Annotated in this window: 85 protein-coding genes and 3 pseudogenes (1 of these 88 running past the window's edge); 50 read left to right on the forward strand and 38 right to left on the reverse strand. The window is 68.0% G+C overall.

The genetic code is table 11. The annotated features are described in order from the left end of the window. The 3 genes and pseudogenes from BM150_RS16875 to BM150_RS16885 form a co-directional block, all read left to right on the forward strand. A partial coding sequence (locus tag BM150_RS16875; RefSeq protein WP_139219570.1) for a type I polyketide synthase occupies positions 1-3,210 on the forward strand: 3,210 nt, incomplete at its 5' end. Positions 3,211-3,285: 75 nt separating this feature from the next. Beyond that, positions 3,286-8,781, forward strand: a pseudogene (locus BM150_RS16880) (type I polyketide synthase); the annotation flags it as partial. 46 nt (positions 8,782-8,827) lie between these two features. Next, positions 8,828-15,331: pseudogene (locus BM150_RS16885) on the forward strand (SDR family NAD(P)-dependent oxidoreductase); the annotation flags it as partial. A 109-nt stretch (positions 15,332-15,440) separates the two neighbouring features. Here BM150_RS16885 and BM150_RS16890 read toward each other — a convergent pair. Beyond that, the gene (locus BM150_RS16890; RefSeq protein WP_092928276.1) at positions 15,441-16,256 is read right to left on the reverse strand and encodes a methyltransferase domain-containing protein; all 816 of its coding nucleotides are present in this window, start codon (positions 16,254-16,256) and stop codon (positions 15,441-15,443) included. A gap of 264 nt (positions 16,257-16,520) precedes the next feature. Between BM150_RS16890 and BM150_RS16895 the strand changes: the two genes are divergently transcribed. Next, positions 16,521-17,252: a YwaF family protein gene (locus BM150_RS16895; protein WP_092928277.1), complete on the forward strand. Its 732-nt coding sequence runs from the start codon at positions 16,521-16,523 to the stop codon at positions 17,250-17,252. A 107-nt stretch (positions 17,253-17,359) separates the two neighbouring features. Here the strand turns inward: BM150_RS16895 and BM150_RS16900 are convergent, their stop codons facing one another. Then, positions 17,360-17,815, reverse strand: coding sequence for a pyridoxamine 5'-phosphate oxidase family protein (locus BM150_RS16900; RefSeq protein WP_092928409.1), 456 nt, complete (start codon positions 17,813-17,815; stop codon positions 17,360-17,362). 214 nt (positions 17,816-18,029) lie between these two features. On the opposite strand from BM150_RS16900, the gene BM150_RS16905 reads away from it, so the two are divergent. The 3 genes from BM150_RS16905 to BM150_RS16915 all read left to right on the forward strand — a co-directional run bounded on the left by BM150_RS16905 (position 18,030) and on the right by BM150_RS16915 (position 21,101). Continuing rightward, positions 18,030-19,013: a YeeE/YedE thiosulfate transporter family protein gene (locus tag BM150_RS16905; RefSeq protein WP_092928278.1), complete on the forward strand. Its 984-nt coding sequence runs from the start codon at positions 18,030-18,032 to the stop codon at positions 19,011-19,013. A 97-nt stretch (positions 19,014-19,110) separates the two neighbouring features. Beyond that, entirely contained in the window at positions 19,111-20,487 is a 1,377-nt protein-coding gene (locus BM150_RS16910) for a serine hydrolase domain-containing protein (protein WP_092928279.1), read from the forward strand. Continuing rightward, positions 20,484-21,101, forward strand: a complete 618-nt coding sequence (locus BM150_RS16915; protein WP_092928280.1) for a TetR/AcrR family transcriptional regulator — start codon at positions 20,484-20,486, stop codon at positions 21,099-21,101. The genes BM150_RS16910 and BM150_RS16915 overlap by 4 nt, the downstream gene beginning before the upstream one ends. Positions 21,102-21,224: 123 nt before the next feature. Here the strand turns inward: BM150_RS16915 and BM150_RS16920 are convergent, their stop codons facing one another. Further along, the gene (locus tag BM150_RS16920) at positions 21,225-21,647 is read right to left on the reverse strand and encodes an IclR family transcriptional regulator domain-containing protein (protein ID WP_092928281.1); all 423 of its coding nucleotides are present in this window, start codon (positions 21,645-21,647) and stop codon (positions 21,225-21,227) included. A gap of 40 nt (positions 21,648-21,687) precedes the next feature. Further along, complete coding sequence (locus BM150_RS16925; protein ID WP_245755557.1) at positions 21,688-22,968, reverse strand: MFS transporter; 1,281 nt, start codon at positions 22,966-22,968, stop codon at positions 21,688-21,690. A gap of 309 nt (positions 22,969-23,277) precedes the next feature. Here BM150_RS16925 and BM150_RS16930 point away from each other — a divergent pair, with 309 nt between their 5' ends. The 6 genes from BM150_RS16930 to BM150_RS16955 are packed head-to-tail and all read left to right on the forward strand — an operon-like array spanning position 23,278 to position 28,955. Then, a complete protein-coding gene (locus tag BM150_RS16930; protein WP_092928411.1) occupies positions 23,278-24,300 on the forward strand; it encodes an iron chelate uptake ABC transporter family permease subunit in 1,023 nt (340 codons plus the stop codon). Beyond that, entirely contained in the window at positions 24,301-25,062 is a 762-nt protein-coding gene (locus tag BM150_RS16935; protein ID WP_092928282.1) for an ABC transporter ATP-binding protein, read from the forward strand. Between the two features lie 30 nt (positions 25,063-25,092). Then, on the forward strand, positions 25,093-26,082 hold the full coding sequence (locus BM150_RS16940; RefSeq protein WP_092928283.1) for an ABC transporter substrate-binding protein: 990 nt from the start codon (positions 25,093-25,095) through the stop codon (positions 26,080-26,082). A 53-nt stretch (positions 26,083-26,135) separates the two neighbouring features. Next, positions 26,136-26,954, forward strand: coding sequence for a Rossmann-like domain-containing protein (locus BM150_RS16945; RefSeq protein ID WP_092928284.1), 819 nt, complete (start codon positions 26,136-26,138; stop codon positions 26,952-26,954). Further along, positions 26,951-27,988 carry a GHMP family kinase ATP-binding protein gene (locus BM150_RS16950; protein ID WP_139219571.1) on the forward strand — a complete coding sequence of 346 codons (1,038 nt, stop codon included), beginning with the start codon at positions 26,951-26,953 and terminating at the stop codon, positions 27,986-27,988. Before BM150_RS16945 ends, BM150_RS16950 begins: the two co-directional genes overlap by 4 nt. Continuing rightward, a complete protein-coding gene (locus BM150_RS16955) occupies positions 27,909-28,955 on the forward strand; it encodes a pyridoxal-phosphate dependent enzyme (protein ID WP_092928285.1) in 1,047 nt (348 codons plus the stop codon). Before BM150_RS16950 ends, BM150_RS16955 begins: the two co-directional genes overlap by 80 nt. Positions 28,956-29,357: 402 nt before the next feature. On the opposite strand, the gene BM150_RS16960 is transcribed toward BM150_RS16955, so the two are convergent. Beyond that, positions 29,358-30,479, reverse strand: coding sequence for an NADH:flavin oxidoreductase (locus BM150_RS16960; protein WP_092928412.1), 1,122 nt, complete (start codon positions 30,477-30,479; stop codon positions 29,358-29,360). Between the two features lie 145 nt (positions 30,480-30,624). Between BM150_RS16960 and BM150_RS16965 the strand changes: the two genes are divergently transcribed. Next, a complete protein-coding gene (locus BM150_RS16965; protein WP_092928413.1) occupies positions 30,625-31,071 on the forward strand; it encodes an RrF2 family transcriptional regulator in 447 nt (148 codons plus the stop codon). Between the two features lie 129 nt (positions 31,072-31,200). Here BM150_RS16965 and BM150_RS16970 read toward each other — a convergent pair whose 3' ends face one another. After that, positions 31,201-31,647, reverse strand: a complete 447-nt coding sequence (locus BM150_RS16970; RefSeq protein WP_092928286.1) for a DUF4232 domain-containing protein — start codon at positions 31,645-31,647, stop codon at positions 31,201-31,203. Between BM150_RS16970 and BM150_RS16975 the strand changes: the two genes are divergently transcribed. After that, positions 31,637-31,930 carry a hypothetical protein gene (locus BM150_RS16975; RefSeq protein WP_092928287.1) on the forward strand — a complete coding sequence of 98 codons (294 nt, stop codon included), beginning with the start codon at positions 31,637-31,639 and terminating at the stop codon, positions 31,928-31,930. The two genes, BM150_RS16970 and BM150_RS16975, sit on opposite strands and share 11 nt — an antisense overlap. Positions 31,931-32,002: 72 nt before the next feature. Here the strand turns inward: BM150_RS16975 and BM150_RS16980 are convergent, their stop codons facing one another. The 5 genes from BM150_RS16980 to exaC all read right to left on the reverse strand — a co-directional run bounded on the left by BM150_RS16980 (position 32,003) and on the right by exaC (position 37,703). Further along, positions 32,003-32,824 (reverse strand): SAM-dependent methyltransferase, encoded by an 822-nt coding sequence (locus BM150_RS16980; protein WP_092928288.1) that lies wholly within the window; start codon positions 32,822-32,824, stop codon positions 32,003-32,005. A gap of 63 nt (positions 32,825-32,887) precedes the next feature. Beyond that, positions 32,888-34,726, reverse strand: coding sequence for a DUF2339 domain-containing protein (locus tag BM150_RS16985; RefSeq protein ID WP_092928289.1), 1,839 nt, complete (start codon positions 34,724-34,726; stop codon positions 32,888-32,890). A gap of 191 nt (positions 34,727-34,917) precedes the next feature. Further along, positions 34,918-35,508, reverse strand: coding sequence for a DUF6245 family protein (locus BM150_RS16990; RefSeq protein ID WP_092928290.1), 591 nt, complete (start codon positions 35,506-35,508; stop codon positions 34,918-34,920). 285 nt (positions 35,509-35,793) lie between these two features. Beyond that, positions 35,794-36,180 carry a DUF779 domain-containing protein gene (locus BM150_RS16995; protein ID WP_092928291.1) on the reverse strand — a complete coding sequence of 129 codons (387 nt, stop codon included), beginning with the start codon at positions 36,178-36,180 and terminating at the stop codon, positions 35,794-35,796. After that, complete coding sequence (gene exaC, locus BM150_RS17000; RefSeq protein WP_092928292.1) at positions 36,180-37,703, reverse strand: acetaldehyde dehydrogenase ExaC; 1,524 nt, start codon at positions 37,701-37,703, stop codon at positions 36,180-36,182. Before exaC ends, BM150_RS16995 begins: the two co-directional genes overlap by 1 nt. 251 nt (positions 37,704-37,954) lie before the next feature. On the opposite strand from exaC, the gene BM150_RS17005 reads away from it, so the two are divergent. Further along, positions 37,955-39,529, forward strand: a complete 1,575-nt coding sequence (locus BM150_RS17005) for a GAF domain-containing protein (RefSeq protein WP_245755559.1) — start codon at positions 37,955-37,957, stop codon at positions 39,527-39,529. Between the two features lie 364 nt (positions 39,530-39,893). Beyond that, positions 39,894-40,655, forward strand: a complete 762-nt coding sequence (locus tag BM150_RS17010; RefSeq protein ID WP_092928415.1) for a polyamine aminopropyltransferase — start codon at positions 39,894-39,896, stop codon at positions 40,653-40,655. 174 nt (positions 40,656-40,829) lie between these two features. Here the strand turns inward: BM150_RS17010 and BM150_RS17015 are convergent, their stop codons facing one another. Then, positions 40,830-41,510, reverse strand: coding sequence for a hypothetical protein (locus tag BM150_RS17015; protein WP_092928293.1), 681 nt, complete (start codon positions 41,508-41,510; stop codon positions 40,830-40,832). A gap of 210 nt (positions 41,511-41,720) precedes the next feature. On the opposite strand from BM150_RS17015, the gene BM150_RS17020 reads away from it, so the two are divergent. From BM150_RS17020 to BM150_RS17055, 8 genes are all read left to right on the forward strand, one after another. Next, positions 41,721-42,161 (forward strand): hypothetical protein, encoded by a 441-nt coding sequence (locus BM150_RS17020; protein WP_139219572.1) that lies wholly within the window; start codon positions 41,721-41,723, stop codon positions 42,159-42,161. Positions 42,162-42,312: 151 nt separating this feature from the next. Further along, positions 42,313-43,059: a lipoate--protein ligase family protein gene (locus BM150_RS17025; RefSeq protein WP_092928295.1), complete on the forward strand. Its 747-nt coding sequence runs from the start codon at positions 42,313-42,315 to the stop codon at positions 43,057-43,059. A 239-nt stretch (positions 43,060-43,298) separates the two neighbouring features. Then, the gene (locus tag BM150_RS17030) at positions 43,299-44,306 is read left to right on the forward strand and encodes a LacI family DNA-binding transcriptional regulator (protein WP_092928296.1); all 1,008 of its coding nucleotides are present in this window, start codon (positions 43,299-43,301) and stop codon (positions 44,304-44,306) included. A gap of 200 nt (positions 44,307-44,506) precedes the next feature. Further along, entirely contained in the window at positions 44,507-45,796 is a 1,290-nt protein-coding gene (locus BM150_RS17035; protein ID WP_092928297.1) for an ABC transporter substrate-binding protein, read from the forward strand. Positions 45,797-45,872: 76 nt separating this feature from the next. Next, the gene (locus tag BM150_RS17040; protein ID WP_092928416.1) at positions 45,873-46,898 is read left to right on the forward strand and encodes a carbohydrate ABC transporter permease; all 1,026 of its coding nucleotides are present in this window, start codon (positions 45,873-45,875) and stop codon (positions 46,896-46,898) included. Continuing rightward, positions 46,895-47,761 (forward strand): carbohydrate ABC transporter permease, encoded by an 867-nt coding sequence (locus BM150_RS17045; RefSeq protein WP_092928298.1) that lies wholly within the window; start codon positions 46,895-46,897, stop codon positions 47,759-47,761. The genes BM150_RS17040 and BM150_RS17045 overlap by 4 nt, the downstream gene beginning before the upstream one ends. Before the next feature lie 63 nt (positions 47,762-47,824). Then, on the forward strand, positions 47,825-49,480 hold the full coding sequence (locus BM150_RS17050; protein ID WP_217641712.1) for a glycoside hydrolase family 13 protein: 1,656 nt from the start codon (positions 47,825-47,827) through the stop codon (positions 49,478-49,480). A 79-nt stretch (positions 49,481-49,559) separates the two neighbouring features. Continuing rightward, positions 49,560-50,642: an ABC transporter ATP-binding protein gene (locus BM150_RS17055; RefSeq protein ID WP_092928418.1), complete on the forward strand. Its 1,083-nt coding sequence runs from the start codon at positions 49,560-49,562 to the stop codon at positions 50,640-50,642. A 110-nt stretch (positions 50,643-50,752) separates the two neighbouring features. Here BM150_RS17055 and BM150_RS17060 read toward each other — a convergent pair whose 3' ends face one another. Then, a complete protein-coding gene (locus tag BM150_RS17060; RefSeq protein WP_092928299.1) occupies positions 50,753-51,835 on the reverse strand; it encodes an endo-1,4-beta-xylanase in 1,083 nt (360 codons plus the stop codon). Positions 51,836-52,022: 187 nt separating this feature from the next. Continuing rightward, a complete protein-coding gene (locus tag BM150_RS17065; RefSeq protein ID WP_092928300.1) occupies positions 52,023-52,715 on the reverse strand; it encodes a glycoside hydrolase family 11 protein in 693 nt (230 codons plus the stop codon). Between the two features lie 467 nt (positions 52,716-53,182). Between BM150_RS17065 and BM150_RS17070 the strand changes: the two genes are divergently transcribed. Beyond that, positions 53,183-53,854 (forward strand): polysaccharide deacetylase family protein, encoded by a 672-nt coding sequence (locus BM150_RS17070; protein ID WP_245755572.1) that lies wholly within the window; start codon positions 53,183-53,185, stop codon positions 53,852-53,854. A 548-nt stretch (positions 53,855-54,402) separates the two neighbouring features. Then, positions 54,403-55,656, forward strand: coding sequence for an ROK family transcriptional regulator (locus BM150_RS17075; RefSeq protein WP_092928302.1), 1,254 nt, complete (start codon positions 54,403-54,405; stop codon positions 55,654-55,656). A gap of 75 nt (positions 55,657-55,731) precedes the next feature. Here the strand turns inward: BM150_RS17075 and BM150_RS17080 are convergent, their stop codons facing one another. Continuing rightward, a complete protein-coding gene (locus tag BM150_RS17080) occupies positions 55,732-59,148 on the reverse strand; it encodes a hypothetical protein (protein WP_092928303.1) in 3,417 nt (1,138 codons plus the stop codon). Positions 59,149-59,363: 215 nt separating this feature from the next. Between BM150_RS17080 and BM150_RS17085 the strand changes: the two genes are divergently transcribed. Further along, positions 59,364-60,359: an LLM class flavin-dependent oxidoreductase gene (locus tag BM150_RS17085; RefSeq protein ID WP_092928304.1), complete on the forward strand. Its 996-nt coding sequence runs from the start codon at positions 59,364-59,366 to the stop codon at positions 60,357-60,359. Between the two features lie 119 nt (positions 60,360-60,478). Then, positions 60,479-61,282: an SAM-dependent methyltransferase gene (locus tag BM150_RS17090; protein ID WP_092928305.1), complete on the forward strand. Its 804-nt coding sequence runs from the start codon at positions 60,479-60,481 to the stop codon at positions 61,280-61,282. Positions 61,283-61,304: 22 nt separating this feature from the next. Here BM150_RS17090 and BM150_RS17095 read toward each other — a convergent pair whose 3' ends face one another. The 6 genes from BM150_RS17095 to BM150_RS17120 all read right to left on the reverse strand — a co-directional run bounded on the left by BM150_RS17095 (position 61,305) and on the right by BM150_RS17120 (position 71,814). Then, positions 61,305-61,595, reverse strand: a complete 291-nt coding sequence (locus tag BM150_RS17095) for a hypothetical protein (protein ID WP_139219573.1) — start codon at positions 61,593-61,595, stop codon at positions 61,305-61,307. 186 nt (positions 61,596-61,781) lie between these two features. Next, complete coding sequence (locus BM150_RS17100) at positions 61,782-62,078, reverse strand: hypothetical protein (RefSeq protein WP_139219574.1); 297 nt, start codon at positions 62,076-62,078, stop codon at positions 61,782-61,784. Positions 62,079-62,345: 267 nt separating this feature from the next. Beyond that, positions 62,346-67,865 (reverse strand): AAA domain-containing protein, encoded by a 5,520-nt coding sequence (locus tag BM150_RS17105; RefSeq protein WP_245755561.1) that lies wholly within the window; start codon positions 67,863-67,865, stop codon positions 62,346-62,348. A 361-nt stretch (positions 67,866-68,226) separates the two neighbouring features. Beyond that, on the reverse strand, positions 68,227-68,577 hold the full coding sequence (locus BM150_RS17110; protein ID WP_092928308.1) for a hypothetical protein: 351 nt from the start codon (positions 68,575-68,577) through the stop codon (positions 68,227-68,229). After that, positions 68,574-71,018 (reverse strand): AAA family ATPase, encoded by a 2,445-nt coding sequence (locus BM150_RS17115; RefSeq protein ID WP_092928309.1) that lies wholly within the window; start codon positions 71,016-71,018, stop codon positions 68,574-68,576. The genes BM150_RS17110 and BM150_RS17115 overlap by 4 nt, the downstream gene beginning before the upstream one ends. Before the next feature lie 205 nt (positions 71,019-71,223). Further along, positions 71,224-71,814 carry a DUF4352 domain-containing protein gene (locus tag BM150_RS17120; protein WP_092928310.1) on the reverse strand — a complete coding sequence of 197 codons (591 nt, stop codon included), beginning with the start codon at positions 71,812-71,814 and terminating at the stop codon, positions 71,224-71,226. Positions 71,815-72,156: 342 nt separating this feature from the next. On the opposite strand from BM150_RS17120, the gene BM150_RS17125 reads away from it, so the two are divergent. Then, positions 72,157-73,602 carry a hypothetical protein gene (locus BM150_RS17125; protein WP_092928311.1) on the forward strand — a complete coding sequence of 482 codons (1,446 nt, stop codon included), beginning with the start codon at positions 72,157-72,159 and terminating at the stop codon, positions 73,600-73,602. Positions 73,603-73,670: 68 nt separating this feature from the next. Here BM150_RS17125 and BM150_RS17130 read toward each other — a convergent pair whose 3' ends face one another. The 3 genes from BM150_RS17130 to BM150_RS17140 all read right to left on the reverse strand — a co-directional run bounded on the left by BM150_RS17130 (position 73,671) and on the right by BM150_RS17140 (position 76,201). Beyond that, positions 73,671-74,798 carry a methyltransferase domain-containing protein gene (locus BM150_RS17130; protein ID WP_092928312.1) on the reverse strand — a complete coding sequence of 376 codons (1,128 nt, stop codon included), beginning with the start codon at positions 74,796-74,798 and terminating at the stop codon, positions 73,671-73,673. Next, positions 74,795-75,781, reverse strand: a complete 987-nt coding sequence (tgmB, locus tag BM150_RS17135) for an ATP-grasp ribosomal peptide maturase (RefSeq protein WP_175496883.1) — start codon at positions 75,779-75,781, stop codon at positions 74,795-74,797. The genes BM150_RS17130 and tgmB overlap by 4 nt, the downstream gene beginning before the upstream one ends. Before the next feature lie 126 nt (positions 75,782-75,907). Then, positions 75,908-76,201 (reverse strand): hypothetical protein, encoded by a 294-nt coding sequence (locus BM150_RS17140; RefSeq protein ID WP_092928314.1) that lies wholly within the window; start codon positions 76,199-76,201, stop codon positions 75,908-75,910. A gap of 275 nt (positions 76,202-76,476) precedes the next feature. On the opposite strand from BM150_RS17140, the gene BM150_RS17145 reads away from it, so the two are divergent. The 7 genes and pseudogenes from BM150_RS17145 to BM150_RS25290 all read left to right on the forward strand — a co-directional run. After that, positions 76,477-77,325 carry a helix-turn-helix domain-containing protein gene (locus tag BM150_RS17145; RefSeq protein WP_139219575.1) on the forward strand — a complete coding sequence of 283 codons (849 nt, stop codon included), beginning with the start codon at positions 76,477-76,479 and terminating at the stop codon, positions 77,323-77,325. Between the two features lie 9 nt (positions 77,326-77,334). Further along, positions 77,335-77,544, forward strand: coding sequence for a DUF397 domain-containing protein (locus tag BM150_RS17150; protein ID WP_092928316.1), 210 nt, complete (start codon positions 77,335-77,337; stop codon positions 77,542-77,544). Positions 77,545-77,670: 126 nt separating this feature from the next. Next, complete coding sequence (locus tag BM150_RS17155) at positions 77,671-79,707, forward strand: N-6 DNA methylase (protein WP_092928317.1); 2,037 nt, start codon at positions 77,671-77,673, stop codon at positions 79,705-79,707. Between the two features lie 75 nt (positions 79,708-79,782). Next, the gene (locus BM150_RS17160) at positions 79,783-81,789 is read left to right on the forward strand and encodes a type I restriction-modification system subunit M (RefSeq protein ID WP_092928318.1); all 2,007 of its coding nucleotides are present in this window, start codon (positions 79,783-79,785) and stop codon (positions 81,787-81,789) included. Then, entirely contained in the window at positions 81,786-83,006 is a 1,221-nt protein-coding gene (locus tag BM150_RS23820; RefSeq protein WP_139219576.1) for a restriction endonuclease subunit S domain-containing protein, read from the forward strand. The genes BM150_RS17160 and BM150_RS23820 overlap by 4 nt, the downstream gene beginning before the upstream one ends. A 221-nt stretch (positions 83,007-83,227) precedes the next feature. After that, positions 83,228-86,326: a type I restriction endonuclease subunit R gene (locus tag BM150_RS17165; protein WP_092928319.1), complete on the forward strand. Its 3,099-nt coding sequence runs from the start codon at positions 83,228-83,230 to the stop codon at positions 86,324-86,326. Between the two features lie 205 nt (positions 86,327-86,531). Then, positions 86,532-86,726: pseudogene (locus tag BM150_RS25290) on the forward strand (IS5 family transposase); the annotation flags it as partial. Here the strand turns inward: BM150_RS25290 and BM150_RS17170 are convergent. After that, the gene (locus BM150_RS17170) at positions 86,706-87,155 is read right to left on the reverse strand and encodes an NUDIX domain-containing protein (protein ID WP_092928320.1); all 450 of its coding nucleotides are present in this window, start codon (positions 87,153-87,155) and stop codon (positions 86,706-86,708) included. The pseudogene BM150_RS25290 and the gene BM150_RS17170 overlap by 21 nt on opposite strands. A 23-nt stretch (positions 87,156-87,178) precedes the next feature. Here BM150_RS17170 and BM150_RS17175 point away from each other — a divergent pair, with 23 nt between their 5' ends. Together BM150_RS17175 and BM150_RS17180 are read left to right on the forward strand one after the other, a co-directional pair. Then, entirely contained in the window at positions 87,179-87,361 is a 183-nt protein-coding gene (locus BM150_RS17175; RefSeq protein WP_092928321.1) for a hypothetical protein, read from the forward strand. Between the two features lie 76 nt (positions 87,362-87,437). Further along, the gene (locus tag BM150_RS17180) at positions 87,438-88,289 is read left to right on the forward strand and encodes a phosphotransferase (protein ID WP_092928322.1); all 852 of its coding nucleotides are present in this window, start codon (positions 87,438-87,440) and stop codon (positions 88,287-88,289) included. Between the two features lie 151 nt (positions 88,290-88,440). On the opposite strand, the gene BM150_RS24210 is transcribed toward BM150_RS17180, so the two are convergent. From BM150_RS24210 to BM150_RS17190, 3 genes are read right to left on the reverse strand one after another with little or no spacing between them, the layout of a single operon-like run. Further along, entirely contained in the window at positions 88,441-88,584 is a 144-nt protein-coding gene (locus tag BM150_RS24210) for a hypothetical protein (RefSeq protein ID WP_175496884.1), read from the reverse strand. Then, positions 88,581-88,877 (reverse strand): hypothetical protein, encoded by a 297-nt coding sequence (locus tag BM150_RS17185; RefSeq protein WP_092928323.1) that lies wholly within the window; start codon positions 88,875-88,877, stop codon positions 88,581-88,583. Before BM150_RS17185 ends, BM150_RS24210 begins: the two co-directional genes overlap by 4 nt. A gap of 6 nt (positions 88,878-88,883) precedes the next feature. Further along, positions 88,884-89,201, reverse strand: coding sequence for a hypothetical protein (locus BM150_RS17190; protein ID WP_245755562.1), 318 nt, complete (start codon positions 89,199-89,201; stop codon positions 88,884-88,886). 90 nt (positions 89,202-89,291) lie between these two features. Here BM150_RS17190 and BM150_RS17195 point away from each other — a divergent pair, with 90 nt between their 5' ends. The 4 genes from BM150_RS17195 to BM150_RS17210 all read left to right on the forward strand — a co-directional run bounded on the left by BM150_RS17195 (position 89,292) and on the right by BM150_RS17210 (position 94,319). Then, positions 89,292-90,146, forward strand: a complete 855-nt coding sequence (locus tag BM150_RS17195) for a helix-turn-helix domain-containing protein (protein ID WP_245755563.1) — start codon at positions 89,292-89,294, stop codon at positions 90,144-90,146. Positions 90,147-90,152: 6 nt separating this feature from the next. Next, entirely contained in the window at positions 90,153-90,347 is a 195-nt protein-coding gene (locus BM150_RS17200; RefSeq protein ID WP_092928326.1) for a DUF397 domain-containing protein, read from the forward strand. 340 nt (positions 90,348-90,687) lie between these two features. Beyond that, complete coding sequence (locus BM150_RS17205; RefSeq protein ID WP_092928327.1) at positions 90,688-91,734, forward strand: NsdA family TPR-like regulatory protein; 1,047 nt, start codon at positions 90,688-90,690, stop codon at positions 91,732-91,734. Positions 91,735-92,774: 1,040 nt separating this feature from the next. Further along, a complete protein-coding gene (locus BM150_RS17210) occupies positions 92,775-94,319 on the forward strand; it encodes a serine/threonine-protein kinase (RefSeq protein WP_139219577.1) in 1,545 nt (514 codons plus the stop codon). Positions 94,320-94,442: 123 nt separating this feature from the next. Here the strand turns inward: BM150_RS17210 and BM150_RS24215 are convergent, their stop codons facing one another. The 4 genes from BM150_RS24215 to BM150_RS17225 all read right to left on the reverse strand — a co-directional run bounded on the left by BM150_RS24215 (position 94,443) and on the right by BM150_RS17225 (position 98,106). Next, complete coding sequence (locus BM150_RS24215) at positions 94,443-94,610, reverse strand: hypothetical protein (RefSeq protein ID WP_175496885.1); 168 nt, start codon at positions 94,608-94,610, stop codon at positions 94,443-94,445. A 134-nt stretch (positions 94,611-94,744) separates the two neighbouring features. Then, complete coding sequence (locus BM150_RS17215) at positions 94,745-95,491, reverse strand: DUF427 domain-containing protein (protein WP_092928329.1); 747 nt, start codon at positions 95,489-95,491, stop codon at positions 94,745-94,747. A gap of 168 nt (positions 95,492-95,659) precedes the next feature. Further along, positions 95,660-96,670, reverse strand: coding sequence for a CNNM domain-containing protein (locus BM150_RS17220; protein ID WP_092928330.1), 1,011 nt, complete (start codon positions 96,668-96,670; stop codon positions 95,660-95,662). Continuing rightward, a complete protein-coding gene (locus tag BM150_RS17225) occupies positions 96,670-98,106 on the reverse strand; it encodes a hemolysin family protein (RefSeq protein WP_175496886.1) in 1,437 nt (478 codons plus the stop codon). Before BM150_RS17225 ends, BM150_RS17220 begins: the two co-directional genes overlap by 1 nt. Positions 98,107-98,367: 261 nt before the next feature. Between BM150_RS17225 and BM150_RS17230 the strand changes: the two genes are divergently transcribed. Both BM150_RS17230 and BM150_RS17235 read left to right on the forward strand, forming a co-directional pair. Beyond that, positions 98,368-99,285: an AurF N-oxygenase family protein gene (locus BM150_RS17230; RefSeq protein ID WP_092928332.1), complete on the forward strand. Its 918-nt coding sequence runs from the start codon at positions 98,368-98,370 to the stop codon at positions 99,283-99,285. 3 nt (positions 99,286-99,288) lie between these two features. After that, a complete protein-coding gene (locus tag BM150_RS17235) occupies positions 99,289-100,995 on the forward strand; it encodes an FAD-dependent oxidoreductase (RefSeq protein ID WP_092928333.1) in 1,707 nt (568 codons plus the stop codon). Positions 100,996-101,040: 45 nt separating this feature from the next. Here BM150_RS17235 and BM150_RS17240 read toward each other — a convergent pair whose 3' ends face one another. After that, on the reverse strand, positions 101,041-101,703 hold the full coding sequence (locus BM150_RS17240; RefSeq protein WP_092928334.1) for a TetR/AcrR family transcriptional regulator: 663 nt from the start codon (positions 101,701-101,703) through the stop codon (positions 101,041-101,043). A 94-nt stretch (positions 101,704-101,797) separates the two neighbouring features. Between BM150_RS17240 and BM150_RS17245 the strand changes: the two genes are divergently transcribed. Then, positions 101,798-103,015: an FAD-dependent oxidoreductase gene (locus BM150_RS17245; protein ID WP_092928335.1), complete on the forward strand. Its 1,218-nt coding sequence runs from the start codon at positions 101,798-101,800 to the stop codon at positions 103,013-103,015. Between the two features lie 8 nt (positions 103,016-103,023). Here BM150_RS17245 and BM150_RS17250 read toward each other — a convergent pair whose 3' ends face one another. Beyond that, positions 103,024-104,037, reverse strand: coding sequence for a glycoside hydrolase family 183 protein (locus BM150_RS17250; protein ID WP_245755564.1), 1,014 nt, complete (start codon positions 104,035-104,037; stop codon positions 103,024-103,026). A gap of 99 nt (positions 104,038-104,136) precedes the next feature. On the opposite strand from BM150_RS17250, the gene BM150_RS17255 reads away from it, so the two are divergent. Both BM150_RS17255 and BM150_RS17260 read left to right on the forward strand, forming a co-directional pair. Continuing rightward, complete coding sequence (locus BM150_RS17255; protein ID WP_217641714.1) at positions 104,137-105,141, forward strand: DUF2332 domain-containing protein; 1,005 nt, start codon at positions 104,137-104,139, stop codon at positions 105,139-105,141. Positions 105,142-105,697: 556 nt separating this feature from the next. Further along, a complete protein-coding gene (locus tag BM150_RS17260) occupies positions 105,698-106,330 on the forward strand; it encodes a DUF4360 domain-containing protein (RefSeq protein WP_092928337.1) in 633 nt (210 codons plus the stop codon). A 317-nt stretch (positions 106,331-106,647) separates the two neighbouring features. On the opposite strand, the gene BM150_RS17265 is transcribed toward BM150_RS17260, so the two are convergent. Beyond that, a complete protein-coding gene (locus tag BM150_RS17265) occupies positions 106,648-109,671 on the reverse strand; it encodes an alpha-mannosidase (protein ID WP_092928338.1) in 3,024 nt (1,007 codons plus the stop codon). A gap of 217 nt (positions 109,672-109,888) precedes the next feature. Here BM150_RS17265 and BM150_RS17270 point away from each other — a divergent pair, with 217 nt between their 5' ends. Continuing rightward, positions 109,889-110,356, forward strand: a complete 468-nt coding sequence (locus BM150_RS17270) for a universal stress protein (RefSeq protein ID WP_092928339.1) — start codon at positions 109,889-109,891, stop codon at positions 110,354-110,356. A 34-nt stretch (positions 110,357-110,390) separates the two neighbouring features. Here the strand turns inward: BM150_RS17270 and BM150_RS17275 are convergent, their stop codons facing one another. Beyond that, complete coding sequence (locus BM150_RS17275) at positions 110,391-111,371, reverse strand: Acg family FMN-binding oxidoreductase (RefSeq protein WP_092928340.1); 981 nt, start codon at positions 111,369-111,371, stop codon at positions 110,391-110,393. A gap of 37 nt (positions 111,372-111,408) precedes the next feature. Beyond that, entirely contained in the window at positions 111,409-112,239 is an 831-nt protein-coding gene (locus BM150_RS17280; protein WP_092928341.1) for a universal stress protein, read from the reverse strand. 208 nt (positions 112,240-112,447) lie between these two features. Here BM150_RS17280 and BM150_RS17285 point away from each other — a divergent pair, with 208 nt between their 5' ends. Next, positions 112,448-113,434 (forward strand): Acg family FMN-binding oxidoreductase, encoded by a 987-nt coding sequence (locus tag BM150_RS17285; RefSeq protein ID WP_217641715.1) that lies wholly within the window; start codon positions 112,448-112,450, stop codon positions 113,432-113,434. A gap of 99 nt (positions 113,435-113,533) precedes the next feature. Here BM150_RS17285 and BM150_RS17290 read toward each other — a convergent pair whose 3' ends face one another. Beyond that, positions 113,534-115,343 carry the 3' portion of a glycoside hydrolase family 65 protein gene (locus BM150_RS17290; RefSeq protein WP_092928343.1) on the reverse strand. It continues 611 nt past the right edge of the window, so 1,810 of the gene's 2,421 nt are visible here — the last part of the coding sequence; the start codon falls outside the window, past its right edge; the stop codon is at positions 113,534-113,536.

Raw genomic sequence — 115,343 nt, forward strand, 5'->3', positions numbered from 1 at the left:
GTTCCGGTGGTCAGTAATGTCACCGGGCAACTGTTGACGGGTGAGGAGATGTGCTCGCCGGGGTATTGGGCGCGGCATGTGCGGCAGCCGGTGCGGTTCGCCGACGGTGTTGAGACGGCGTTGGCTGCTGGGGTGGATGTGTTCGTGGAGTGTGGTCCGGACAACACCGCCAGTGCGATGGCGGCCCAGTGCGTGCCGGATGACGTGGCGACCCGGTTGATTCCCGCCCTGCGTGCTGGGGGTGATTCGTCCGGCCAGTTGGGTGAGGCGGAATCCTTTGTGGCGGCGTTGGGCGCGTTGCACACGGCCGGGCATGCCCCGGATTGGGACGCGTTCTACCACGGCAGTGGGGCCAAACCCGTGCTGTTGCCGACGTATGCGTTCCAGCGGGAGCACTACTGGTTGAGTCCGCCCGAGGTGGTGGGGGCTGGTTCGGGTGTTGGTGATGTGTCGGGTGAGGTGTGTCGTTGGTCGTTGGGGGGAACGCGGCAGGTGCTTCCTGCTGGTGGGGCGGTGCATGCGTTGCGGGTGGGTCCTGGGGTGCAGGCGTATTTGGCGGATCATCGGGTGTTTGGTCGGGTGGTGGTGCCGGGGGCGTTTCATGTGTCGGTGTTGTTGGCGGTCGCGGCGAGTTGGTGGCCGGGCCGGTCGGTGGCGTTGGTGGATGTGCGGTTCGTGGCGGCGTTGGTGGTCGATGAGGCCGAGGCCGACTTGCCGGTGCAGGTGCATCTGGTGCCTGACGATGACGACACGGGCGAGTCCGAGATGCTGCGGGCGACGGTGGCCAGTTGGCAGCACGACCAGTGGACCGTGCACGCCCACGCCCACCTCACACCCACCGACGAACCCGCCGGGCTTCCCGTACTTCCGGCCGTTCCGCCCCCGGAGGAGATGGAAACCACCGATTCACTCCTGGACTCCTTGCGTGCGGTGGAGGTCGACTGGGGGCCACGCTGGCGGTGGCTGTCCGGATTCCGGAACACCGGTGACGCCTGCCACGGCTCCTTCACGGTTCCGGAAGGCGTCGATCCAGAGGGGACTCCGGTACCCGCCGGCCTGCTCGACAACGCCTTCGCGGTGGCCATGTCGCTTTCCGGCCACATCGAGGACGGCACACCGCAGTTGCCCTTCCACATCGAACGGCTCGTCTGGAACGGACGGCACCGCACGGTTCGAACCGCGACCGGCGCCGGTTCGAGTTCCCAGGAGTCGATGACACGGGTGGACGACCTCGTCGGTCGGGGCGCGGCCGGGGAACCGGTGTTTCACCTGGAGGGGTTCACCGCGCACCGGGCTCCGATGCACCGATTTCTGGCTCCCCGACACGAGAACGACCTCTTCCGAATCGCGCTCGAACCTGTCGACCCCGATCCGATGCCGTCCGAGTCGACGAGCGGGGAGTCCCGAACCTTCCGGCACCTGCCCGCGTTCGAAACGGATGTCACCGCCCTGACGACCGAATCGACCGACACGGACGAGACACCGACGATCGTGGTGGAGTGGCCGGATCTCCCCCCGACCTCGGACGCTGTTCGAGATGCGACCAAGTGCGCGCTCTCCTGGATCCAGGCGTGGTTGGGCTCCGAAGTACTCGGACGGACGCGGCTGGTGTGGGTGACGCGCAACGGGATGGCGATCGGTGACGAAGCGACGTCCCCGGCCGCTGCGGCGGTCTGGGGACTGGGCCGGACCGCGCAGTCGGAACACCCCGACCGATCCTTGGTACTGCTCGACGTCGATGCCGAGCTCGACCACGCCTCACTCGACAGTGCCCTGCGGGCACTGCCCCCCGACGAACCCCAGCTGGTGCTGCGTGGCGGGACCCCGCACGTCCCTCGACTCACCCCTGTCGAAGCCACGTCCTCGCTACCCGACACCACCGATGACTCAGGTGTTCGGTTCGACACCTCGGGTACCGTGCTCGTCACCGGGGCCACCGGTGGGCTCGGTCGCATCGTGAGCCGTCATCTCGTCACCGAGCACGGTGTTCGCCATCTGCTGCTGCTGTCGCGCTCCGGTACCGAAGCGCCCGGCGCCGACGACCTGGTCGCTGAGCTCGAGGAACTCGGTGCGGAGACGGTGACCCTCCGCGCGTGCGACGTGTCCGTCCGCCAGGAGCTGGCGGCGGCGCTCGACACTATCCCCTCGGACCATCCGCTGCGTTCGGTCGTGCACGTGGCGGGAATCGTGGATGACGGTCTGCTCGCGGATCTCACCGACGCGCGGGTGGAGGCGACCCTTCGCGCCAAGGTCGACGCGGCGCTGCTGCTGCACGAGTTGACCGAGTCGACGCCGATGTCGGCGTTCGTGCTGTTCTCCTCGGTGGCGGGCACGTTCGGCAGTGCCGCCCAAGGTAGCTACGCGGCGGCCAACGCCGCGCTGGACGCGTTGGCGTCGCGACGGAGAGCGCTGGGGTTGGCGGCGACGAGCCTGGCTTGGGGGCCGTGGTCCGAGTCCGGCATGGCGGCCGACATGGACGAGGCATTGCGGCGTCGGCTGCGGCGCGAGGGGTTGCGGTTCATCGACCCCGAGAGCGGGATGCGGCTGTTCGACGAGGCACTCGCCAGGCCCGAGGCGGTACTCGCGCCGGTACCACTGGACCGCGGCGCCCTCCGGGAGGCGGGTGGTGTCGCGAGCGCACCGCCGCCGCTGCGCGGCCTCGTGCCGGCGCGGGAATCGAGCGAGCGTGCTCGGGAGGGGACGACGCTCGCCGACACGCTGCTGCGGTCGTCGGAGGCGGAGCGTCCCCGTGTCGTGCTGGAGGCGGTGCGCGCGGAGATCGCGGCGGTACTCGGGTTCGGCTCCGCCGAAGCGTTGCCCGCACAGCAGGCCCTGCAGGAGCTCGGACTCGACTCGCTGATGGCGGTGGAGGTGCGCAACCGGTTGTCCGGGCTGGTCGGGGAGAAACTCCCGGTGGATCTCCTGTTCAGCTATCCCACCGCGCAGGCGCTCGCCGATCGCCTCTCGGAGCTCCTCACCCCGGACGAGGGGGAGCCCGACGAGGCCGAGCAGGCGCGCGAGCTCGTGGCCGCGTTGGAACGCTTCTCACCGGAAGCGCTCGAGCGCAGCGGAGCGACACGGCGGTTGCTCGATCTGACGTATCGGCAGCGGCAGAGCCAGGACGACCAGCACGTGGAACGGCAGGAACTCGAGGAAGCCTCGGACGAGGAGCTGCTCGAAATCCTCGACGAAGAGATCTCGAACCGGTGAGCCCACCCGGGCCGGACGGACACCCCACTCCCGGACACCGGCTGGAATCCGGCTCCCTCGGAAAGGTTATTCGACTTGGCGACCGACCCAGAGCTACGCACGTATCTGAAGCGGGCGACCGCGGAGCTGAAGGAGACCAAGCGCCGACTCGCCGACGAGCTGCACCGCAACAACGAGCCGATCGCCATCGTGTCGATGGCCGGACGCTACCCGGGGGGAGCCGACACGCCCGAGGGACTGTGGCAGCTGCTCGACGAGGGGCGTGACGGTATCGGCGACTTCCCGGATCGTCCGGAGTGGAACGTCGAGGACGTCTACGATCCCGATCCGGACGCGCCGGGGCGCTCGACGGCCAAGGAAGGCGGTTTCCTGCACGACGCGGGCCTGTTCGACCCCGAGTTCTTCGGGATCAGCCCGAAAGAGGCCGAGCGGTTCGACCCGCAGCAGCGCGTGCTCCTCGAGACCTGCTGGGAACTCCTGGAACGCGCGCGGGTGCCGCCATCCTCCCTGGAGGGCAGCCTCACCGGCGTCTACGCGGGCGTCATGTACAACGACTACCTGTCGCGGTTGGGGCACGACAACACGAACTTCGACGGGCACAACGTCGCGGCAGGCGCGGGAAGTCTCGTCTCCGGACGCATCGCCTACACGCTCGGGCTCCAGGGACCCGCCGTCTCGGTGGACACCGCCTGCAGCTCGTCGCTGGTCACCATCCACACCGCGATGCAGGCGCTGCGGCGTGGTGAGTGCGACCTCGCGCTCGCGGGCGGGGTCACGGTGATGGCCACCCCCTCGATCCTCATCGAGTTCAGCAGGCAGTACGCGGCGGCGCCGGACGGTCGCTGCAAACCGTTCTCCGCCGACGCGAACGGTGTGGGTTGGGCGGAGGGCTGCGGGATGCTGCTGCTCGAACGGCTCTCGGACGCGCGGGCCAACGGACGCGAGGTGCTGGCGGTGCTGCGCTCGAGCGCCACCAACCAGGACGGTCGCAGTCAGGGGCTGATCGCGCCGAACGGTCCTTCGCAGGAGCGGGTGATGCGGGCCGCGCTGACCGCGGCAGGCCTCGGTCCGGAAGACGTGGACGCGGTGGAGGCGCACGGCACCGGCACGACGCTCGGCGATCCGATGGAGGCCAACGCCGTACTGGCGACCTACGGCACGGGACGTGGCCCGGAGGCGCCGCTGTACCTGGGCTCCGTCAAGTCCAACTTCGGCCACACGCAGGCGGCCGCTGGTGCGGCCGGTGTGATGAAGATGGTGCTCGCGCTCCGGAACGAGCGGTTACCCCGATCGCTGTACGCCGAGAAGCCGTCGACCGGCGTCGACTGGTCGACGGGGCACGTCCGGCTGCTCGCGGAACCCGTGCCCTGGCCACGCCGGGAGGAGCACGTCCGCCGCGCGGGCGTGAGTTCGTTCGGGATCTCCGGTACCAACGCCCACCTCGTCGTCGAGGAGGCACCGCTGCCCCCCGAACCGGACGAGGACGGCTCCGACCCGACCCCGCGCTCGGAGCTCGACACCGCGCCGCGAGCACTTCCGACCCCGTTGCCGCTGGTCCTGTCCGGACGCGGTGCGCAAGCCCTCCGTGCCAACGCCGCACGCCTCGCCGAGCGCCTGGCCCCACGGCTCGCCGCCGCGGAATCCGACGAAGCCGCCACCGCACTCCGGGACGTGGCCTGGAGCCTGGTCACGACACGCGACGTGCACCGGGAACGGCTCGCGCTTCCCGTCGGCGGCGAGGACGCCGTCGACGCGCTCCGGTCGGTCGCCGAGGGGACGATGCCGTCCGGTGCTGTCCGGGCGCGCGGAGAGCGATCGCAGGTGGTCTTCGTCTTCCCCGGCCAGGGCAGCCAGCATCCCGGCATGTGCCGCGAGCTGCTCGCCGACCGCGTGTTCCGCCAGGCGCTCGACGAGTGCGATCGGGCGCTTCGCCCCCACACCGACTTCTCGGTGGTCGAGCTGCTGGAGGCCGACGACGAGGCGCAACGTGAGGCTATGGAACGGGTGACGGTGGTCCAGCCGCTGCTGTTCGCCGTGGCGGTCGCGATCGCGCGTCTCTGGCGGAGCCGGGGTGTCCAGCCGTCCGGGGTGGTCGGTCACAGCCAGGGGGAGGTCGCGGCAGCGGTCGTCGCGGGGAGCCTGAGCCTGGCGGACGCGGCGCGCGTCGTCGCGGTGCGCAGCCGCCTCGTCGAAGGTCTGGACGGGGACGGTGGGATGGCCGGTGTCGGGTTGCCGGTGGAGGAGGTGGAACGGCGTCTCGCCGGGCGCGACGGTCTCTCGGTCGCCACGGTCAACACCACCGGGTCCACGGGTGTGGCAGGCGATCGTGCCGAACTCGAACGCTTCATGTCCGAGCTGGACGCCGAGGGTGTGTTCTGCCGCCGCATCGCGGTCGACTACGCCTCCCACTCACCGCAGGTGGATCCGATCCTGGATCCGATCCGCCGGGAGCTGGCCGCACTGGCCCCCGGTGCGGGTGAGGTCCCGATCTACTCGACGGTGCGCGGTGAGCGGCTCACCGGTGCGGAGCTGAACGGTGCTTACTGGGCCGACAACCTGCGGCATCCGGTGCGCCTGGATCGCGCCCTGACCGCGCTGGCCCCAGGCGGCCGGACCGCGTTCCTGGAGATCAGCGCGCATCCGCTGCTGACCGCACCGCTGCGAGGGGACGGTCACGAGGCGGTCGTCGGGTCCCTGGTTCGGGACGAGGATCCCCGGGCTCGGTTGCGGATCGCCGCGGCGGAACTGTTCGCCCACGGCATCCCGGTGGACTGGAACACGGTCTGGGACGGTTCCCGGGCACGTGCCGTCGAGCTGCCGACCTACGCGTTCCAGCGGGAGCACTACTGGCTGGACGTCCCGGAGACCTCGCGAGGCGACGCCCGGACCCTCGGTCTCGAAGCGGGAGAACACCCGATCGCGGTGGCCCGCACGCAGCTGCCGGACGGCAGCGTGCTGTTCTCCGGCGGCTTCGAGCCCGCCACACATCCCTGGCTGTTCGAGCAACGTGTCCACGAGACACCGGTCGTTCCCGCGGCCGCGGTGGTCGAACTGGTGCTGCACGCCGCTGTCGAACTGGGAGCCGATCTCACCTCGTTGACCGTCGATTCCCAGTGGCCGCTCGACGACCGGCGTGCGTGGCGCGTCCAGCTCACGGTGAGCCCCGGCGACGAGAGCGGGGCGCGTTCGGTCGTCGTGCGCGGTAGGCCTCGGGACGCGGGCGAGGACGAACCGTGGACCACGCACGCGAACGCGACACTGACCGGGGATGAGTCCCCCGGCCAGGCGCTCGACGCGCTCGGGGAGTGGCCGCCGGGGGGAGCGGAACCGGCAGCGGTGGAAACCGGCGACCGGCTGGTGGGGCGCGGTATCGACATCGGCCCCGCCTTTCCCCCGGTGGAGACGGTTCGCAACAGCGGGGACACGTGGTTCGTCGAGGCCCCGCTGCCCGAGGACCTGGCCACGGACGTCGATTCGAACGGGGCCGAGTCCTTCCGGCTGCATCCCGCGCTACTGGAGACGGTGGTGCAGACCGTGGCCGCCCACGCCATCGACACCGAGGGGCCACTGCTGCCCGTCGAGTGGCGGGGGGTGCGGTTGCACGCGTTCGCCGTGACGGCGTTCCGGGCACGCGTCACCCGCGTCGACGACGCGGAGTTCCGGATCGAGCTGTTCGACCCGACCGGCTCGCCGGTGGCCACGGTGGACCGGTGTTCCTTCCGTCCCGTCGCGACCGAGGACCTTCCGCAGCCGCCACGGCGACCGGCGACTTCGCTGCACCGAGTGGAAACCCGTCCGGTTCCGGCACGACAGGATCCGGACGAGCCGAAGCCCGTGCGCGTCGTGCGCTTCCCGGACTTCGAACCCACCTCCGAGGGCATCCGGGAGGCGACTCGCCGGGGACTCGCCCTGCTCCAGGACTCGCTCGCCGCCGACGCCCCGGAAGGTGAGCGCGTCGTGTGGGTCCTGCGCGACGCGGTCGCCACCGGCGACGACGATCACCCCCCGAACCCCGCCATGTCTGCCGTGTGGGGACTCGGCCGGTCGTTCTCGGCCGAACACCCCGAGCACGGGCTCGCGCTCCTGGACACCGACACCGATCGGGACGAGGCGGACCTCACGGCACTCGTGCGGCGCGCACCGGAGGAGGAGAACCAACTCGTGGAGCGCGGTGGAGTCCTCACGGCACTCCGCCTGGTCCGCGCCCCGGACTCCGAGCCCGGGGAGGACACCGCTGAGGAATCGTCGCTCGCGTCAGGGACGGTGCTGGTCACCGGAGGAACCGGCGGACTCGCCCGATTCACCTGCCATCATCTCGTCGCCCGACACGGGGTGCGGCACCTGGTGCTGCTCTCCCGGTCCGGGAAGCGGGCGGCCGGTGCCGAGGCGCTGGTACACGAGCTCGAAGCGGCCGGTGCGGAGACGGTCACCGTCACGGCCTGCGACGTCGGTGATCGGGCGCGACTGGCGGAAGCACTCGGTGACATCCCGCCGGAGCGCCCGTTGACGGGTGTGTTCCACACCGCGGGCGTCCTCGACGACGGCTTGATCGGTGATCTCACGCCGGAACGCCTCGACACCGTGCTGCGACCGAAGGTGGACGGTGCGCTGCACCTGCACGAGCTGACCGAGAACATCCAGCTGTCCGCTTTCGTGCTGTTCTCCTCGGTGGCGGGCACCATCGGTGGTCCCGGCCAGGCCAACTACGCGGCGGCGAACGCGGCTCTCGACGCCCTGGCCGAGCTCCGCGCGCACCGAGGGCTTCCCGCGCTCAGCCTGGCCTGGGGCGTTTGGTCGGAGGCGGGCCTGGCGACCGAACTGGACGAACAGCTCCGGAAACGACTCGACCGCACGGGCATGCTGCCGATCGACCGCGAGTCCGGTACGGCGCTGCTGGACGCCGCACTGCGCGGATCGACCACCGTGGTCACCCCGGCTCCGATCGACACGGCACTGCTGCGGCGGCGCGTCACCACCCGGCCGGAGACCGTGCCCGTCATGCTCAGGTCCCTGATCCGGGGACCTCTTCGACGGGCCGCCGACGGGCGCGGCACCGGTTCCGAACTGGCCACCCGGCTCGAACGGCTCCCGGAAGCGGAGCGAGATCCAGCGCTGCTCGAGGCGGTGCGCGGCGAGCTCGCCGTCGTCCTGGGGCTGTCGGGTGCGTCGGCGGTTCCGTCGGATCGTCCGGTCCGCGAGCTCGGTCTCGACTCGCTGATGGCCGTCGAGTCCCGCAACCGGCTGGCGGCACTGGTCGGTGCGCCGCTCTCGGCGAACCTCCTGTTCGACCACCCCACGCCGGAGGACCTCGCCGACGTGCTCGGGGAGAAGCTCGGCTGGGGGGCCGGTGCCACGCGGCGGAACGTGAGCGACGAGGAGACGCGCATCCGGGATCTCCTCGCCACGGTACCGCTCGCACGGCTGCGGGAGACCGGTCTGCTCACCCCGCTACTGGAGGTGGCCGAAGGTGTCGGCACCGAAGACACCGGGGACTCCACCGAGTCCGGGGAGATCGACTCGATGAACGTGGACGACCTCCTTCGCCTCGTCGACGAGGAACAGGGCGAATAGCCGGACCACGACCGGCAACCCCACGCGACGCCGAGAGGTACTCATGCCCGACCAGGAAAAGCTCACCGAAGCCCTTCGAGCCTCGTTGAAGAAGTCCGAGCGGCTGCAGCAGGAAAAACGCGCGCTCGTCGCCTCGACGCGCGAACCGATCGCGATCGTGTCGATGGCGTGCCGCTATCCGGGTGATGCGCACACCCCGGAGGACTTCTGGGACCTCCTCACCGAGGGCAGGGACGCGATCACGTCGTTCCCGGAACGGCCCGGCTTCGACCGGGACCGCCTCTACGATCCGGATCCGGACGCGCCGGGTAAGTCATACGGATACGAGGGGGGCTTTCTGCACGAGGCCGGTGAGTTCGACCCCGCCTTCTTCGGGATCAGCCCCCGGGAGGCGCGGCACATCGATCCGCAGCAGCGGCTGCTCCTCGAGACGTCGTGGGAGACCTTCGAACGTGCCGGGATCCGCCCCTCGTCGCTGGCGCGCAGCTCGACCGGTGTGTACACGGGTCTCTTCCCGAACTTCTACGCCACCGGCGACCTCGAAGAACTGGACGGGCACGCCACAGCCGGATCGCTGCCGAGCGCCGCGTCCGGGCGGATCTCCTACACGCTCGGGCTGGAAGGACCCGCGGTGTCGGTCGACACCGCCTGCAGTTCCTGCCTGACCGCGCTCCACCTCGCGATGCAGGGACTGCGCCGCGGCGATTGCGACCTCGCGCTCGCCGGTGGGGTGACGGTGATGACCAGCCCGGCCGGTTTCGTCGAGTTCAGCAGACAGCGGGGCATGGCCCCCGACGGTCGTTGCAAGGCCTTCTCCGAGCACGCCGACGGCATGGGCTTCGGCGAGGGGTGCGGCATGCTGCTGCTCGAACGCCTCTCCGACGCCCAGCGGCGGGGGCACGAGGTGCTTGCCGTGCTGCGGGCGAGCGCGGTCAACCAGGACGGCCGCAGCCAAGGGCTCACCGCCCCGAACGGCCCCTCGCAGGAGCGGGTGATCCGAGCCGCACTCGAATCGGCCGAGCTGTCCCCAGCCGATGTGGACGCGGTCGAGGCGCACGGGACCGGTACCACGCTCGGCGATCCCATCGAGGCCAACGCCCTGTTGTCGACCTACGGCGCGGACCGTGCCGGGCGGGATCCGTTGCGGCTCGGCTCGGTCAAGTCCAACATCGCCCACGGCCAGGCCGCCGCGGGCGCGGCTGGCGTGATGAAGATGGTGCTCGCGCTGCGCAACGAGCTGTTGCCGCGCTCGCTGCACGCCGAGGAGCCGAGCCGGCACATCGACTGGTCCACCGGAAACATCGAACTGCTCACCGAGCCCACCCCGTGGCCCGAGCGCGCGGGGCACGTGCGGCGCGCGGGCGTGAGCTCCTTCGGGCTGTCCGGGACCAACGCGCACGTCATCGTCGAGGAAGCACCCGCTCCTTCGGCGAAGTCCGAGACCGAGCCATCCGTCGACCACCCCGGGACGGAGGGCGACATCCCGACTCCCGCGACCGTTCCGCTCCTGCTGTCGGGGCACTCCGAGGACGCGGTGCGCGCGAACGCGGCGCGGCTGGCCGATCATCTCGAAGCCCGATCCGACGACCACCGGGTCTCTCTGGTGGACACCGCCTACAGCCTGGCCACCACCCGTGACGCGTTCCGGCACCGCCTCGTCGTTCCGGCAGCCGGGACGACGGAGGCGATCGAGCGGTTGCGTGCGTGCGCGGCGGGTTCGCGGCCGAGCGGAACGGTACTGGCGATCGCGAAACGGAACCAACCGGTCTTCGTCCTCCCCGGGCAGGGCAGCCAGTACCCGGGGATGTGCCGCTCGCTGCTCGGGGAAGCGGTTTTCCGCGAGGCGCTGGTCGAGTGCGACGAAGTCCTTCGCGGGCGAGTGGGATTCTCCGTGGTCGAACTCCTGGAGTCCGACGACGAGGAGCAGCGCGAGGCGATGGCCCGGGTGGACGTGGCCCAGCCGCTGCTGTTCGCGGTCTCGGTGGCCCTCGGCAGGCTCTGGGAGTCGTGGGGAGTGTCCCCGGCGGCCGTCGTCGGGCACAGCCAGGGCGAGGTGGGCGCCGCCGTGATCGCCGGTGCGCTCACCCTCGACGAGGGGGCCCGCGTCGTCGCGGTGCGCAGTCGGCTGATCCGGGGGCTCGACGGCGACGGCGCGATGGGCAGCGTCGGACTGCCCGTCGACGAGGTCGAGCGGCGCCTCGCCGAGCGGGAGCCGGGGCTGTCGGTGGCGGTGGTCAACACCGCAGAGTCCACCGTGGTCGCCGGAGACACGGGCGCGCTCGACGCGCTGCTCGGCGAGCTGGACGCCGAGGGGGTGTTCTGCCGCCGCATCGCGGTGGACTACGCCTCGCACTCGCCGCAGGTGGACCCGATCCTCGACGCGATCGTTTCCGAGCTCTCGGAGCTGGCGCCACGCGAGGGACGCGTCCCGATCTGCTCCACGGTGCGCGGTGAACGACTCGACGGGAGCGAACTCGACGGCGGTTACTGGGCCGACAACCTGCGCCTGCCGGTTCGGCTGGACCTGGCGCTCGAGGCACTCGCCCCCGGTGACGAGACGGCGTTCCTGGAGCTGAGCGCGCACCCGCTGCTCGTGGCCGCACTGACCGGCAGCGGCCACGAGGCGGTGGTGGGTTCGCTGCACCGCGACGCCGACGCCGCGAGCCGCGTCCGCGTCGCGGCGGCGGAGCTCTTCGCGCACGGGATCACCGTCGACCGGGACGCCGTCCACTCCGGAGCGGGTGCCAAGCCGGTGGCACTTCCCACCTACGCGTTCCAGCGGCAGCACTACTGGCTCGAATCGGACCGCACATCGCCCCAGGACCTCACCGACTTGGGGCTGGACACCTCCGAGCACGCGCTTCTCGGTGGACGAACCGACCGGCCCGACGGCGGTGTCGTGTTCACCGGCCTGGTCGCGCCGACGGGCCGGTGGCCGGCGGGATGCGATGTTCACGACACGACGATGGTCCCCGCCGCCGCGCTGCTCGATGCGGTACTGTACGCGCTCTCGACCGTCTCGGACGAGGACGTGATGGGGGTGCGGGAGGCAACCTCGCGGACGCCCCTGGCTGTTGCGGGCACCGCGAGGCGACTGCAGCTCTCGCTCGAACCGGAACAGGACGACGGAACGCGGACCTTCACGTTGCACAGCCGGGCAGCGGAGGAATCCGGAGTGTGGACGCGTCACCTCGTCGGAACGCTGGCCGCGATCCCGCCGGAGGAGCCGACCGCCGCCCCGCGGTGGCCGTCGCGAGACGCGACCGAACTCGACCCGGACGAACTGTCCGAGAGGCTCGTGGCACGCGGATGGCACCCGGAGACGGCGACGCGCGGTCTCCGGCGGATCTGGCGGGACGAGGACACCCTGTTCGTGGAAGCCTCGTTACCGGAAACGGACGAGTGGGACCGCACGGGCGGGAACGGAACCGACGCAGGCGAGGGCTACGGCCTTCACCCCGCGTTGCTCGAGGCGGCGCTGCGGGCACTGGAGGGCAGCGATCCCTCCCCGGGGGAGGACGTCCACCTGCCGGTGGAGTGGCGTGCCGTACGGCTGCACGCGGTCGGGGCGACGTCGGTGCGCGCCCGAATCACCGGTCTCGGTGGTCCGGAAGCCGGTATCGAGCTGTTCGATCCGACCGGTGCCCCGGTGGCCACGATCGATGCCGTCGCTCGGCGTCCCGTGACCGCTGCGGAGGTCCGCACCACCGTCGGTGGCGAGCGGCCACAGCTCTACCGGGTCGACACGTGGCCGGTGCGTTCTCGCGCCGCCACCCCGAGGACGTTCCGCGAGGTGGACCCGCACGCGCCCGACTTCGCCACGCTCGCCGCCGAGGCGCGCGACGAGAACCCGGTCCTCCTCGTCCGATGGCCACGACCGGCACCGACGGCCTCCACCGTCCGGGAGATCACGCACCGTGGACTGAGCTTTCTGCGCGGCCTGCTCGACACCGAGGGTCTCGAACACGCGCGCGTGGTCTGGCTCACGAGGCAGGCATGGTGCGCCGACCACGACGACGCGCCCGCCGACCCGGGATCCGCCGCGCTCTGGGGCCTCGGGCGCTCCCTGCACACCGAGCACCCGGATCGTGATCTCGTGCTCGTCGACGTCGAGGAGTCCCGTGCCGACGACGAGTCCCTGCACCGTCTGCTGCTTGCCCTGCCGGAGGACGAGAACCAGCTCCTGGTTCGCGGCGACACCGTATCCGCGCCGCGCCTGACGCGGGTGGACAGCGGAGCGGAACAACCCAGGCCCGACTGGAACCCGGACGGCACGGCCCTGGTCACCGGTGGAACCGGAGCCCTCGCGCGGCTGACCTGCCTGCACCTGGTGCGGCACTTCGGGCTGCGACACCTGATGCTCGTCTCGCGCTCGGGACCGGCCGCCGACGGCGCCGACGACCTCGTGCGGGAATTGAAAGAAGCCGGGGCGGAGACCGTCGCGCTGCGCGCCTGCGACGTCTCCGATCGTGCCGATCTCGAAACCGTCCTGGAGGAGATTCCGGAGGAGAACCCGCTGTCCGTGGTGCTGCACACCGCCGCGGTCGTCGACGACGGACTCCTCACCGCTCTCACCGCCGAGCAGGTCGACAGGGTGCTGGCGCCGAAGGTGGACGCCGCCTTCCACCTCGACGCGTTGACCCGCGATGCCTCCCTCGACGCGTTCGTGCTGTTCTCGTCGGCGGCGGGAACTCTCGGTGCGATGGGGCAGGCCAACTACGGTGCGGCGAACGCGGCTCTCGACGCGCTCGCGATCCGCAGGCGGCAGCAGGGCCTGCCGGGACTCAGCCTCGGCTGGGGGACGTGGGTCGAGGCCGGGATGGTCACCGAGCTCGACGAGCTTCTGCGACTTCGGCTGCGCCGCATGGGACTCTCGCCGATCGACGACGAGCTCGGGCTGCGACTGTTCGACGACGCGCTGCGCCGTCCGGACGCGTTCCTCGCGCCGGTGCCGCTGGACCGCTCCGCGCTCCAGCGGACGGCGAGCGCGCAGCCGGGATCGACGCCGTCGATGCTGCGGGCACTGGCCCACGTCCCCAAACGTCGTGCCGCCGGAACGGACGACGCCGACGGCGGTGCGGCGGCGAGATTGCGCCGGCTTCCCGCGACCGAGCGCGAAGCGGCTCTGCTCGAGATCGTGCGGAGCGAGTTCGCCGCCGTGTTCGGCCTCACGGAGTCGTCGGGGATCGACCCCGATCGACCGGTGCGGGACCTGGGACTGGACTCGTTGATGGCGGTCGAGCTGCGCAACCGACTCGGATCGCTCGTCGGTGCCCGACTGTCCGCTTCGGTGCTCCTGGAGTACCCGAGGCCTCGTGAGCTCGCGCGGTTTCTCGTCGGCGAGCTCGGCACGGCCCCTGAGGAGGAGACCGACCTCGGGGGAGCTCCGGTTGCGGAGCGGAGCGCGGAGGGGGCGCGTGCCACGCCGATCGGTGAGTACGTCGCCGAGCCGTGGCTGTCGATGACCCGCGAGCTCTCGTTCGAGCCGAGCCACGCGGCGACGCGCTCCGTCCTGCTGTCGGGGGCGACGGGTTTCCTCGGTGCACATCTGGTAGACGCGCTGCTCGACGATCCGCGGGTCGAGCGGGTCGTGGCGGTGGTGCGCGCCCGCGACGATCACGAGGCTCGCGAGCGGGTTCGCCGCTCACTGCACCAGTGGGGACTGTCGCACCTGGAGGGAGCCTTCGAGGAGCGGGTGAGCGTTCACGCGGCTGATCTCGGTAAGCACCGGCTCGGCATGGGTGAGGAAAAGTTCCGACAGCTCGCCCATGGGACCACCGAGGTGCTGGCCAACGGGGCGGCGGTCGACTGGTTCGCCCCCTTCCGCGAGCTCGCCAGGGTGAACATCGGCGGGGTGCAGCGGCTTCTCGAACTCGCCTCGGTCGGAGCTCATCAGCACTTCTCGCTCGTGTCGACCCAGGCGGTGCACGACGTGATGCCGCCGCTCGACGCGAACTACTGGGACGACGACCGGCCGCTCCAGGGGTACGGGACGAGCAAGCGCGCCGCCGAGTACCTGGTCGAGGCGGCACGGGACCTGGGGCTGCCGACCTCGGTGTTCCGCCCGGGCGTCGTGATCGCGGGGGCGGAGTGCGGAACCATGAACAAACGCCAGGGGGAGTATCACATCTTCCGAGCTGTCGTGGAGTCGCGCTCACTGCCGGACGACGGGCTCGGGACCGGCTCACCCGTCGACTACGTCGCCCACGCGATCGCACGCGGTGCTCTCGATCCCGACGGTCGGGGCGCGCACGAGGTCATCCATCCCGAGCCGCCCGCTCCGGAGGAGCTGCTGCGTCTCTTCCGGGAAGCGGGTTGGGAGTGCGACCTGGTTCCCTCGGAGAAGTTCCTGCGGTGGACGTCCGAGGCGATGCGCTCCGGAGACCACTGGTTGCGGCTCGCACAGGTGTTGCTGGAGGGGCACGGCGGGGCGGTCTCGACGCACGTTCCGTCGTCGATGCCCTCCGATGAGCTGGCGCGGCGCTTCCGTCCGGAGGCGGGGATCCTGCGTACGCTGCACGCCATCGCGGAGGAGGGCGACCAGGAGTGACGGGCGGCACGAGCTCGGCCCGGTTGATCGCGATCGGTTCGAGCTCGACAGGAGCAGTGTGACCGGGATCCCGGGAGGGCGGGGCGGGAGCGTCGTCGGTGTGGGCCGCTCATTCGGGGGCGCGGCAGAGCACCTCGCCGTGCGGGACGGCGAACCAGCCGTCGGGGTGCCGCGCCCACTCGCGCCAGGCCGCCGAGATCGCGGCCAGTTCCTCGTGAGTGGCATGGCCACCCGCCACCGCCCGCTCGGTGATGCGTGAGCCCAGTATGCGGTCCGCCCACATACCGCCCCACCACGCCCGCTCCTCCGGGGTGGCGTGGCACCAGACCGACGCGCTCGGCGTCACCTCGACCGCTCCGGCGGCACGTGCCCAGGACAGCAGTCGCCGTCCGGCGTCCGGTTCGGTGCCGTTGGCCCGTGCGACCGAGCGGTACACCTCCCGCCAGCGGTCCAGCCTTTCGTCGGCGGGCCACCAGAAAGCGCCGGCGTAGTCGGTGTCGCGGACCGCTACCACCCCTCCTGGGTGCACGACCCGGAGCATCTCCCGGAGTGCCGCGACCGGATCGGTCAGGTGCAGCAGCACCTGGTGCGCGTGCACCACGTCGAAGGTGTCGTCGTCGAAGTCCAGCTCGTGGACGTCGCCGTACCGGAACTCGACGTTGTCGACCCGTTCCGTTGTTGCGGTCTTCCGCGCCTGTGCCAGCACCGGTTCGCCCGGGTCCAACCCCACTACCCGGCCCGGCACCACCCGTTCCGCGATATCGACGGTGATCGTTCCGGGGCCGCAGCCCACGTCGAGCACGTGTTGCCCCGGCTGGAGCCGGTCGGCCAGATAAGCCGCGGAATCGTCCACTGTCCGTCGGCGATGCGAGCGCACTACGCTCTCGGCGTAGCCCTGGCCGTAGACCTGATCGGAAGTCGTCACGCTGATTCCTCTCCAAGCCGTGGTGGTGTCGCCGCTGCGGTGTTGGAGATCCGCCACGCTGTATCTCAAAATATGGACATTTGCGATCACTTTGTGGGAAAAAGTTTAGGGGTCGCGCCGTGACCGTCACAAGTGGTCGACCACGACCGCACGGCGGTGGCCCGGGAACCTCCCGCTTCGGAAAGAAGCGACGATTGCCGGGACGCGGTGTGTGCGGTGCGGTTCAGCGGGCGAGGAGGACGATTCCGCTACTAGCCTTCCGGTGTGGACCCGTCGTGGGCGCAGGAGACCTTCACTCCCTACGGCATCTCCCACTGGGTTCTCCTCGGGGCGGCGGCAGTAGGGGCGGTGCTGCTCGTCCGGGTCGGACGTCGGCAGCGCGGAACGCGCTCGGGAGTGCTGTTCGCCAGGGCGTTCGCGTCGCTGCTGGGGCTGTTCGCGGTGGCGATGCAGGTATACCGGCTCCTGCCGTCGCAGTGGGACATCGATGTCTCGCTGCCGTTGCACCTGTCCGACCTCACCTGGCTCGTGGCGGTCTACGCGCTGTGGACGCGGCGACAGTGGGCGTACTCGCTGACGTACTACTGGGGGCTCACGCTCAATCCGCAGGCCATGATCACTCCGGCGCTGGACGCTCCGGGGTTTCCGCACGTCGACTTCGTCGACTTCTGGACCCAGCACATCCTCGTGGTCTGGGCGGCCATCTACCTGACCTGGGGTTTGGGGCTGCGTCCCGACTGGCGCAGCCTGGCGACCACCGCCGTCGTCACGGTCGCCTGGGGTGTGGCGGTGTTCGGTTTCAACCTGGTCACCGGGGCGAACTACGGCTTCCTCAACGCCAAGCCGAACAATCCCTCGCTGCTGGACGTGATGGGGCCGTGGCCGTGGTACCTCGCCGTCGAGTTCGCGGTGGGGATCGCCGCGTGGGCGTTGATCACCTGGCCGTGGACGCGCTCGGCCGGGCGATCGGCGCGGCGCGCGGAACCTGCGGAGTGATCACGCACCACGGTGGGCCTCGCGGAGGAGCCATCGCCCCGCCGAACCGCGCCCGCCGATGTCGCCGGTCCGGGCAGGAGCTCGAACCCGTCGCACCGTCGCGTTGCTCAGCCGAGCCAGGTCCCGTGCCGCATGAGGTCGCGCCCCGCCAGTTCGTTGACCTCGCGCCACGCCTGCACGCGTCTCGGGTGGATCCTGAAGTACTGGTAGTCGGTTTTCAGCTTGCGCGGGTCGAACTCGGTCTTGGTCGCGAAGGCGTCGCCGAGGTCGGTCTCCACCTCCTCGGCGGTGAGAGAGATGGCGGTGCCGCGGACCAGCACGACGTCGCGGGTGTGGCCGAGAGCCAGCCGTGCCGACCCGTTCGCCAGCAGGTTGCGGGCCGTCGGGGAGCTGCGCGGAGTGGCGATGACGAACGCGGCCCCGTCCCACAGGAACGAGAGCGGGATCTGGCAGGGAGTGCCCTGCGGATCCGCCGTGGCCATCCAGGTGTCGACGTCGTTGGCGAAGCGGTCGCGCGCGTCGGCGATTCGCCGCGCCAGCTCGCGCGGGGCGTTCGCTGCCATGGGCTCTCTCCGATCCTGCAGCGGAACGACGAGCACGCACCGGTGGAGTCCGGTCGCCGCCCGGGTTCGTGGGAAGCGGTCGAGGTAAATGTATCGATGATCTTTCCGGGTGGCCATGTTCCGCACCGGTCGAATTCCGCGAGGACACCGACAGTTACATCCGCATATGATGGCAACGCCGAACAGCACCGGACCGTAGTGAGTGTGATGCGGCATGATCCTGGCGGTAGTCACGGGACTCGTAGCCGGGGTGCTCTTCGGCTACGTGCTGCAGCGAGGTCGGTTGTGCTTCCACGCGATCTTCGCCGGGATGTACGAACGAAGGTTCGCCCTGGCCCGCGCCTGGTTGCTCGCGGTGGCGTTGACCTCGGTCGGCCTGACGGTACTTTACGCGACTCCGGTGGGGCGAGGTCTCAATACCGGCCTGCCGCTGAGTCCGGTCGGCAACATCCTCGGCGGCCTGATCTTCGGTGTCGGTATGGCCGTGGCGGCCAGTTGCGTCTCCGGTCTGTTCTTCAAGCTCGGCTCCGGCATGCTCGGCGCTCTCGTCGGGCTGGGCGGGTGGGTGTGCGGCGAACTCGCGGCGAGCAGGGTGCGACTACCGGGGCCGACGGTACTGCCGGGCGGACTCGACGGGACGTTACCGGGTGTGCTGGGCGTTCCCCGCGCGGTCGTGGCGGTGCCGTTCGCGGTGTTGGTGGTCGTGCTCGGTTGGCGGTGGCGCGGGAGTGGTCACCGGCAGTACGCCTGGCAATGGCGCTGGCCCTTCGCGGGCGTCGCTCTCGCCGTGGTCGCCGTCGCCTCGTGGCTACTGGCCGGGCTGGGTGGAGCCGCCTTCGGCGCGAGCACCGTGGGTGCGGTGAGCGGCATCGCGACGGGCGATGTCAATTGGTGGCTCGTCGCGTTCCTCTGCGGAATCGTCCTCGGCGGATTCCTCGCTGCCCGGACGGCGGGAGGATGGTGGGTGCGCGGTGAAACGCGAGTGCGCTATCCGCGGTTGCTGTTCGGGGGATTCCTGCTCGGTTTCGGTGCGTTGCTCGCGGGTGGTTGCAACCTCGGACACGGGCTTTCGGGTGTCGCGCAGCTCAATGTCTCGTCGTGGCTGGTCGTGATCGCCTTCGCGCTGGGAATCGGTCTCGCCAGGAAGACGCAACGAGTTCTGTCCGCTCCGCCGGTGCTCTCGGAGAAGACCTATTGAGCCGACGTCGAGGTGGCGGAGCCCGCCCCACAAAACTGTCACTGATTGACATTAGTCATCCAATGACACAAACTGTCGGGCAGTGGAAGGAGTGGCGATGACGGATCTGTCGGGCCTGCGGACCTGGTTGGACGAGACCCTGCCCGAGCTCGCACGGCGGCACGGGGTGCCCGGTGCGGCCGTCGGCGTGCTCGCCGACGACCAGGTCGCCGAGGCGGCGACGGGCGAGCTCAATCTGCGCACCGGTGTTCCCGTCACCACGGACTCGCTGTTCCAGATCGGTTCGGTGACCAAGCTGTGGACGAGCACACTGGTGATGCAGCTGGTCGAGGAAGGAATGATCGAGCTCGACGCCCCGGTTACGCGTTACCTGCCCGACTTCCGACTCGCCGAGGAGGGGGTGGGCGCGGGCATCACCGTCCGGCAACTGCTCACCCACACCTCGGGCATCTACGGCGACGCCTTCGTACCCACCACCCGTGACGAGGACGCGGTGCGGCGCTACGTCGAGGACGTCGTGCCCACGCTCCCCCAGGACATCCCTTCCGGCGAAGGCATGTCCTACTCCAACTCCGGCTTCGCCGTGCTCGGCAGGATCGCCGAAGTGGTGCGCGCCAAGCCCTTCCAGCGGCTGCTGCGCGAGCACATCGGCACGCCGCTCGGCCTGCGGCACTGGGCGGTCACGCCGGAGGAGGCGCTGCTGCACCGAACGGCCGTGGGTCACGTGCCCGCTCAGGACGGGACTCCTGAACCGGCCCCGTTCTGGAACCTGCCCGCCTCCCTCGCACCCGCGGGCACCGTGCTGGCGATGGCTCCCCGCGAGCTGTTGGCCTTCGCCGGGGCGTATCTCGACGGTGGCGGGAAGCTGCTCGACCCGGCGACGATCGAACGGATGTGGCGCCCACACGTCCCGATCCCGGACATCGGCATGCTCGGTGGTCACTTCGGACTCGGCTGGATGATTTTCGACTGGGACGGGCAACGGGTCGTCGGCCACGACGGCGGCACCTACGGGCAGAGCTGTAGCCTGCGCGTGCTTCCCGAGGCCGGTATCGCTCTCGTCTCGCACGCCAACGGCGGGGAGAACGCCGCCTTCCACCGTGAGGTCGTCGCGCGGATCGCCGACCGGCTCGTCGGGCTTCGGCCACCCGAGCTGCCCACCCCGCCGGAACACCCCGAGGAAGTCGACCCCACGCGGTTCGCGGGTCGGTTCGACTCCTCGACGATGTCCCTGGAGGTGACCGTGCGGCCGGACGGCTCGGCCGTGGCGCGCTCGGAGGCGCTCACCGCCGAGGCCCGGCAGCTGCAACCCGAGCCGAGAGTGACCGAGCTCGTGCGGTTGGACGACGATCGGCTGATCGCCACCGATCGGCTCTTCGGGGCACACGAGGTTCTCGCGTTCTCCGGTGGCGGCCCCGGCAGTCCCGCCACCCACCTGTTCCACGCCGGCAGACTCACGAGGCGCACGGCATGAGCGGATCGCTGCGGCAACGGCAGAAGGACGACCGTCGACTGCGGATGATCCACGCCGCGCTCGAGCTGTTCGACGAGCACGGCTTCTCGGAAGTCGGCGTGGCCGACATCGCCGAACGGATCGGGATGTCCTACCGGACCATCTACCGCTACTTCCCGAGCAAGGAGGACGTGCTGCTCGGGCTGGTGATCGAGGGCAACCACGCGTTCCTCGAACGGGTCGACGAACGCCTCGGTGAGGGTCCTCTGCTCGTCACGTTCGCCGACGCCATGACCGAGGCGCTCGAGGAACTCTCCGAGCGGGTCGGCGAGGACGCCATCCGCAGGATGAGCGAGCAGATCGACCGGGTGGAGTCGGTCCGCGCTCGTGCGTTGCTGCACAGCGCCGACATGCGGGACCGGTTGGCCTCCTTGGTCGAGCGGCATCCCGCGTACGCCCCGGAGCGGCATTCCGAGATCCACCTGGCCGTCGAGGTGTTCGGGGCCGTCTCCGCCGAAGCGCAGCGCAGGTGGCGTTCCGCCCCGCCGGGCAGGGGGTCGTTGGCCGATGAGTTCCGCGCCGTGATGGCAGGGTTGCCCGCGGTGGTCCCGAGTTCGCCCGAGGCCTCGGCCTGAGCACCGGGGGAGAGCGGGCCGTGGTGGAGCGCGTACCCGGGTAAGCGATTCAGCGGCGTGTGCGGCGGGACGGATATGTGGTGCGTACGGCGGTGGAGCAGGGCCGACCACCCCTCTCCGTTTTCACCGAGCGATACCGCGATGCGCCTCGTGATCGTGCCCGGCCATCGTGCGGGAGATGCCGCGTGCCGCCGCCTGCAGGGCGGGCACGTGCATCCGCGCCTGGTCGTCGTTGGGCACGATCACCGACAGTGCCGCGACGACGGTGTTGTTCGGATCCCGCAGCGGCACGGCCACACCCGTGGCGCGGGTGTCGATGAAACCGCGGCACAGCGCGATCCCGCTTCGGCGTACTTCGGCCGACATCGCCCGGAGCTCGCCCGGATCCACGACCGTCATCGGAGTGTAGGCGTGCAGTGGTCCCGTGCGGATCTCCTCCTGCAGCCGGGTGGGGGGCGTGCGAGCTCTCCGGGAGAACCGACCACGGTGACAGTCCCGCCGCCGTCTCCTCGCCTTGTCGAGTGAGCTCGGCGGCTCGCTCGTCATCGCATACCTTGTCGAACTCGGTGGCGGCTTCTCGCCGGGTTCAACCGTTGGGAACCGTATCGCGCTTTCCCGACGCCTCGGACGTCGTCGATGGGCGGGTGAAATGCCGTGCGCCGGGTGCCGTCGCCGCCAACGCCGGTGCCGCGAAACAAGCCGCCGCACAGACCAACAGCACCCAGAAGTTCCCGGCGAGGGTCACGGCGGGTGCGATCAGCGCCAGTCCCAGTGGTGCCAGTCCGTAGGAGATCAGGAAGTCCAGGGCGGACACACGAGCCAGCTTGTCCGGTGCCACCTCACGCTGGGTCGCGGTGAACCAAGGGACGTTGAACAGTTCGATCCCGATTCCCGCCAACACGTAGCCTGCCACGAGTAGCGCCGGAGGCACCGGCAGCAGCAGTCCCAGTGGGGCGAAGCCGTAACCGGCCAATCCCGCCAGTGCCCAGAACCCCTGCGAACGGGGTCGCCACCACGTGACGAGCAGTGCCCCGAGTAGTGCCCCGGCGGTGTAGGCGGTCAGCGCGGCGGCCAGTACCGCCTCGGTTCCGTAGCGATCGCGACTGATCAGCGGCAGAACGACCCCGGTGGCGGAGTAACCGGTGGTGATGACGGTGGCCAACGCGGCCAGACCGGCCAGGAACCAGGGGTGCCCGCGTGCCTCGCGCAGTCCCTCGGTGAACTCGGAGACGAACGGGATGCCGCCCTCGCGGGATGAGCCTCCAGCCTTCCTGCGTCCGGTGGGAGGCAACCACGCCGCCACCAACCAGAGGCCTCCGGTGAGCAACAGCAGTGTGGCGGTGTCGACAGTGGTGGCCGCCAACGCGGTCGAACCCGGCGCGACCAGTGTCGTCACCCTCACCGACAAGGTCCGCGCGGCGTTGGCCTGTTGCAGCCGTGCCGAGTCGACGACCTCGGCGGTCAGGGCCTGAAACGCTGGCCTGCACGCCCCTTGCCCAGCCCCCACCAAGGCAGCTGCCGCTGCCATCAAGGTTTGCGAGGTCCCCAACCCGATCGGGAGGACGAACGTGGCCACGGCCGCGGTGAGTCCGGACAGCGTCACGACCGTTCGACTGGTGTAGCGGTCGGCCAGCACGCCGCCGACGGGTACGGCGAGCAGAAAACCCGCTGTGCGCGTCGCGAGCAGCACTCCGAGCGTCACGGCGCCGATGGTCCCGTCGAGCACGGCCAGGCCGAGCACGAACGGCAGTGCCCACGTGGCGAGCCCGGAAGCGGTCGTTCCTGCCCACAGCCGCAGGAAGTGCGGCTCACGAAGCAGCGACCGTCGTGGCGGGGCTTGCTCGGACTGTTTCTGTGCGGATGTCACCGGTTCTGCTCCCGTCACACGTGCCTACGGCGCTGCACGGGAGAACATTCCCCGATCGTCCACTTCGGATATCACCGACGGTCGCGGAACGTGGCGTCATTGTGACGGTTCTCCCAATGAACATCAACCGTAGACGAAAATGATTATCGTTTTCTATTATGCATCCTAAGCGACCCCGAAAACCGACCCCGACCCCCACACCCGCCCGCACGGAGCTTCGAAGACGGAGCGCACTTAGTGACCACATCGGATGCCCAGCCGACATCGGACACGCAGCCGGTCCGCCCGGCGAGCCGTCGGGAAAAGAGCCTGCTCACGACGGTCCTGTCGTTGGTGGTGGTGCTGGCGATCTCGATCCTGGTCGGTATCACCCTCGGTCCGGCTCCCGTGCCGCTGCCCGAGACCGTGCGCTACCTCGCCGCCGCCGTCACCGGAGGAACGATCGACGCGGCCGACGCGAGCGGGTATTCGATCATCTGGCAGGTGCGCACTCCGCGAGTGCTGCTCGCGGCGGTGGTGGGAGCGGGCCTCAGCGTCGTCGGCGTGGCGATCCAGGCCACCGTGCGCAACGCGCTCGCCGACCCCTTCATCCTCGGGGTCTCGTCCGGAGCCTCGGTCGGTGCCAGTGCCGTGGTCTCGTTCGGACTTTTCGCCGGCCTGGGGGTCTACGCCTTGTCCACCGCCGCACTGCTGGGAGCGCTGGGCGCCTCGGCCCTCGTTTACCTCGCCGCGCGTGGCAAGTCCGGGCTCACTCCGCTTCGCCTCGTACTCACCGGTGTCGCCCTCGCCTACGGGTTCCAGTCGTTGATGAGCGCGATCGTCTTCTTCGCTCCCTTCAGCGACTCGGCCCGCACGGTGCTGTTCTGGCTGATGGGCAGTCTGGGCAGCGCCACTTGGTCCGGTCTCCCGCTGGCCGCCGCCACCGTCGTTCTCGCCACGGTGCTGCTGCTGTGGAACTCCCGCGCGCTCGACGTGCTGGCACTCGGCGACGAGACCGCCGCGGGACTGGGCATGGACGCCACCGCCGTGCGCAAAAGGCTCTTCCTGCTCACGGCGATCGTGACCGGATGTCTGGTGGCGGTCAGCGGCGCGGTCGGTTTCGTCGGGCTCGTCATCCCCCATCTCGTGCGACTGCTGGTCGGTGCCAACCATCGCCGCGTGCTGACCATCGCACCGCTGATCGGTGCGATCTTCCTCGTCTGGGTCGACCTCGCCTCGCGGACGCTGTTCGCACCACGGGAGCTGCCGCTCGGCGTGATCACGGCGCTGATCGGGGTTCCGGTGTTCATCATTCTGCTGCGACGCCGCGGCTACCTGTTCGGAGGTCGGTGAATGTCGATCACACTCGACGGCCTGTCGGTGCACCTCGCGGGAGCCGAGCTCGTCCGCGATCTGCACATCGAAACGGCGGAAGGGGAAGTCCTCGGACTCGTCGGACCGAACGGCAGCGGCAAGTCCACCGCGCTGCGGTGCGTCTACCGGGCGCTGCAGCCGAGCAGGGGAGCGGTGCTGCTCGACGGTGCCGACATCTCCACCCTCGCGCAGCGTGCGTCCGCCCGGCACATCGCCGCTGTCCCGCAGGAGAGCAGCAACGATCTCGACTTCAGCGTCGCCGAGATCGTCGCACTCGGCAGGTTCCCGCACCACCGCGGGAACCAGCCGCTGAGCACCGAGGAACGCGCCGTCCGCGACGAGGCGATGCGTCGTGCCGACGTCGTGCACCTCGCCGACCGCGGTGTGCTGTCGCTGTCCGGTGGGGAACGCCAGCGGGTGCTGCTCGCCAGGGCGTTCGCGCAGCAACCCCGCGTGCTGGTCCTCGACGAGCCGACCAACCACCTCGACATACATCACCAGATCCGGTTGCTTCGCCAGCTGCGCACGGACTCGACCACCGTGCTGATCGCCATGCACGACCTCAACCTCGCGGCCGCCACCTGTGACCGGCTCGCCGTGCTCGCCAACGGGACGGTGCCGCACATCGGTACGCCCACCGAAGTGCTCACCCCCGAGCTGATCAACGAGGCGTTCGGCGTCACCCCCTCGATCGTCCGTCATCCGCGCACCGGAATCCCCCAGCTGCACTACGACATCTGATCACCGTTGTGAACAGGAGAGATACCCGCAATGACCTCACGCGTCGCCATCACGGTCCTGCTGACCACCTCGTTACTGGCAAGCGGCTGCGGAGCCAACGTCGCGCCCTCCTCGAACGGTGAATCCGGCACGGTCACCATCGACAACTGCGGGCGCACGATCGAATACCCCGAACCGGAACGCCCGGTCGCCTACGACATGAGCAGTACCGAGAAGATGTTCGCCCTCGGGCTGGCCGACCGCATGCGGGGCATCGTCATGCCCAGCACCGCCGACCCGTCGGTGAAACGCTCCCCGTGGCGGGAGGACTATCGCTCCGTCGAAACGCTCAGCACCGATGTGCTCAGTCTCGAGGTCGTCCTCGACGCGAAGGCGGACTGGGTCCTCGCCGGTTGGGAGTCCGGTTTCAGTCAGGCACGAGGGATCACTCCGAGCAAACTCGACTCCCTCGGGATACAGAGCTACCAGCACACCGAGAGCTGCTTCAACTACGGATCGGATCCGGTGCGCGTGCCACCGCTGGAAGCCCTCTACACCGATCTACGACAGATCGGCAAGATCTTCCACATCGAGGACCGTGCGAAGCGAGTGGTCACGGACCTGAAACAGCGCGCCCGAGAGCTTCGCGAGCAACGACCCCAAGGAACTCCGCCCCGGGTGTTCATCTACGACTCCGGAACCGACAAGCCCTTCACCTCCGGTGCTCAGGCGGCACCCAACGCCATCGTCTCGTTGGCGGGTGGGCGCAACATCACGCACGACCTCGACAAGCGCTGGACCACGATCGGGTGGGAATCGGTCGTGCAGGCGAATCCCGAAGTGATCACCGTCGTCGACTACGGGGACAAACCCGTCGAGGACAAGATCGCGTTCCTGAAGTCGTTCCCCCCGTTGGCGCAAACGCCCGCGATCAAGAACGACCGCTTTCACGTCATCGACTACGGAGCCGCCGTCAGCGGCCCCCGCAACATCGCCGCCGCCGAGAAGTTCGCCGACCACCTGCGCTCCATCGGGCGCTGACCCACGATCCCGCTCTCACCGGCTGTCCCTCTGATTCAGGAAAAGACATCACCATGACCGAAACAGCGACCCTTGACGCCCTGTTCACCGAGGTGCTCGGTGGTTCCGAGTCACCACGCCCGAGTGAACTGATCGCCACCAGTGTGTTCTGGATCCAGCACGGCACCCGGCTGGCGGGATCGACCACCGTCTACCGCAACCGCTACGTCCTCGTCCGGGTCGGGCAGTCGTACGGGGCCTGCGCCTTCGAAACGGGCGAGCTCGATCCGGAAGCTTGCTCCGGGGCCTCGGGCAGCGATCTCGCGACCCTGCTCCGTGCCGCACCACTCCCACTTCGTGTCGCCGCGCTCGACGCCTATCTCACCGAGACCGAGCACCACCGCGACCGTCCCGACGCGGAAGCCGTCACGTTACCGGCGGGAACTCCCGAGCAGCGGGCCCGAAGCCGGGACGAGGCGATCGCGGGACTCCTCGACGTCGCACCGGGGAGCAAGGTGGCGCTCATCGGTGTGGTCACCCCGCTCGTCGCGGCGCTGCGGGAGCGGGGATGCGCCTGTCTGCCCTGTGACTACAACCTAGACGCCACCGCGGACGGTGGACTGATCACCTCGGTCATGAGCGAAGTGCTCGAACCCGCCGACGCTGTCGTGGCGACCGGTATGACACTGGGCAACGGGACTTTCGACGGAATTCTGCGCCACTGCGGGAAGCGGAACGTGCCGTTGATCGTCTACGCCCAGTCGGGTTCCGCGGTCGCGAGAGCCTTTCTCGGCTCCGGCGTCACCGCACTGTCCGCCGAACCCTTCCCGTTCTCCCAGTTCGACTCCGGTACCACCACGCTGTACCGCTACCGCGCGGCCCACTCGTCATGAACGCACCCACCGACCGGAAAACTCCCCCGACCACCGGAACGGGCCAATCCGGCTGCCACCACGGTGAAATCCTGCAAGGGGCCTTCCTCGATGACCGAGGAGCGGCCTGCCGGGCTCTGGTGACCATGCCGCTGGCCGGCCCCCGCAGCAGCGCCGTCTTCGTGCCCGATCCCGACACGGCCCCGGACAGCGTGGTCATCAGCCCGAACGACCGAAGCAAGGCGCGGCGAGCGGCGGTTCTGACCTGCGAACTCTGTGGCAGCACCACGTCACGAACTCCGTGCGGCGGACAACTGCTCCTCAGCAGCGAGGTTCCCGACGGTCTCGGGATGGGGTCGTCGAGTGCCGACGTGCTGGCCACGATCCGCGCTGTGGTGGATGCCTACGCCGCGGACCTTCCCGCCGAGATCGTGTCGAGAATCGCGGTGTCGGCCGAACGTGCCAGCGATCCGCTGATGTTCGACGACAGGGCCCTGCTGTTCGCGCAACGGGAGGGCAGAGTACTCGAGGATCTCGGTGAGCGCCTTCCCCCGGCGGTGGTGGTGGGATGCCTCACCGAAGGTGCCACCGGCGTCGACACCCTGGAATTGGGTAACCACCACATCCGCGATCAGGACCTACGGGTCGGTGAACGACTGCGCGCACTGCTGCGAGAGGCCGTGGCCCGGTCCGACGTCGCCCTGCTCGGTCAGGTCGGCACCGAGAGCGCCCGGTACAACCAGCGCATCCTCGACAAGACCCAACTGGACTCGCTGGTGGAGATCGCCGATCGGGTCGGCGCTGTCGGCCTGCAGATCGCCCACAGCGGCAATGTCGCCGGTCTGCTCTTCGACCCGAGCCGGCCCGGTACGGGAGACCGGATCCGGACGTGCCTGTTCGAACTTGCCCGCAACGACATTCCCAGTACGCGAGTGTTCAGCACTCGGCCTCGACTCCGAAACGGTATTGGTGATCATGGACGAGCACATCGCGGACGCGGTCGCGCGCCCCGATCTGATCCGGCTGGACAGGGGACTCGTATGCCTTCGATTTGAGACGATGAAAGTCGTCTCCGCCCTGACGGCGGTCGAGCGATTGCTCGAACAGGGTCGTGTGCGGCCCGGGGACACCCTGCTGGACAGTTCGAGCGGCATCTACGCCTACGCGCTCGCGCTCGCCTGCCACAGGTACGGACTCGGATGTCACATCGTCGGCTCGACGACCATCGATTCCACGCTGTACAACCAACTCGTCCTGCTGGGCTGCCGGCTGGAGCAGGTCGAACCGTCGGCGGACCTCAAACTCGACCAGAGCCTGCGGGTGCGTCGCGTGCGACAACTGCTGGACGAGAACCCGCACTACCACTGGATGCGGCAGTACCACGACGACATTCACTGTCTCGGTTATCGCCCGATCGCGGATCGCATCCGCGCCGAACTGGGCGGTGAAGCACTCACGATCGTCGGCGGCGTCGGTTCCGGCGCCTCCACGGGTGCGCTGGCCAGATATCTCCGCGGCGCCGGAACGGATGTCGGGCTGGTCGGTGTTCAACCGTTCGGCAGCATCACCTTCGGCGCCGAGCACGTCTCCGACAGCGAGATGATCATCGCCGGGATCGGCAGTTCCATCCCGTTCGGCAATGTCGAGCACACCGCCTACGACACACTGCACTGGATCTCCTTCGACACCGCGCTGTCGGCGAGCACGGACCTGCTGCGCAGGCACGCCGTGTTCGCGGGGTTGTCCAGCGGCGCGGCGTACCTGGCCGCACGCTGGGAGCGATACGTCCGGTCGTCGGGGCCGGTGCTGTTCATCGCCGCCGACACCGGACACCGCTACAACGAAGCGGTGTTCTCGCGTGCCGAGTCGGCGGGGAACATCGCCGAGCTCGCACCGCATCCGGCGGTCGATGCCTCGGAGATCACGATGCCCTGGTCGCGGATGTGCTGGGGCCGTGCGGAAGGGCCGCCCAACGCGCGCGGCGACGAGGAACGAGAGGGGATGCCGGTGAAGTGGTCCTGATGAGAGCGTGGCCCGGTGGGCGTGGCACAAGAAGATCAAGACATCTTCATCCGGTTTCATCCCGTGCCACCCCCGGTGGGAGCACAGTGCTGGAAGATGAGGTCGACATTACGCACGTCGCTGTTGGTGGCGGCCCTCGTGCTCCCCGCCGAGTGTCTCCGAATCGACATCGCGACCACCCACCGTGCCGAAGGACGACGACCGCGACGCTCCCAGGGACGATCGGGACGACCAAGATGATCGTGATGACGACTGATCCGGTCGGCGTGGCTGCTCGGCCGGTGTGAGAGGGCCTCGCCGGAGCGTCACTTCGCCGTTCCGGCGAGGCCTTCGGGCAGTAGCCGCCGCTGTTTCCCGCGATGAGGGGCTGCGACCGGAGCTCGCCACTCACCCGGCGGTTGATCAGTACAGCGTGCTCATCGCCTCCCGGGTGAACGGGACGAGTTCCTTCTCCCGGCCGTCGAGCACCTTCCGGCTCCACTCCGGATCGGCCAGCAGGGCGCGGCCGACCGCGACGAGGTCGAACTCCTCGCGCTCCAACCGTTCGGCCAGTCCTTCGACGCTGGCCACGTTGGTGCCCGCTCCCTCACCGAGGGTGGCGGGGTCGAACACCGCGTCCAACCCGACCGAGCCGACGGTGATGACCGGCTTGCCGGTGAGCTTGCGGGCCCAGCCACCGATGTTGAGGTCCGGGTCGGATTCGGGGAACTCGGGCTCCCAGTAGCGGCGTCCGGAGGCGTGGAAGGCGTCGACCCCGGCCTCGCTCAGCGGGGTGAGCATCTCCTGCAGCTCGTCCGGGGTTTCGGCGAGTTTGGCGTCGTAGTTGTCGGCCTTCCACTGCGAGAACCGCAGCACCACGGGGAAGTCCGCCGATACCCGCTCACGCACGGCAGCGATGATGTCGGCGGCGAACCTGGTGCGCTCCACCGGGGAGCCGCCGTAGGCGTCGGTGCGCCGGTTGGTGCGTTCCCAGAGGAACTGGTCGATCAGGTAGCCGTGCGCGCCGTGCAGCTCCACACCGTCGAAGCCGATGTGCTCGGCCTGCCGCGCCGCTTCGGCGAAGGCCTCGACGAGTCGTTCGACGTCGGTGAGGGAGAGAGCCTCGCCCGCCTGCCGGGTGCCGTCCAGCGCGATACCGGAGGGGCCGACCGAGGGAGCTTCGGGAACCGGTGGCTTGCCCGCCCTGCGTTGGATGCCGACGTGCCACAGCTGTGGCATGATCTTTCCACCCTGTTCGTGCACCGCTGTGACGACGTCGCGCCAGCCCGCCAATGGGCCCTCCTCGTAAAACCGCGGCACGTTCTTGCCGTCCCCGGCCGAGGGGTCGTCGATGTAGGTGCCCTCGGTGATGATCAGGCCGGTTCCCGCGGCGGCGCGCCGCGCGTAGTAGGCGGCCACGTTCTCGTCGGGAATCCCATCGGGTGACTGGCCACGGGTCATCGGTGCCATGACCAACCGGTTCGGTAGCTCCATCGATCCGAGAGCGAACGGGCGGGCGAGTGCCTGCGCTGCGCGAGCGGACATGCGGTCTTCCTCCTGCTGCACGTAAAAAGTGTTCCTTTTGAAGATACACTTTCTTGTGCGGGGGATCGCGGCGGCGTTGCTAACCTGGGGTGCCGGCCGGTGGGAGCGCTCGGCCGAGGTCTCGACGGAGGGAGGTGTTGCCCGCGTGCTGGACATCCGGTTTTCCAGCTCCCTGATGGCGATGCTGCTTCTCGCCGTCGCCGACGAGGGAGGGGAGCCGAACCTGAGCTCCGCCCAGCTCGCCGAGCGGATGGACACCAACGCGAGCCTGGTTCGCAAGCTGCTCCTACCGCTGGCGCGTTCCGAACTCGTCGTCTGCACCAAGGGACGCACGGGGGGAGCCCGGTTGGCGCGGGCCGCCGAGGAGATCACGCTGGCCGAGATCTATCGCTGCTCGACCGGCGACAAACCGCTCTGGAACTGCCGTACGGGCGGTGAGCACGACTTCCGGGGTGCCGCGAACGCGCAGGCCTACTTCGCCGAGCTGACCGAGGACGTGGAGCGGGCCGTGCTCGACGCGCTCGGTGACCGCACACTCGCCGACGGTGTGCGCGAGATGCGACGTCTCGACCGGGAGCCGACGCGGGAATAGCTCATTGAAGTTTTCCGACCGGGTTGTCGGACTGCTCGCCTGGCGGAACCTCCCGTACGGCTCGCCGGTCTCGGGACGCTCGATCTCGGTCGGCCGTCCGCACGACGTCGCTCCGCCGCCCGGAGAGTTCTAGCGGAACCAGGCGCGGACCCCGAGCTCGCCGGTACTGCCGAGGTTGACGGTGATCTGGTCGCTGTCCTGCCCGGACGAGTTCCGTTCCCTGCCGACCGGTATCACGGGCTGCCAGGGGCGGCCCCGCGCCGGAGCGATCCTCAGGTACTCACCGACCTGCGGGGCGTTCATGCTCGCGTGGGTGTTGCGCCACATCAGCTGGGCCTCGGCGCGCTCGCCCGGTCGCACCGTGATCGCCTCCGGCGGCGTGTCGAAGCCGTCGACGATCGCGATGTCCGCCGACCCCCGCTCGACACGGACGTCCAATGTTCGCCGCTGCTCGTCCAGCACGCGTACGCGTGGGTAGCCGTTCAGCGTGTAGGGCCGGTCACCGCAGTTGGTCAGCTCGACGTGCATCAGCCGCAGGCCCATCGCCACTTCCACCAGGTCGGTCGTGAGACGCACCCCCGTTTCCGGGCAGTCCGATGCCGACGAGTTCGTGGGTGTGCTCGAAGGCGCGGAGCCCACGCCCGTTCCGGCGGAATCCTCGACGGCCGAGGTGGTGGGGATGGACGCGGCCGACGAGGGACCCGACGACGCTTCCCCGACAGGTTGTGTCGGACGAGCGGCGCAACCGGTCACGAGGACCGCCATGACGAGCGGAAACAGCGTCACGATCCACCGGGGGCTCATGGTGGTCATGATCGCACGGATCGACATCGGTGGTTGCCGAGCGGCATTCCGGTGATGACCACGGTGGCAGCGGCGGGCGCAGTGAGATCTCCGGTGGAATCCCGCGATTCGGCCACGATTCCGTGAGCTACGGCAGGATTCCGACGGCGCCGTAGACGTTGCCGCGCCGAGCCTCCTCCTCGGTCACGTATCGGTCGGGGCGCCACAGCGATGCGGGCACCACTCCCGGGACCAGCAGTTCGTAGCCGGGCAACAGCGCGGCGACCTCCTCACTGGTGCGCAGGTACAGATTCGGCGTGGAGGTGTCGGCCAGCAGGGAGTGCAGCGCCGCGACCTCCTCGTCGGTACGGCTCAGCTGGGCGTTGTTGGACAACGCCAGCGCACTGCCCGCCGCGCAGGCTTCGCGGTAGCGGGACACCAGCCCCGCACCGTCGGTGGTGGGAAGAATGTCCAGGATCCCGAACGCCAGCACCGCGATCGGGCGGGTGAAGTCCAGCAGGCCCGCCACTCCGGCAGCGTTGAGCACGGTCTCGGGCTCGCACACATCCGCCTCGGTGACCGTCACCCGGTGCTCCTCGGCCCCGAGCAGGTGTCGGGCGTGGTGGCAGGCCACGGGTTCCCAGTCCACGTAGGCCACGCGGGCGGACGGCTCGTGCTGGTGGGCGATCTCGTGCACGTTGCCCACTGTCGGTACACCGGAACCGAGATCGAGGAACTGGTCGATCCCGTGCTCGGTGACGAGGGTGCGGACCGCGCGGCCCAGAAACGCGCGGTTGGCCCAGCAGTAGTCCCGTTCCGTTGGTACGAGCCGCAGTGCTCGTTCGGCCACGGTCCGGTCGATCGCGAAGTTCGCGGATCCACCGAGGTGGTAGTCGTACATCCGTGCGATGTTGGGTTGGTCGAGGTTCGCGTGCTCGATCTGGGAAGCCGACTCCGCGTCGTGCGACATGTCGACAGCCTAACTCCCCGCACGGATCGGAGATCAATATTACTCCGAGTACGAGGTACGAGTTCATCCGACCGGCGAGTCGTCGCTCAACGCTCGCGCGTAACGCACTCCGGCCGACAGCAGCACCAAGCCGGTGCACAGGAACGCCACCACCCGCGCGAATCCGTCCAGAGCGGCCAGATCGAACAGGAACAGTTTGGTCAGCGCCACCGGAAGCAGCACCATGCCGGCGACGCGGAGCGAAGGCAGCGTGATGCCGCGCAACAGCAACGCGATCGCGAGGCCGACCCAGCTCAACGTGATCAACACGTGCCCGGTGAGGAACCCGGAACGGTCCTGCTGGAACAGCGACACCAGTGCCATCGTCGCGCTGGCCGTGCCGTACAGCACCAGGACCCCGGACAGCAGCCACAGGGTCTTCGCCGAGGGTGGGCGGGACAGCACGCCGAGGCGCACCCCCGCGAGCGGAATCGCCACCGCGACCAGCGCGGTCAACACGCCCACCAGAACCCCGGCGACCCCCGCGGAACGCGACACCAGCACCAGCAGCCACGGCGGGATGTCTTGGTGCAGCGCCATGAGCGTGCCGAGCGTCGCGTAGCTCAACGCCCCGAGCAGTACGCCGGGACTGCGCAGCCACAGCGCCCCGAGCGTCAACAGCAGTGCCTCGCACAGCAGCGCCGTCGCCCAGGCCGAGGCGTCGAGCGAGATCATGGTTGCCTGCATCGCGGCCAACGCCGCGAGTCCGCCCGCCGCGGTGGTGAACTTCGCCGGGACCCGATCGCGCCAGCTCAGGAGGAATCGCGAGCCCCACAGGATCGCCAGCACCACGGCCACGCCCGCAGCGAGCGCGGCCGCGAACGGACGCTGCACCAGCGGTGTGGCCAGCAGGACCGGTACCGGTGCGGCCACCAGCGCCGCGATCGCGGTGTTGTCGTCCTGACGAAGGACGGCGGTGAGCGTGGCCACCACCATCCCCAGCAACGAGGCGGCGCTCACCACGAGTATCACGGCGATGTGATCGGTCGCGGTCAGCATCGCCCAAGCGTCGGCGAGGATCGCGGCGATCACCACGGGCAACGCGGCGACCCCGGCCAGTTGCCGCCACCCGTGCCGGAGCTGCACCGGGGTCGCCGCCAGGTGCAACAACGCCAGAAAACCGACCAGGGTCGCGTTCGGCTCCCCGGTGACCAACGGTGCGCACACCGCGCACCCCACCACGACTCCCACTGCCACCGGCTGGGCACGCCACCGGTCGGACAACAGCAATCCGCCGCCCGCGATGACGAACCCCGCGGTGAGACCACCGAATATCGGCAGGTAGTCGTACAGCACGGTGGCCGCCACCGTGTCCAGGTACAACGCGGCGAATCCCGTCGCGGCCAGCGCGTAACTGCCGGATGTGCCGCCGGGTCTGCCGCGTACTCGGAAAGCCACCGCCAGCAGCACCGCCCCCAGACCGGCACCGCCGAGCACGCGGGTGGCGGGGCCGAGCCAACCACGTTGGACCGCCAGCACCAGCAGGAAGACCACGCCGAGCAGCGTCACCGCCCCGCCGATCCAGGCCAGCAGTCTGCTCGGAGTCCAGCCGTGTCCCACGGAACGGGACTCCGGAATTCGCTGTTCCCCGTCGCCCGTGATGACGGTCGCGGGCGGTGCCGGTTGTGCGTGCCACGACGGATCGAACGGGGCGGGTTCGACGTTCGGCGGAGGTGGAGCCTGCGGTGTCGAATCCCGCGGTACCGAAGCGGACGGATCGGGGAGTGGCTGTTCCCCGGAATCATGTGGTGCGGGCCGGTTCCCCCGGAGGTGTACAGCACCGGCGAGGACGTCGAGCCGTCGGCTCATCTCGGCGAGTTCGGCGGCGACCGCTTCCAGCGTGTGGTGCTCCGGCTCGGACATACTCCCCAAAATGCTGGGTACGACACCGAACGGGGAACAGTACGAATACTCAGATCTCCGCGTTGTGCCTACTTACCAGGCCACTCCACCGATTTTTCGCTTCCTCCCGCAGTGGAGGCCGTTCGGCGGACCCGCGTGTTGCCCAGCCAGTGAACGGCTGATTCCGGAGCCGGGTGGCGAGCTCGGTCGGTTCAGGACTCGGAACTCCCGGAATCCGACCCGGATCGGGCCCGTTCGGTCAGCGCGCGCAGCTGGTCGATGTTCTCGGCAGCGCTGCTCAGCGCCTGGTGCGCCGTGTCGAGCTGTTCGGCGACCGAGTCGATATCGGCCTGCTCGGTGAGGGTTTGGCTGGCCGCGCTCACGGACAGCAGCCGATCCAGTCCTTCGGCGGTCTGAGCGGCGGCCACCTGGACCGGCCCCGCCTGTTCGGATTGGGCGCTCTCCCGCAGCGGGGATGCGAGCCGCAGCAACTGCCACCGCAGGAATTCGAGCATGCTGGTCTGATCGCCCGCGACTCCCGCCGTTTGCTGCTGCTGCAGATAGACGGCGGTGCGTTGTTCGGCGTCGAATTCGCCGGACTCGTTCAGGATCGCTTCGAGCTGGGCGGCCCCGAGCAGTGCGTTGGCCAGGTAGGCGCGGTAGACCGCTTCGCCGCCGATTCGTTCGGCCGCTGCCGCGTGTTCGTCCGCGGTGTTCGTCCCGCGATAGTGGCCCAGCGCTTGCAGTGCGGTGGCCAGTTGGTCGACCGCGGCGGGCTGATCGGTTTCCGACGAGGTGCTCATCGTCGCGCAGCATAACGGTCCGCGTGGGCGAGTCGTGGCGGTGAGGGGCCCGGCGAGGGAGCGTTCACGCCGCCGCCCACCTGGTCGGAGCAGCGGAGCCGGTTTGGCCCGCGCGAGTGTGACGCGGTTCGTTTCGGGACGGGGAAGGCGTGTGGAAGCCGCGTGCGCGCAGGCAGGGCAGGCCCGTCCCCGCGGCCGTTCGCTGAGCCCCGCACCCGGGTTGACCGGGATCGCCCGGCCGGTCGACTGCCGTGTGGCGAGGCCAGCCGACCGGCCGAAGTGGTCTCATGCCTCGAGCCAGGCCAACTCCTCCGAGGTGAGCAGGCGTGAACGGAGCAGGAACCGCACCCCCTCGGGTGCCTCCAGCGAGAAGCCGCTACCTCGACCACTGACCACGTCGATGGTCAGGTGGGTGTGCCGCCAGTACTCGAACTGCGGTCCCGACATCCACACCTCGACGCCCTCGGCGACGCCGTCGATGTCCAGATCACCGAGGTGCACGTCGTTGACCCCGGTGCGGAACTCGCCGCGGGGATAGCACATCGGCGCGCTGCCGTCGCAGCACCCGCCGGACTGGTGGAACATGACGTGACCGTGCTGCTCGACCAGGCGGCGGATGAGTTCCGCCGCCTGGTCGGTCACGGCCACCCGTTGAGGGGCCGGTGTGTCCATCAGAACAGTCCCATCGCGCTCTCCGAGTAGCTGACCAGCAGGTTCTTGGTCTGCTGGTAGTGATCGAGCATCATCTTGTGGGTCTCCCGCCCGATGCCCGACTGCTTGTAGCCGCCGAACGCGGCGTGGGCGGGGTAGGAGTGGTAGTTGTTCACCCACACGCGACCGGCCTGGATGTCCCGGCCCGCGCGGTACGCGGTGTTGCCGTTGCGGGACCACACCCCCGCGCCGAGGCCGTAGAGCGTGTCGTTGGCGATCTTCATCGCGTCGTCGTAGTCGTCGAACGAGGTCACCGACACGACCGGCCCGAAGATCTCCTCCTGGAATATCCGCTGCTTGTTGTGGCCCTCGAAGATGGTGGGCTCGACGTAGTAGCCGCCGGAGAGCTCACCACCCAGCTCCACCCGGTTGCCGCCGGTGAGGATCCTGGCCCCTTCCTGCTTGCCGATGTCTATGTAGGACAGGATCTTCTCCAGCTGGTCGTTGCTGGCCTGCGCGCCGATCTGCGTGTCGGTGTCCAGCGGGTGTCCGGGAGTGATGTTTTTGGTGCGGGCCACGGCGTCGGCCGTGAAGTCCCGGTAGATGCCGGACTGGACCAGCGCCCGCGACGGGCAGGTGCACACCTCGCCCTGGTTCAGCGCGAACAGGGTGAATCCCTCGAGCGCCTTGTCGTAGAAGGCGTCGTCGGCAGCGGCGACGTCGTCGAAGAAGATGTTCGGGCTCTTGCCGCCGAGCTCGACCGTCACCGGGATGATGTTCTCGCTGGCGTACTGCAGGATCAGCCTGCCGGTGGTGGTCTCTCCGGTGAAGGCCACCTTGCGTATCCGCGGGTTGGACGCCAGTGGTTTGCCCGCCTCCACGCCGAACCCGTTGACCACGTTCACCGTGCCCGCCGGAAGTAGATCGGCGATCACGTCGAGCAGCACGTGGATGGAAGCCGGCGTCTGCTCGGCAGGTTTGAGGACGACGGCGTTGCCGCCCGCCAGTGCCGGAGCCAGCTTCCACGTCGCCATCAGGATCGGGAAGTTCCACGGGATGATCTGCGCGACCACGCCGAGCGGTTCGTGGAAGTGGTAGGCGACCGTGCTCTCGTCCACCTGCGACAGCGTGCCCTCCTGGGCACGCAGCGCACCGGCGAAGTAGCGGAAGTGGTCGATCGCCAGCGGGATGTCGGCCGCCAGCGTCTCGCGAACCGGTTTCCCGTTCTCCCAGGACTCCGCCACCGCGAGCTTTTCCAGGTTCCGCTCCATGCGCTCGGCGACGCTCAGCAGTATCCCGGCGCGTTCGGCGGGCGATTTCCTGCCCCAGGTGCTCACCGCTGACTCGGCCGCGTCGATCGCCCGTTCCACGTCCTCGGCAGTGCCTCGTGCCATCTCGGTGAAGGGTTTACCGGTGACCGGGGTGGGGTTCTCGAAGTATCCGCCCCTGGCGGGACCCACGTACTCGCCGCCGATGAAGTGGTCGTACCGAGAGCGGTACTCGACGACCGAGCCAGCTGTTCCCGGCGCTGCGTATTGGCCCATGTCCGTACCTCCGTGCGGCGTCGTGACTCGTTGGCCCCCGAGAAGCGGTCACCCGTCGTCGGGACGGCTCGGGGACGTCGCACGGCACCGTAGAGTCGTTCACGTTGCAGTCACGTTGCGTGGACGAGCTCTCCCCCGCTCGGCTACCTCGATCGTTCGAGACCTTGTCCGTTGCGCGGATCACACGGCAGCATGAATTGACTCGCGCCGGTGTCGGATCCGGTGCCCGAACGTTCCGCGAGGCTCCCCGCGTGGTCGACTTCTCCATGAGGCATCTCGACGAATCATCAGGCGATCCGCTGCGACAGGCCCGGTTGCTCGAACAGGTGCACGCCGCCGTGCTCGGAGGCGACGAAGCCGCCGGTGAGCGCGTGCCCGGGAAACTAGGGGAGCAGTGTTCACCACGTCCGGTCGTGGTGGAGTCCTGGCGGCGATCGCTGGCGGCGCGGATCGACCCGAACGGGTGGCAACCTCCCGTCGAGTTCGAAACCGCCGCACTTCCCGAGATCAGGGCGGAGCACCCGTTGGCGGAGTGCGTCCCCCTGCTGCGGGAAACGCTGTTGGAGGCCGCCGGGGACACCCCGCACATCATGATCGTCACGGACGCGGCGGGGACCATCCTGTGGCGGGAGGGGAACCCGGAGGTCTGCCGCGAGGCCGACGACGTCCTGCTCAGCGAGGGAACACGCTGGTCCGAGGACGCCATCGGCACGAACGCGATGGGGACGACGCTGGCCACCGGCACACCGGTACGCATTCATTCCGCCGAACACCTGGTGTGCACCTACCACGCGTGGACGTGCGCGGCCAGTCCGGTGCACGACCCGGAAACCGGGGCGCTCCTCGGCTCCATCGACGTCAGCGGACCGCTGCACACCATGCATCCGGCTCTCACCGCGCTGGTGACGGCCGCGGCCCGGCTGGCGGAGAACCGGTTGACTGATCGGATGCGCCGCGAGCACGAACGCCTCCGGCAGCGACACCTTCCCTCGCTGCGTGCGCTCCGGGGCGAACCCGCTGCGCTGCTCGGTCCGCGAGGTCATGTGATCGAAACGACCTCCGGTGAGCTGAACCTGCCCGAACGGGTCGAGCCGACTCGGCCCGAAGCGGGGATCGCGGTCGGGGACGACAGGCGGATCGTGCTGGAACCGCTCTCCGGGGGCTACTTGCTGCGCGCGCCACGTCGAAACCGGTCACCCCGTGGCGGGGCGACCGGAGTGACGCGTACCCCCGCTCCCGCCGCCGTGCGGCACACGCTCCGTCTCGGGTTGATGAGCGAATACCCCACCGCGGAGTTGGACGGGCGGCGGCTGGAGTTGGGAACGAGGCACGCCGAGTTGCTCGCCGCGTTGGCGCTGCGTCCGGCCGGGGTGAGTTCCGAGCGGCTCGCCCTGCTCGTGCACGGTGAGCGGGGTAACCCGGTCACCGTTCGTGCCGAGATTCATCGGCTGCGCAACCAGATCGGGTGTGCTGTCGTACGAACGAAGCCCTATCGGCTCGACGCCTCCATCGAAACGGATTTCCACGAGGTGCGCCAGGCGCTGTGCGAGGGTGCGGTGCGATCGGCGCTGGCCGCACACGGGGCCGGTCTGTTGCCGGGCTCGGAGGCCCCGGTCGTTCGGGAGGAGCGGGAGGAACTCGCGGCGGGTTTGCGCAGCGCGGTGATGGGCAGCGAGGACCCCGATCTGCTGTGGAGCTATGCGAGCACCGAGCACGGCAGGGACGACATCGAGGTGCTGGAGCAGCTGTTGACCCTGTTGGCTCGGGGCGACTGGCGACGTGCCGGAACCCGGGCGCGGCTCGCCCGGCTGCTGCGGGAGCAGTGACCGTAGTCGCTTCGCCGACCAAGGGCCGCTCGAGCCGGGAGAGCACCTCCGCCCGGAGTCCGATCAGCGGGAGGGCGGTTGGCCGCTCGGCTCGGTCGTGGTGTCCACGCCGACGGCGAGACTGACCTCGTAACCGTTCCGCACGTCGCCCGTCCGGACAGGTGACTACGGAGTACGTCACGGCGAACGGGTAAGAGACTTTCCCACCATCACGAACCGGGCCGGACGAAGACGGGGCGGTGTGCGTATGCTGCTGTCGCGATCTTCGCGGCAGCTGTCTCGCGTACCCGACATCACGTGGTGCCCGTCCCGCCGCATCATCGGTCGGTGACGCGGAATCCACCACACTGAAGGGATGCCACTGGTGAGCGCTCGTTTCGAGGAACTGGATTGGCGTGAGACGTCGATCGGTGCGGTCAGCCTGCGCCGTCGTTGGGACCGCTCGTTGGAGCGGGACGTGCACGAGATCAAACTGGACGATGAATTCCTCATGTCCAGCCTGTTCACCGTGGCGGAGGTCGAACTCGCGCGGCTCGGACTGGCCGCCTCGTCCGCGGCCGAGCTCGACGTGGTGGTGGGTGGGCTCGGACTCGGCTACACCGCCCGAGCTGCCCTCGATGAGCCGAGGGTGCGCTCGTTGTACGTGGTCGAGTCGCTCGGAGAGGTCATCGAGTGGCACCGTCGTGGTCTGCTGCCGTTGGGGGCGGAACTGACCTCGGACCCGCGTACCCGGCTGGTGCACGGTGACTTCTTCGCGATGCTCGGTGCCGGAACCGGTTTCGACGTCGAGGCGCCGCGACGACGGTTCCACGCCGTGCTGCTCGACATCGATCACTCGCCGACACACGTGCTGGATCCGAGCCACGCCTGGTTCTATGAGCCCGAGGGGTTGCGCCGACTCGCGGAACAGCTCGAACCGGGCGGCGTCTTCGCGCTCTGGTCGGACGATCCGCCACGGGAGGAGTTCACCGCCGCCCTCTCGGAAGTCTTCGACACCGTTCGGGCGCACGTCGTCACGTTCGACAACCCCTACACCGGCGGGGAGTCCAGCAACACCGTCTACACCGCCGTACTGGGACACCTCGAACGGCAGGCGGACGGAGATACCGGCGCGCACCTCGTGTGAGGCTCTGTACCGAGCGCTTCTTCGGGCCCGAAGCGTTGTCGGTTCGCCTCGCATGCCGCGGTGAGAATCCGGTGCGCGAGCGGTGGGCCGCCACCTCGGTCCTGGAAGTACGGGTGGCGGCCGTTGGGGTTTCTGATCGACGGTGGGGCAAAGCGTCAGCGAGCGCGCTGGAGTTCATCCAGCACTTCTGGCCAGTGCGACGGCTGCTTCCGCGGTCGAGTCGAGGACCTGCTTCGGCACGTTGCCGGTGCGGGACTCGGTCTCGCCCACGAACACGGTGCCCCGACGAAGGGTCGAGTCGTAGTGGTGCCCGGTGAACCGCACCGTGGACAGGACGGGACGAATGTCTCCGGTGCCGTGTTCGTCGATCAGGGAGCGGAGATCCCGCGCCGCGGCACTGGAACGCATCCGGACGCGCGATACGAGTACCGAGATCGTCCCGCTGTCGTAGTCCACGGGAAACTGGAACCGCCGCAGATCTCGGCACGGTGTCCGGACGAAGAAGTCACGCACCTCTCCGTAGGTGGCGGCCACGCATTCCACGGCACTCCTGGTGACGCGGCGCCCCCGGCGAAGACCGAGCCGCTTCCAGGCGCGTTCGCGGTTACCGCGTTTCACGTCCCGACGTGCTTTCGAGAGGTTCCTCCCGATACCGCGGACCACGGCCGTGTCCGCTGTGGACATGCTGGCCGTGGTCGTTCCCGAACCGCCGAGAGTCACGCCGCCGGTAGCACCTCCGCTCGCCCACACGGCCAGTGCCACGCCGCCCGCTACAACTGTCGCCTTCCCCTTGCCGTTCCCGCCCCGGATCGGGTATCTCGTGCCGTCCTCGCGGGTTCTGATCGGTGGCGTCATGTCTTCCTCCTTTTGTCGGAGAAATCCTGCGACAGCCACTAGGAGTGTTGGGAATCAACGCATAAATTTAGCCCTTTCGTGTTACGATTGGTTACGCTCGTCAGTATCGACAATTGCTTGGAGTGACTGGCAGCGTTCCGGTGCGATAGCGTAAGTTCCGTCCGCACAAGACGACGCTCTTTCCGTTGGGAGTGATCGACGGTGCTTCCGGTGACGGCCGAAACCCTGCTTCGGCGGCGTGACGGAACTTTCGGCGCTCTCGACGAAACCGCGCGAACACGACGTGGTGAGTACGTCGAGGGCGCGATCGTGCTCACGGTGTGGGGTGTGGAGGTGCTGGACACGACCCTGTGGGACGATGTGGATCACTTGTGGGGGTACCTGGCCGACATGGTCGAGGACCTTGTCGATGGAAAGGACTGCGGCACGTATTTTCCGGATCAGCCCGTCGAACTGTCTTTCCGGAACATTCCCCGGGAGCACGTGGTGGTTTCCGTGCGAGCGGGTGAGGAGAAGCGAACCGCCGCCGCGCCGAAGGACGCACTCCTCGACGCGTTGCGCACGGCGGGGAACGAGTTCTTCGACTGGCTGGATCACGTCGCCCCCGTCGCTTTGGGGCAGGAACGCGCGAAACTGAACCACCGACGGTAGTGCGAATTTCGCACCCCGCCGCATCGTCGCGCTACCGCGTCCGGAGATGCCCGTTCCTCCGGCGTGCGATCCCTCCGGAATCCCCGCCTCGGCGTGGTCGGCTGGGGCTCGCCGTGTCCGCCCCGCTCCGCTCGTTGCGTAGGCTTGGTGCGTGGAGCTGTATCACGGAGCGCTGGGTGGGGACACGAGCCAGTCCTTCGAGGTCGCGCTGGCACACGCCCTCGTCCGGCGGGCGAGCGACGGTGCGGCGGGCTCGGCGCTGCGGGTTTACCGGCCCACCACCCCCACCGTGGCGTTCGGTCGACGCGACACGTTGCGTCCCGGTTTTCCCGAGGCGGTCGCCCTGGTCCGGGACGCCGGTTTCACGCCGGTGGTGCGGGCTCCCGGGGGACGCGCGGTGGCCTACACCTCCGAAGCGCTGGTGGTCGATCACATCGCGGCCGAGGCGGACTCGTTGGCCGGGATGGAGCAGCGCTTCGACGGTTACGCCCGGATGTGGGCCGGGCTGCTGGCCGAGTACGGCGTGGACGCGCGGATCGGTGCCGTGCCGGGCGAGTACTGCCCGGGAGCCCACAGCGTGAACGCGCGGGGACGGGTCAAGCTCGTCGGCACGGCGCAACGGATCCTGCGGCGTGCCTGGTTGTTCAGCGCGGTGGCAGTCTTCGACGGGGCCGAGGTGCTGCGTCCGCTGCTCACCGAGGTCTACCGAGCACTGGGGCTCGACTTCGACGGCGATTCGGTCGGCTCGGTTCGAGACGAGGCACCCGAGGTCGACCTCGACACCTTCGAATCCGGTCTGCTCGATGTATACGAGGACCGCTTCGGCCTCACGCGGGCGAGCCTCGACGAGGCCTCGTTGAAGGTGGCGCGTGAGTTGGACGACGACCACCGACTCTGAATCTCATCCGTTCGGCCAATTGACGGTATCTAACCACTGTCGGTACCACTTCGTTACCCGTTCACGTGGTTCGCGGTCCTCTCATGTGGTCTGAACGCAAACGCTTGCGTTCGCATCGTCGCAGCACAATGGCTTATACGGAAAAAATATTCGTTCGATCTACGCAACCGCTTGTGTTGCGCTGTGCGTCACATTTAGTCTTCCGGATCAACCGAGGCAGCAACGTGACAGGGAGCACAATGGCCACGATCGAGGAGGTCGCTCGTGCGGCCGGTGTCTCCACCGCGACGGTCTCCCGGGCGTTGCGCCAACAACCGGGAGTGTCCGAACGGACCCGGCAGCGCGTGCGCACCGTGGCCGAGGAGCTGAACTACTCCATCTCCAGGTCGGCCTCCGGGCTGGCCACCGGAAGGACTCGGCGTATCGGCGTGCTGGTGCCCTACGTCTCACGGTGGTTCTTCGGGCAGGTCCTGGCGGGTGCGGAGGAAGTGCTGCGCTCGGCCGGCTACGACCTGATGCTCTACGTGGTCGGGGATCAGGAGGGGCGTGAGCGGTTCTTCCGGGAACTTCCACTGCGGCGCAGCGTGGATGCCGTTCTGGTGCTGACTCTTTCGCTGCGTGCCGAGGAGGCCGGCCGGCTGCGCGAGTTGGGTGTCCCGCTGGGATTCGTGGGCGGCAGGATGGACGGCTTCAACTCGGTGTGGATCGACGATCACGGCGGGGGCCTGCTCGCCGTGCGGCACCTGCTCAACCAGGGGCACACCGACATCGCGATGATCCACGGTGGCACGCCCGATGCGTTGAACCTGCCCGCCCCGCACGAGCGTTGTACCGCTTTCCGGGACGCGATGGCCGAACACGATGTCCCGGTTCGGGAGAGTTGGTTGTGTGCCGGAGATTTCTCCGTTTCGGGAGGAAGGCGAGCCATGACTCGGATACTCGCCGACGAGCTGCGCCCCACAGCCGTTTTCGCCATGTCGGACGAGATGGCATTCGGGGCGATGCACGCGTTGCGCAACCACAAACTCCACGTGCCACGTGAAATGGCGATCGTGGGATTCGACGGGCACGAGATGTCCGAGTGCTCCGGGTTGTCCACTGTGGTGCAGCCGGTGCGCCGGGAAGGAGGGACGGCGGCGAAACTGCTGCTGGAGCAGCTGGAGCAGGGTAGTGCCGAGACCCGTGACGTGGTGCTGCCCACCGAACTGGTGGTGCGCTCGTCGACCACCGGCGACGATTCCATGTGAGATGTCCCGGAAGCGCCGGACGGCGCCGAGTTCGCTGCCGAGAACGGAAATAACCCGGTGGTCGTCGTGTGGCCCACGTCGATCGGAGTCCCGGGAATAATTCGGCCGTTCGGCTGAAAAATTCGTCATCCCACATATTTTTCGGAACCGAACGCGTGATTAGTCGCGCGTTCTGATCGACTCGAATCGAGGAGGTAAGGATGAAGTCATTACGTTGGAGATCGATATCCGTGATGATGGTGTCGGCTTTCGTGGTCGCCGGCTGTGGTGGTGGCGGTGGTGATTCGTCGGCGTCGAGCGAGATCAGCGGTCGAGGCCCCATCACCTTCGCCACCGGCAAGGACGTGACCGGCGCCGTCACCCAGGCGGTCGAGACGTGGAACGGGTCCCACCCCGACCAGCGGGTCCGACTGATCGAGCTGCCCGCCGACGGCGACCAGCAGCGGCAGCAGATGGTGCAGAACGCCCAGACCGAGTCCGGCGCGTTCACCGTGCTGGATCTGGACAACGTGTGGAACGCGGAGTTCGCCGCGAACCGGTGGGTCGTCGAACTGCCGAAGGATGAGTTCGACTTCTCGCCCTTCCTGAAGTCCGCGATGAAAACCGCCAGGTACCGGGGCAGGCTCTTCTCGGTGCCCGCCTACTCCGACGGCGGTTTGCTGTACTACCGGAAGGACCTGCTGAACAAGGTGGACGCGCAACCACCGACCACGCGCGAGGAGATGCGCGAGATCTGCGCGGAGGTGCTCGAGCTCCCCGCGGCCGAGGGAATGTCCTGCTACGCGGGTCAGCACGCCAAGTACGAAGGGCTGACGGTCAACTTCGCCGAGGCCGTTCACGGTGCGGGCGGGCAGATCGTCAATGATCAGGGGCAGCCCACCGTGGACTCGCCGGAGGCGCTGCGCGGACTCGAGACCATGGTCGAGGGATTCCGCTCCGGCACCATCCCGCGTGCGGCGATCGCCTACAAGGAGCAGCCCAACAAGCGCGCGTTCATCGGCGGTGAGCTCGTCTTCAGCCGCAACTGGCCGTTCATGTGGTCGCAGGCCAACGCCGACGACGGTTCGTCGAAGGTCGCGGGCAAGTTCGCCGTCGCACCGCTGCCCGGCATCACCGGAAAGGGCGTGTCCAGCCTCGGCGGGCACAACCTCGCGATCTCGTCCTTCGCGGAGAACAAGGCCACCGCGTTGGACTTCATCAAGTTCTACACCTCGAAGAAGCAGCAGCGGCAGCGGTTGGTCAAGGGCTCGTTGGCCCCCACGCGCAGCGCGCTCTACGACGATCCGGAACTGCAGCGGAAGTACCCGTACCTGGACACGCTCAAGAAATCCATCAAGAGCGCCGAGCCACGGCCCCGCGTCGTCAACTACGGCGACGTCACGCTCGCCATCCAGGACGAGGTCTACGCAGCGATCTCCGGTGACAAGAAACCCGACAAGGCATTGAACGCCCTGCAGCGCAGGCTGGAAAAGCTGATCGAGCAGAAGTGATCCACGCCTTCGCGGTCCGCCCGGCGAGCGGGTTCCGACCCGCTCGCCGGGCGATGGGAAAGGGGAGTTCATGTCGATGACGACCGATACTCCGACGAGCACGGAAGTCGATTCGGGGAACACGACCCCGGGATCGCCGAGGAGACGAAGGTCCGGTTCCGTGACCGGCACGGGCAGGTTGGCCTCGGCGCTGGTTTCGCCGACGCTGCTGGTGCTGGCCGTGGTGGTCATGTACCCGATCATCGCCGCGCTTTACCAGTCGCTGTTCGTCTCCGGACAGCGGCTCGACGCGCAGGGATTCGTGGTCGAGGGACGCCAGTTCGTCGGACTGGGAACCTATGCCGACATCCTGTTCGGCCCGGCGGCCGAGCGGTTCTGGAACGCCTTCTGGAACACCACCTTCTTCACGGCTGTCACCGTCACGCTGGAGGCCGTGCTGGGAATGGCCATGGCCCTGGTGATGCATCAGGCGTTCCGGGGGCGCGGACTGGTGCGGGCGAGCGTGCTCGTGCCGTGGGCGATCCCCACCGCCGTGTCCGCCCTGCTGTGGCGGTGGATCTTCGCACCGGACGGGGTCGCGAACGCGATACTGGACCAGCAGGTGCTGTGGAGCTCGCAGGCCATCGCCTCGAAGATCGCCGTGATCACCGCGGAAGTGTGGAAAACGGCCCCCTTCGTGGGGCTGCTGGTGCTGGCCGGGTTGCAGGTCATCTCCCGCGAGGTGCACGAAGCGGCCACCGTGGACGGCGCGGGCGCATGGCGGCGCTTCTGGCACATCACGCTGCCACTGGTGAAACCGGCCCTGGTGGTCGCGGTGCTGTTCCGGATGCTGGACGCGCTGCGCATGTTCGACCTGCCGTTCATCCTGATCGGCCAGCAGAAGGACTCGGTCGAGACGTTGTCCATGCTGGCCTTCTCCGAGGCGACGAACGTGCACTACGGCCCTGCGGCCGCCTACGCTACCCTGCTGTTCGCCTACGTGGCGCTGATCGCGTTCGTGTTCGTCAAGCTGCTCGGCGCGGACGTGATCGGTGAGGCCCGCTCGCAGGTGCCCAAGAACCGTGGAGCTCGTTTCCGGCGCGGAAAGGGGAGTGCGCGATGACCACTGCGACAGGGGACGAACGTCGAACCACGCGCCGCCGCTTCGAGGCCAAGAAGTGGCTTCCGATACTGGGTGTGGCGGGCATCGTGCTGTACTGCCTGGCCCCCTTCTACTGGATGGTGGTCACGGCGTTCCGCAGACCCGCCGACCAGTACGACCTGAGCCCGCTGCCGCGCACCTGGTCGGTGGAGAACTTCCGGGCCGTGTTCGAGCCCGGCACCGGCTTCGGCCGTGCGCTGCTGAACAGTCTGATCGTGGCGTCCACGACCACGATCCTGACTCTGGTCATCGGCACCTCGACGGCCTACGCCCTGGCCCGGCTGGCCTTCCGGGGGAAGAACCTGGTGCTCTCGCTGATCATCGCGACCAGCATGTTCCCGGGCATCTCGTTGATCGTCCCGTTGCTCCGGCTGTTCACCGACATCGGCTGGATCAACACCTACCAGGCGATGATCCTGCCCAGCCTGTCGTTCGCGCTTCCGCTCGCGGTGTGGAACCTGACCATGTTCTTCCGGCAGATGCCGCAGGAACTGGAGCAGGCGGCCATGGTCGACGGCTGCACGCCCGGCCAGGCGTTTCGCAGGATCATCGTGCCGTTGGCCGCGCCCGGCATGTTCACCACGGCGATCCTGACCTTCATCCTCGCCTGGAACGAGTTCATCATCGCGCTGTCCATGGTCAACGAGCAGAACATGCAGACCGTCACGGTGGCGATCTCGAAGTTCACCGGCGCCACGCAGTACGACCAACCCTTCGGCACCCAGATGGCCGCCGGGGTCATCGTCACGATTCCGCTGGTCATCGGGGTGCTGATCTTCCAGCGAAGGATCATCGCCGGACTGACCTCCGGCGGTCTGAAGTAACACCACCCGGTCACGGCCGGACCGGCGTGACCCCACCTTCCCGAATTACCGAAGGAGCGCACAGTGCCGAATTCCTCCGACCCCGGCACCACACCGTGGTGGCGGGACGCGGTGATCTACCAGATCTACATCCGTAGTTTCGCCGACGGGGACGGCGACGGTATGGGCGACATCGAGGGGATCCGTTCCCGACTGCCCTACCTGCGGGATCTGGGAGTCGACGCCATCTGGATCACTCCCTGGTACGTCTCACCACAGGCCGACGCCGGCTACGACGTCGCCGACTTCCGCGACATCGACCCGCGCTTCGGCACGCTCGCCGACGCCGAGCGACTGATCACCCAGGCGCACGAGCACGACATCCGGGTTCTCCCGGACATCGTGCCGAACCACACCTCCGACCAGCACGAGTGGTTCCGCGCCGCCCTGAAGGCGGGGCCCGGCAGCGTCGAACGGGCGCGATACGTCTTCCGGCCCGGCCGGGGTGAGCACGGTGAACATCCCCCCAACAACTGGGTCTCCCGGTTCGGCGGGCCGGCCTGGACCCGGGTGACCGAACAGGACGGCACACCGGGGGAGTGGTACCTGCACCTGTTCGCTCCCGAACAGCCCGACCTGAACTGGGATCATCCGGAGGTCCACGCGGAGTTCGAGGACATCCTGCGGTTCTGGTTCGACCGGGGGGTCGACGGATTCCGGATCGACGTGGCCCACGGGCTGGTCAAGGACGCCGAGCTGCCCGACGTGATCTCCAGCGACAACACGCGGGGCTACTCCGACGGGCAGCATCCGCACTGGGACCGGGACGGGGTGCACGAGATCTATCGCCGGTGGCGTGCGATCGCCGACGAGTATCCGGGCGAGCGCAAGTTCGTCGCCGAAGCGGGCGCCGACAGTCCCCACCGGCTGGCCAACTACGTGCGACCCGACGGGCTGCACACCGCTTTCAACTTCGAGTTCCTCCGATGCCGGTGGGACGCCCAAGACCTGCGCGAGACCATCGACTCCACCACGTCGAGCCTCTGGCGGGTGGGTGCTCCGGCCACCTGGGTGCTGTCGAACCACGACGTGGTGCGTCACGTCAGCCGGTACGGCCGGCCGCAGCACAGCTGGGCGCCGGGGGAGAACTACCGTGCCGAGGGGCCGCTCGACCTGAGTCTGGGAACGAGACGGGCCCGGGCCGCCGCGCTGCTCATGCTGGCCCTTCCCGGGGGCGCTTATGTGTACCAGGGCGAGGAACTCGGGCTGGCCGAGGTCGAGGACATTCCGGAACGGTTCCTGCAGGACCCGATCTGGGAACGCACCGGCCACGCCGAACGCGGCCGTGACGGCTGCCGGGTCCCGCTGCCGTGGTCCGGTTCAAGACCACCGTTCGGGTTCAGTCCTTCGGAGGAGGCCGAACCGTGGTTGCCGCAGCCGGGCGGTTGGTCCGAGTACACCGTCGAGAACCAGCGGGACCGGTCCGGCTCGATGCTGGAGCTGTACCGTGACGCGCTGCGTCTCCGCCGCGAGCATCCGGCCCTCGGGGAGGGCGACCTCGACTGGAACGATTCGCCGGGAGAGGTGCTGTCGTTCTCCCGCACGCCCGGATTCCGCTGTGTGGTGAACCTGTCCGCCGAACCGTGCGAACTGCCCGAACACCAACGGGTCCTGCTGTCCAGTGACGAACTGGACGGCTCGTCACTGCCGCCCGACACCGCCGTGTGGTTGGCCGGTTGACTTCCCGCTCGTCACGAAGGCCGGGGCCGCCGTCGCGGCAGGCCCCGGCAGCCAGCAGGCCGCCGGAAAGGAGTCGATGATGGCGACCATCACCTATGACCGGGCCACTCGGGTGTATCCGGGTTCGGAGCACCCCGCTGTCGACGGTCTCGACCTGCACATCGCCGACGGCGAGTTCCTGGTGCTCGTCGGCCCCTCCGGGTGCGGCAAGTCCACCAGTCTGCGGATGCTCGCCGGGCTGGAAGAGGTGGACTCCGGTGCGATCCGCATCGGAGAGCACGACGTCACCGGTCTTTCCCCGAAGGACCGCGACATCGCCATGGTCTTCCAGAACTACGCGCTGTACCCGCACATGAGCGTCGCCGACAACATGGGGTTCGCGCTCCGAATCGCCAAGACCCCGAAACCGGAGATCGAACAGCGGGTACGCGAGGCGGCGAAACTGCTCGACCTGGAGCAGTACCTGGACCGCAAGCCCAGGGCGCTGTCCGGTGGGCAGCGGCAGCGGGTGGCGATGGGAAGGGCCATCGTGCGGGAGCCGAGAGTGTTCCTGATGGACGAGCCGTTGTCCAACCTGGATGCCAAGCTCCGGGTCTCGACCCGCTCGCAGATCGCGGGACTGCAACGTCGCCTGGGAGTGAGCACGGTTTACGTCACCCACGATCAGGTCGAGGCGATGACGATGGGTGACCGGGTGGCGGTGCTGCACGACGGGGTGCTGCAGCAGTGCGCGAGCCCACGGGAGCTCTACGAGCGGCCCGCCAACGCGTTCGTGGCGGGATTCATCGGCTCACCTCCGATGAACCTGCTGGACTGCGGGCTCGACGGGGAGACCGTTCGCGCCGGTGACACCGCGCTTCCCGTCTCGAGTGCCGTCCGCGATGAAGCGGCTCACGGCGGAGGAGTCACGATCGGCATCCGACCCGAGGACGTGCGGGTAGTGGGGTCTGCCGAGGAGGGGATGTCGGCGACGGTCGACCTCGTGGAGGAACTCGGTTCCGACGTGTACCTGCACTGCAGCCTGCCGGACGAGGGGCAGGGGGTCGTGGCGCGCGCGGAACCGCGTTCGGCACCCGCGCTCGGTGAGTCGGTGCGGCTGGGAATCCGGCCGGAGGCCGTGCACGCCTTCTCCGCGGTCACCGGTGAGCGCATCGCGGTGTGAGTCGGGGATGGTTACGGCCACGCCCCGTGGTGGACTTCGGCGACACGTTCACCGGTAAACATTCCGCTGGGCGCACGACGCGAAACCGTCGTGCGCCCCATCCGCACCGCTCAGGCGGTTGGGTTGATCCGGTTGTAGGCGGGTTTCGGGTTCAGCGATTCGTCGAACAGACAGGCCGCTCCCTGACCGTCGAACGTGTTCGGCACCCAGGAGTGTCGATCGGTGTAGCCCCACGTGGTGAACTCCACGCAGCGCGAGACCGCCTCGCAGGCGTTCCAGAGCCGCTCGTAGTAGTCGGCCTGGGTGTTGAGCTTGCTGTCGGTGACGGGCAGCGTCATCCGCACGTCGGCCTCGGTGATGGCGACGTCGACACCGAGGTCGGCGAATCGCTGCAGGTTCGACTGGAAACCACCGGGAAAGCTGTAGTCGATCGAAAGGTGCGTCTGGAATCCGACGCCGTGGACCGGCACGCCCTGCTGCCGCAACGAGCGCACCAGATCGTAAATCGCGTTGCTCTTGTCGTTGACCCAACCGGTGTTGTAGTCGTTGATGTAGAGCTTCGCCGACGGATCGGCCTGGTGCGCCCAGCGGAACGCGTCGGCGATCCAGCCGTCACCGAGTTTCCGCTGGAAGATCGAGTCGCGCCGGGTGCCGTCCGAGTTGAACACCTCGTTGACCACGTCCCACGCCCGGATCTCGCCCTCGTAGCGGTTGACCACCGTGGTGATGTGGTTCTTCACGGCCGACCGCAGTTCGGAGGCGGAGAGGTTGTTCAGCCAGCCCGGGTGCTGCTTGTGCCAGACCAGCGTGTGCCCGCGCACGCTCTTGCCGTGCTGCCGCGCGTAGTCCATGATCGCGTCGGCGCCGGACCAGTCGTACCGACCGCGGTTCGGCTCCAGCTCCGACCACTTCATGGCGTTCTCCGCGGTCACGCTGCTGAACTCCTCGGTGAGCACCGAGCGGTAGTCGTTCTCGTTCACCAGCGCCGAAGCCGCGACGGCGCTGCCGACGTGGTTGTCGGTCAGGTCCTTGAGCGGGGTTCGTGCCGGAGCCTGTGCGTTGACGCCGGAAGCCTCAGCCGTGTCCGGCGTGGCCAGCGCGGGCGCCGTCTGCAGGGTGAGCAGTCCGGCGCTCGCGGTCAGTACCGCGCACAGCCTGCCGAGCCTGCCGTGGTCGCGTAACGCTCGCAGCATTTCTGTCGCTCCTCGTGGATCGTTGCTTGGAGCGCTCCCAAGAAGAACGTGCTCTGCCCCGGGAAGTGTTCGATCGGTTCCGGGGTGCTCCTGGGAGCGAGGAGGGGATACGGCGGCATCGTCCGATGGTGGTGCGATGCCGCCGTGGAAAGCGTTCCTTCCGAGAAGGCTCTTCCCGAAAGGTGATTCAACCGTTGACCGTCAAGTTGGAGCTCCCACTGCTCTGGTAACCCTCCGTCGCGAGGACCATGTAGTGATCGAAGCTTCCCAGGCCCATGCCGTGCTGCGCCCAGGCGTCGAAGTGATTACCCGTGGTTATGGTTCCCCCTGTCCTGGGGGACTGCCGAACGCTCCAGAACTGCGGGAAGGTAGCCGTCCCCTCGACGGATGGTGCGTTGTACCGCATCGTCCGGTAGATGTCGTACGTGCTGCCGTCGCTGTAGAGCGTTCCTCGGTGGTCACTGCCTCCGGGGCGGTAGGTTCCGTAGTTCTCGACGATGTAGTACTCCACGAGTGGATTCGACGTCCATCCGTAGAGCGTCAGGTAGCCGTTGCCGGAGGGGTAGAAGCCACCGGAGTAGTACACGTTCCTGCGGCCACCGTAGCTCCAGCCCTTGCCGCAGACGAAGTTGCCGCAGTCGGTCCACGAAGTGCTGTAACTGCCCCCGGAGGACAGGGTCATCGAAACCGATCCGCCGCCATTGGTCCAGAACGTGTAGTAGAACCCGTCGTGGGTGCCGGTTTCGTTCTGCGTGATGGTCCTGGCCGCGTAGGCGGTCCCGGGCAGCATCAGCGCGGACGCGCCCAGCGCCAGTGTTCCGGCGCCTCCGAGAAAACTCCTGCGGCCGAATGAGTTCGGTGCGAAATCGTCGGTGTTCATGCTTCCTCCGGTTCGGATCGGTGGACTTCGAACGGGTAATACGACTCGACGGTCCGTCGATGGAGCGATTCGCGCGAATGACCGGGATCAACGGTGATCGAGGTCTGTCGACACCGAACAATGTCGACCAGGTCACGTCGATCTGTCAATGGTTTCCGTAAATGTTCCGGAAACCCGCTCGTTACCGGGTGGGCGGTGCTGCCCAGCGGGAAATACAAAATTTTTCCAGATAAAACCAAGTACACTGTGGAATGATGTTTCCGAATTCGGTTCACGATGAGCCGGCGGGATGGCCGCCGGATGTCGGGACTCGCCTTCGAGGACATTGACAGTGTTCGGTGCCGACCCTATATTTTCCGTGCTCCGGAGATTTCTGTCGTGCTATTTCTCCGGACCTCGCCCAGTACGCGCCGAAGGGACCCGTCATGACTCCTGGAAGACATCGGCGAACAACTCAACGCTTGCTCGTGCCCCTGCTGGTCCTCGGGCTGTCGCTCGGCTCGGCGACCATCGCCCAGGCGGGGCCCGGCGAGGCCGCGGACGCCACCGTGGTCGACTCGACCGGACAACCGGGACGCACCGTGGCGCTCACCTTCGACGACGGCCCCAACGCGGGAGAGACCTCACGCATGCTCGACCTGCTCGGCGAGCACCGGGTCAAAGCAGTCTTCTGCCTGTGGGGCCAGCACGTGCGGGAGAACCCCGAGCTGGTGCGGCGGATCGTCGCCGAGGGGCACGTTCTGTGCAACCACACGATGCGGCACGAGAACATGAGCACGTGGTCGCCCGCGGACATCAGGGCGAACCTGCGGGCCACGAACGAGGTGATTCACGAGGCGGTGCCGGGAGCCGAGATTCGCTACTTCCGCGCTCCCTACGGCGCGTGGGGCGAAACTCCGAGCGTGGCCGCGGACATGGGGATGCAGCCGCTCGGCTGGAGCCTTTCGGTGGCGGACTGGAACCGTCCCGGTACGGACGTGCTGGTCCGGCGGCTGATGGACGGTATCTCACCGGGCGGTGTCGTGCTGTTGCACGACGGTGGTGGCGATCGCGGCCAGACCGTGCGGGCGGTCTCCCGAGTCGTCCCGCGATTGCGTGCTGAAGGCTGGCGATTCACGCTCCCCGCGCGCTCCGGTTGAGCGGAAGTCGTTCACCGGAACTCCCCGCGGTGCCGCGCGGTACGCGCACACCGGCCCGAGCGGCCGCGCGGCACCTCGCACGAGACCCAACCCGAGACCGAATTCCACGGGACGTGACCAGCGGACCCGTCGTCCCCGAGTGCGGAAACCCCGTTTCCGAGGCGTGCGTCCGGGACCGGCAACACAAGTCGAGCACAGCGGAAACGCCGCTCCGCCGTGATTCGTTCCGGCCCGGAACAGTGGTGTTCTCGGCGGCCGACGTCTGATTTCCCCGTTCTCGGCCCGAGCGGTGAAACCGCGGGCAAGCCCGCTTTCCGCCGGGTTCGTCGGAAATTCGTATCCAGTACGATTCTCGGCTGTCTCGGTTGCTGCCCATCCTGCCGGCAGCTTTCACACCGCGATGTCAAGGCGCCATACGTGTAAAATCCGGTGGTCGCCTCGATTCGTCGTTCGTGAGTTCCGCGGGATTTCCCGGGTTCGTGGGGTATGGCGTTTTCCGGTGACAATGGGTTAGTTTTCCGGCTGTCCCTGTTGGAGAGGGGGGGCGGGTGCGCGGCTACGACAACGAGGTCAACCGGGGAAACGGACGTGGAATCATCGACCAGACGGCCGTTCGTCGGGGTAATCTGGCCCGCGTCCTCGGCGAGATCCGGGAGGCCGGGGTGTACTCCCGTGCCGCGCTGGCCAGCCGTACCGGGCTGACCAAGGCCACGGTGTCCAACCTCGTCAACGAGCTGATCGGGCGGCGGCTGATCCGCGAGGCCGGAAGGAAGCAGTCGGGCAGCGTCGGTCGCCCGTCCCGGATTCTCGAACTCGACGGTGGTTCGGCGGCGGCTCTGGGGCTGGAGGTCAACGCGAACTGTCTCGCGGTGCGCGGGGTCGACCTCGCCGAGCGGGTACTGCTCGATCGTCGAGTCGGCTTCGACGCGGTCCGAGTGGGACCTTCCCGCACTGTCGACGAGCTGTCACGACTCGCGGCGGAGGCGATCGCCGAACTGGAGAGTTCGGGCATCCGGCTGGTCGGCGTCGGCGTGGCTGTGCCGGGGCTCGTGGACGTTCCCAGCGGCACCGTGCGCCACGCGCCGAACCTGGGATGGCAGGACGTGCCGATCACCGAGTGGTTGCGCGGCAGGCTCGATCTCGCCCCGGAAACCACGATCACCGTCGACAACGAGGCCAACCTGGCGGCGCTGGCCGAGTTCGGCGACGAGGCCAACACTGTCTCCGAACTGGTGTATCTGACCGGTGAGCTCGGTATCGGTTCCGGCCTGATCACAGCGGGGAGACTGCTGCGCGGATCGGACGGTTACAGCGGGGAGATCGGGCACTTCCCGGTGGACCCCTACGGACGTAGGTGTCGCTGCGGGCAGCACGGCTGCCTGGAAACCAAGATCGGGCTGGCGGCGGCGGTCCGAACCGCCGCACCGGACCTGATCGGAACCCTCCGGGACCCGGATGAGCAGGCGCGGATACTGCTGCAGCGCGCCGAGGCCGGTGATCAGCAGACGTTGGCCGGTCTCGACGAGATCGGCCGCTGGCTCGGCATCGGGATCTCGATCGCGGTCAACATGCTCAACCCGGGGGCCGTGGTGCTCGGTGGCTACTTCGCCACGGTCTCCGCCCACGTGGTACCGACCGCGCTGCGGGAACTGCGGAGCAGAGCCGTCGCGGGGCGGTCGGCGATATGTCCGGTCACCGCCTCGGTTTTCGGTTTCACCGCCGCCGTGCGCGGAGCGGCGATCGTGATCACCGAGGAGGTCTTCCGGGACCCGTGTCTGGTTCCACCGGACACGCGGGAGTAGCTCTCGTGGGGCCGTGACAGCAGGGCCCCGCCGCACGTGGTGGTCCGATCACGGCCCCGCGTCGCTGTCCCGTGTTCAAACCTCCGCCGTTTCGCACAGCGCCCGAATCCGTTCCACGCTGGGTGGGGTGTGGGCGAGATCCGCCTCGTGCGCTCGCGCACGGCTCAACCTTGCCGTGAGCACTCTGCGCTCGAATCCGGTTCGTTCCTCCCGCAGCTCCGCCAGGGTTTCGCTGCGTGCGCGGGTCGTGAGCTCTTCCAGCGATTCGTCCCGAACGCTGTGAGCGCTGCTGATCCAGTGGTTTTCCCGCTCGGCCTCACGTGCCCGCTCCGGAAACCGAGTTATCGGGAATCTGTCGAGCAGCCACCTGGTCAGTTCCGCCAGTCTCCGGTCGTGCAACCTCGCGGGGTCCAGTGCCGCGACCACCTCGTCGGCCCGGGCGGACGCGGCGGCACCGGAGACCAGGTCGGCGACGACAACGTTCGGGTCCGATTCCGCCTGCGCCCGGTAGGCGAGGGTGGCGAGTTCCGGCTCCGGAGCGCGGCGAAGTTCCCGGCGGATCCGGGTGGCGAGTTCCGGTGAGTATGTGTCCAACAGCCGCAGCAGTGCTTCGCCGAGTACGCCGTGATAACTGTGGTTCAGGAACCGTCGGTGCAGTTCCGCGTCGATTTCGCTCAGCAGTGACGCGTAGCGGTGATGGTTCTCGAGAGGTTTGCCCTGTTTCTGCTGTTCGTCGAAGCGTCGCAGCACCGCTTCGGCGAGGGTCGGCCGCGCCGCGTGCGGCACGGAATCGATCAGCCGCCCGCGCAGTCCGGCGTCCTCGTCCGCCTCGTCGAGGATCCACGCCGCGATGATCGGGGGAGCCCACCTGCTCCAGGTCGAGGTGTCCAACCCGTCCAGCCGGTGTGGTTGGTGGCGAAGCAGCGTGCTCAGCAGGTATACCCCGGACCAGTCGGGCAGCACCTCCTCGGTCGAGATGTGTCGCAGTCCCGCGTCCGAGGTGGACGTGACCCGGTGCGTTCGGACGTATTCGAGACCGAGGTCGAAGACGTCGCGTCGTTCCTCGGGGGCCAGCAGTTCCCAACCGGGCCGTTCGGTCAGGTCCTGGGTGAAGTAGTGGTCGATGGACCATCCGCCGTCCTCGGCGAGCCTTCGGCAGACCTGCCACCACTCGGCTACGTCCCGGCGTGCTGCTTGAAGTGCCTCGGTGAGTTCACGGCGTTGCTTCGCACGTTTTTCCTCGTCGGAGGGGGCCGGATCGTTCCTGTGCATCTTGCGCAGCATCTCGGCCCGCCCCGAGTCGCTCGCGACGTTTTCGCGCAACTCCCGGATATGCGGGTACGCCGGATGTTCCTCGGGGACCGAGAGGATCAGATCCGCGCTACGGGCGTCCGGCTCCGCCACGAGCAGCGGCACACAACCGCCCAGCACGGACCGAGCTTTCTCCCCGAATCGGGGAAGTGCCTCCAGTATCCACTCGATATCCGTTTCCCCGACCAGATCCAGCAAGAGCAACCACCGTACTAAATCAGGGCGGATCCGCTCCGCGAGGAGCACGGCCAGCTCGCGTCGGAGCCGGGGATCGTTCAGCCGTGGGACCGTGACCCGATCGCGCCAGCGTGACCAGTTGTGGTTGATGACCGCTGCCGTCACGTCGGCGAGTTCGACCACGCTGGGCAGTGATTCGGCCGCGCGCCACCCGTTGTCCAACAGTCCGATGATGAACCGGCCGTAGGTTCGTTCCCCGGCTCCGGCACACTCCGCTCCCCAGGCCAGTGCTCGCGGAAGGTCCCGTACGGGAATCCGGTCCGCCAGCGTTTCCAGCGACCGCCAGTAGGAGCCCTCGAACCGGTCATCGCCGCGTCGCCGTATCGAGTCGAGGAGTTCGGCCGTGGGGAGTGACACCGGATACAGCGCGTCGATCCCGGCTGCCAGCAGCTCCTCGTCCGGATCCTCCTCCGGTTCGAGTCGCAGCAGCGACGCCAATTCGTCCGGCGCGTTCTCGTCCGACAGTGACACCACGGCCATGGCCCCCGCCCGGCGCGCGCCCGAACTCCACCGTGGGCTCAGCACCTCTTCGAGAAGCTCCGGCACCGTTCCTCGGCACCGACCTTCCTCCGCGAGCCGAGCGATCCACCACAGCTGTTCGGAGTGCTCGATACCGGCCCGCAGCCACCCCAGCAGTGCGCGCTGCAGTCCGGGATGCACCAGGGTGGCGAGGTCGAGCTCCTGCTCGGCTTCGAGTTCACCCTCGGCCGCGGCTGTGAGCAGTGACTCGGTCATAGCGGCCCGAACACGATCGGAGGACGGTTCCACCCCTGTTCGAGCCAGGAGGGCGGCGTTGGCCGGGATCAGGTCCTGGACCAGCTCGGGAGCCATGGTCGCTGTCCACGCCGTTACCGCGGCGAGGGAACCGGGAACTCGACCGTTGTCGTGAACTCCCAGCAGCTCTCCCAAGCGGTCCCGCTCGATCTGTCGCGAGACCACGAAACACGCCGCGAGGTAATCCGCGTGCTGTCGCAGGCGAGATTTCACCGCTCCACCACGAGCGGGAGTGAACAACGCGGTGTCGAGTACTTCCTCGTGCCCGCCCTGCTCACTCGGCGCGGTCTCATCCGGGAGCGCGACGGCAAGTGACTCCCCGACGGGCGTTCCGGAGCCGGATTCGCCCCCATCCGTCGCCCCGCCAGGGCTGACACACCCGAAAATCGACACCGCGGCCAGCCACATCGCCCGCTGCCACTGGTACCGCCGTGTCAGGGCGGCGCCGGTGGAACCCGTCCCACCCAACGCGACGTCTGTATCGTGCTCGATCGCCGCACGTTGATCCGGTGGCAGTTTCCCAGTGTCCCGCCGCTGGCGGGCCACTGCCTCGAACCACATCGCCGATGCCGGAGGTCGCCATGAACCGGTCTCGGCGAGCTCGGTGAAAAGCTCCTCCGATACGCCGATCCCGCGTGCGATCGAATCGGCCGCGTCGCGCGTCAGAGGGAGAAGCTCGAACGCTTGGAGCGCGAGCGACGTGCGACGCAGAACTCTCGCTTCCGGCGTGTTCCAGGTGGTGGTCCGGCAGGCCAGGCGCACTCGTGCCCGTCGTTTCCCGGGAACGCGCAACCAGTCCCGGAGTTGTTCGAAGATGCCGGGAAAATCACCAGCCACGGCGTCGATCCCGTCCAGGTGAACGACACCGTCCTCGTACTCGGCCGCCGCGGCCAGCGCCCGGTACGCCTCGGTTACGTCCAGCAGGGTGAAGTCGATGACCGTCGCCCCGGACTCGGCCTCGCGCAGCGCTTCGAGCACGGTGGTCTTACCCGCTCCGCCCGGTGCGAGCAGCACGAGATCACCGGAGGACCCGGCGAGCTCGGAGATCGCCATCGGCGCGGTCCAGCGCCCGGCGCGCCTGGGCGGTTCCAGGAAACCGTTCCGATCCCGGATCACCTCGCGAACCGCCGGTTCGCCGTACCTGGGTGGTTCGTTTCGAAGTGGTCTCACATGGCGATCCGATCCCGGTCGGTGCTCGGGACCGCTCGTCGTATCACGCGGCAGCGTACTCATATCGGCTCAACGCTAATCGCGGAACTGAGCGGCCGGGAATGTGATCCGTGCGATTCCCGGAATAGTCGTCACGGGTGAACGCGTTCGAACGGTTGGTCGTAACAACTACGACTGAGCTCGTCACGGTGCCCGCGCGGAAGGATGCGTTTGCCATGGGTGTCCCACTGTCCGTCCTCGATCTCGCCACCATCGGTCATGACGAAACCCCGGGCGACAGCCTGCGGGCCAGCATCGACCTGGCGCAACGAGCCGAGCGGTGGGGGTACCGGCGCATCTGGTACGCCGAACACCACAACATGTCCCGCATCGCCTCCTCGGCGACCAGCGTCATCATCGGGCACATCGCCGCCAACACCAGCTCGATCCGCCTCGGCGCGGGCGGCATCATGCTGCCGAATCACGCCCCGCTGACCATCGCCGAGCAGTTCGGCACCCTGGAGACGCTGCATCCGGGGCGCATCGACCTCGGCCTCGGCAGGGCGCCCGGCAGTGACCAGAACACCGCGAAGGCGTTGCGCCGCGACCCGAAGGCGGCCGAGACCTTCCCGCAGGACGTGCAGGAACTGCAGGGGTATCTGGGAGAGAAGTCCCTGGTGCAGGGAGTGCAGGCCGTGCCCGGCAAGGGGACCGGCGTGCCGCTGTACATCCTCGGCTCTTCGTTGTTCGGTGCCAAACTCGCGGCCGCGCTCGGGCTGCCGTACTCGTTCGCCTCGCACTTCGCCCCGAACGCGCTGGAGGACGCCGTGTCGGTCTACCGGCGTGAGTTCACCCCCTCCGAACAGCTGTCGGAACCGTACGTCATCGCGGGGGTCAACATCGTCGCCTCCGACACCACCGAGCAGGCGCGGGAACAACTCCAGGCAGCCAAGCGCAGCAGGCTGCGGATGCTCACCGGCCGCAACCTCACCCGCGAGGAAGCCGACAGCGCTCTGGACTCACCCGCGGGGCAGCAGGCGCAGCAGATGCTTACCTACTCGGCGGTCGGAACCGCCGACGAGGTGAAGAACTACCTGGACGGTTTCGCCGAGCACGCCCGGGCCGACGAGCTGATGGTCACCTCGCTGGCTCCGGAACGGGACGCCTGGCTGCGTTCCTTCGAACTGCTCGCCGAGGTCACCGGAATGGTCGACGTCGCGGCACAGCACTGAGCCGACACCGGGCACGCCCCGCTCCGTGCGTCGATACCGCGCGGCGCCCCTTCGCGGTTCGTGCCCGCGTGTGTACGCTGCTGGGTGAGCAGTGGCCAGGGTCGTGGGGAGCGCGTAGTATGTCGATCGGTGAACCGGCTGGTAGCGAGGGTATCGACGTCCGGACGCCGAACGCGGCGCGGATGTACGACTACTACCTCGGTGGGTCGCACAACTTCGCCGCGGACCGGCAGGCCGCGGAGCGCGCGGTGGAGATAACCCCCGCCATGATCCCCGGTGCGCGTGCCAACCGGGCGTTCCTGCAGCGCGCGGTGCGGTTCTGCCTCGACCAGGGGATTCGCCAGTTCCTGGACCTCGGTTCCGGGATTCCCACCGTGGGGCACGTGCACCAGATCGCCCACGAACGGGACAGCTCGGTTCGGGTGGCCTACGTCGACAACGAACCCGTGGCGGTGTCCCACACCGGTCAACTCCTGGACGGTGTCGAGAACGCGACGATCAGCAGGGCCGACCTGCGTAAGCCGGACGAGGTGCTGGCCGAACCCGGGGTGGCCGGGTTGCTCGACTTCGACGAGCCGATGGCCGTGCTGGCGGCGGCCGTGCTGCACTTCGTCGGCGACGAGGAAGGGCCGGCCGAGCTGGTCGATTCCTACCGCCGTGCGGTGGCGCCGGGGAGTTTCCTGGTGGTCTCGCACATAACCGATCACTACGACGAGCCCGACCGGGTCGAGGAGATCTCACGGCTGTACCGCGACACCAGCCACCTCGCCAACCACCGTTCGGTGGACGAGTTCGCCGCGCTGCTGGGCGACCTCGAACTGGTGGAGCCGGGTCTGGTGCACGCCGTCGACTGGCACCCGGATTCTGACGAGGTGCCGGAAGGGGCCCGAAACGCGTTCTGGGTCGCGGTCGGCAAATGCTGAGTCCTCTCGCGGCGGTCGTGTTTCAGCGGCCTGTCGAGCTCTCGGCCCGCTCAGCCCGTTCGGCTTCCTGCCGCAGTGCCTTCTGGCGGATCATGCGGAAGATGTAGCTCAGCACGCCGAGGATCATGCCCTGCAGCAGGAAACTCATCGGATACTCCGCCGAGGCGGTGCCCTCGGCAGCGTAGGAGATGACCGGGAGGAGTACCGCGGCCAGTACGCACAGTCCGCAGCTGAACGCGCAGCCGGCCGCGAACCACCACGCTGTCCGGCTCGACACCTTCACCTGTGTCTCGGGTGGGGCATATCGCTGCATATGTCCAAGGTAATCGAGTGCCTTGTCCTGGTTCGGCGAAGATCATCGGCCGTTGCGGGACCGTGATTCGTGGGGCGGAGCTGCTCTGGTTCCTCGTCCCTGCTCGGTCCTGCTGGACGGTCCGCTCGGCGGGTTTCCGGGCGTTGTCCGATCCGCTCCCACCGCCACTACACGAACACGTCGACTTCACTCGGCCGCTCGTACGTGGTCGCTCGCGGCGGCTGCCCCCTCGGCTTCCTGCCGCAGCGCTCTGCGGTGGATCGACCGCCAGTTGTATATCTGGAGGCCGAGCATCAAGGTGCAGAACAGCCATCCCAGTAGGAACTGTGGTGAGCCGATCACTCCGGCCACATAGGGCATGGCGAGATAGAACGCCGTGATGATCCCGCTCAGTGTGCCGAGGACTATGCAGGTCACGAGTATCCACCAAGCTGTCCGGCTCGACACCTTGGCGGGAGTCTCGGTTGGGACGTATCGCTGCATGATCTCAAGGTATCCAGGTAGCGCAACGCCGCGCGGCGAAGATCGTCGGACGTTGCGGGACCGTGATTCGTGGGGCGGAGCTGCTCTGGTTCCTCGTCCCTGCTCGGTCCTGCTGGACGGTCCGCTCGGTGGGTTTCCGGGTGGTGTCCGATCGGTACTCGCGGCCACCACACGATCGCGTCGGGTCCCACCCGGCTGATCGTGCGGTGGCCGCTCGCGGCAGCACACCCGATCATCGACGAGGAAAGCCGAATCCGGTGCGAGAAGCTAGGCGTCCTCCTCGTCCAGGAGTGGCGTGACGGCACGCAGCCGCTGCTCCGCCTTCGCACTGAGCTGTCGCCAGCCGAACCGACGCACCACCGCGCGGAACAGCCGTTTCTCGTCCAGCCAGCCGTACTGCATGGCCTGTTCTTCGAGCACGGTCGCCAGCTCGCGGGGTGGAATCTCGTCGATGGTGCGCGGCCCGGCGGTGCGAATCAGCACCGACGGCTGTTCGGGCAGCCGGAACGTGCGGTGCGCGATCCGGCTGTCTCCCAGCGGGTTGTCCTCCACCAGCATCTCGTGGCGAACGGCGGCGGAAATGCCCTCGTTGAGGGTTTTTGAGATCTCCGAGGTGCGCCGTCCGCCGTAGGCGCGGGCGTAGAGCCTGGCCAGTCGGTCCCCGAGCATCGGCCCCTCGGTGGCCACGATCTCCGCCAGTCCCTCGGCGAGCCGCTTGCGCACGAGGTTCTGCGGATGCGGCAGCGTGCCGCCGTACTCCACGTACTCCGCGTGCTCGGAAACCGACCCCTCACCGGTCGGACCGGATGCCTCGGCGGCCTTCCCGGTGTCCTCGTCGATGGGACGGGAGTCCTCATCGCCCGGGGCGGGTTCCGAACCCCCGCTCGCGGTCTCGTGCTCGGTGCTCTCGGCCTCGTCCGGCACCACGAGCGGCACGGCCGTTCGCCCGGCGATGTCCTGCTCCGCGGCACCGTCCTCGACGGACCGCCCCGCGACCGGTTCGGACGGTTCCGCCGTCACTACCTCCGCTGGTCGGATTCCCGCGGTGCCGACCTCCGTGGCCTCGACCGCCGTCGGAGCCGCGACCGACTCGGCGGCAGTCGATTCCTCGCTCGCGGGTGATTCCTTGCTCGCGGGTGATTCCTTGCTCGCGGGCGCCACGATTTCCGGTTCGGCTCCGCGCGGCTGGATTCCCGCCGTGCGCAGCGCCCGCCACAGCGATTCCAGCTCGCCTCCCTGGTCCACGTAGAACGCCGACTCCCGGATCCGGTGGAACGTCCAGCCGCAGCGCTCCAGCTCGCGCTGCCGGGCGAGATCGCGTTCGTAGGCTTCCGGCCCGTGCCAGGCGTCGCCGTCGCACTCCACGGCCAACCGAGCCTTGCTGCCGATCACCACCAGATCGATCCGGTAGGGCTCCACGGAGTACTGCGGGATCACCGAGTAGCCGCGCGAGACCAGCCGGTTGAACACCCGCTGCTCGAACAGCGAGTCGAACCTGGTGTCGCGCTGGTCCTCGGACACGGTGCCCACCAACTCGCCGGAATCGGTTCGGGACCCGCCGTCGATCATGCCGTAGCAGTGCTCCAGGAGCTGGTAGCGCATGTCCTCCTGGTTGTGCAGCTCGGAAAGACCCACCGAGTGGAACAGCCAGACCTGGTCCTTGGCGCGGGAGACCGCCACGTTGTAGCGCTGCACGTGTTGCAGCGCGGTCAGCGAGCTGATCCGCTTACCCTCCCTGCTCGCCTCCACCATGGACAGGAAGATCACGTCGCGCTCGGCGCCCTGGAAATCGGGCGGGGTTCCGCAGCGCAGTTGACGACGTTCTATTTCCTGCGGCGAGAGCCGGTCCAGCAGCTTCCGCTCGATCAGCCGGGCCTGCCGCGCGTCCCCGAGCAGCGAGATGACCCCGAAGGTCTTCCCGTCGTAGCGAGGGTCGGCCGCGCAGCGCACGATCTCATCGACCAGTGACTCGGCCTCGGGCTCGTTCAGCTCGCCCTTCCGGTGTCCTTCGACGACGTGGCGGGCCCGGAACGGTTCGAGCCTGTCGGCGTCGTACTGGCGCACCGGGCTCAGCGTGATGTTGTCCGGCCGGTAGGCGATCCGGTTGGAGAACTCGATGATCTCCGGCACGCACCGCCGGTGCTCGGTCAGCGTGATCTGGCCGCCGTAGCGCATCTTGGCGTCGTCGAACAGGCTGTGCAGCGGGTCCTGCCAGGCGTTGCGGTAACGGTCGTCGGCGATGTACTGCCCCGCGAGTTTTCGCAGGTCCTCCTGATCCAGGCCCACGCCCATCGGCGAGACCTGCTTATCGTCGCCGATGACGACCATCTTCGGTGCCAGGTACTGCAGGAACACCGCCTCCAGCCCGGCCTGCGACGCCTCGTCCACCACGACCACGTCGAACATGTCCGGCTGGATCCGGAACTGCTCGGCGATCCGGTAGATCGGCATGATCCACACCGGCACGGACGGCCTGCAGCGCATCATGGCCTCGCGGATCTCCGAACGTCGCCGTTCGGCGTGCGTACCGGTGCCCTTGCCCAGCCGCTTGACCAGGTTGGAGTAGTTCCGCAGATCGGCTCGGGCGCTGCCCCCGAGTCGTTCCGGGGCGACCGCGTGGCTCCACGCCCGCGTGGCGCACAGCCGCTCGCTCTGCTCCCGGATCACGTTCTCCAGACCGTTGATCCTGGCCTGCAGTTCGTTCTCGTCGACCGTGTGCTGCCGCAGCACCCAGTCCCGCACGGCCAGCCACCGCCAGGCCGCCTCGAAGTCCGCCAGCCGCTCGCTCCAGAGATCCGTCGCGGAATCGGCGGCCTCGACCTCCGCACGCAGCTCCGGCAGGGATTCGGTCAGCCGCTGTTCCAGCTCGTCGCGCCGCCGGACACGTCGCCTGACCTCCAGCAGGTGCAGCAGCCTGCGGTGGTGCGCGGCGTAGTCGTCGATGTCGCGTGCCCGCACGGCCTCCAGCAGCGCGTGCACGCATTCACCGGTGTCGGACCAGCGTGTCTCGCCCACCAGCTGGTTCTCGAGTTCCCGCAGCGGAGCGCTCGCCGCCGCCGTGACCTCAACGGCTGCCGCGGCATCCACCAGCGTGGCGTAGCGCCGCACCGACGCGAGGTCGTTCCAGTCCGGTTTCGGCAGTCCCTTCCGGGACAGGTGCTGTTCCTCGGTGGTCAGTTCGTCCCCGAGGCGCAGTACCCGCTTCAGCTGGTTGGCTTGGGCGACGTGCCAGTCCAGCCGTTCGCGGAACGTGTCCTCGGCGGTGATCGCCATGTCCTCGGGCCATGCCTTGTCCAGCGCGATCAGCGCTCGGTAGGACTCGGTCCAGTGCAGGAACGCCCGCAGTTGTTCGACCGTGGTGGGGGAGCGGCCGTTGAGCCGAACCTGCCGGAAGAGCGGTTCGGCGTGCTTGATCCACTTGGCGGTGAACATCCCGAGCTTGACGCTGCCGTCGGACCGGGTCTTGATCCTCCCACCGTTGTTCAACTGTTCGAGTACTTCCGTGGCCAGGCTCGTCAGCGTGGGGATGTCGCCCGCGACCTGCACCTCGACCAGCGGGTCCAGCTGTTGCAACGCGGTTTCGCAGCGTTCGGCGAGTTCGTCGATCCGACTCGCGCGGGAACGCCAGACCTCACCACGGCCCGACAGCACGTCGTCCAGGGCGGTGTTCAGCCACGCCTCCGAACCTCCCACGAGCTCGTCGGCGCTGTCGGCCAGGCCCCGCAGCCGCTGCCGCAACGATTCCCGCGTCGCCGGGTCCAGCGCGCTCACCGCGTCGAACGCGGCGTGCTCCTTGAGCTCGGCGTGCCGCTGTTCCTCCTCGCGTGCCTTCGACTCGCCGGTCACCAGATCGGCGAAACTCTCCGGTGCGGGGAGATCGTCCGGGTCGGCCAGTCGTTGCCGTGCCCACGGTTCCTCCGCCGACATCTCCCTGTCGTACAGCGCACCGCGCCACTCGTTGATCTCGGCGTTGTTCAGCGGCGGTGCGCTGTCGGCCGAGACCGAGGCGAACCCGGCCAGCCACTCGTAGCGTTCCGCGTCGGCGGCGTGCCGCTGGGCGATCGTCGACAGCGTGCCCTGATAGCCGCCCACGGAGTGTTCCCTGGTCTCGTGCTGCCTGGCCTCGACCAGCTCGTGGTGCAGTCGCGCGCGTTCCCGCCGCGCCTCCTCGATCCGGTTGGAGCACTCCGCGACGAGCTCGGTGGCGCGCTCGTCGTCGTACTCCTCGGTGTTGTCGGCGATCGTGTCCACGGCCACCCGCAGGTCCGACATGTCCTGCCGCGAGCTTCCCACCACGGCCACCGACAGCGGTTTGATCTCCTCGGGGAGCTTGTCGCGCACCTCCTGCAGCGCGCGGTCGGTGTGCGCGGTGACCAGCACGCGTTTGCCCTGCGCCAGCAGATGCGCCAGCAGCGCGGCCGTGGTGTGGGTCTTGCCGGTGCCGGGTGGCCCCTGGACCAGGGTCTGCGGTTTCGAGTCGACGTGCCGCACCACTCGCAGCTGCTTCTCGTTGACCGGCAGCGGGAGGAAGGTCTCATCGTCGACGTTCTCCCGCCCGCCGGCGGAGCCGGGGTTCTCGGAGCCGACTGGCTGCTGGTCGGGGTCGACCAACGGACGGACCCCGGAGGGGACGACACCGCTCTCGGCGAGTTGCTCGGCGATCGACTCGAAGATCCGCACGATCCCGCGCTGCGAGCGCTTCCGGGTGATGATCGCGGGGGCGAAGGTGGCGACTGGGTGGGACTGGGCCCGGGCGGGTTCGTCCTCGTCCCGGTACTGGCCGTCGGCGTCGAGGGTGTGCACGAACCGACGGATCACTCCGGCCGGCTGTTCCCTGTCCAGCGGGTGCGCGTCCAGCGCGGCGGCCTCGGCGGCCAACTCGTTGAGCTTCTCGGCGTCGGTGAGCAGCTCGGGGGCGAGCATGTCCCGTTCGAGGGTGAACTCGTCCGCGCCCTCCTCGGAACGGACGACGCTGAGCGTGCCGGAGTCGTCGTCGAGGTGGACACCGGCGGCGGTGGTCAGCAGGTGCCGTTTGATCCGGGTGCGGCTGTCGGGCTGCCAGCTCAGGCAGCCGATTCCCAGCACCAGTTCCAGCGACTCCGGGTTGTTGCCGATCTCGGTGTAGGTGCCGAACAGCTCGTTGTAGAGCTCCCGCACCGGCCGGTCGGCCAGTTCCCGTTCGGCCCAGGAGCTCCACTCCGTGAGCCAGTCCTCGTGGTCCTCGTCGATCTCCGGGTGGTCCTCGCGCCGCAGCCGTTCCGCACCGCGCTCGTCGTTGCCGCGTTCGGTGGTCGGTGCGGTGGTGGTCGGAACCGTGTCCCGCAATCGGGGCGTTTCCGCCGGGTCGTCGACCGAGCCGTCGAGCCACTCGGCCAGCCGCGTCGACGGCTGGGGCGGGTCCTGTTTGGGCAGCCGCTCGACGCTGAGCACGTGCTCGCTCTCGGCGGGGTCGCTGTCGGCGGGGTCGCTGTCGCGTCCCGCGAGCGAGACTGCCGGGTGCTCGGGGATCTCACTCGTCCAGCGAACCGACTGGTACTTCTCGACGGTGTGGAGCGGGGTGGTGCGTAGTCGCTGGGCCTCGCCGAGGAACTGGAACAGCCGCCGCGCGCGGTCGGCCAGCGGGTCGCTTTCCCGGACCGGCGGTTGGGCTCCGTCTGCGGCGTTCGGGTCCGCGATGTTCGGGTCCGCGGTACCCGAGCTCTCGGAGTTCGAGCCCTCGATGATCGGTCCCTCGGTGTCCGGTTGGTCGGGGGAGTCGGAGTTCGCTTGCTCCCTGCCGATTGTCAAAGTTGTTCTCCTCGCGGGGTTCGCGTCGTCGGGAAGGGCGGGCGACGTCCTGTCGCGCGGGTGCGTCGTCGATGCTCGGACGACAGTGCTTTCGAACTGGGCTTTCGAACGGGGAGCCGTCGATTTCCGGCGTATCGTGTTCCGCCGCTGTTCTAGCACCCGCCGTTCGGGTTCCGGCAGGGCAGGTGGGTTGTCGATGTCCCGGGAGGGGCGGTTGCCCCGGGGTGGCCGAGCGGGACGGGCAGCCGCCGTAGCGCTCGGCCGCCCGTTACCGGGTTGTTCCTCGGGTTGTCCGGGTAAAGGCCGCTGTTTTACCAGTCGGGACGGCAAGTCGAGCCCTGTCCCTGCCGGATCGCGGTAGTCAGCGGTGGTGGCCTGCGCGTTCGACCAGCCCGATCAGCTCGCGCACCTCGGATTCCGGTGGGGCCAGTTCGAAGGCGTGCCGGTGGCAGGCCCGGCTGAGTCCGCACCAGGCACGTTCCAGCAGGACCCCGGTGCCGTCGTCGAGCACCTGAACAGCGATGATCAGCAGGGCCCGGTTGTTCACCCGGTCGACGCGGCCGCAGTATTTCTCGCACGTTGTTCGGAGGATCGCTTCCGCGGCTCGTCTGGCGAGCAGCGCGGCCATCCGAGGGGCCGACCACTCGGTGCCGTCCCACTCGTGGTCGAGCAGTTCCCTGGCTTGGCCGAGCAGGTTCTCCGGGGTGTTCATCGCGGCTCCCGCAGCAGGTCGTCGATCGTGGTCTGGAGGCTTTTCACCGCTTCCTCGGCCGAGCACTTCAATCCCTCGTGTGTGCCGTCGGCGCAGATTCCCAGCGTGTGCCGCCGCCGTGGGTATCCTTCGAGCCAGAAATCGAGGTCGATATCCGGATCCCCGCACAGCGCGAGCCCGATCCTTGCTCTGGTGCGCTTGTGCTCCGTCCAGAGTCGTTCCGCCTTGTCGCGATCCTGACCGTTGTGGAACCGCTTGGCGCTGTAGATTTCCCAGGCAGCGGCCTCCACCGCCATTCGGCAGAGCCCGGGGAGTACCGCCTCCCTGACGCTGGGGTCCAGCTCGGACTTCGCCACGGCCCGGGCCTCGGAGACGTAACTGTGTGCGGGGGAGTCCGAGTTCACCACGGTCACCTCGGAGTTCCTGCCGCGTTGTACCTCCAGGATTCGTGCCCGCACGTTGGAACGTCGCGCGGAGTCGGCGAGCCGGTCGTCGTGCGAGAACACGACGACCTGGCGGTCTTGGGCCAGCTCCGCCAGCACCTGCACGAACCCGTCCACCTTGGCCGGGTCCATGGCCTGCACCGGGTCGTCGAGCACCACGAACCGGAACGGGCTCTGATCCATGGTCGCCCGGGGCAGGAACAGCGCCAGCGCGAGCGCGTGCAGCTCGCCCTGGCTCATCACGCCCAGTGCCTGGCTCTCGGCCCCGTCGACGTCGGCGTGCAGCGCCACCTTCCGCTGGGGCCCGTTGCCGGTCAGCTCGATCGCCCCGAGGTCCACGTTGCTCTGCTGCCGCAGCCGCGACCAGATCCGGCGGGCGTGGTCGGCCAGCGGCCGCAGGTGTTCGTTGCGGAGACGCTTGGTGTTGTCGCGCAACCATTCGTGGGCGCCGCGCACGTCCTTGAGGTCCTGCGCCTTCGAGCGGACCTCGCGCATCACCTCGAGCCAGTTCGTCAGTTTCTCGGCGATCGGTGACCAGGCGTCCCGGTACTGTGCCAGGCGAGCCGCCGCCTCCTCGCGCAGTTCCGTGAAGGCCGCCACGAGTTCGGGGTGGGTGGCGGCCACGTGCTCGGCCAGTTCGCCGTCACGTTCCGGTGGGGTCGCCCAGCGCTCTCGCGCTCGCCGGGCTCGTTCCAGGTTTTCGAGTTCGACGCCCGCCGTATCCGGCAGCGCGGGGACGCGGGCGATGCGGGAACGCAGTTGTTCGGCACCGCGCCGCACCGCCTCCTGGGCCTGCCGGGCGACTGTGATCCACTGTTCGTCCTCGTCCAGCCGCTGCCGCGCCCGTGAACTCCATTCGGCGTCGAGCGTCGCCTGCCCGCACACCGGGCAGGGCTGGTCGCCGTGTTCGCGGTGCAGTTCGAGTGCCCTGTGCAGCAGTGCCGAGCGCTGTTCGGCTCCGGCCACGGAGTCGCCAACCAGCTCGGCGGCCTCCCCGAGTGCCGTACGCAGCTGGTTCACGGAGCTGTCGATATCGGCCTGTTCGGGCAGGACCGGTTCGGCCAGTTCGCGCAACCGGGCCGCCACCCCGCCGGAGGCCGCGGAGTCGGTGACGAATCCGCCGATCGCCTCCAGATCCGGTTTGTGCTTGCCGAGCAGTTTCCGCAATTCGGGCGCGCGTTCGTCCTCGCTGTGGTCGAGGTCGTCCCTGAGCTCGCCGCGCAGCTTCTTGGCCTGCTTTTCCGCGGCGGACAGCTCCTTGGCGAGCGTGTCCAGCCGTTGCGTCCCCTCGCTGAGTTGTTCCAGTCCGACGAGTTTGGCCAGCGCGTCGTGGAGTTTGCTGGGCCCTGCCTCGAACAGGTTGCCGAGTTCCTCGTAGGACAGGATCGGACGGTTGAGTTCCAGCGCCCGGTGCCATTCCGGGGGAAGCTCGGGGTTCTCCTCGGGGCGCCGGACGGTGCTCCGGTGCTCCTCCGGCTTGCCGCTGTCCGGCCATGCCACCTCGATTCGGGTGTCTCCGGCGGATTCCTCGGCCAGATCCACCCGAACGGTGGGGGAGACGTCCTGGTGGACGTTGCGCCAGTTCTCCTTCCAGAGTGCGGGCCTCGCGGTGGACCAGCGGTAGCTGTTGCCGGTCAGCGCGAGTTCGAGTGCTTCGGTGAAGCTGGACTTGCCGGAGCCGTTGCGTCCGGCGACGATCGTCAGGCCGGGGGCGGGGTGCAGCGGCAGCCTGGTCCGGGAGCCGATGCCCCGGAAGCCGCCGACCTCGATGCCGCGCAGGAACGTTCCGGCGGGCGTGGTGTGCTGCCGGGTGTCGTCCTCGGTTTCTTCGGCGGTCACCGGGGTGTGGCTGCCTTCGAGTGCCGCGCGCAGTCGCTGCTCGTCCTCCAGCGCGGCGAGCACGAGCCCGCGCACCCGCTCGTCCTGGGGTGGGGATTCGCGGTTCAGCAGTGAGCGTACGAGGGAGATCAGCCGGGTGTCAGCGGGATTTTCCGGCATTTTCTACTGTTCCTTTCGGACAGGGCTCTTTCGGAACGGGTTCGAGGAGAGAATTCGACCGGGGCAGGTCGAAATCCTCGCGGGGGTGGTGGTGCTTTTACATCCACCTACCCGATGTCGGGTCTCGCCGGAGCGAGAGCCCACGAGAGATTCCGCCGAGCGAGTACGGTGGAAAACCGAGCGGTGAAGTCCTGGTGCTGTCCTGTCAGAACTTTCCGGAGAAATACACGGTCTCGGCGGCGAAAGCGTTCGGCTGTGCCGAAACCTGGAGTTTTCCGGCGGATTCGCCGATCTGGTAGACGTGGGTGAATGTCGTGTCGCCGCCGGGGGGCAGTTGCACGTCGGCGAGGGTGTCGCCCGCCGCGTAGTTGCGTTGCGCGGCCTGCCCGGCGTGCTGCACGGTGAACTTCGCCGAGGCCACGTTGTACTCGTCGTCGCCCTTGTTGGTCACGGTGATGTCGAAGGCGACGTAGCGCTGTCCTTCGGTGGCGCGCAGGAACTCGTTCTCCGGGGTGTACGCGCTGGGTTCGGCGATGCTGATGGCTTCGCCGCCGTCCCAGGTGTAGGTCCGGCCGAAGGACAGCCGGGTCGGTTGGCCCGCCGATTCGGTGGTGTTCTCCACGCCGGTGCTCGTCGATCCCGTGCCGGACTGCCCGGAACCGGTGCTCTCGTCGCCGGTCGCGCAACCGCCGAGCACGGTCATGGCCAACAGCGCCGCCGCCACGACCGTGAATCGCGGCGATCTGCCGAGTTCCACGCCTCGTGCGGTGTTTCGGTTTGCGGTGTTTCGGGACATGTTTCCTCCTGGAAATGGCTGGGTTTGTGGTTCGGGAATGAATTCCGCTCGAGAAAGGCGAGGCGTCGCGTGTTCCGGTGGCTCGGATGCCGTTCAACCGTTGATGATCCAAGGTAACCATATAGCTGTGAACGATGTCAACACAGGGTTGCTGTGTGTACTTGTTGAGCCTTCGAAGGTGGTCGCCTCGGCGTATGCGGCACCGGCCAGGCGTGAACGGCCCCGCGCTCCCCACGCGGCAGCGGAGGGCTGATCCATCCCGGTGATCAGCTCCGGCAAGCCTTGTCCGGTCTCGCGCGGTGAACCTAGTTTCGTGCCGGGTGCCCCGTGGAAGGGAAACGCGTGGATTTCGATCAGGTGTTTCACAGGCTGAAGGCTCGGGGAGACATCCGGTACGACGGCTCGGACGAACTCGCGGAGCGGGTGAAGCAGGAGATCGCGAAGCAGCGCGAGGACCGGAATTTCGGCGGCACCTGGAAGACTCCCACTTCGCTCGGGATGTCGAGCCGGGAGTCACTGCAGACGAGTCCGGCCGATGTTCTGTTGGAAATCGGCGTGGCGACCGCGCTGTTCGACGATTCGCCGTTCGCGGAGGTGGCTCGGCACTGGGCGCAGCTGCGTTACTGCGGAACCCTGCATCGGGACAAAGAGCACCGCTTGGCGCTTTCCGAAGCGGGAAACAGGGTGGTGCACCACCACAAGGTGGCCCAGTCCGAGTATCTGGGTATCGGGTTCTCGCTGGTCGTGGTGCGGGAGGTTCTTCGGCACCGGTATCCGGGCTGGACGTTCAGCCCGGTCGACGTGGACTACGCGTTTCGGTACGGCGGCGTGGCCGGCATGGGCGAGCTCAACCAGTACACGGACAGTCGGCCGGACTACTTTCTGGTGGGGCGCCGGACCAAGGGCGGCGGTGGTCTCAAGCTCGTGGTGTTGGAGTGCAAGGGCACGCACCAGGGCACCGGGCACGCCGTGGCGCAGCTCGCGAAGGCGTGTAAACAGGTCGCCTCGGTCGAGGTCGGAGGCCGGAGCCTGGACGGGCTGATGGTGGCGACGCTACTGCAGGCCTCCGGCATCGAGTCCAAGGTGATCGATCCGCCCGGTGACAGCGACCTGTGGCAGGGCTCCGACCGGGAGATGGACGACCTGCTCGACGAACGCCCCGGGCCGCCTCCCGGTGACTTCGAGGTCCGCGAGGTCGGTGCGGAGGCCCCGGATTCGGAGCAGGAAACGATGTACGAGGGCGAGCCGGCGGAGCGAGCTGATTCGGAAGTCGCTCCGCCCCAGGAGGAAGACGATTCCGGGGAAGAGAGCGATTCCGGGCAGCAGCTGGTTCGCTCGAAGGTGGTGAACGTGCCGGAGCGGCTGCGCATCTGGTTCTCGAAGATGCTGGCCAACGCCAACGCCGCCTCCGCGCTGCTGTTCGCGGGTGCGGGCGAGGCGGCCACGCGGTACTTGCGGGAGAGCGGGCGAACCGGAGAGACCATTCCCATGGGGTTTCACGAGGAGGAAGACGTAAGGGGTGGCCTTCGGTCGTTCGAGCTGCCGAACGGGATGTCGATCCTGGGGACCCGATACCGCACGCGGCTTCCGGGCGGCAGGACGTTGGAGATCCACAAGGGGATCGAGCGGAACCTGTTTCGCGATCTGGAGGCGGGCAGGCTGGCGGGATTCATGCGCAGAGCCCATCGGGTCTCCGAGAGGCGGAGCCGCTCGCTTCCGCGCGATCCGAGGCAGTCCGTGGCGCTGGGCAACGACGGGACCGTCCTGTGGCTGCGGGTCACCGGGTGATGCCTCCTCGCGGGGCCACGCCGGTTTCCCGGTTCGTCCGGGTGTCTCGCGCACCGCGAGTCGTGTGCTCAGAATTCCCGGACGGTTACGGCACCTGTGGGCGTGTCCACTCGAAGGATGTGGGTCCCGTCCGGTGTCACGTGTAGCCCGTGGTGGTGCGGTTCCGGTCGCCCGCACTCGTGCCATTCGGTGACCAGCTCGGTCAGCTCCGACCAAAGGTCACGGCTGCCGTGCTGTTCGAGCGTGACGCTGTCCGCGCCGTTGCGCCGGGCGCGCGCCCACGCTCCGGTTTCGGTGTCGTAGAGGCGTTGTTCGGTTCCGCTGTCGTGGTCGAACGTGAGTTGACGCAGTCGCGGATACAGCAGCGCGCGCAGGAAGATCACGCTCGGCTCGGCCAGTTCGGGCAGCGGTGCTGCTGTTCGCGTGGTGCTCGGTTCGCCGGAGGTACGTGCGAGCACGTCCCGCGCGGTCGGTTCCGTCGTGTTCGGATCGTGGCGCATGGTCATGAACGCCGCCGTGTCGGTGAACGGGCCGTGGGCGTGGCCGTGTTCGTCGACTTCCAGGCGCACCAGCGCGAAGGAGAGGTTGACCAGCAGGATCCCGCCCGGGCGTAGCTGTCGCAGCCACTCGGCCGGGATGCGGTGCGCCCCGCAGGTAGCGAGGATCCGGTCGAACGGCGCGCGTGCGGGGACGCCGTGTGCGCCGTCGCCGCGGATCACGGTCGGGGCGTACCCGGTCTCGCGCAGCGCGGCTCGCGCGTTCTCGATCACTACCGGGTCCACGTCGATGGTGGTAACGGCCTCGTCCCCGAGTGTGGTGGACAGCAGCGCGGCGTTGTATCCGGTTCCGGTGCCGACCTCCAGCACGGTGTGACCGGGTGCGGCGTCGAGTTGTTCGAGCATCAGTGCCATCAGGCTCGGTGTGGTGGAGGAGCTGATCGCGGTCCCGGCGGAGTCCCACCGGGTGATCAGAGTGCTGTCGGAGTAGACGGCCGCCAGCGCCTGATTCGCGTTCGGCCCGTGCACGTCGTACTCGATCAGCCCGTCCGGAGTGGGCACGGTGAAGCGGGAGACGAAGCGTTCGCGCGGCACGTTCCGGAACGCGTTCTCCCAGCGCGTGCTGTGCGGATTCCCGCTCCGGCGGAGCTCGTCGGTGAGACGTTGCCGTAGGGAGTGGGCGTGCGCGGTGTCGGTCATGTGCGGTCCTCGGTGAGTTCGTCGGCGATTGCGGCGGCGATCGGCAGGCCGGTGTGCGCGGCGATCCAGCCCCATTGCCCGTTCGGGTTGAGATCGCCGTGAAAGACCCATTGTTCGTCCGGGGAGACGATCAGGTCGGCGGCGGCGTAGACGAGTCCGAAGTGTTCCAGCAGCCGATGGATGCCCGCGCTCGTCGCCGGTGGTACTTCGATCGGGGTGTAGCTCAGCGCTTCGGGCGGATGGGTGCGCCAGTCGATCGCGGTCGCCCCGGCGGGCGGATCCATCCGGACCGCGTACATGCGGCTGCCGACCACGGTCAGCCTTACCGGGTAGGCGCACGGCACGCGCTGCTGGAACAGGTGCGTGGTGCGCGCCACGGACTCGGTGATCTCCTCGGCGGCGACCGCGTCCGCCCACAACGCGACGTGCCGCCCGTGCTCGATGCCCGGGCCGCCGCGCAGTGGTTTGTAGACGACTCCGTGGTCGCGGTGCTGGTCGCAGAACGCGCGGGCCTGCTCGGGATCGTTGGTCAGCAGGGTGTCGGGCACCGCCAGGCCGCAGGAGGCTGCGGCGCCGAGCTGGTGTGGTTTGTGCTCGGCGGCCGCGTTGCGGTGTGGATGGTTCACCCAGTGCACTTCGGGTAGCGCGGCGAGCAGACCGCCGAAGCCGTTGTCGGCCTCGGCGGCCGCCCACTGCCGTTCCGTGGCGGTCATCTCCGGGTGCGGGAGGAAACCGGACGGCTTGCGGTACCAGACCGACCGCAGCGCGGAGACGTCGATCTCGCGGTGGGCATCGCGCAGGGAACCGTCCCACCTGGGGTTCTCGCCGGTGAGGCGGGTGGTCTGGCGCATGCGTTCCGGGAAGGCCGCGAGGTCGAACCGCGCCACCGGGAGCTCGCGCCGGTGCAGTTCGTTGATCACCAGGTCGGCGGTGACGTCGTGGTCGCGGGTGATGACCGCGACGGAAGCGGAGGTGTGCTGCAAGGCTCCATCACTTCGGGTGGCGATTCGCCGGTTCTCGGCGAAATCGGGAACGCCGGGGGAGAGGTCGCACGGTGCGGGGAGCCGGGTGGTGCCTTACCGGGAAAGCACCACCCGAGTGGTTCCTGGTCAGTCCTTGTCGACGAACCACTGGCTGTCGTAGCGCGTGTCCTGATGGGTGACCGCGCGCAGCGCCAACCGCTCGGAGTTCTCGCCTCCCGGCGCGACACTGACCTGGCGCCGCGGGTCGTAGTCGAGTTCACCGGGGGTGTTCAGCCGGGAGTCGTGCACTTCCACGGTGCGGGTGAGCCCGAACGGGCGCGGCGAGGTACCTCCGCCGTCGCCGGTCGTCTTCGAGGAGTCCCCGTCGGTGCAGGGAAACAACCTCGGGGTCCATCCGGAGGCGAGTCGGTGCGTGTTCATGTTGGTCTCCTTTCCGGGGTTTCGTGCGGATCGGGCCGAGGGGACCGGCGGTGTCGGGGTTTCCCGGTCCCCTCGGCGGAGCCAGGCAGCGGGCCTCGGCCCGGGGAAGGGAGTGGCCGACCCGGGAAGTTCGGGGCACATCCCGGACCCGCTGCCTGGCGGATATACGCTCGCTTGAGGTTGTGGCGTGCCTCACCGAGCTGTCGTAAACATACGCGCGTATATACGCACTCTGGAAGCGGAAAGATCGAATATGCCCCGAAAGGAGGAGCTTCGTGGGCGATGCGCCGTTGACGATGGCCAGCTGGGCATTGGGTGCGCGGTTGCGTACGTACCGGACGAACAACGATCTGACCACCGAGTTCGTAGCCAAGCGTCTCGGGGTTCGACAGCCGACCGTGAGCAGGATCGAAAAGGGCAAGCACCGGTTGACGACACGACAGCTGGCTTCGCTGTGTGAGCTCTACGGACTGTCCGGAGAGGTAGCGACCAAACTCGAAGAAGCCCGTTCGGTCGCGGGACGTCCTGACTGGAGGCAGGACTATCAGCAACTACTGGATGGCCCGTTCGGTGATGTGCTCGGTTTGGAGACAGGTGCCAGTCGTATCCGTGCGCTCGACGGGCAGTTGGTGTTCGGCCTGCTGCAGACGGAGGAATACGCGACCGCGCTGATGCGAGAGGCCCCTTATATTCGGGCTACCGAAGTCAAGCGTCGAGTCGCGCTACGTATGCAGCGCCAGTCGGGTGTTCACAACGGTGACCAGGAATTCGTCGGAGTACTCGGGGAAGCAGCGCTTCGTCAGCACGTCGGTGGACGAGAAGTGATGCGCAGACAACTCGATCAGCTGCGTGAGATGGCCGAGCGGGACAACGTTCTCCTGCGGCTGTTGCCGTACGAGGCGGGGGCGCATGCCGCCTTCGGCTCGGCGTTCACCGTTCTCGATTTCAGGAGTGACGACATCACGTTGCCGACCGTGGTTTGTGTGGACACTCTCACATCCGCGTTGATCTACGAGGGTGAACGGGTGGAGACCTACACTTCGAGTTTCGACATGATGATGCCGAAGTCGCTCGACGAGCAGGAGACGGTCGAGCGCTTGGAGCGGATCCGAGACGACTGGTAGGACACGAACATGGAAACAGCGGTGCATGGCGTGATCGCGGGCTGGCGTACCTCCACTTACAGTCAGAACAACGCCGCCTGCGTCGAGGTCGGCTCGGCCCCGGGCGTGGTCGGTGTCCGCGACAGCAAGCTCGGTCCCGACAGTCCGGTGCTTGCGATGCGGCTTTCCGCGTGGTCGGCGTTCGCCGTGGCGCTGCGCGAAGGCCGCTTCGACCACTGACGTCGCCCTCGCCCTCTCGCGTCCCGGTTCCGCTTCCGGAGCCGGGACGCGGTTGTTACTGATACGTGAGCACGAATTTGCTGTGAACCTTGTCAACGCATGGTCGCGTGATGCTAGGGTTTCGTTGTGAACGATCAGCAGGACGCACCCACCGGCACCGTGACCACCATCAACGCGGTGAACATCGCGCGTCTGGCCGGGGTGCGTCGTGCGGCGGTGAGCAACTGGCGCAAGCGCTACGACGACTTCCCCGCACAGATCGCGGGCACCGCGAGCAGCCCGCTGTTCGACGCCGACGAGATCCGCGCGTGGTTGGACAAGTACGGCAAGCTCGCCGAACTCCCGCTGGCCGACGAACTCTGGCGCGAACTCGACGGGCTGCGCGGCACGACCGACACCGTGGAAGTGCTGATCACGTTCGCCGTCGCGCTGCGCCACCTCTTCGACCACGACTGCAGGCTCGCCACCGAGCTCCTCACCGAGTCGTTCGAAAACGACCGCGCCCTCACCGAAGCCGTCGCCGCACGCGTGTCCATCACCGTCGGGGAACTGGGCCTGGACCTCGAACCGCTCGCACCCGAACCCGACTGGGCGCCGCTGCTGCGGCTGCTGGACCGCGCGGCCGAGGAACCCTCCGCCTTCGAGGAGCTGCTGGTCTCCACCGCCGAACGCGCAGAGCCGCGCGGTGCCGGGGTTGTTCCGCCGGAGCTGGCTCGCCTGATGGCAGGACTGGCCGATCGCGACGAGGTGTTCGACCCCTACTGCGGTCTCGGTGAGCTGCTGCTGCCCACATTGGATTCGGGTGTGGCCGCCGGGCAGCACCCGAACCGGCAGCTGCTGCGGCTGGCCACCGCCCGGATGCTGCTGCACATCCGAACCCCACCTCGGCCGGCGGCGGGTGACGCGCTGCGCGAGGACGGTTTTCCCGGCCAGACCTTCGGTGCGGTGCGCTGCGTGCCGCCGTGGAACGTCAAGGACTGGGGCTTCGAGGAACTGCAGTTCGACCCCCGCTGGGAGTACGGCCTGCCACCGCGCGGCGCCGCCGAACTGGCCTGGGTGCAGCACGCGCTCGCGCACCTGGACACCTCGGGGGTGGCCGTGCTCGGGCTGCCCGCTGGGGTGTGCGGCCAGGCACGCGGCAGGCGCATCCGCGCCGAGCTGGTGCGGCGGGGCGCGCTGCGCGCGGTGGTCGCGCTGCCCGGCGGGGCGTTTCCCGGCACCTCGGCGAGCACGGTGCTGTGGGTGCTGCGAAGCGCCGAGGCCGAACCGCCGGGCGGTGTGCTGCTGCTGGACGGTTCGCGGCTGCTCAGGGCGAAGTCGCCGGACTGGGGCGCACTGCGTGAGCTGGTGCTGCCCGCCTGGCGGGAGTTCGACGGGGCCGGTACGTGGCCCGAGGAACCGGGCGTGTGTCGCGTGGTGCCCGCGATCGACCTGCTCGACGAGGAGGTCGACCTCAGTCCGGCGCGGCACCTGGCCGGTTCGGTGCAGACCGACGTGGCCGGCATCCGCACCGCGAGGGAGAACCTGCTCGGGCTGCTGCGGGAGCTCCCCGCGCTCGTGCCGGAGGTGCTGCCCGAGGACGCCCCGGCACGTCCGCACGCGCGGATCGGGGAACTGGCCCGCACCGGCGCGGTGACCGTGCTGCAGCAGGTCCCCACCGGCACGCGGGAGGAGGACGCCGCGGCGTTGACCGCGCTGACGGCGCAGGACGTGCACGCGGGCAGGGCGCCTTCCGGGGTGCTGCGCGGTGCCGCCGATCCGGTTCGGCTCCGCGAGGGCGACGTGGTGCTGCCGATGCTCGGGGAGCGGCTCGTCAGTCGGGTGATCGAGTCGGAGGAGGCGGTGCTCGGCCCGCACCTGTGGCTGCTGCGGCCCAACCCGGAACAGCTCGATTCCTGGTTCCTGGCGGGGTTCCTGCGCAACTCGGCCAACGCCGCGCTCGGCGCGGGCTCCGGGACGGCGCGGCTGGACGTGCGCAAGGTGGAGCTGCCCCGCGTCCCGCCCGAGGAGCAGCGCCGCTGGTCCGATACGTTCCGCGGGCTGTTCCGGCTGGAGCACGGGCTGCACCGGGTGCGCGAGCAGGGCGGCAAGTGGGTCGACGACATGATCGACGGGCTCACCGGCAACGGGCTGCGGCCGCCCCGCGACGAGGAACGCGGCTGAGGCCACCCGCCGCGAGTGACGACGGACGCTACTGATCGAATCGGAATGGTTTCACATGGTTGAGGGGATGCCGAGTTGAGCACGAAGGACCAGGAGCTGGCCAATTTCATCTGGTCGGTGGCCGATCTGTTGCGTGGGGATTTCAAGCAGTCCGATTACGGCAAGGTGATCCTGCCGTTGACGGTGCTGCGCAGGTTGGACTGCGTGCTGGAGCCCACGCGGGTGAAGGTGTTGGAGCGCAAGAAGCACGCCACCGAGCAGCTCGGGGTGCAGAATATCGACCCGCTGTTGCGCAAGGAAGCGGGTTTCCGGTTCTACAACACCAGCAAGTTCACGTTCTCCCGCGATGTCGAGGGGTTGACCTCGCTGCTGGCCGATCAGGACCAGGTGGGCAAGAACCTGCGGGCGTTCATCGGCGGGTTCTCGCAGGAGGCCGCCGAGATCCTGGAGAAGTACGACTTCGACACCCAGATCAACCGGATGGAATCAGGCGGCATCCTGTACCAGGTGGTGGGCAAGTTCGCCACGCTGGACCTGCATCCGGACACGGTGTCGAACCAGCGGATGGGCTATCTCTTCGAGGAGCTCATCCGCAGGTTCTCCGAGATCTCGAACGAGACGGCCGGGGAGCACTTCACCCCGCGCGAGGTCATCAAGCTGATGACCAACCTGCTGCTGGACCCGGATCACGACAAGATCGTGCAGCCGGGGGCGACGCTGCGGGTGCTGGATCCGGCATGCGGCACCGGCGGGATGCTCTCGGCGGCCGAGGACGTGGTCACCGGCTACAACGCGAACGCGACGGTCACGCTGTTCGGCCAGGAGCTCAATCCCGAGTCGTACGCGATCTGCAAGTCCGACCTGCTGATCAAGGGGCAGGAGGCGGGCAACGTCGCCAACGACAACTCGTTCAGCCACGACCGGCACTACGGCAAGCGGTTCGACTACCTGCTGGCGAATCCGCCGTTCGGGGTGGAGTGGAAGAAGGTCCGCGAGGACGTGGAGCGCGAGGCCGACCTCGGCCACGCCGGGCGGTTCGGCGCCGGGCTGCCGCGCATCAACGACGGCTCGCTGCTGTTTCTGCAGCACATGATCGCGCACATGAAACGGGTCGAGGAGGGCGGTTCGCGGGTGGCGATCGTGTTCAACGGCTCGCCGTTGTTCACCGGGGCCGCCGAGTCGGGCGAGTCCAACATTCGCCGCTGGATCCTGGAGAACGATCTGCTGGAGGGCATCGTCGCGCTGCCGGACCAGTTGTTCTACAACACCGGCATCTCCACCTACTTCTGGATCCTGTCCAACAACAAGGCCGAACGCGACCGCGGCAAGGTCACGCTGCTGGATGCCCGCGAGTACTGGGCCAAGATGCGCAAGAGCCTCGGCGACAAGCGCAAGTACGTCACCGAGGACCAGATCGCCCAGCTCACCCGGCTCTACAACGAGGCCGACTCGATCGCGGCCGACGAGAACCACGAGCTGCACGACAAGGTCAAGATCTTCGACACCACCGACTTCGGTTACCAGCGCATCACCGTGGAGCGGCCGCTGCGGCAACGCTTCGAGGTCACCGAGCAGACCCTCGCCGAGGTGGACAGCGCCAAGCCCGTGGGCAACTACGACGACCGCGAGGCGCTGCTGGCCGCGCTGCGCGGACTGGTCGGCAACACCTGGTGGAAGAAGGTCGACTTCGACGCCGCCTTCCGCCAAGCACTGGCCGAGGCAGGGGCCGGCGGCAAACTCCCGGCTTCGGTGAACAAGGTCGTGAGCAACGCGGTCGCGGTCTCCGACGCCGACGGCGAGTTGCAGACCGACAAGAAGGGCGCGGCGCTGCCGGACCCGGACCTGCGCGACAACGAGAACGTCCCCCTCGGCGAGGACATCGACGAGTACCTCACCCGCGAAGTCCTACCGCACGTGCCGGACGCCTGGGTCGACCACAGCAAAACCAAGATCGGCTATGAGATCCCGTTCACCAGGTACTTCTACAAGTACGTGCCGCCCCGGCCGCTGGCGGAGATCGACGCCGAGCTGAAGAGCCTGGAATCCGAGATCCAGCGGCTGCTTTCGGAGGTGACGGAGTGAGCTACGAGCTGGTTCGGTTGAAGCACTGCGCTACTTCTCCTGTGGTGAAGGGTGGAGGTGGAAAGCTGCCGTACACTTCTCTCGAGGATGTTGAATCCGGAAGTGGAAAGCTGCTTCGAAGCGATCTACCTTTGAAAGATGCGGAAGAAGAAATCCAACATCGTCCTGGTGACGTCCTTTTTGGGAAGTTGCGTCCGTATCTTTCGAAATCGCTTATGCCGACAGATGTGGGAGTGGCCACGAATGAGCTGATGGTGTTGCGTCCAGGTGAAAACTTGGACAAACGTTACCTGTTCTACAGTTCACTTTCCGCTCCTTGGGTCGATTGGGCTGTTGCGACCTCTTACGGCGTAAGGATGCCTCGGACCTCGTGGGAGGCAATGGGAGACTATCGGATGTGGCTTCCGTCGCTCGAAGAGCAGCGCCGCATCGCCGACTTCCTCGACGTCGAAACTTCTCGGATCGATGCTGTTGTTGAATCACGAAACTCTCAGAGAGTGACTATCCAATCACGGCAGAAGAGCTTGCTGAATGATGAGATGCTACGTCTGTCGAGGAAGTACAAGAGTGTTCCAGTTCGCAGGATGATCAAGAAAATCGAGCAAGGGTGGTCGCCTGACTGCGATTCCCGGGAGGCGGATTACGAAGAGTGGGGCGTGCTGAAGGCTGGCGCTGTTAATGGTGGAATATTTCGCCCATCAGAGAATAAAGCATTGCCGTCTTCGGTGACACCGAAAGCGGTTTTTGAGATTTCTGACGGTGATTTGATAATGAATCGCGCTAGTGGTTCTGTCGAATATCTAGGAAATGTAGGAGTCGTCAAGAGGGTTCGCCCGAGGCTTATGCTATGCGATAAGCTGTACAGGATCAACGCGGACCGTAGGTTCGTTACCCCAGACTACCTGAGGTTAGCATTGTCTTCCTCGTCTGCTCGTGAGATTATCGAGTCTCGCGTATCGGGTGGTGAGGGTATGGCCAATAATCTTCCGTCTGGTGTCGTCAAAATTATTCCAGTTCCACTGGCTTCAGAAGAAGATCAGTGTCGAGTCGTCAGAGACGTCGAAGCTCATGAACAGCGTGTGGAAAAACTTCAAGCGGCAATCGATCGCCAAGTAAATTTGCTCGCCGAACGCAAGCAGGCCCTCATCACCGCCGCTGTAACGGGCCAGCTGGATGTGACGACGGCGGGGCGGGCGACGTCGGATCTGCGGGCGTGACTTTCCTCCGTTCGGCGGTTGGCACGTTGCCACTGTCGCGGGAAGATGTAGGGCTTTCCGGTCGTGGTGGCCCGCGCGATCGGAAACCGGAACAAACCGAGGGCAAGCTTTCGCGTGAGCCGCCCGAGCAGAACGGCGGGTTGAAAGGCGGAACCGAGACCGCCGCTCGTTCGCCGTGCAGCGCTCGTGAAGGTCCACTCGACCAGGACTGTGGGGAAGGAATGAACGCACCGCACGGCGAAGCCGCTTTCGAGGCGGCGATCGAACAGGCGTTACTCGACTCCGGGTGGCTCAGGGGCTCGACGGAGACCTACCGCGCCGACATCGCGTTGGACATGTCCGAGGTGTTCACGTTCCTCGGCGACACCCAGCCCCGCGAGTGGGAACGGCTGCGCGCGTTCTACCCCGACCCGGACGAGGCGCAGCGCGCCTTCGGCAAACGACTGGCCGAGGCCATCGACCAGCGGGGCGCGCTGGACGTGCTGCGGCACGGCGTCAAGGACAAGGGCGTGCTGCTCAAGCTCGCCTACTTCCGCCCCGCGCACACCGTCGCCGAGGACGCGCTGGCAGAGTACCGCGCCAACCGGCTCACCGTGGTGCGCCAGCTGCACCACTCCGACAAGCACCCCAAGGACTCGCTGGACCTGGTGCTGCTGCTCAACGGCATCCCGGTCGCCACGGCCGAGCTGAAGAACCACCTCACCGGCCAGAGCGTGGAGCAGGCCAAGCACCAGTACCGCCAGGACCGCGACCCCGCGGACACGATCTTCGCCCGCCGCGCGCTGGTGCACTTCGCCGTGGACCCGGAGTTGGTGTTCGTGACCACGCGCCTGGAGGGCGAGAACACCCGCTTCCTGCCGTTCAACACCGGCAGCGAGGGCCCCGGCGTCTCGGGCGGGGGCGGCAACCCGCCCGCCGAGCCCGGCCGCTACCGCACCTCCTACCTCTGGGAGAAGGTCTGGCAGCCGGACAACTGGCTCGACCTGATCCGGCGGTTCATCCACGAGCAGCCCGATAAGTCCAAGCAGCCCAACACGCGCAAAGCCAAGGCCAAGCAGAGCGAGACGATCTTCCCGCGCTACCACCAGTGGGACGCGGTGCTGCGGATGAGCCGACACGTCGCCACCCACGGCCCCGGCAACAACTACCTGGTGATGCACTCGGCGGGCTCGGGCAAGTCGAACACCATCGCCTGGCTCGCCCACCGGCTGTCCAGCCTGCACACCCCCGGCGAGCAGTCCGAACTCGACCCCGAGGCCGTCCGGGCGGGGCTGGGGCCCAACCAGCAGGTCTTCGACAAGATCGTCGTGGTCACCGACCGGACGGTGCTCGACCGGCAGTTGCAGCACACGATCAACCAGTTCGACCACGTCGTCGGGGTGGTGGGGCCGATCGACGGGAAGAAGGGCGGCTCCAAGTCCGCGCACGTCTCCCACGCGCTGCACGACCCCGGCGTGAAGATCGTCATCACCACGCTGCAGACCTTCCCGTACGTGCTCGATCAGGTCGCCAGCACCGGGCAGCAGCGCTTCGCGCTGATCGTGGACGAGGCGCACTCCTCGCAGTCCGGCGACTCCTCCAAGGACCTCAAACGGGTGCTGCTCAAGCTCGGCAGTGACGACGTGGACGAGGACGGCGACCCGTTGACCGCCTCGGCGCTGGCGCGCGGCAGGCACCCGAACATGTCCTACTTCGCGTTCACCGCCACCCCGAAACCCAAGACGCTGGAACTGTTCGGCACCCCCAACGAGCTGGGCAACTACGAACCGTTCCACGTCTACTCGATGCGCCAGGCCATCGACGAGGGCTTCATCCTCGACGTGCTGCGCAACTACGTCACCTACAAGACCTACTTCCGGTTGGCCACCGAACAGGCCAACGAGAACAAGGAGGTCGAGGCGCGCAAGGCCAAGGCGCACCTGGTGCGCTTCGCCGAGCTGCACCCCACCAGCATGCGGCAGCGCGCCGAGCTGGTCGTCGAGCACTTCCGGGAACACACCGCCAAGCAGCTCGGCGGCCGCGCCAAGGCCATGGTGGTCACCCGCTCGCGGGAGCACGCGGTTCGGCTGTTCCTGGCCATCCGCGAGTACGTCGAGACCCGCGGTTACACCGAGCCCGACTCGCTGGTGGCGATCTCGGGCAGCCTCTCCATCGACGGCGCGGAGTACACCGAGACCGGGCTGAACGGCTTCGGCGAGAACGAGCTGACCGGGTGGTTCCACTACACCAGGGCCGACGACCCCAACGCCGCGCACAACGGCAGACGCGAGTACCGGCTGCTGGTGGTCGCCGACAAGTACCAGACCGGCTTCGACGAGCCGCTGCTGACCACGATGTACGTGGACAAGCAGCTCAACGGGGTGGCGGCGGTGCAGACGCTCTCGCGGCTCAACCGCACCCACCCGCTCAAGAGCCAGGACGACATCTTCGTGCTCGACCTGGCCAACGAGGCCGAGAACATCCAGGCCGAGTTCCGCAAGTTCCACGAGCACGCGGTCACCCCGCCCACCGACCCCAACCTGCTCTACACCGCGCAGCACCGGGTGATGCACTACGCGCTGCTCGTGGAATCGGAGATGCGCAACTTCGCCGATGCCTACTTCGCCGCGCAGCAGCAGGCCACCACCGATGCGCAGTGGCAGCGCGCCCACGCCGACCTCTACCGGTTCGCCGAACCCGCCAAGGAACGCTTCGCCCACTACCAGGAGCGGGAACCCGAGGAGGCCGAGGAGTTCCGGGCCGCGCTGCGGGACTACGTGCGGATGTACGCCTTCCTCGCGCAGGTGATCCCGTACCGCGACACCGACCTGGAACAGCTCTACTTGTTCGGCAAACACCTGCTCAACGTGTTGCCGCGCGGTGAGGACGGCTCCGTCGACATCGGAAAGGTCGACCTCACCCACCTGCGGATCAGCAAGACCGGCGAGCACGACGTGCGCGTCGAACCCGAGGGCGAGCAGGTGCTGCCCGGATTCAGCGGCGGCGGCTCGGGCGCGGCGGCAGAGCCGGAGAAGGTCACGCTGGCCGAGCTGCTGGCCGAGTTCAACGAGCGGCACGGCACCAACCTCGGCGAGCACGACATGCTCGCCGACGTGGAGCGGGTCATCGCCGACGGGCATGTGCAGGCGGCTGCGCTGAACAACAGCGAGGAGACCTTCGCCGACGTGTTCGACTCCAGGTTCCAGGACAAGGTGATCGAACGCGGTGAGGACAACACCAAGTTCCTGCAGAAGTTCCTGGACGACCAGGACGCGCGGGACGACTACATCCGACTGGCGCGCAGGCGGGCCTACGAGATGATTCACCGCGAGGTCGCCTGAGCGGTGCCGGGGGCGTTTTCGCTGGGTGCTCGGTTGGCCTGCGCGGCGATTTCGCGAGAAATTGACGGCCCGTGGGAGTCGGGTGTTGCAACCTTACGGCTCGTCTCGCTGGGATTGCCCCGACATCGGGTAGCTACTACGCGACGTCGGTCGTTCCTCGCGAGAGCCGCACGAGAGAATCCGCCGACTCTTCAATTGTCCGGGGATCACCTGGGACATCAGCGTGGATTCCACCAGCGCCCGGGCGCACCAGCAGCGTGCTGGTGCGCGTACGGCAGGCAACCAGCAGACCGAGCCACCCGGTGGCGTGCACGACGAACCGCTTCGACAAGCTCGCCGTGCGCTACGAAGCCACCGCCCACTTCCCCGAATCACGCACCTAGCCGGCCGGGTTGGCGAGGTGGGCGTCGATGAGTTGTTGTACTTCGGCGCTGACCGGATGCTGGTCGGTGGTGACCACCCAGGCGGACTCGTCGTGTTCGCTGAGGTGTACCTCGGCGGGGTTGGCCACGGTGACGGTCCAGGTGTGTTGGCGGGTGTGCTTGCCGGAGCCGGAGGTGTAGTCGAACGCGCCCAGGTAGCCGGTGATGGTCGAGATGGTCAGGCCGGTTTCTTCGGTGACTTCGCGGTGTAGCGCGGCGTACAGGTCGGTATCAGTGGGTTCGACTTTGCCGGAGGGCAGTTCCCAGGTGCCGCCGCGAAAGTCGTCGGCGGGGCGTTTGAGCAGGAGGAGCGTGCCGCCGTGGTCGATGACGGCGCCGACGACGTGTTGGTCGATGCCGTCGGCGGCGTCGGTGCTGGTGAGTTCGTCCAAGCCGGGTATGTTCATGCGAGGATGCCTTCTTTCAATTCGTGACGGCGGGTCCGGATCTTGTCGAACGCGGCGAGGTAGCACTCGGCGAGGGCGTCATCGTCGTGGGGGACTGGCAACCCGAAGTGAACCCGATGAAGGCCGTAATCAAGCTCGGCTACGCCGTCGTCGTTGCCACCATGTCGGCACCGACCGCTGGTGAAGACCCGATCGACGCCCGGTGAGTCGCGTGCACCGCCACCTGTTCCGACCTCCCCGAGGCGTCCGACGCTTGGTGGGTGCGGTGGCTACAGTGCGGGGATGCACACCTCTGTGGCGGGTCCGGCGGTGACGGTGGATCTGCGTCACCAGCCGCACGCGCACGCGCTTGAACGGGCCGAGCGATCCCTGGGAGTGGTCGTGGACCGGGAATCGGCCGTGGTCAAGCGGCGCTCCGTCGGCGCCCGCAGTGACCGGGACACGTGGGTGCGTCTCGAGGTTCAACCACGGGAGTCGCTGGGAACGCGGGGGTGGAACGGGGTTGAAGCCGCCGAAGTGCTGCGAGGTGTGGCCAAACCCGCCTGGTACCAGGGAGTGTCCTGGCTCGACCGGGACGCGGGGCTGATGTGGCGTGCCGATGAGACGCAGCTGGTCACCGCAGCACCGGTCCCGGCCGCAGGCGTACTTCGACATGCCCCGGATCTGCCCGAATCCTGGTGGGAGACGTTCAACGCCTCGTTGGACGCGCTGGCCACGCACCGTCCGGCTCATCACGCGACCCGGCACACCGCGTTTTTGACCCAGCAGCGCATCACGAACCTGATCACGCGGATGTTCGGTGCCGATGTGGACACGACCGTCGAGGAGTGGGTGGCCGTCCACGGCGACTTCGCGTGGCCCAACCTCACCGCGCCGGAGTGCTGGTTGCTGGATTGGGAGGACTGGGGTGCGGGCCCCAGGGGTTTCGATGCCGCGTGCCTGTGGATGGGGTCGCTGGCGGTGCCGGAACTGGCCCAGCGCATCGCCGCCGAGCGCGCCGTCGATCTGTCCACGCGCTCGGGGCGACTGTCGTGGTTGTACGCCTGCGCCGGAATCCTGGACACCGAGACGGATCCGGTGTTCACCGAGCCTGCCCGACACCGGACCGAGGCCCTGTTGAGCCGGCTTCGATAGTCGGCACGAGCGTGGGAACCATTGGAAAACCGCGATGGCCGACAGCTGATTCACAGCGGGTAAGACGGTGCCTTACCCGCTGGTTCGGTCGCTGTGTCCAGGGTGACGAGGACGCTCGCTTGTCGCGTGCTCGTTTCCCTGGCGGGCGTTCTCAGAGTTTGTGGAGCCCGTCGAGTACTCGTTCCAGGATCGAGTGCGGCACCGTGGTTCGTTTCCTCGGTGGTTCGTGCAGCTCGCCGGAGAAGGCGGGGACGTAGCCGCGTAAGCGGTTCGGCTCGCGGGGCTGTCTGGTCACTGTTCCCCCTCGGCGCTGCCGGTGTCCGGTTGTTCGGGGCTCGCGGTGCGCGGCTGTTCGGTGTTGCCGGTGCCTGATTGTTCGGTGATCAGGAGTTCGGTGCAGTCGGGGCAGGTGGGGGCTTGGAACCAGTCGAGTTCGCTGGGTTTGGCCATGGCGCAGGGTTTGCCGCACACCGAGGTGTCGGATGGTCGGCCGTCCCAGTACTTGCCCCGGAAGGCGTGCCGGTGCCACGTGAACCCGGTTCGGTCCGGCACGGGCAGCCAGTAGTGCTGTCGCTCGGTGGTTTCCACGCTCGTTCACCTTTTCCAGCTCGGTTGTCCACGGTCCAGCCGCAGGTATTCGTTGAAGCAGTCCTCGCAGCACGGCCGAACGTGGTTCATGCGCCGGTCTTCGGCCGGGCGAGCTTCGGCGTAGTCGTGCCCGCCGAGCGTGCTCACCCCACCGCCCTCGGTCGGCAACGCGTCCACCGTGGCGTGCTGGTAGCGATCTCCTTCCGGGGTGAACCAGTACACCGCGATGCGCTCCGTCTCCGCACTGATCTCCACAGAGCTCCCCCGTTCCACGGCAGCCCGGCCCAGATCGCGGCCTGCCTGCAAGCTGCTTAGCGCGCTCATCAACTAGAAACATAGCCAACTGCAATTGCAATTGACGATCCCTCAATCAGGGGATCTTGTCTGACGAAGTTTCGCGATAGTCTTCCTTGCATGAGCAATACGCCACCCGCAGTGCGCCGTGTCCAAGTTGGCTTGATCCTGCGAAACCTGCGCAACGCGGCAGGGGTGTCGCCACCCAAGATTTCCGAACGGCTCGACTGGTATTCGGGCAAGCTAACCAAAGTGGAGCGCGGCGACCTGACCGCCAGCGCGGCCGAGATCGAAGTCATGCTTGAGATGTACGGCGTGGCGGACGACCAGGAGCAGGCCGAACGGCTACGGGCACTCGGCAAGGAGGCACGACGCCGTGACCGGCCATCGACGGTGCCGGACTGGGCGAACACGTTTCTGGCTCTGGAAGGAGCGTCCTCCGAGATCAAGGCATATGACCCCGAAGTCATTCCCGCGATCTTGCAGACCGAGCACTATGCGCGGGCCGTGCTGTCCAACCCACTGGACGAAACCGTGGACCCCGAACCGGGGGTGGCCGAGCGGATGATGCGTGCCGATCGGGCGCTTCAGGACGAAGGCCCACAAGTGTGGGTGATTCTCGGTGAAGCGGTACTTCACCGGCAGATCGGGGATTATCAAGTCCTCCGCGATCAGCTGCAGCACCTGCGCAAGATGGCGAAGCGCTCCAACGTCACGATCCAGATCATCCCGTTCACGACCGGCGAGCATGTCGCGCTCGGTACCGGCTGGGTGCTGCTCACGCTGGAAGAACCCGAAGCTACCTACGTGTACACGGAAGCGCTTACGTCTGCCGATTATATCGACCGGCCCGCCCACACGGACGCTTATAAGCAAGCATTCGATAGGCTGCGCGCGGCGGCGGCGTCCGAGCGCGAGACCGCGACGATGCTGGACCGCCGAATCAAGGAGCTGCGACACCAGACCACGGAGTAGGTAATCATGGCTGATCTGACCGGCGTGACCTGGCGGAAGTCCAGCCGCTCGCAGGGCGCGAACAACTGCGTTGAAGTCGCGGTGGCCGCAGATAACGTCAGCGTGCGCGACACGAAGAACCGCGCTGCCGGATACTTCACCGCTACCGGCTCGCAGTGGTCGGCCTTCCTTGACGCTGTGAAGACCAGCCGGTTCGACTGATCCCCAGCCGAACAGCTTCGCACCCTCGGATTCGCTCCGGGGGTGCTTTTCATGCGTGCCCACTCGGTAACGAATAAGGAAGAGCCTCTTGATCGTGACCAGGGGACTCGCGCTACTTCGTATCCGGCGAGATTCACAGCAGCAGTGCTGAGTCCAGTGACGCGGGGAAGCCTCGCGTGGCGCTGCCGGTGCTCGAATACTCTGTGATCCGGCATTCGGTGCAGTCCGAGCAAGCGAAGGCTTGAAACCAGTCCGTTCCGGTACGGGCAGCCAGCAGTGCTCTCGTTCGACGGGTTCCACACTCGTTCACCTTCTCCAGCTCGGTGGCAGACTGGCGAGCATGGTCGGCAACGATCACCTCAAGGCCGCACGGCACGCGGCGGAATCTGCTCGCGTGCCCGGTGAGCACATGAGCCGTGCCGAGTTGGCCGAACGGGTCAACGCGTGGCTACTCGACAACACCGGCAGGCCGGGGGCGCTGGACCGGCACTACCTCGGCCGGATCGAGCGCGGGCAGATCCAACGGCCGGGACGGGACTACCGGGCGGCCTTTCGCGCGGTCCTACAGGCATCCGATCGCGACCTCGGGTTCACACCCGACCCACGCGCCGAGCGGCTTCGTCGGGCCGCACAGCATCCCCGCAGGGCCGACACCACGGCCCTGTCCCAAGCAGCCGACATGCTCTCGACCGTGCGCAGGCTCGAAGACGAAACGAGCGCGAGCGCCGTGCTGCCCAGCGTCGCGGCCCACGCCGAGCTCGTGAACCACCTGGCCGACCAGTCCAAGCACACGGCCGAGGCGGTGGGACTGGCCTCGGAGATCAGCCAGTATCTCGGCTGGCTCAAGATCGCACGGGACGAGTACGGCGACGCGCAAGCCCACTTGGATCGTGCGGCGCGGCTGGCGCTGGAAGCCGACGACCCGCAACGGCTCGCCACCGCGCTGAGCTTCGCCGCGTATCGCGCACTGCTGCTCGGTAACTACGGCCAGGCGGCCAACCTCAACCGAGCGGCGATGCGTGACAGCCGGGTCGATCCGGGACTACGCGCGTACGGGCACTTGCAGGGCGCCGAGATCGCGGCCTACGACGGGGATGCCCATACCGCCACGCGGATGCTCACCCAAGCCGATCGCCTGATCGAGAACGCTCCCGATGCCCAAGAACTACCGGACGGTTCGTACTGGCACATACCGCCTGTCCTCAACGGGCACAAAGGGTTCGTGCTCCACGCGCTCGGAGATGCCGAGCAAGCCCGCCAGACCGCGCGAGAATCTCTGGAAGCAATGCCGGAAGCCTGGACCCGCGCCGAGTGGGCGGCGGACCACCGTGCTCTCGCCGGATGGGAGGGCGACGCTGCCACACAGCGGATTCGCGAACTCGACTGAACCCCGGTTCGACTGATCCTCAGACGGATTGTTTCGCACCCTCGGATTCGCTCCGGGGGTGCTTTTTATGCGTTCCCACTCGGTAGCGAACAAAGAAGAGTCCCCTGATCGTGACCAGGGGACTCGTGCTATCTTGATTCCGCCAAGAGACAAAATAGCAGTGCTGAGCGTAGCACGGAATACGCTTCCCTCCACATGCGGTCCAGGCAGCGTGTGGGTAGGGTTACAAGTCCTGGCCACGGTTCACAGCCGTGCGGACCGCCGTCAGAGGGCGTGAAGTCCGCGCGTCAGGCAACGCACGATCTAGGCGAACCCGGCCGTGTCCTTGGTAAGCCCTGGCGCTCATGCTCGGGCACTCCGCCCATCACCGTGGCTCTGCCCGTAACCCCCGGCTCGGCGCGGGTGTAATACCCCGCGCGGGGTGAAGCTCCAAAGTCACAATTCCGGTATACCGAGAAGCTTCACCTCCCCCTCGATCCCGGGAGAAGTGTGTCGAACACACGACACACCCGAGATCGAGGGGGGACTCGCAGCCTTACGGGTCCACGCGGGACCCGAGCCCCCGCCATCGCCTCCGGCTCAACAGAAAAAACGGACGGCGACCCGGCACCGGGGCCGGGTGAGGCTGTCGAGGGCTGCGGTCCGAGACCAGGATCAGCCCCGCTCTCTGGGAGGTCTCTGGACTCCAGGGGAGCCGGTACACTGCGATTTCACCGGAAAGCCCCCGAGCCTTGGACCAGCACAAGCGCGGCAACCAGCGGGAAACCGCCCTGTCCGACAGACGAGAGGCCGACAGGCGGGTCGCAGCGGACGACACAGCGCCTCACCTGCCGGGTTGACCGCCGCGACCGGGGTTGATACTGATCAACCGTCCGGCGGTGCGTTCGTGGCAGGGCGCTGCTTTTCGACTCGTACTGGGCGGTCCCGGTTCGTTCCGGGGTTTTTCCGGTTCGTGCGGGGCTGTTTCGGCCCGTTCGGGTTCGCCCGCCGGGGCGGTGCTCGGGTGCGGCGCGACGGTGGAAGGTGACGAGGAGGAGCCGGTGAGCGGCAACCGGGTGATCGCGCGGCGCTACGAGTTGACCTCGCCGATCGGGCGAGGGTCGATGGGCGAGGTCTGGTCCGGCTACGACCAGCGGTTGGACCGGCGCATCGCGGTGAAACTGCTACCACCGACCAAACTGGCCGAAGCCGACGACCCGCAGCTGCTGACCAAGCGGTTCGTGCGCGAGGCCCAGCTCACCGCCAAGGTCGAACACCCCGGCGTGCCCGCCGTGCACGACGTCGGCACCGAGGGCGACGAGCTGTTCCTGGTGATGCAGCGGGTCTCCGGCGACGATCTCGCCGACGTCATCGCCGAGCGCGCGCCGCTGTCGGTGTCCTGGGCGGCCTCGATCGCCGCGCAGATCGCCGCCGTGCTGGACTCGGCCCACGAGGCCTCGCTGATCCACCGCGACCTCAAACCGCACAACGTGATGATCGCCGACAGCGGCACCGTCAAAGTGCTCGACTTCGGCATCGCTGCCGTGCTGGAAGGCGGCCACACCAAACTCACCCGCACGGGCGAGAGCATGGGCACCCCGGCCTACATGGCACCGGAACAGGCCATGAACAACACCGCAACCCCCGCGGGCGACCTCTACTCGCTGGGGTGCGTGCTGCACGAGCTGCTCAGCGGCGAGCGGGTGTTCGACGCTCCCGCCTCGCTGGGGGTCGTCCAGAAACACCTGAGTGTGCCGCCCACCCCGCTGCGGGAGCGCGGCGTGGCGGTTCCGGCGGAACTGGAACGGCTCGTGCTCGACCTGCTGGCCAAGAACCCGCAGCACCGGCCCGAGAACGCGCGGGAGGTCTACCGGCGGCTGCTGCCGTACCTGCCCGCTCCGGAGGACTCCGTCACCGCTGTCGACAGCGGTGACCCCACGGCTCCCTACCGCCACCCGCACGCCCCGCGATCCTCGCGACATCGCCCCGAACCCACCGAGACCCCCGGCGAGGAGTCCGGCGAGGTTCCCGCCGCCGATCCGCGCGAGGCCGAGGAACGCATCCGCTCGGAGCAGCAGCGGGCCAACGAACTGGTCGACGAGGCACGGTTCACGCAGGCGGCCGAACTGCTGCGTTCGTTGCTGCTCGACCGCTCGCTGCGGCAGCAGCTCACCCCCGACCGCAGGACGAAGATCAGGCGCAACCTCGCGACGTTCCACTTCCTCGGCGGCGACTACCGGGCCGCGCTGGAGGAATACACCACGCTGCTCGCGGAGCTCGACGACGAATCGGGCGTGTCTACCGCGTCGGTGCTGGAATGCCGGTTCATGGCCGCCACCTGCCGCATGGAGCTCGGCGAGCACCAGCTGGCGGCCCGCGAACTCCGCTCGCTGCTCAACGAATACCTACGCCTGCTGCCCGGCGAGCTGGAACGCATCCTGGAGGTCCGGGTTCAGCTCGCCACGCTGCTGTCGAACACCGGGGAGACGGACGAGGCCAGGCAACTGCTGCGGCAGGTGCTGGCCGTGGCCACCACCGAGGAGTCCGAGCTCCACGCCGAACAGGCACGCCGGATGCTGGCACGGCTCGACGAACTCGGGCGGTGAGCCGCACCGCTGTACCTCCTGTCTCTCGCGGTCTCGGCAGTAGCCGCTGCCACGGCGGCGCTCGCCGCGCGCCACGTGCCGAGCCCGCACGGCTCGTCGACTGAACAGCGTCCGGCGGTGGCTTCAGCCGAAGAGCTTGGCGAGGAACCACCCGACGCGGCTGACCCTGCGGATTTGGGGATTGCCTTCCACGCCGTGGATCTCCCACTGCTGCCCGCACTCCGCGCAGCGCCACAGCCCGATCCGCGAGGTGTCCGGTTCGCACGGATGTCCGTTACGTCCACGTGGCATGTTCCGATCACACCACGGCGCCGGCCGGATGTCCTGGGTTTCGTCGGGAAAGTTCGGCTCGTTCCCACTTTCGCGCCACTCCGGTCGAGAGCCGCACGTCTCCGAGCGGTCCGGCGACTGTGGTGGGTCGTCTGTCAGGCGAACGGAGTCTCCGGCCGCCGCTGCGGCTCGCCGTCCAGCAGGATGTCCACGCGTTCGTCGTAGAAGCAGGCCAGTCCGGCGATCTTGTGGCTCTCCGGCAGCGGGGTGCGGTAGGTCCAGACGGTGTCGGGGTGCTCGGCCTCGCCGGTGCGCACGTGCCAGTAGCCCGCGGTCCCCTTGTACGGACAGTGGGTCTCGTGGTCGCTGGGCCGCAGCAGGTCCATCCGCACGTCGGGCAGCGGCAGGTAGTAGCGAGGCGGCAGGCCGGTCTCGAACAGGATTCGCGGGTGGTGCGAGTCGGCCACGGTGACGCCGTCGAGCCGCACCTGCACGTGCCGCGAGCTCTCCAGGATGTCCACCCGCTTGTACGGGTCGCGCGGGTGGACGTAGACCGGCTCGTCCTCCTCGAACCACTCGTCCATCGAGTTCCAGTCCAGCCGGACCAGCTCCCGCAGCTCGGGCAGCGGGCAGTCGCGATAGCTGATCGCACCCGCCGGTGCCGTCGTCGAGTCGACGACCACGTCGTAGATCGTGCCCTCGCCCAGCCGCCGCGAGTGCCGCATCTCGCCGGTGTTGCCCAGCTCGGCCCGCACGTCGGCCTCGGGAACGTAGTAGGTGGGGTAGTAGGGGTGCTCCCAGACCAGCCTCGCCTGCCTGGTGTCGGCCACCACGTGGCCGCCGAGCATCGCGCGCACCCGTTTGCCGGAGGTCTCGACCCGGATCCCCTCGTCGCCGCCCATCTTTCCCACCCCGTTTTTCGCGTAGCCGTGCCGCCGGGTTCGGTTCCACTCTGCCCGTCGGAACGGGGAAAGCGCACTTCCTGTTCCGAGGCGCCTACGTGCGGCGGTGGGGCAGCGGTCCGTCGGCACGGAACGGGGCGGAAATGCCGAGACGCCGGTGATCCCGGTTCACCGATCACCGGTTTCGACATCAGTGCCGCGTGGAAAGAGCCCCTGCAGCATGTCGGAGATGGTGACCACTCCGGTCGCGCGTTCGGGAGTGCGGACCAGCGCCAGTTGGGTGCTGGTGCGGCGCATCCGGGACAGTGCGTCGAGCACGCTGGTTCGCGGATCCAACTCGGGGCAGTCGCGGACCAGCCCGTCCAGCGGCTGTCCGGGATCGAGGGTGAGGGTGTCGCGGACGTGCACCAGACCTTCCGGGGAGTCGGGAGCACCAACGAGGATCCGCAGATGTCCGGACCGCCTGCTGGCGGCCTGCACGTCGGCGACGGTGGCGGTGCGGGGCACGGCGGCGATGGATTCGTCGCCGGTGAGGTCGCCGACGCGCAGCCGGGTCAGCTCCAGCGCGCCGGCGAGCTGGTCGGAGGACCAGGTGTCGAGCTCACCGCTCTCGGCCGAGTGGCGCACCAGCTGGCGCAACTCGTCGGGATTCTGCTCGATCGCGACCTCCTCGACCGGCCGCACCCCGACCGCCTCGACGAGTTTGTTCGCGGCGTTGTTGAGCACCAGCAGTACGGGGCGGAACAGCCACATGAATCCCCGCATGGGGAAGGCGAGCAGGGCGGCCGAGCGCTCGGGGTGGGCGATCGCCCACGACTTGGGCGCCATCTCGCCCACCACCAGGTGCAGGAAGGTCACCAGCAGCAGCGCGAGGACGAACGACACCGTGCCGCCGAGCCAGCCCGGCAGCCCGAGCGCGGTCATCACGGGTTCCAGCGCGTGCTCCACGGCCGGTTCGGTGATCGCGCCCAGCGCGAGGGTGCAGGCGGTGATGCCGAGCTGGCAGCCCGCCAGCAGCACCGACACCTCGGAGGCGTTGCGCAGCGCCGCGCGGGCCGCTCGGCTGCTGCCGGCCCGCTGCTCCAGGCGGGTGCGCCGGGCGCCGATGGTGGCGAACTCGATCGAGACGAACAGCGCGCTGGCCGCGATGATCGCGATGGTGGTCAGCGTGGCCAGCATCAGGAATCCTCCTGCCCGGACAGCCCGGAGTTGGGATTGCTCGTCCGGTCGTCGGTCGAGTGTTCGTCGGGAGCGTCCTCGATCAGCTCCAGCACCAGCTCCGAGGGCACGTGCTGATCGATCTCCAAGACCGTGGCGCGCAGCGTCCGAACCGGTGGGTGCTGCGCGTGGGCGAGTTCGGCCGGGTCGTCCGGAAGTCTGATGTCGACCACCGTGTTCTCCTCCGGTAGTGCCCCGTGGTTGGCGATGAGGAGTCCCGAGACGGTCTCGTAGTCCCCACGGGGCAGCTCGTGGGTGAGTTCGCGTTCGACTTCGTCGAGGGGGGCGTCGCCCCGGACCCGCCACCGCGCGCCACCGTCGTCGGTGCCGACCAGGTGGGGTGGTTCGTCGGTGTCGTGCTCGTCGGTGAGCTCGCCGACCAGCTCCTCGGCCAGGTCTTCGAGGGTGACGATGCCGGCGAAGCCGCCGTACTCGTCGACGACGCAGGCCATCCTGCCGCGGGATTCGGCCATCGCGGTGACCGCGTCGGGCAGTGACATCAGCGTGGGGATGATGGTGGCCGGTCGGGTGAACTCGGTGACCGGGCGCTCACCGCCGCTCGTGTCCGTTCCCATGGACTCCAGCACGTCCACCAGGTGCACGATCCCCGCGATGCCGCCCTCCTCGTCGAGAACCGGATAGCGGGAGTGTCCGCTGCTCATGGTCTCGCGCACCTCGGCGAGCGTTGCGGTGTCGGCGAGCACGTCCGCCCGGGAGTGGGGCACGAGGGCGTGCTCGACGTCGCGTTCCGGGAAGTCCAGCACCCGGTCCAGCAGCAGCGAGAGTTCCGCCGGAAGCTCACCGGCCCGTCGGGAGGCGGTCACGATCCGCTGCAGGTCACTCGGGTTGGCTGCGTGCTCGACGTCGTGCACCGGCTCGATCCGAAGCAGCCGCAGCAGCCCGGTCGAGGCCCGGTCGAAGAACCGGATCAGCCAGCCCGCCAGGCGCATGTAGACCACCGTGGACGCCGACAGCCACCGTGCCAGCGGATACGGCCGTGCGATGGCGAGGTTCTTCGGGAACAACTCGCCGAACAGCATCTGCACGAAGGTCGAGATCACCAGCACTCCCGTGGTGCCGATCGCGATGCCCACGCCGGGGGGCACGCCCACGCCGCCGAGCAGCTCGCCCACCGCGCGGCCGACCAGCGGTTCGGCGACGTAGCCGACCAGCAGGCCCGTCACGGTGATGCCCAACTGGGCACCGGAGAGCATGAACGACGTCCGGCGGGTCACCCGCAGCATCCGCGCGGCCACCCGATCGCCCTGCTCGGCCCGGTCGTGCAGCCGTGCCCGGTCGACGGTCATGAACGCGAATTCCTGGGCGACGAAGTACCCGTTGGCCGCGATGATCACCGCGATCAACAGCAGGCCACCGAGCAGGGAGAGTGCGATCATCACGCGACCATTGTGCCGAATGCCCGATTCGTTCTCGGCTGTCCGGTGGTCAAGGCCACTCGTCCGGCACGGGGCCTGGCGTCGGGCGTCGTGCTCTTCGTTCCTTCGTCACAGCGAGGGAGTCCTGCGACCCTGAAAGTGACATAAGTCACACATGTAGCGTATGTCGCACCCTCGCGGCTACCCATGAGTAGCTGTTACCTTCAGTAACACTATTTCGGCGGCACCGAAGTATCGTCGTCATTTCGGTAGGGAGTGCCCATGACCAGCAGTATCACCGGATCCGAAGCCACGGACGCGGCGTCCGAGCGTGAGGACATCGCCCGCAGGTTGCTGGATTCCTCGGAGACGCTGTCCTACGACCCGGCTCAGGAGGTCGACTGGGAGACACCGCTCGACACCGACCACCACGGCGCGAGTCCGGAGTGGAGCACGCTCTACGGCACCGCCTACTGGTCCGAGATGAGTCCGGAGCAGCAACGCGAGCTCACCAGGCAGGAAGCGGCCTGCGTGGCCAGCACCGGTATCTGGTTCGAGATGATCCTGCAACAGATGGTGCTGCGGGACTTCTACGCCAAGGATCCGGCCGACCCCGCTTTCCAGTGGGCGCTGACCGAGATCGCCGACGAGTGCCGACACTCCATCATGTTCGGCCGCGGCGCCGCGAAGCTGCGCGCACCCGCTTATCGTCCGCCCCGTCCGGTGATCGAACTCGGCCGCGCGTTCAAGACGCTCGCCTTCGGCGAGGCGGCGTACGCCGCCATCCTGGTCGCCGAGGAGGTTCTCGACGTCATGCAGCGGGACTGGATGCGCGACGAACGGGTCGCCCCCTTCGTCCGCACCATCAACAACATCCACGTGGTCGAGGAGTCCCGGCACATGAAGTTCGCCCGGCAGGAGACCAAGGAGCGTCTCCGCGGGGTGGGACCGGTGCGCAGGCAGATCCAATCCGTGGTGGTCGCCGTCGCCTCGTACTTCATCGTCACCAGCATGGTCAACAAGAAGGTCTACGAGAACGCGGGGCTGGACGTGGACCGAGCCGTCCGCGAGGCCAAGGCGAACCAGCACTACAAGTCGCTGGTGCGTTCCAGCTGCGCCGGACTGATGGAGTTCCTCGACTCGGCCGGACTGCTCACCAAACCCGCCACGTGGTTCTACAAGCGAGCGAACCTGATCTGAACCATGGCCTACGCGATCACCCAGACCTGCTGCACCGACGCCTCCTGCATCGCGGCGTGCCCGGTCAACTGCATCCATCCCACCCCGAACGAGCCGGACTTCGGCACCACCGAGATGCTCTACGTCGATCCGAGCACCTGCATCGATTGCGGAGCGTGTGCCGACGCCTGCCCGGTCGACGCGATATTCCCGGTGGACCGGCTGACCGGCTCGCTCCGGGCCTATGCCGACATCAACGCCGCTTACTACGCCGACCGCGACGCGGCCGTCGAACCGGAGTCCGGTGACGCTCCGGAGACCAGTGGTGCTCCCGAGAGCGGCCGAGCTTCGGAATCCGACGGCCGGTCGGAGGTGAACGGCGCGGGGCCGAACGGCGTGGAGCCGAACGGTGCGGGGGCCGGCAGCGCTTCAGGGACGAGCACCGCCGGCTCCTCACCCAACTTCCACTCCTGGGGACCGCCGGTGTTCGACCACTCGATCCCCAGTGATCTCGCACCGCTGGACATCGCGGTCGTGGGGACCGGCCCCGCCGGGATGTACGCCGTCGAGGACCTGTTGCTGCACACCAACTGCCGGGTCACCCTGCTGGACCGGCTTCCCGTGGCGGGTGGTCTCGTGCGATACGGCGTGGCGCCCGATCATCCGTCGACGAAGCGGATCGGGGAGACCTTCGCGCGGTTCCACACCCACCCCCGGATGCGGATGCGACTCGGTGTGGAGGTCGGCAAGGACGTCTCCGTCGAGGAGCTGGCCACTCGGCACGACGCCGTGATCTACGCGGTCGGGGCCTCCTCGGCCCGCGACATCGGTGTTCCGGGTGAGGAGCTGGCGGGCAGCGTCAGCGCCACCACCCTGGTCTCCTGGTACAACGGCCACCCGGACGTCGTCGCCGAGACCGTCGATCTGTCCGCCGAACGGGTGGTCGTGGTGGGCAACGGCAACGTCGCGCTGGACGTGGCGCGCGTACTCAGCACCGACCCGGAACGGCTCGCCGACACCTCGATCTCGCCGCGAGCGCTGGAACTGCTGCGTTCCAGCAGGGTTCGTGAAGTGGTGCTGCTGGGACGCCGTGGTCCCGAACACGCGGCCTTCACCAGGCCCGAACTGCTCGAACTCACCCAGCGCGAGGACATCGAACTCGTGGTGGACACGCACGATCCGCGAATCGAGCCCACCATCGACGCCGCCGGGGCCGACGACAAGGCGGGGCTGCTGCGGGACGTCTCCCGGCAAGCCGTCGACTGGTCCGCTCCGGCCGGGGAAGCCGCGGTGAACGGGCGGAGCCGTATCGTGTTCCGCTTCCACTCCGCCCCGGTGGAGCTGGTGGGAGAGAACGCGGTTCGGGGCATCCGCGTCGGCGATTCCCGCACCGACGACGTCGAGATCCCAACCGGACTGGTGGTGCGCGCGGTTGGTTACCGGGGAGCGCCGTTGCCCGGCCTGCCCTTCGACGAAGGAACCGCGACCGTGCCGAATTCCGGGGGGCGGGTCACCGACCGGCCCGGGACCTACGTGGTGGGCTGGATCAAGCGTGGTCCCTCCGGCGGCATCGGAGCCAACCGCAGCTGTGCCAAGGAGACGGTCGGGACCCTGCTGGACGACGCGGTGGCCGGTCGGCTGCCGGAGCCGAGCGCCCGGGCGTCCGGTTCGGACGGACCGTTGGCGCGGCTGCGTGCGAAGCTCGCCGGGAAGGCGGGCAGCATCGGGTAGCGCTTCGGCGGGTGGGAACCGGCGCCGGGGTGAGCCGGCGCGGTCCTACTCGTTCTCCGAATCACGGGCCGACATGGGGTCACCGGCCAGCGCGGAGTCAGGGGCCAGCATCCGGTACAGCGTCCGCAGCTGTGCCCGGGCGAGCCGTTCGCGTTCCGGTGCCGAGTACTCCCGCAGCTGGTGCAGTGACCAGTCGTCCAGGGACCGCAGCACCGCGAACACCAGCGATGCCTGCAGCGAACTCGGCAGGTCGTCCCGTACCGCCCCGCAGGCGCGGCCCGCTTCGAGCGCCCGAGCTAGCCAGTCCCGCACGGCCGCGATCGCGTCACGCAGTGCCGGGCTGTGCTCGATCGGGGTGTCGGAGACGTAGAACAGTTTTCCGGCCTCGGCGGTCCAGGTTCCCCGCTCCGCGAGTTCCAGCAGCTGGGTGGCAAGTCGCGTGACCCGCTCCCAGAACTCGGGGCCCGCCAGTTCGCGCGGATCCGGCACGGCCAACTCACTGCCCAGTGCGCGCATCGCTTCGGTCACGACGGTGTCGAACAGCTCCGACTTCGAGTCGAAGTAGTGGTAGAACGAGCTCTTGCTCATCCCGCACGCCCGGATGATCGAGTTCAGTGAGGCGTGTTCGTATCCCCGCCGGACGAACTCGCCGGTCGCCGTCTCCAGTACGCGCGTACGTCGTTCCTGATCGAGGTCGTGCAGCGCCATAACTGCACCCTAAATCATTGGACCAGCCGGTCCACAGGGTGTTACCGTTTCGAGTGGACCAGCTGGTCCACTCGAAATCCGGAGGTAAGCAGGAATGTTCGTCCCAACGGCCGTGACCGAGCAGCTCGCCGCAGTCGGTGAGCACGAACCGCGAGTGCTGATCGTCGGCGCCGGGGTGGCCGGGCTGACCCTGGCGCGGTCGCTGCGTGCCAAGGGGCTGCACCCGGTACTCGTCGAGCGTGCGGAACAGCGGCAGGATTCCGGTTACATGCTGGGTCTCATGCCGTTCGTCGACCCGGTGCTGAGTGAACTCGATCTCGAACGGCACTACCTCGACCAAAGCGTGGCGGTACGTCACTACCGGCTGTGCTCCGCCACCGGCGCGGCGCTGCGGAACTATTCGGTGGACGCCGCGCTGGGGGAATTCGGCCACTACCGGGGGATCGAACGGGGCCGACTGCTGGAACTGCTGGCCACCGGCGGGGCACCGGTGGCCTTCCGAACCGCTCCGCACGCGGTCGAACCGACCGGTGGGACGGTTCGCGTCGACCTGACCGAGGACGGGACGGAGTTCCGGGCGGAGTTCGACGCCGTGATCGCCGCGGACGGGGTGCACTCGACAACCCGCGACCTGGTGCTCGACGCCGAACGGGTTCACACCCACGACACCGCCTGGGGCGGTTGGGTGACGTGGGCCGATCCCGACGAGTGGCCCGACACCTATCAGGAAACCTGGGGACCGGGATGTTTCGTGGGGCTGTACCCCGTTCCCGGCAGGATCGGTGTCTTCGTCGGCGGCCCCCGTGCCGACACCACCCGCGGTCCAGCGGCGTTCGACCGGCTCGTCCGTGACAGGCTGCGCAACATCGATCCCCGTTCCTCCCGCGCGCTGACCGAGCTGGCGAACACCACCGAGAGCCACTACTGGAGTCTGTCCGACGTGCGGTGTGACAGTTGGACCACGGGTCGCTTCGCGTTGCTCGGCGACGCCGCGGCCGGTTTCCTGCCGACGGCAGGAGTGGGCGCGGCCATGGCGATCGAATCCGCGGGTGCACTGGCACGGCGCCTCGCCCGGGCCGACAGGAGCACGGTGCCCCGGGCGCTGCGGGACTACGAACGTGCCCAACGGCCCCGAGTCGAATCGGCACAGCGCAACTCACGCCAGCTGGCGGCTCTGATGTTCCGTCGCGGCAGGCTGTCCTCCCGCGGCCGTGACTTCGCCACCGCGCTGGTCGGGGTGAACACCGCACTCGGGCCGATCCGAAAACTGCTCGCGCAGCGGGATCGTGACCAAGCCGCGCCCATCTCCTGATCGACGGTTCATCCCGTCCGGCTTCCGCTGCTCCACCTGGCGTCACCGGGCAGCGCTCCCGCGAACTGCATCGCCCGGTAGGGCCAGTTCCGCCCGGTGTTCCACTGGCTTATCACCAGATGAAGATCGTCCAGCGTGGATCCCGGGACGATGTAGCCGCCGTAGAGCTGGGCGACTCGCCCGGTCGCGTGATTCTCGTCGTGCCAGGACGTGCCACGCAGCACCGTGGTGCGCGGCACCTCGTAGAGATTCGAGGTGGGGTGGGCGAGCGACAACGCGTCGACGCGGTAGTTGCCCGCGTCGAACAGGCACAGCAACCATCGGTCCTCGACGCGGCGCAGACACAGCTCACCGTAAGCCCCGGTCAACGCGACCGTGGGCGGATCGCCCCAGGCCCACGCGCCCCGCCGAAAACCCCATCCCTGCCACGCGCCGGGTTCGGTGATCCGTTCGGCGGGGACACGGTGCAGCACCAGTCCCTCGTCGCGTTGGAAACCGGTGGAGAAGCAGTAGACGTAGCCGTCGTCTCCCCGTTCCCAGGTCAGCATCTGGAACAGGCCGCCGTGGTGATCGCCGGGCCAGTTCGCCCCGGTGCGGGTCCAGGTCTCCCCGTTGTCGGTGGAGCGGTGTATCTCGGTCCAGTGCACCCTGCCGATACCGGCGCAGACCATCACGTGCAGATACATCGTCCCGCCGATCGTGATGACGTCGGTGGGAATCACGGTGCTCACCCGCCTGCCGCGAATGATCGAGTCGTGCCGGTAGGGCAGTGCCTGCTCGGCGTAGCGACCCCGGCCCGTCGAGCCGGTCCAGACGATTCCGGTGCGCACCGTGCTCGGATCCCCGAAGAGCACCACCGGTGAGCGCCAGCCGCTGCCACCCACACCGGCGCGTTCGAAGGTGTCACCGAAGACCGCCACCAACCGGCCGTCCGGCGCGGTGGTCATCACTCCCAGATCGGTGCCGCCGATCCCGAACTCGTCGGTCACGCCGGGGCCGGTGAGGTTTCGTATCTTGCGCACCGCTGTTCCTCCGTTCGCCGCCCTCCGATCGTGCTCCGGTGACGCGGGCGACGGAAATCGGTCATCGTTGTTCCCGCCGTTCTCGGGCATACTTGCGGCGTGATCGACGGGAGTAAGGGCAGTGAACCGGGCGAACGGGGCATGGCCGGGATCGAATCGGGAATGAGCACCGCCGAGAACTACCGGAGGTTCGGCGTGGCGGTGGCCGAGAAGTCCCCGCAGTACGGCGCGCTCGCCGAGGCGGTCGCCTCCGACGCGGAGATCCTGGGACTGCTGGAGACGCTGCCGAGTGAGAAACGCCAACCGAACCTGCTGTTCGCCGCCGCCCGGTACCTGCTCGGTCGCCCCGCCGATTCCGAAACGCTGCGTGAGCTGGTGCGGGAGCGTGCTGCGGAACTGACCTCGGTACTGCTGGCCAGGCGCACCCAGACCAACGAGGCGGGGCGGTGCGCCACACTGCTTCCCGCGCTGGCTCGGCTCACGGAACCGCTGGCGTTGTTGGAGGTCGGTGCTTCGGCCGGGCTGAACCTGTTGCCCGATCTCTACTCGTACGATTTCGCCGGGCACCGCGTGACCGGTACCGAGCCCGAAGCACCGACGCTGCGCTGCCGTCCCATCGGGCCGGTTCCGCTGCCCGGCAGGGTCCCGACCGTCGCGTGGCGCGCGGGTCTCGACACCGCCCCGCTCGACGCGGCGGACGACGATCACGCGAACTGGCTGGAATGCCTGCTGTGGCCGGGGGAGACCGAGCGGCGGGACCGGCTGCGCGCGGCGTTGCGCCTCGCGGCGCGGCACCAACCAGTGGTCCACCGGGGTGATCTCCTCGACGATCTAGGGCGGATCGCCGCGAGCGCACCGAGCGAGGCCACCCTGGTGGTGTATCACTCGGCGGTGCTGGCCTACGCCCCCGAATCCGTTCGTCGCGAGTTCGCCGCCGCCGTGCGGGAGCTCGGTGCGGTGTGGCTCTCCAACGAAGCCGCCGGGGTGATCGGCCCCGCTGATGCCTCCGGCGGTCCGGAGAACTCGTTCGTTCTGGCACGGGACGGGCACGAGACGCTGGCCACGACCGACTCGCACGGTGCCTGGATTCGGTGGCGTTCCTGATTGGAGTTTTCCGGTCGGGTTGTCGGGTCGCTCGCTCGGCGGAACCTCTCGCACGGCTCTCGCTGCGGGGAGGCCCGACATCGGGTAGCGGCCTACACAACGTCGGGCCTTCCTCGCGAGAGCCGCACGGGAGAACCCGCGGCTGGTCGCGTTGGTAACGTGGCTTTCGACGTGTCGGAACCGACAATGCCCCACCCCTGTCGACAACACGACAGGAAAGCATCAGTGAGGTCCGGCGGCACCCCAGGGGGGCGAAACTCCGCTGTGGCGTCGAGAAACTCGAAATCATTCGAGTGAACAGGTTTCGGGAGGGAATATTCCACGCGATTTCGCTGCCGGGGATCGAGTGTAAGACATTTCGGTTCATCCCATCATTGGCTCTGTCTTATGGCCGTTACGCCTGGTTGTTCGGAAATTGCTCCGAAAGTGTCTATAGTTTTCGGGAGCGCTCCCATAAACTCGTTGCCGGTCGTTTTCCGAAATGGATCGGCCAGTTGTCCGCGTAGCGGAAACGAACAGCAAGTGTGGCTTTTGCCTCCCGAACAGGAGAAACGAGATGCTCAACGGTTTGATCGCGTCCGGAATGGCGCTGTCCACTCTTCTCGTGCCGACCTCGGGCCCGTTCGACTCCCCACCTTCGGACGAGGTCGTCATCGACGTCGCCACCGTGAACGGTTCCGGATGTCCCGAAGGCACGGCGGACGTGGCCGTATCGCCCGACAACAAGGCCTTCACCGTCACCTACAGCGACTATCTGGCAGAGGTGGGGCCCGACGCGGATCCCACGGCCTTCCGAAAGAACTGCCAGCTCAATCTGGTCGTGCACGTTCCCCAGGGGCTCACCTACGGGATAGCCCGGGCCGACTACCGCGGATTCGCCCACCTCGCGGAAGGAGCCACCGGTACTCAGCAAGCCAGTTACTACTTCCAGGGTGATTCCCGGACCACGCATTCCAGCAAGACGTTCGAGGGATCCTACAGCGACAACTGGCAGGTCACCGACGAGACCGAGATCGCCGACATCGTTTACAAGCCCTGCGGTGTACAGCGCAACTTCAACATCAACACCGAATTGCGGGTGGACGCGGGGGACTCGGACTCCGGCGAGACCAGCTTCATGACGATGGATTCGACCGACGGAAGTATCGAGACCACCTACCACTTCGCCTGGAAGGAGTGTTCCTCCTGAATCGAGGTCGCTGATCGGCCGGGGTTTTCTCATGATTCCCGAGAGCACTCGGTAGGTGGCAACTCCGGTCGAACACCGCCACCGCCCCACAGCGAACGACCGGGTACCGCTCCGACTCGGGTAGGCCCGGTCGGGGAGTCCCGGTAGGGGAGAGGCATGGCGGAAGCAGTGCGGCCACGACCGGGTGCGGGGCCTGCCTGGACGGCGGTCCACGGATGGGCGCCGCTACCCGGTCGTTGAGCTATTCGGAAGTCCTGGTCACTCCTGACAACGGGAGCGCGTGTCCGACCGACGATCGACCGAGTCTTCGGAGACGGTCACGCCCACGCCAGCCGCAGCGTGCGGATCTCGAACGGGCGCAGCGTCAGCCGGAACCCCGTTGGGGCGTGTTCGATCTCCCCGTCGGCCCACGGTCGTTCCAGCAGATCGGTCGCCCGCACGCTCACCGGGGCGAAACCGGTGGTGACCCGGCTCGTGGCGCGGCCACCCGAGGATTCGTACAGTCGCACCACCACGTCTCCGGAACCGTCCTCGGCCAACTTCACCGCTTCGAGGACCACGGCGGGGTTGTCACTGGTGACCAGCGGTTCCACCGGCGAGTCACCGTGCACGGTTCGGGAGGGCAGATTGAGGCGGTAGCCCTCCCGAACCGCGGCACCGATATCGGCTCCCGGGACGAGGACGTGTCGGAAACGGTGCGTCCCCTGGTCGGCGTCCGGGTCGGGAAACCGCGGGGCGCGCAGCAGCGAGGCCCGCACGGTCGTCGCGGTACCACCGCTGTTCTTGGCCCAGCGGGTCACGTCGTGGCCGTAAGTCGTGTCGTTGGCCAGAGCCACGCCGTATCCCGCCTCACCCACGTGGACCCAGCGGTGGGCACACGTCTCGAACTTGGCCGCGTCCCAGCTGGTGTTCTCGTGAATCGGCCGGTACAGATGTCCGAACTGGGTCTCGGCCGCCATGCGATCGGTGTGCACGTCCACCGGAAAGGCGAGTTTGAGCAGCGTCTCGGACTCGTGCCAGTCGACCTCGGTGTCGATCTCCAGTCGCGCGGCGCCGCCCCGCAGCGTCAACTCCTGGGTGATCCGCGAGTCGGAGAAGGAACGCACCACGTGCACCGAGACGCGATCCGCGGCGTTCTGTCGCACCGCCACTTCCTCGGCATCCAGCAGTTCGGTGACGTTGTTGCGGTAGAAGGCGTCCACGTCCCAGGCGTCCCACCGGTTCGGCAGGTCCGGATGCGCCCTCGGCACGTTGCCCGCCGAGCCCTCGGGGACGAGCTCGCGGTCGGCTGCCGGGTCGTACAGCGATGTGACGGTGCCCCGACGGTCGATCGTGACCCGCAGCGATTCGTTGCGCAGCACGAACCCCTCGTCCGTTTCGGACAGTTCCACGAACGTGACCGGTGCGGCCGACGGTGCCGCACCGCCCGCCGGAATACCGTCGCGCTCGTGCGGAGCACCGTTGAACACCAGCGGCGTCGATCCCGAACCCGCCAACTCTCGCTGCGCCCGATCGATGATCTCGGCCAACTCGTTCCGGACGAGTTCGTGCTCCCGCTCCGCCTCGTGGTGCACCCAGGCGATGGACGAGCCGGGCAGGACGTCGTGGAACTGGTTGCGCAGCACGGCCTTCCAGAGTCGGTCCAGCCGCTCGTGCGGATAGGGGAGACCGTGGTACACGTTCGCCGTCGCCGCCCACAGCTCGGCCTCGCGCAGCAGGTGCTCGTTGCGTCGGTTCCCCCGTTTGGTGCCCGCCTGGCTGGTGTAGGTGCCGCGGTGGAACTCCAGGTACAGTTCACCGACCCATACGGGCGGCTCCGTGTACTCCGCGCGAGCCTCGCGGACGAACTCGGCGGGGGACTCGACGGTGACTCGTGGTGATCCTTCCAGATCGGACAGTCGCCCGGCGCGTTCCAGCATCTCGCGGGTGGGACCGCCACCCCCGTCGCCCCAGCCGAACGGGACCAGCGAGCGATTCGCCCCGCCCTTCTCGGCGAAGTTGGCCGAGGCGTGCGCCAGTTCGGCCGCGGACAGCTCGGAGTCGTAGACGTCCACCGGCGGCAGGTGGGTGAGGATTCTGGTGCCGTCGATGCCTTCCCAGTGGAAGGTGTGATGCGGGAACTCGTTCGTCTGGTTCCAGGCGACCTTCTGGCCCAGGAACCAGCTCGAACCCGACAGGGCGATCAGCTGCGGCAGCGCCGCGCTGTAACCGAACGAGTCGGGCAGCCACACCTCGTCGGTCTCCACACCGAACTCGTCCAGGAAGAACCGCTTGCCGTGCACCAGCTGCCGCGCCATCGCCTCACCACCGGGCATGTTCGTGTCGGCCTCGACCCACATGCCGCCGACGGGGACGAACCTCCCCGCGGCCACCTCGGACCGAACTCGTCGGTGGAGCCGCGGATAGTGCCGCTCGAGCCAGGCGAACTGCTGTGCCTGGGACATGGCGAAGACGAACTCCGGGTGTTCCTCCAGCAGCCCGAGCACGTTCGACACCGTCCTGGCCACTTTGCGCACGGTCTCGCGGAACGGCCACAGCCACGCCGAGTCGATGTGCGCGTGGCCGACCGCAGACACGCGATGCGCGCTGGCGTGCGCCGGTTTCCGCAGCACCGGGGTCAGCACCTCGCGCGCGCGGTCCGCGCTACCGCTCACGTCGCGCGGGTCCACCGCGTCCAAGCAGCGGTCGAGGGAGCGCAGTATCTCCCAACGCCGTGGATCGTCCGTGCTCAGCTGCCGCATGAGCTGGTCGAGCACTTCGATGTCGTGGACCAGCTGCTCGACGCGGTTGTCGAAGATGGTCAGCTCGGCACGCTCGACGCGGTACAGCGGTTCCGTGGCCGCGGTGTCCGGATCGCCCAGTTCGGTGGGGGTGAACGAATGATCGCCGAGGAACACCGGATTCGCCGCCGCTTCCACGTGAAACTCCACCGGCTCACCCCCGGCGACGGCCTCGCTCACGCGTACCCACTCGTTGCGTGGGTTCAGCCCCTTCACGATCGAACCGTCCGGTCGGTACACCAGTCCTTCGCACTGGAAGCCCGGTCGTCGGTGGTCGAACCCCGGGTCGAACACGAGCTCCACGGCACGTCCTGCCCATTCGGTGGGGACCTCCCCGCGCAGCCGGAACCAGGTGGTGCTCCACGGCGGACCCCAGCGGTCGCCCACCTCCGCCCCGCGGTACTCCCCGGACGAACCGCTGTTCGCGACCGGTACCGGTGCGCTCGTGCCGTGCCAGGTGTCCAGCGTGACCGGTGCGGCCTCCGGTCGAACAGCCGGCCGGACGCGGTCGCGCAACATCCGGTCGATCCGTTCCTCGGTCAGTTTCCCGTCGTCGTGCACCTGCTGCTCATTCCTCGTTGGCGGGGCGGTTGTTCCCGTGCTGCGCGTTCACTCGGAAGCGACGATCGTGTCCCCACGGAGCATCCTCGTAAGGCAGCGGGCGCCGGTTCCCACCCGGTCGGTGCTCGGCCCTGTGCGAGGAAGTGACCACCGATCGACGTCCGGGACGGGAGCTCGTGCTCGTTTCCGGTGACAGTCTCGCTCAGGGGAGGTAGTCGTGTCGGAGGAGTACCACGTCGTCGTGGGAGTCGACGGTTCGCTCGGTTCCGAACAGGCACTGCGCTGGGCGTTGTGGCACGCGGAGCTCGTCGGCGATTCGGTCGTCGTGGCGGTGCGCGGTTGGGATTATCCCGAGCTGTACGACAGACCGGTGGCCGGGCCCGAGGCGGTGGCCCACCGCACGGCGGCGGCGTTGGACGAGACGATCGCGCGGCTCGTTCCGGGGAACTGCTCGGTTCCGGTGCGTCGGGAGGTCGTCTACGGCCACCCCGCCAAAGCGTTGCTGGACGTGGTGCGCCGGGTCCACGCCGATCTGCTCGTGGTCGGCAGCAGGGGATCGGGCGGTTTCGCGACCGCCCTGCTGGGATCGGTGGCCCAGTACTGCGTGCGGCACGCGCACTGCCCCGTGCTCGTGGCGCGGGGAGAACCCGACGGTAGTTCGGCTCCGTCGGGTGCCGAGTCGTGAGCACCGAGATGTCCAGCGGTGCTGGCTCCGCGGGCTACAGCAACAGCTCGCGCGGCTCGTGTCGCGGTGTCGGTGCGGTTCGCGAACCGTGGCCGACTCGGAGCAACGCCTGGGGGCGCAGGCTTTCCCCGAGCATCCGCCGCAGTTCCTCCCTGGTCTCGTCGATCTCGATCACCTGCGACATCAGGGAGGCCACCAGGCCGTTGGCAGTGGCCGTCAGCAGCATTCGTTGTAGTGCCTGTCCCGCTCGCAGCTCCGCCGCTCGACCCTCGTGGTAGGAACAGACGACCAGCAGCAGCGGATCGTACTCGAAGTCCTTGCCCGGCACGCGCGGTTCCGCCTTGCCCGCCGAGTAGTCCCGCAGCACCCACTGGTCCTGTGCCTCCCGTTCGGGCCCCGCCGCCGAGGCGGGCACCCCCTCGCTGACCTCGGCGGCGTGTCCGGTCCATTCGGCCAGTTCCTCCCGGAACCGCGGATCGGCCAGCTGCGCCCGATGCGCGCGGTGGACCATGCCCTCCAGTCTCCCCAGCTCGCCACGTTCCACGATGTGCAGCCAGCACCCCTCCCGCTCCACCGATTCGAGCAGCGAGTGCCGCTGCTCCACGGGTACCGGGGTTTCCCGGAAGGGACGTCTGTTCGTGTGCCGATCGGCGATCGCCCGGTACAGCACCCGCTGCTGCGGTGACATGTTCGAAGAGCCCCCGCCGCGTATCTCGGCCAGGACCGATTCCGCACCGGTGCTGGGCAGCAGGGTCACGACCGGGCTGATTCCCTCGTGCTCCAGGGCGAGCCGCATGTTCAGCAGCGCCGCGCCACAGCCGATCCGCAGTTCCCGCTCCCGTGGATCGGTGGCGGGCAGCCGCGCTCGTGGATCGTAGTGCAGTTCGATCGAATGGGGCAGCAGCCGGAATCGCCACGGTTGTCGGTTGTGCAGCGAAGGGGCCTCGCCCGCGATCCGGACCACTTCCTCGGCCTGTTCGGTGGACAGTCCCAGCGTCGGTGTGAACTCCGCCATGTCCGTCACACCTCCCGGGGCGGATCGTTCCGTCGCATCACTCCTGCTCACCGGCCTCTGGAACCATCGCCACGGGGCAGGAGGCCCGGTGCAGCACACCCCGGGCCACCGAGCCCAGCATGAGCCCGCTGAAACCACCGCCCCCGCGACGGCCCACCACGACCAGGCCCGCACCTTTGGAGAGTTCGAGCAGGGCGGTCACCGGATGCTTCTCCACGTCGATGCGGCGCGCCGTCACCTCCGGAAACCACGCGCCCCAGCGCTCCAGTCGTTTCGCGAGGTCGTGTTCGACCCGTCCGGAGGGGGATTCCCGCCGTGACGTCGGCTGCCGAGTCCGCGAGTTCCGGGACATCGCTCGCATCACCAGCAGCTCCGAGGCCCGATTCCGCGCGCGGGTGAAGCCGAACTCCAACGCGGCCTCGCTCCGCGCCGAGTCGTCGACCCCCACCACGACCTCGTCGCGGTGTTCGCTCTCGTCACCCCGGACAACCACGATCGGGCACCTGGTTCGTCGCGCCACCCCCACGCTGACCGAACCGAGCAGCGCGTCCGCCACCGGGCCGTACCCTCGCGAACCGAGCACCAGGAGATCAGCTGTCGAGGAACGTCGCACCAGCTCCTCGATCGGGTGTCCCTCGGCGACCTCGTGGCTCACCTCCAGCGAGGGCTGCGCCTCGCCGCACCTCCCGGCGATGTCGGCGACGGCCTCTCGGGCGTAGCTCTCCCGAGCCGGATCGTCGTTGATCAGCACGATGGTCAGGGAGGCTCCGGTGTGCCGCCGGGCCTCCGCTGTGGCCCAGTCGGCTGCTCGTAGTGCGGAATCCGAGCCGTCCACCCCGACGACGATGTCGTATCGCGAGGTGTCCATGGCAAGCCCCTTGTCCGAGGATCAGGGTTGTCGACGCTTCATCCGTTCCAGATTGCCCCTCGGTCGTGCAGATCGCAGTGCCGAAGCCGCGTCCGGGGCCCGACGCTGTCGCCTCCGGCCCGCGAGTCCTTTCGGCTCTTTCCTGTACGTGTGGCGCAGAGCTGTTCGAGGGACAACACGGGTCGTAGAGTGTGGGTGGGGTGCCTGTATGACCGGTAAGAGTGAGCCCGCGACAGCCACGATGCGTTCCGCGCTGGTCGTGGCCTGCCGAGCACCTTCGTTGCACAACATCCAGCCCTGGCGCTGGGTGATCGGACCGCGTTCGGTTCACCTGTATCTGGATCGTTCCCGTGTCTCGCCCGTGCTCGATCCCACGGGGGAGCAATCGGTGATCAGTTGTGGTGCGGCGCTTTACCAGGCTCGTGTCGGTTTCGCCGCCGAGGGGTGGCGGGCGCTGGTCCATCGCCTGCCCAATCCGGACCAGCCCGACCACCTGGCTTCGATCGAGTTCAGCAGGCTCGCCGACATCGACTCCGAGGCCGTGGTGCTGGCGGGGCTGGCCGCTCGACGTCGTACGGACCGCAGACCTTTCCTGCCCGAGCCCGTTCCTCCGGAGTTGTTGCGGGAGTTGCGGGAGGCCGCGGCCGCCAAGGACTGCGTGCTCGATTTCGTGCTGTCGGATCCGGCCAGGCAGCAGCTGTCCTACGCCATCCGCCAGGCGGGCAGGGCACGCGAGGACGATCCGGAGTACCGCCACGAGCTCGCGAAGTGGTCGACACGTCATGTGAGTTCGGACGGGGTGCCCGCTCGCCACATCCCCGAGGTTCATGCGCCGAGTGCCTTCGAACGGGATTTCGGTGCCGGTGAGTTGTCGATCCCGGTGCTCGACGACGGTGCGGAACTGGCGTTGTTGTACACGCTGGAGGACACCCGCGAAAGCGAGTTGCTCTCGGGTGAGGTGTTGGGCGAAGTGACGCTGTCCGTGGCCCGTGAGGGGCTGGTCAGCTGCGTGCTGAGTCAGTTCGGTGAGGTGTTCTCCGCCCGTGAGTTCGTACGTGACCAGGTGCTCGGTGGTACGGGAATTCCCAGATTCGTGCTGCGGCTGGGATGGCCGATCACCGAGCGGTTCCCCGCGCCGCCCACGCCGCGCCGACCGATCGCGGAGTGCGTGGAGAACCTGTTCCCGAACTACTGATCACTCGGGGTCGGTCGGGCGAAGCGCGGCCGGACGGTTCCCGGATGCTCTCGTTCCCGGGAATCGCCCTCCGCGTCGGATCACGGAAACGGATAATTTTCATTTTTCGGCGTGCTCCAGCGAGAACACGGCGGTCTCGCCCGGACCCAGCATCACCGTGCGGGAGCCACAGGCGCACCGGATCGGCGACTTCCCGCTGCCCGGCGCGGTGCGTACCGCCGCTGTCCGGCCGGTGACGGTGATGTCGACCGGGTGGCCGCGGAATCGGATCGCCAGCTCCAGCGCGCCGAGCTCCTCGGGCCAGAGCGGATTCAGCACGAGGGTGTGATCCCGTACTTCGATGCCCGCGAAGCAGCGTTGCAACAGATCGATGCTGCCCGCCATGGCCGCGAGATGGATCCCCTCGGCGGTGGTGCCCCGTTGCACGTCGTGCAGATCACCTGCGAGCACGTTGTCGAAGAACTCCAGCGCCTGACGTCGGTTGGCGCGGGCCAGTACCCAGGCGTGGACCACGGCGCTGAGCGTGGACCCGTGGCTGGTACGTCGAAGGTAGTAGTCGATGTTGCGCGGGATCGTGTCCCGAGGCATCGCGTAGCCCAGCGTGGTGAGCAGTCTCTCCAGCTCCTCGGCCGAGAGCAGGTAGAACAACATCAGTACATCCGCCTGTTTCGACGCCCGGTAGTGATTGGGGGAGTCGTTCTCGGCTTCCAGGATCCGGTCGAGTCGGCTGATGTCGCCGTAGCGGTGTCGGTAGTCTTCCCAGTCCAGTTCCGCCAGCCGTTCGTAGCCCTCGAACTGGCTGATGATCCCGTCGTCGTGGAAGGGGACGTACATCCGCCGTGAGAGGTGCTTCCACCGGTCGGTCTCGCTGTGGTCGAGATCGAGCTGGTCGGTGAGTTCGGCTCGGCGCGTGTCGTCGAGCTCGTCCAGGGTTCGCAGCGCGGTGCGGCACAGCCACGCCGTCATGACGTTGGTGTAGGCGTTGTTGTCGATACCCGGAGAATCCCGGTCCGGGTAGCCGGTGTGGTACTCGTCCGGCCCCACGATCCCGTTGATGGTGTAGCGGTCGCGTCCGTGTTCGTAAGTGGCCAGCGACGCGAGGAACCGGGTGGTCTCCAGTATCGTTTCCGCGCCCTGCTCGGCGAGGAACTCCTCGTCTGCGGTGGACTGGTAGTAGTGCCACACGTTGTGGGCGATCGCGATGCCGATGTGACGTTGCAAATGCGTGTGATCGGCCAGCCATCGTCCCGAACGCGGGTTCAGGTGCCACGACTGGCTCTCCTCGCGCCCGTTGCTGCCGCTCTGCCAGGGAAACATGGCGCCGGACAGTCCCGCTCGCCTCGCCGCGCGCCGTGCCCGCGGCAGCCTGCGGCAGCGATAGCGCAGCAGTGCTCGGGCCACCCGCGGCATGCGCAGCGTCAGGGTCGGCAGCACGAACAACTCGTCCCAGAAGACGTGGCCCCGGTACGCCTCGCCGTGCAGCCCGCGGGCCGGGACACCCACGTCCAGGTCCGCCGTGTTCGGCGAGACGGTCTGCAGCAGGTGGAACACGTGCAGCCTCACCGCCTGCCGGGTGGCCGCGCTCGTGGACAGCCCGCAGCGGAAGGTATCGCCCAGCCGGGCCCAGGCCGCGACGTGGGAGCTCAGCAGTTCGTCGAAGTCCTCGGCCTCGCGGGCGGCCTCCACCGCCTCGGAGACCGGCTCCACGATCGCCGAGTCCCGCGAGGTGTGGAGCGCCACGATCTTCTCGAGCCGTACCTCGTCGAGCCGGTTCGAATCGACGGTGAACTCCTGGAAGACCGCCTGCTCGTCGTGAACCGTTCGGCCTCCGCCCGCCAGCGGTACCTCATCGCGGAACAAGCGGGATCTGGCCGCCTCGGCCACCCGGATGTCCGATCCCGAGGTGCGT

The organism is Actinopolyspora alba, from assembly GCF_900112765.1.
GTDB lineage: Bacteria > Actinomycetota > Actinomycetes > Mycobacteriales > Pseudonocardiaceae > Actinopolyspora > Actinopolyspora alba.

Bases quoted from the DNA above. Each gene is read 5' to 3' on its own strand.
- BM150_RS17285 (WP_217641715.1), top strand. From the start codon at position 112,448: ATGACCGGTAAGAGTGAGCCCGCGACAGCCACGATGCGTTCCGCGCTG.
- BM150_RS17280 (WP_092928341.1), bottom strand. From the start codon at position 112,239: ATGGACACCTCGCGATACGACATCGTCGTCGGGGTGGACGGCTCGGAT.
- BM150_RS16980 (WP_092928288.1), bottom strand. From the start codon at position 32,824: ATGTCGCACGACGCGGAGTCGGCTTCCCAGATCGAGCACGCGAACCTC.
- BM150_RS16950 (WP_139219571.1), top strand. From the start codon at position 26,951: ATGAACGCACCCACCGACCGGAAAACTCCCCCGACCACCGGAACGGGC.
- BM150_RS17140 (WP_092928314.1), bottom strand. From the start codon at position 76,201: ATGAACACGCACCGACTCGCCTCCGGATGGACCCCGAGGTTGTTTCCC.
- BM150_RS17060 (WP_092928299.1), bottom strand. From the start codon at position 51,835: ATGCTGCGAGCGTTACGCGACCACGGCAGGCTCGGCAGGCTGTGCGCG.
- BM150_RS16915 (WP_092928280.1), top strand. From the start codon at position 20,484: ATGAGCGGATCGCTGCGGCAACGGCAGAAGGACGACCGTCGACTGCGG.
- BM150_RS17130 (WP_092928312.1), bottom strand. From the start codon at position 74,798: ATGACCGACACCGCGCACGCCCACTCCCTACGGCAACGTCTCACCGAC.
- BM150_RS17275 (WP_092928340.1), bottom strand. From the start codon at position 111,371: ATGGCGGAGTTCACACCGACGCTGGGACTGTCCACCGAACAGGCCGAG.
- BM150_RS16960 (WP_092928412.1), bottom strand. From the start codon at position 30,479: ATGTCCGCTCGCGCAGCGCAGGCACTCGCCCGCCCGTTCGCTCTCGGA.
- BM150_RS17085 (WP_092928304.1), top strand. From the start codon at position 59,364: ATGGGTGTCCCACTGTCCGTCCTCGATCTCGCCACCATCGGTCATGAC.
- BM150_RS16905 (WP_092928278.1), top strand. From the start codon at position 18,030: ATGATCCTGGCGGTAGTCACGGGACTCGTAGCCGGGGTGCTCTTCGGC.
- BM150_RS16910 (WP_092928279.1), top strand. From the start codon at position 19,111: ATGACGGATCTGTCGGGCCTGCGGACCTGGTTGGACGAGACCCTGCCC.
- BM150_RS24215 (WP_175496885.1), bottom strand. From the start codon at position 94,610: ATGCCACGTGGACGTAACGGACATCCGTGCGAACCGGACACCTCGCGG.
- BM150_RS17165 (WP_092928319.1), top strand. From the start codon at position 83,228: ATGAACGCACCGCACGGCGAAGCCGCTTTCGAGGCGGCGATCGAACAG.
- BM150_RS17240 (WP_092928334.1), bottom strand. From the start codon at position 101,703: ATGGCGCTGCACGACCTCGATCAGGAACGACGTACGCGCGTACTGGAG.
- BM150_RS17035 (WP_092928297.1), top strand. From the start codon at position 44,507: ATGAAGTCATTACGTTGGAGATCGATATCCGTGATGATGGTGTCGGCT.
- BM150_RS16995 (WP_092928291.1), bottom strand. From the start codon at position 36,180: ATGGACACACCGGCCCCTCAACGGGTGGCCGTGACCGACCAGGCGGCG.
- BM150_RS17195 (WP_245755563.1), top strand. From the start codon at position 89,292: ATGAGCAATACGCCACCCGCAGTGCGCCGTGTCCAAGTTGGCTTGATC.
- BM150_RS17200 (WP_092928326.1), top strand. From the start codon at position 90,153: ATGGCTGATCTGACCGGCGTGACCTGGCGGAAGTCCAGCCGCTCGCAG.
- BM150_RS17045 (WP_092928298.1), top strand. From the start codon at position 46,895: ATGACCACTGCGACAGGGGACGAACGTCGAACCACGCGCCGCCGCTTC.
- BM150_RS17235 (WP_092928333.1), top strand. From the start codon at position 99,289: ATGGCCTACGCGATCACCCAGACCTGCTGCACCGACGCCTCCTGCATC.
- BM150_RS17230 (WP_092928332.1), top strand. From the start codon at position 98,368: ATGACCAGCAGTATCACCGGATCCGAAGCCACGGACGCGGCGTCCGAG.
- BM150_RS17115 (WP_092928309.1), bottom strand. From the start codon at position 71,018: ATGCCGGAAAATCCCGCTGACACCCGGCTGATCTCCCTCGTACGCTCA.
- BM150_RS17015 (WP_092928293.1), bottom strand. From the start codon at position 41,510: ATGACGCCACCGATCAGAACCCGCGAGGACGGCACGAGATACCCGATC.
- BM150_RS17225 (WP_175496886.1), bottom strand. From the start codon at position 98,106: ATGATCGCACTCTCCCTGCTCGGTGGCCTGCTGTTGATCGCGGTGATC.
- BM150_RS16945 (WP_092928284.1), top strand. From the start codon at position 26,136: ATGACCGAAACAGCGACCCTTGACGCCCTGTTCACCGAGGTGCTCGGT.
- BM150_RS17245 (WP_092928335.1), top strand. From the start codon at position 101,798: ATGTTCGTCCCAACGGCCGTGACCGAGCAGCTCGCCGCAGTCGGTGAG.
- BM150_RS17205 (WP_092928327.1), top strand. From the start codon at position 90,688: ATGGTCGGCAACGATCACCTCAAGGCCGCACGGCACGCGGCGGAATCT.
- BM150_RS17215 (WP_092928329.1), bottom strand. From the start codon at position 95,491: ATGGGCGGCGACGAGGGGATCCGGGTCGAGACCTCCGGCAAACGGGTG.
- BM150_RS16900 (WP_092928409.1), bottom strand. From the start codon at position 17,815: ATGGCAGCGAACGCCCCGCGCGAGCTGGCGCGGCGAATCGCCGACGCG.
- BM150_RS16935 (WP_092928282.1), top strand. From the start codon at position 24,301: ATGTCGATCACACTCGACGGCCTGTCGGTGCACCTCGCGGGAGCCGAG.
- BM150_RS17260 (WP_092928337.1), top strand. From the start codon at position 105,698: ATGCTCAACGGTTTGATCGCGTCCGGAATGGCGCTGTCCACTCTTCTC.
- BM150_RS16940 (WP_092928283.1), top strand. From the start codon at position 25,093: ATGACCTCACGCGTCGCCATCACGGTCCTGCTGACCACCTCGTTACTG.
- exaC (WP_092928292.1), bottom strand. From the start codon at position 37,703: ATGGGCCAATACGCAGCGCCGGGAACAGCTGGCTCGGTCGTCGAGTAC.
- BM150_RS17170 (WP_092928320.1), bottom strand. From the start codon at position 87,155: ATGAACATACCCGGCTTGGACGAACTCACCAGCACCGACGCCGCCGAC.
- BM150_RS17095 (WP_139219573.1), bottom strand. From the start codon at position 61,595: ATGCAGCGATATGCCCCACCCGAGACACAGGTGAAGGTGTCGAGCCGG.
- BM150_RS17030 (WP_092928296.1), top strand. From the start codon at position 43,299: ATGGCCACGATCGAGGAGGTCGCTCGTGCGGCCGGTGTCTCCACCGCG.
- BM150_RS16990 (WP_092928290.1), bottom strand. From the start codon at position 35,508: ATGAGCACCTCGTCGGAAACCGATCAGCCCGCCGCGGTCGACCAACTG.
- BM150_RS16955 (WP_092928285.1), top strand. From the start codon at position 27,909: ATGGACGAGCACATCGCGGACGCGGTCGCGCGCCCCGATCTGATCCGG.
- BM150_RS17040 (WP_092928416.1), top strand. From the start codon at position 45,873: ATGACGACCGATACTCCGACGAGCACGGAAGTCGATTCGGGGAACACG.
- BM150_RS17180 (WP_092928322.1), top strand. From the start codon at position 87,438: ATGCACACCTCTGTGGCGGGTCCGGCGGTGACGGTGGATCTGCGTCAC.
- BM150_RS16920 (WP_092928281.1), bottom strand. From the start codon at position 21,647: ATGACGAGCGAGCCGCCGAGCTCACTCGACAAGGCGAGGAGACGGCGG.
- BM150_RS17120 (WP_092928310.1), bottom strand. From the start codon at position 71,814: ATGTCCCGAAACACCGCAAACCGAAACACCGCACGAGGCGTGGAACTC.
- BM150_RS17190 (WP_245755562.1), bottom strand. From the start codon at position 89,201: ATGAGCGCGCTAAGCAGCTTGCAGGCAGGCCGCGATCTGGGCCGGGCT.
- BM150_RS17065 (WP_092928300.1), bottom strand. From the start codon at position 52,715: ATGAACACCGACGATTTCGCACCGAACTCATTCGGCCGCAGGAGTTTT.
- BM150_RS17220 (WP_092928330.1), bottom strand. From the start codon at position 96,670: ATGCTGGCCACGCTGACCACCATCGCGATCATCGCGGCCAGCGCGCTG.
- BM150_RS17110 (WP_092928308.1), bottom strand. From the start codon at position 68,577: ATGAACACCCCGGAGAACCTGCTCGGCCAAGCCAGGGAACTGCTCGAC.
- BM150_RS16985 (WP_092928289.1), bottom strand. From the start codon at position 34,726: ATGTCCGAGCCGGAGCACCACACGCTGGAAGCGGTCGCCGCCGAACTC.
- BM150_RS17090 (WP_092928305.1), top strand. From the start codon at position 60,479: ATGTCGATCGGTGAACCGGCTGGTAGCGAGGGTATCGACGTCCGGACG.
- BM150_RS17150 (WP_092928316.1), top strand. From the start codon at position 77,335: ATGGAAACAGCGGTGCATGGCGTGATCGCGGGCTGGCGTACCTCCACT.
- BM150_RS17100 (WP_139219574.1), bottom strand. From the start codon at position 62,078: ATGCAGCGATACGTCCCAACCGAGACTCCCGCCAAGGTGTCGAGCCGG.
- BM150_RS17055 (WP_092928418.1), top strand. From the start codon at position 49,560: ATGGCGACCATCACCTATGACCGGGCCACTCGGGTGTATCCGGGTTCG.